The sequence below is a fragment of the Pseudomonas sp. W2Jun17 genome (assembly GCF_023127795.1).
Taxonomy (GTDB): Bacteria; Pseudomonadota; Gammaproteobacteria; order Pseudomonadales; family Pseudomonadaceae; genus Aquipseudomonas; species Aquipseudomonas synxantha_A.
On the sequence record NZ_SPKO01000038.1, the window covers coordinates 338 to 110,034 of the forward strand.

The 109,697-nt window shown below is 60.5% G+C and carries 107 protein-coding genes; 55 read left to right on the plus strand and 52 right to left on the minus strand.

What is annotated here, in order from left to right; genetic code table 11:
• The 3 genes from E4O98_RS24935 to E4O98_RS24945 form a co-directional block, all read right to left on the minus strand.
• On the minus strand, positions 1 to 2,037 hold a 2,037-nt coding region (locus tag E4O98_RS24935), incomplete at its 3' end, for a DUF6531 domain-containing protein (protein ID WP_248136524.1).
• 135 nt (positions 2,038 to 2,172) lie between these two features.
• Positions 2,173 to 2,553: a MerR family transcriptional regulator gene (locus E4O98_RS24940; protein WP_148853991.1), complete on the minus strand. Its 381-nt coding sequence runs from the start codon at positions 2,551 to 2,553 to the stop codon at positions 2,173 to 2,175.
• The gene (locus E4O98_RS24945) at positions 2,492 to 3,136 is read right to left on the minus strand and encodes an NAD(P)H-dependent oxidoreductase (protein WP_032879267.1); all 645 of its coding nucleotides are present in this window, start codon (positions 3,134 to 3,136) and stop codon (positions 2,492 to 2,494) included. The genes E4O98_RS24940 and E4O98_RS24945 overlap by 62 nt, the downstream gene beginning before the upstream one ends.
• Before the next feature lie 183 nt (positions 3,137 to 3,319).
• On the opposite strand from E4O98_RS24945, the gene E4O98_RS24950 reads away from it, so the two are divergent.
• The gene (locus tag E4O98_RS24950) at positions 3,320 to 4,351 is read left to right on the plus strand and encodes a PDDEXK nuclease domain-containing protein (RefSeq protein ID WP_032879268.1); all 1,032 of its coding nucleotides are present in this window, start codon (positions 3,320 to 3,322) and stop codon (positions 4,349 to 4,351) included.
• 60 nt (positions 4,352 to 4,411) lie between these two features.
• Here the strand turns inward: E4O98_RS24950 and ycaC are convergent, their stop codons facing one another.
• Positions 4,412 to 5,044, minus strand: coding sequence for an isochorismate family cysteine hydrolase YcaC (ycaC, locus tag E4O98_RS24955; RefSeq protein WP_003194533.1), 633 nt, complete (start codon positions 5,042 to 5,044; stop codon positions 4,412 to 4,414).
• 506 nt (positions 5,045 to 5,550) lie between these two features.
• On the opposite strand from ycaC, the gene E4O98_RS24960 reads away from it, so the two are divergent.
• Positions 5,551 to 5,787, plus strand: coding sequence for a hypothetical protein (locus E4O98_RS24960; protein ID WP_032879272.1), 237 nt, complete (start codon positions 5,551 to 5,553; stop codon positions 5,785 to 5,787).
• A 299-nt stretch (positions 5,788 to 6,086) separates the two neighbouring features.
• Here E4O98_RS24960 and E4O98_RS24965 read toward each other — a convergent pair whose 3' ends face one another.
• From E4O98_RS24965 to E4O98_RS25005, 9 genes are all read right to left on the minus strand, one after another.
• Entirely contained in the window at positions 6,087 to 6,860 is a 774-nt protein-coding gene (locus tag E4O98_RS24965) for a helix-turn-helix transcriptional regulator (RefSeq protein WP_032879273.1), read from the minus strand.
• A 213-nt stretch (positions 6,861 to 7,073) separates the two neighbouring features.
• Positions 7,074 to 7,601 (minus strand): inorganic diphosphatase, encoded by a 528-nt coding sequence (ppa, locus tag E4O98_RS24970; RefSeq protein ID WP_248136526.1) that lies wholly within the window; start codon positions 7,599 to 7,601, stop codon positions 7,074 to 7,076.
• Between the two features lie 109 nt (positions 7,602 to 7,710).
• Positions 7,711 to 8,526, minus strand: coding sequence for a M90 family metallopeptidase (locus E4O98_RS24975; RefSeq protein WP_005791808.1), 816 nt, complete (start codon positions 8,524 to 8,526; stop codon positions 7,711 to 7,713).
• 6 nt (positions 8,527 to 8,532) lie between these two features.
• Positions 8,533 to 9,189 (minus strand): DedA family protein, encoded by a 657-nt coding sequence (locus E4O98_RS24980; protein WP_003194521.1) that lies wholly within the window; start codon positions 9,187 to 9,189, stop codon positions 8,533 to 8,535.
• Between the two features lie 307 nt (positions 9,190 to 9,496).
• Positions 9,497 to 9,955, minus strand: coding sequence for a GNAT family N-acetyltransferase (locus tag E4O98_RS24985; protein ID WP_005791806.1), 459 nt, complete (start codon positions 9,953 to 9,955; stop codon positions 9,497 to 9,499).
• Positions 9,956 to 10,044: 89 nt separating this feature from the next.
• Positions 10,045 to 10,881: an ethanolamine ammonia-lyase subunit EutC gene (gene eutC / locus E4O98_RS24990; protein ID WP_103734867.1), complete on the minus strand. Its 837-nt coding sequence runs from the start codon at positions 10,879 to 10,881 to the stop codon at positions 10,045 to 10,047.
• Positions 10,878 to 12,272, minus strand: coding sequence for an ethanolamine ammonia-lyase subunit EutB (locus E4O98_RS24995; RefSeq protein ID WP_032879276.1), 1,395 nt, complete (start codon positions 12,270 to 12,272; stop codon positions 10,878 to 10,880). Before E4O98_RS24995 ends, eutC begins: the two co-directional genes overlap by 4 nt.
• Positions 12,273 to 12,324: 52 nt before the next feature.
• On the minus strand, positions 12,325 to 13,758 hold the full coding sequence (gene eat / locus E4O98_RS25000; RefSeq protein ID WP_103734866.1) for an ethanolamine permease: 1,434 nt from the start codon (positions 13,756 to 13,758) through the stop codon (positions 12,325 to 12,327).
• A 207-nt stretch (positions 13,759 to 13,965) separates the two neighbouring features.
• A complete protein-coding gene (locus E4O98_RS25005; RefSeq protein WP_005791797.1) occupies positions 13,966 to 15,486 on the minus strand; it encodes an aldehyde dehydrogenase family protein in 1,521 nt (506 codons plus the stop codon).
• 271 nt (positions 15,487 to 15,757) lie between these two features.
• On the opposite strand from E4O98_RS25005, the gene E4O98_RS25010 reads away from it, so the two are divergent.
• The 5 genes from E4O98_RS25010 to E4O98_RS25030 all read left to right on the plus strand — a co-directional run bounded on the left by E4O98_RS25010 (position 15,758) and on the right by E4O98_RS25030 (position 21,380).
• Positions 15,758 to 17,668, plus strand: a complete 1,911-nt coding sequence (locus E4O98_RS25010) for a sigma-54-dependent Fis family transcriptional regulator (RefSeq protein ID WP_228309021.1) — start codon at positions 15,758 to 15,760, stop codon at positions 17,666 to 17,668.
• Positions 17,669 to 18,319: 651 nt separating this feature from the next.
• Complete coding sequence (locus E4O98_RS25015; protein WP_228309020.1) at positions 18,320 to 19,018, plus strand: hypothetical protein; 699 nt, start codon at positions 18,320 to 18,322, stop codon at positions 19,016 to 19,018.
• A gap of 109 nt (positions 19,019 to 19,127) precedes the next feature.
• Complete coding sequence (mpl, locus tag E4O98_RS25020) at positions 19,128 to 20,477, plus strand: UDP-N-acetylmuramate:L-alanyl-gamma-D-glutamyl-meso-diaminopimelate ligase (RefSeq protein ID WP_248136528.1); 1,350 nt, start codon at positions 19,128 to 19,130, stop codon at positions 20,475 to 20,477.
• Positions 20,474 to 21,103, plus strand: coding sequence for a flavin prenyltransferase UbiX (ubiX, locus tag E4O98_RS25025; RefSeq protein WP_005791790.1), 630 nt, complete (start codon positions 20,474 to 20,476; stop codon positions 21,101 to 21,103). The genes mpl and ubiX overlap by 4 nt, the downstream gene beginning before the upstream one ends.
• A complete protein-coding gene (locus tag E4O98_RS25030) occupies positions 21,096 to 21,380 on the plus strand; it encodes a YceK/YidQ family lipoprotein (RefSeq protein ID WP_032879282.1) in 285 nt (94 codons plus the stop codon). The genes ubiX and E4O98_RS25030 overlap by 8 nt, the downstream gene beginning before the upstream one ends.
• Before the next feature lie 60 nt (positions 21,381 to 21,440).
• On the opposite strand, the gene E4O98_RS25035 is transcribed toward E4O98_RS25030, so the two are convergent.
• The 3 genes from E4O98_RS25035 to E4O98_RS25045 all read right to left on the minus strand — a co-directional run bounded on the left by E4O98_RS25035 (position 21,441) and on the right by E4O98_RS25045 (position 24,391).
• Positions 21,441 to 22,082, minus strand: a complete 642-nt coding sequence (locus tag E4O98_RS25035) for an oxidoreductase (protein ID WP_103734863.1) — start codon at positions 22,080 to 22,082, stop codon at positions 21,441 to 21,443.
• A gap of 29 nt (positions 22,083 to 22,111) precedes the next feature.
• On the minus strand, positions 22,112 to 23,830 hold the full coding sequence (locus E4O98_RS25040; RefSeq protein ID WP_032879284.1) for a C13 family peptidase: 1,719 nt from the start codon (positions 23,828 to 23,830) through the stop codon (positions 22,112 to 22,114).
• 105 nt (positions 23,831 to 23,935) lie between these two features.
• The gene (locus E4O98_RS25045) at positions 23,936 to 24,391 is read right to left on the minus strand and encodes a MaoC family dehydratase (RefSeq protein ID WP_005791783.1); all 456 of its coding nucleotides are present in this window, start codon (positions 24,389 to 24,391) and stop codon (positions 23,936 to 23,938) included.
• A gap of 185 nt (positions 24,392 to 24,576) precedes the next feature.
• Here E4O98_RS25045 and E4O98_RS25050 point away from each other — a divergent pair, with 185 nt between their 5' ends.
• From E4O98_RS25050 to E4O98_RS25065, 4 genes are all read left to right on the plus strand, one after another.
• On the plus strand, positions 24,577 to 24,930 hold the full coding sequence (locus E4O98_RS25050; RefSeq protein ID WP_005791782.1) for a CidA/LrgA family protein: 354 nt from the start codon (positions 24,577 to 24,579) through the stop codon (positions 24,928 to 24,930).
• Positions 24,927 to 25,643, plus strand: coding sequence for an LrgB family protein (locus E4O98_RS25055; RefSeq protein WP_005791780.1), 717 nt, complete (start codon positions 24,927 to 24,929; stop codon positions 25,641 to 25,643). The genes E4O98_RS25050 and E4O98_RS25055 overlap by 4 nt, the downstream gene beginning before the upstream one ends.
• Positions 25,644 to 25,665: 22 nt before the next feature.
• Positions 25,666 to 26,256, plus strand: coding sequence for an LON peptidase substrate-binding domain-containing protein (locus E4O98_RS25060; protein ID WP_032879285.1), 591 nt, complete (start codon positions 25,666 to 25,668; stop codon positions 26,254 to 26,256).
• 100 nt (positions 26,257 to 26,356) lie between these two features.
• Positions 26,357 to 26,572: a hypothetical protein gene (locus E4O98_RS25065; RefSeq protein ID WP_032881203.1), complete on the plus strand. Its 216-nt coding sequence runs from the start codon at positions 26,357 to 26,359 to the stop codon at positions 26,570 to 26,572.
• On the opposite strand, the gene E4O98_RS25070 is transcribed toward E4O98_RS25065, so the two are convergent.
• Complete coding sequence (locus E4O98_RS25070) at positions 26,566 to 27,882, minus strand: bifunctional DedA family/phosphatase PAP2 family protein (protein ID WP_032879286.1); 1,317 nt, start codon at positions 27,880 to 27,882, stop codon at positions 26,566 to 26,568. The genes E4O98_RS25065 and E4O98_RS25070 overlap by 7 nt on opposite strands.
• A 141-nt stretch (positions 27,883 to 28,023) precedes the next feature.
• Complete coding sequence (locus E4O98_RS25075) at positions 28,024 to 28,707, minus strand: DNA-3-methyladenine glycosylase (RefSeq protein WP_223018204.1); 684 nt, start codon at positions 28,705 to 28,707, stop codon at positions 28,024 to 28,026.
• Positions 28,708 to 28,881: 174 nt separating this feature from the next.
• On the opposite strand from E4O98_RS25075, the gene E4O98_RS25080 reads away from it, so the two are divergent.
• The 13 genes from E4O98_RS25080 to E4O98_RS25140 all read left to right on the plus strand — a co-directional run bounded on the left by E4O98_RS25080 (position 28,882) and on the right by E4O98_RS25140 (position 41,363).
• Entirely contained in the window at positions 28,882 to 30,147 is a 1,266-nt protein-coding gene (locus E4O98_RS25080; protein ID WP_248136530.1) for a glutamate-5-semialdehyde dehydrogenase, read from the plus strand.
• On the plus strand, positions 30,147 to 30,791 hold the full coding sequence (gene nadD / locus E4O98_RS25085) for a nicotinate-nucleotide adenylyltransferase (RefSeq protein WP_032879289.1): 645 nt from the start codon (positions 30,147 to 30,149) through the stop codon (positions 30,789 to 30,791). The genes E4O98_RS25080 and nadD overlap by 1 nt, the downstream gene beginning before the upstream one ends.
• Before the next feature lie 66 nt (positions 30,792 to 30,857).
• Entirely contained in the window at positions 30,858 to 31,352 is a 495-nt protein-coding gene (gene rsfS / locus E4O98_RS25090; RefSeq protein WP_003176298.1) for a ribosome silencing factor, read from the plus strand.
• Positions 31,353 to 31,361: 9 nt separating this feature from the next.
• Positions 31,362 to 31,829: a 23S rRNA (pseudouridine(1915)-N(3))-methyltransferase RlmH gene (gene rlmH, locus E4O98_RS25095; protein WP_003176297.1), complete on the plus strand. Its 468-nt coding sequence runs from the start codon at positions 31,362 to 31,364 to the stop codon at positions 31,827 to 31,829.
• A gap of 15 nt (positions 31,830 to 31,844) precedes the next feature.
• The gene (gene mrdA / locus E4O98_RS25100; protein WP_032879291.1) at positions 31,845 to 33,743 is read left to right on the plus strand and encodes a penicillin-binding protein 2; all 1,899 of its coding nucleotides are present in this window, start codon (positions 31,845 to 31,847) and stop codon (positions 33,741 to 33,743) included.
• Positions 33,744 to 33,774: 31 nt separating this feature from the next.
• Positions 33,775 to 34,878: a rod shape-determining protein RodA gene (gene rodA / locus E4O98_RS25105; RefSeq protein WP_050549432.1), complete on the plus strand. Its 1,104-nt coding sequence runs from the start codon at positions 33,775 to 33,777 to the stop codon at positions 34,876 to 34,878.
• A gap of 17 nt (positions 34,879 to 34,895) precedes the next feature.
• Positions 34,896 to 35,906, plus strand: a complete 1,011-nt coding sequence (gene mltB, locus E4O98_RS25110) for a lytic murein transglycosylase B (RefSeq protein WP_005791758.1) — start codon at positions 34,896 to 34,898, stop codon at positions 35,904 to 35,906.
• Positions 35,906 to 36,910, plus strand: a complete 1,005-nt coding sequence (locus E4O98_RS25115; protein WP_103734857.1) for a septal ring lytic transglycosylase RlpA family protein — start codon at positions 35,906 to 35,908, stop codon at positions 36,908 to 36,910. Before mltB ends, E4O98_RS25115 begins: the two co-directional genes overlap by 1 nt.
• Positions 36,911 to 37,090: 180 nt before the next feature.
• A complete protein-coding gene (locus E4O98_RS25120; RefSeq protein WP_005791754.1) occupies positions 37,091 to 38,248 on the plus strand; it encodes a D-alanyl-D-alanine carboxypeptidase family protein in 1,158 nt (385 codons plus the stop codon).
• 85 nt (positions 38,249 to 38,333) lie between these two features.
• Positions 38,334 to 38,615: a DUF493 domain-containing protein gene (locus E4O98_RS25125; protein WP_005791752.1), complete on the plus strand. Its 282-nt coding sequence runs from the start codon at positions 38,334 to 38,336 to the stop codon at positions 38,613 to 38,615.
• A complete protein-coding gene (gene lipB, locus E4O98_RS25130; protein WP_032879294.1) occupies positions 38,615 to 39,262 on the plus strand; it encodes a lipoyl(octanoyl) transferase LipB in 648 nt (215 codons plus the stop codon). Before E4O98_RS25125 ends, lipB begins: the two co-directional genes overlap by 1 nt.
• 25 nt (positions 39,263 to 39,287) lie before the next feature.
• Entirely contained in the window at positions 39,288 to 40,289 is a 1,002-nt protein-coding gene (gene lipA / locus E4O98_RS25135; protein ID WP_179119850.1) for a lipoyl synthase, read from the plus strand.
• A gap of 153 nt (positions 40,290 to 40,442) precedes the next feature.
• On the plus strand, positions 40,443 to 41,363 hold the full coding sequence (locus E4O98_RS25140) for an LD-carboxypeptidase (RefSeq protein ID WP_148854013.1): 921 nt from the start codon (positions 40,443 to 40,445) through the stop codon (positions 41,361 to 41,363).
• Between the two features lie 70 nt (positions 41,364 to 41,433).
• Here the strand turns inward: E4O98_RS25140 and E4O98_RS25145 are convergent, their stop codons facing one another.
• From E4O98_RS25145 to leuS, 5 genes are all read right to left on the minus strand, one after another.
• Positions 41,434 to 42,759: a lytic murein transglycosylase gene (locus E4O98_RS25145; RefSeq protein ID WP_148854014.1), complete on the minus strand. Its 1,326-nt coding sequence runs from the start codon at positions 42,757 to 42,759 to the stop codon at positions 41,434 to 41,436.
• A gap of 62 nt (positions 42,760 to 42,821) precedes the next feature.
• The gene (gene arfA, locus E4O98_RS25150) at positions 42,822 to 42,986 is read right to left on the minus strand and encodes an alternative ribosome rescue factor ArfA (RefSeq protein ID WP_003176285.1); all 165 of its coding nucleotides are present in this window, start codon (positions 42,984 to 42,986) and stop codon (positions 42,822 to 42,824) included.
• Between the two features lie 214 nt (positions 42,987 to 43,200).
• On the minus strand, positions 43,201 to 44,238 hold the full coding sequence (gene holA, locus E4O98_RS25155) for a DNA polymerase III subunit delta (protein WP_005791737.1): 1,038 nt from the start codon (positions 44,236 to 44,238) through the stop codon (positions 43,201 to 43,203).
• 39 nt (positions 44,239 to 44,277) lie between these two features.
• Positions 44,278 to 44,883: an LPS assembly lipoprotein LptE gene (gene lptE / locus E4O98_RS25160; RefSeq protein ID WP_032879303.1), complete on the minus strand. Its 606-nt coding sequence runs from the start codon at positions 44,881 to 44,883 to the stop codon at positions 44,278 to 44,280.
• Positions 44,884 to 44,972: 89 nt separating this feature from the next.
• The gene (gene leuS, locus E4O98_RS25165) at positions 44,973 to 47,579 is read right to left on the minus strand and encodes a leucine--tRNA ligase (protein WP_005791732.1); all 2,607 of its coding nucleotides are present in this window, start codon (positions 47,577 to 47,579) and stop codon (positions 44,973 to 44,975) included.
• 261 nt (positions 47,580 to 47,840) lie between these two features.
• Here leuS and E4O98_RS25170 point away from each other — a divergent pair, with 261 nt between their 5' ends.
• Both E4O98_RS25170 and E4O98_RS25175 read left to right on the plus strand, forming a co-directional pair.
• Positions 47,841 to 48,158, plus strand: a complete 318-nt coding sequence (locus E4O98_RS25170) for a hypothetical protein (RefSeq protein ID WP_005791730.1) — start codon at positions 47,841 to 47,843, stop codon at positions 48,156 to 48,158.
• Positions 48,159 to 48,255: 97 nt separating this feature from the next.
• Positions 48,256 to 49,017, plus strand: a complete 762-nt coding sequence (locus tag E4O98_RS25175) for a YdcF family protein (RefSeq protein ID WP_005791728.1) — start codon at positions 48,256 to 48,258, stop codon at positions 49,015 to 49,017.
• 111 nt (positions 49,018 to 49,128) lie between these two features.
• On the opposite strand, the gene lnt is transcribed toward E4O98_RS25175, so the two are convergent.
• From lnt to miaB, 5 genes are all read right to left on the minus strand, one after another.
• The gene (gene lnt, locus E4O98_RS25180; protein ID WP_032881204.1) at positions 49,129 to 50,652 is read right to left on the minus strand and encodes an apolipoprotein N-acyltransferase; all 1,524 of its coding nucleotides are present in this window, start codon (positions 50,650 to 50,652) and stop codon (positions 49,129 to 49,131) included.
• Positions 50,653 to 50,925: 273 nt separating this feature from the next.
• Complete coding sequence (locus E4O98_RS25185; RefSeq protein WP_005791724.1) at positions 50,926 to 51,765, minus strand: HlyC/CorC family transporter; 840 nt, start codon at positions 51,763 to 51,765, stop codon at positions 50,926 to 50,928.
• 42 nt (positions 51,766 to 51,807) lie between these two features.
• Positions 51,808 to 52,266, minus strand: coding sequence for an rRNA maturation RNase YbeY (ybeY, locus tag E4O98_RS25190; protein ID WP_005791722.1), 459 nt, complete (start codon positions 52,264 to 52,266; stop codon positions 51,808 to 51,810).
• Positions 52,259 to 53,263, minus strand: coding sequence for a PhoH family protein (locus E4O98_RS25195; RefSeq protein ID WP_005791720.1), 1,005 nt, complete (start codon positions 53,261 to 53,263; stop codon positions 52,259 to 52,261). Before E4O98_RS25195 ends, ybeY begins: the two co-directional genes overlap by 8 nt.
• Positions 53,264 to 53,493: 230 nt before the next feature.
• Positions 53,494 to 54,822 (minus strand): tRNA (N6-isopentenyl adenosine(37)-C2)-methylthiotransferase MiaB, encoded by a 1,329-nt coding sequence (miaB, locus tag E4O98_RS25200; protein WP_005791718.1) that lies wholly within the window; start codon positions 54,820 to 54,822, stop codon positions 53,494 to 53,496.
• A 130-nt stretch (positions 54,823 to 54,952) separates the two neighbouring features.
• Here miaB and E4O98_RS25205 point away from each other — a divergent pair, with 130 nt between their 5' ends.
• The 6 genes from E4O98_RS25205 (at position 54,953) to E4O98_RS25230 (ending at position 60,930) form a co-directional block, all read left to right on the plus strand.
• Positions 54,953 to 55,279: a DUF1820 family protein gene (locus E4O98_RS25205; RefSeq protein ID WP_003194436.1), complete on the plus strand. Its 327-nt coding sequence runs from the start codon at positions 54,953 to 54,955 to the stop codon at positions 55,277 to 55,279.
• A 223-nt stretch (positions 55,280 to 55,502) separates the two neighbouring features.
• Positions 55,503 to 57,557 (plus strand): NAD(P)-binding protein, encoded by a 2,055-nt coding sequence (locus E4O98_RS25210; protein ID WP_248136532.1) that lies wholly within the window; start codon positions 55,503 to 55,505, stop codon positions 57,555 to 57,557.
• A gap of 38 nt (positions 57,558 to 57,595) precedes the next feature.
• The gene (locus tag E4O98_RS25215; protein WP_248136534.1) at positions 57,596 to 58,354 is read left to right on the plus strand and encodes a transporter substrate-binding domain-containing protein; all 759 of its coding nucleotides are present in this window, start codon (positions 57,596 to 57,598) and stop codon (positions 58,352 to 58,354) included.
• Positions 58,355 to 58,384: 30 nt separating this feature from the next.
• Entirely contained in the window at positions 58,385 to 59,101 is a 717-nt protein-coding gene (locus E4O98_RS25220) for an ABC transporter permease subunit (protein WP_005791712.1), read from the plus strand.
• On the plus strand, positions 59,098 to 59,808 hold the full coding sequence (locus E4O98_RS25225) for an ABC transporter permease (RefSeq protein ID WP_032879313.1): 711 nt from the start codon (positions 59,098 to 59,100) through the stop codon (positions 59,806 to 59,808). Before E4O98_RS25220 ends, E4O98_RS25225 begins: the two co-directional genes overlap by 4 nt.
• A gap of 9 nt (positions 59,809 to 59,817) precedes the next feature.
• The gene (locus E4O98_RS25230) at positions 59,818 to 60,930 is read left to right on the plus strand and encodes a succinylglutamate desuccinylase/aspartoacylase family protein (protein ID WP_032879315.1); all 1,113 of its coding nucleotides are present in this window, start codon (positions 59,818 to 59,820) and stop codon (positions 60,928 to 60,930) included.
• Here E4O98_RS25230 and E4O98_RS25235 read toward each other — a convergent pair whose 3' ends face one another.
• The 4 genes from E4O98_RS25235 to E4O98_RS25250 all read right to left on the minus strand — a co-directional run bounded on the left by E4O98_RS25235 (position 60,931) and on the right by E4O98_RS25250 (position 64,468).
• Positions 60,931 to 61,485, minus strand: a complete 555-nt coding sequence (locus tag E4O98_RS25235; RefSeq protein WP_005791705.1) for a tetratricopeptide repeat protein — start codon at positions 61,483 to 61,485, stop codon at positions 60,931 to 60,933. It abuts the gene before it with no gap.
• 226 nt (positions 61,486 to 61,711) lie between these two features.
• Positions 61,712 to 62,995, minus strand: coding sequence for a glutamate-1-semialdehyde 2,1-aminomutase (hemL, locus tag E4O98_RS25240; RefSeq protein WP_057012857.1), 1,284 nt, complete (start codon positions 62,993 to 62,995; stop codon positions 61,712 to 61,714).
• Between the two features lie 19 nt (positions 62,996 to 63,014).
• Positions 63,015 to 63,638 (minus strand): thiamine phosphate synthase, encoded by a 624-nt coding sequence (gene thiE, locus E4O98_RS25245; protein ID WP_248089296.1) that lies wholly within the window; start codon positions 63,636 to 63,638, stop codon positions 63,015 to 63,017.
• Between the two features lie 32 nt (positions 63,639 to 63,670).
• On the minus strand, positions 63,671 to 64,468 hold the full coding sequence (locus E4O98_RS25250; RefSeq protein ID WP_216092149.1) for a hydroxymethylpyrimidine/phosphomethylpyrimidine kinase: 798 nt from the start codon (positions 64,466 to 64,468) through the stop codon (positions 63,671 to 63,673).
• 275 nt (positions 64,469 to 64,743) lie between these two features.
• Here E4O98_RS25250 and E4O98_RS25255 point away from each other — a divergent pair, with 275 nt between their 5' ends.
• The 4 genes from E4O98_RS25255 to E4O98_RS25270 all read left to right on the plus strand — a co-directional run bounded on the left by E4O98_RS25255 (position 64,744) and on the right by E4O98_RS25270 (position 71,122).
• Complete coding sequence (locus E4O98_RS25255; protein WP_248136536.1) at positions 64,744 to 67,143, plus strand: hybrid sensor histidine kinase/response regulator; 2,400 nt, start codon at positions 64,744 to 64,746, stop codon at positions 67,141 to 67,143.
• Between the two features lie 68 nt (positions 67,144 to 67,211).
• Positions 67,212 to 68,870, plus strand: coding sequence for an acyl-CoA dehydrogenase family protein (locus tag E4O98_RS25260; RefSeq protein ID WP_248136538.1), 1,659 nt, complete (start codon positions 67,212 to 67,214; stop codon positions 68,868 to 68,870).
• A gap of 75 nt (positions 68,871 to 68,945) precedes the next feature.
• Complete coding sequence (gene amn, locus E4O98_RS25265) at positions 68,946 to 70,418, plus strand: AMP nucleosidase (RefSeq protein ID WP_164699529.1); 1,473 nt, start codon at positions 68,946 to 68,948, stop codon at positions 70,416 to 70,418.
• Between the two features lie 71 nt (positions 70,419 to 70,489).
• A complete protein-coding gene (locus E4O98_RS25270) occupies positions 70,490 to 71,122 on the plus strand; it encodes a pseudouridine synthase (protein WP_005791693.1) in 633 nt (210 codons plus the stop codon).
• Here the strand turns inward: E4O98_RS25270 and E4O98_RS25275 are convergent.
• Both E4O98_RS25275 and E4O98_RS25280 read right to left on the minus strand, forming a co-directional pair.
• A complete protein-coding gene (locus E4O98_RS25275; protein ID WP_025999909.1) occupies positions 71,117 to 71,326 on the minus strand; it encodes a DUF2788 domain-containing protein in 210 nt (69 codons plus the stop codon). The genes E4O98_RS25270 and E4O98_RS25275 overlap by 6 nt on opposite strands.
• A gap of 197 nt (positions 71,327 to 71,523) precedes the next feature.
• A complete protein-coding gene (locus E4O98_RS25280; protein WP_003194418.1) occupies positions 71,524 to 72,003 on the minus strand; it encodes an Lrp/AsnC family transcriptional regulator in 480 nt (159 codons plus the stop codon).
• Positions 72,004 to 72,419: 416 nt separating this feature from the next.
• On the opposite strand from E4O98_RS25280, the gene E4O98_RS25285 reads away from it, so the two are divergent.
• Positions 72,420 to 73,376, plus strand: coding sequence for a DUF6515 family protein (locus E4O98_RS25285; protein ID WP_248136540.1), 957 nt, complete (start codon positions 72,420 to 72,422; stop codon positions 73,374 to 73,376).
• Here the strand turns inward: E4O98_RS25285 and E4O98_RS25290 are convergent.
• Together E4O98_RS25290 and E4O98_RS25295 are read right to left on the minus strand one after the other, a co-directional pair.
• Positions 73,373 to 74,266 carry a cation diffusion facilitator family transporter gene (locus E4O98_RS25290; RefSeq protein ID WP_032879326.1) on the minus strand — a complete coding sequence of 298 codons (894 nt, stop codon included), beginning with the start codon at positions 74,264 to 74,266 and terminating at the stop codon, positions 73,373 to 73,375. The two genes, E4O98_RS25285 and E4O98_RS25290, sit on opposite strands and share 4 nt — an antisense overlap.
• 9 nt (positions 74,267 to 74,275) lie before the next feature.
• The gene (locus E4O98_RS25295) at positions 74,276 to 74,695 is read right to left on the minus strand and encodes a hypothetical protein (protein WP_005791686.1); all 420 of its coding nucleotides are present in this window, start codon (positions 74,693 to 74,695) and stop codon (positions 74,276 to 74,278) included.
• A gap of 318 nt (positions 74,696 to 75,013) precedes the next feature.
• Between E4O98_RS25295 and E4O98_RS25300 the strand changes: the two genes are divergently transcribed.
• The 4 genes from E4O98_RS25300 to E4O98_RS25315 all read left to right on the plus strand — a co-directional run bounded on the left by E4O98_RS25300 (position 75,014) and on the right by E4O98_RS25315 (position 79,369).
• The gene (locus E4O98_RS25300; RefSeq protein WP_103734845.1) at positions 75,014 to 75,664 is read left to right on the plus strand and encodes a hypothetical protein; all 651 of its coding nucleotides are present in this window, start codon (positions 75,014 to 75,016) and stop codon (positions 75,662 to 75,664) included.
• A gap of 54 nt (positions 75,665 to 75,718) precedes the next feature.
• Positions 75,719 to 78,229: an ATP-dependent helicase HrpB gene (gene hrpB, locus E4O98_RS25305; protein WP_248136542.1), complete on the plus strand. Its 2,511-nt coding sequence runs from the start codon at positions 75,719 to 75,721 to the stop codon at positions 78,227 to 78,229.
• 128 nt (positions 78,230 to 78,357) lie between these two features.
• Entirely contained in the window at positions 78,358 to 78,930 is a 573-nt protein-coding gene (locus tag E4O98_RS25310) for a hypothetical protein (RefSeq protein ID WP_005791681.1), read from the plus strand.
• 13 nt (positions 78,931 to 78,943) lie between these two features.
• Positions 78,944 to 79,369, plus strand: a complete 426-nt coding sequence (locus E4O98_RS25315) for a hypothetical protein (protein WP_005791680.1) — start codon at positions 78,944 to 78,946, stop codon at positions 79,367 to 79,369.
• Positions 79,370 to 79,784: 415 nt separating this feature from the next.
• Here E4O98_RS25315 and E4O98_RS25320 read toward each other — a convergent pair whose 3' ends face one another.
• The 4 genes from E4O98_RS25320 to E4O98_RS25335 all read right to left on the minus strand — a co-directional run bounded on the left by E4O98_RS25320 (position 79,785) and on the right by E4O98_RS25335 (position 85,419).
• Complete coding sequence (locus E4O98_RS25320) at positions 79,785 to 80,741, minus strand: TauD/TfdA family dioxygenase (protein WP_032879332.1); 957 nt, start codon at positions 80,739 to 80,741, stop codon at positions 79,785 to 79,787.
• Positions 80,742 to 80,772: 31 nt separating this feature from the next.
• The gene (locus E4O98_RS25325; RefSeq protein ID WP_005791677.1) at positions 80,773 to 81,510 is read right to left on the minus strand and encodes a TSUP family transporter; all 738 of its coding nucleotides are present in this window, start codon (positions 81,508 to 81,510) and stop codon (positions 80,773 to 80,775) included.
• Positions 81,511 to 81,840: 330 nt separating this feature from the next.
• Positions 81,841 to 84,297, minus strand: a complete 2,457-nt coding sequence (locus E4O98_RS25330) for a membrane-bound PQQ-dependent dehydrogenase, glucose/quinate/shikimate family (protein WP_248136543.1) — start codon at positions 84,295 to 84,297, stop codon at positions 81,841 to 81,843.
• A 219-nt stretch (positions 84,298 to 84,516) separates the two neighbouring features.
• Entirely contained in the window at positions 84,517 to 85,419 is a 903-nt protein-coding gene (locus E4O98_RS25335) for a GntR family transcriptional regulator (protein WP_005791674.1), read from the minus strand.
• A gap of 189 nt (positions 85,420 to 85,608) precedes the next feature.
• Between E4O98_RS25335 and E4O98_RS25340 the strand changes: the two genes are divergently transcribed.
• Complete coding sequence (locus E4O98_RS25340; RefSeq protein ID WP_032879335.1) at positions 85,609 to 86,376, plus strand: TIM barrel protein; 768 nt, start codon at positions 85,609 to 85,611, stop codon at positions 86,374 to 86,376.
• 3 nt (positions 86,377 to 86,379) lie between these two features.
• On the opposite strand, the gene E4O98_RS25345 is transcribed toward E4O98_RS25340, so the two are convergent.
• Complete coding sequence (locus tag E4O98_RS25345; protein ID WP_248136547.1) at positions 86,380 to 87,468, minus strand: endonuclease/exonuclease/phosphatase family protein; 1,089 nt, start codon at positions 87,466 to 87,468, stop codon at positions 86,380 to 86,382.
• 41 nt (positions 87,469 to 87,509) lie between these two features.
• The gene (locus E4O98_RS25350) at positions 87,510 to 88,169 is read right to left on the minus strand and encodes a YciC family protein (RefSeq protein WP_057703350.1); all 660 of its coding nucleotides are present in this window, start codon (positions 88,167 to 88,169) and stop codon (positions 87,510 to 87,512) included.
• A gap of 183 nt (positions 88,170 to 88,352) precedes the next feature.
• Here E4O98_RS25350 and E4O98_RS25355 point away from each other — a divergent pair, with 183 nt between their 5' ends.
• The 3 genes from E4O98_RS25355 to E4O98_RS25365 all read left to right on the plus strand — a co-directional run bounded on the left by E4O98_RS25355 (position 88,353) and on the right by E4O98_RS25365 (position 90,315).
• A complete protein-coding gene (locus E4O98_RS25355) occupies positions 88,353 to 89,075 on the plus strand; it encodes a DUF2076 domain-containing protein (protein ID WP_248136549.1) in 723 nt (240 codons plus the stop codon).
• Positions 89,076 to 89,195: 120 nt separating this feature from the next.
• Positions 89,196 to 89,672: an NYN domain-containing protein gene (locus E4O98_RS25360; protein WP_005791666.1), complete on the plus strand. Its 477-nt coding sequence runs from the start codon at positions 89,196 to 89,198 to the stop codon at positions 89,670 to 89,672.
• 31 nt (positions 89,673 to 89,703) lie between these two features.
• A complete protein-coding gene (locus tag E4O98_RS25365) occupies positions 89,704 to 90,315 on the plus strand; it encodes a 3'-5' exonuclease (protein ID WP_032879341.1) in 612 nt (203 codons plus the stop codon).
• A 140-nt stretch (positions 90,316 to 90,455) separates the two neighbouring features.
• Here E4O98_RS25365 and E4O98_RS25370 read toward each other — a convergent pair whose 3' ends face one another.
• Positions 90,456 to 90,767, minus strand: coding sequence for a DUF3077 domain-containing protein (locus E4O98_RS25370; RefSeq protein ID WP_148854026.1), 312 nt, complete (start codon positions 90,765 to 90,767; stop codon positions 90,456 to 90,458).
• A gap of 404 nt (positions 90,768 to 91,171) precedes the next feature.
• Positions 91,172 to 91,633 carry an Lrp/AsnC family transcriptional regulator gene (locus E4O98_RS25375; protein ID WP_005791661.1) on the minus strand — a complete coding sequence of 154 codons (462 nt, stop codon included), beginning with the start codon at positions 91,631 to 91,633 and terminating at the stop codon, positions 91,172 to 91,174.
• A 161-nt stretch (positions 91,634 to 91,794) separates the two neighbouring features.
• Between E4O98_RS25375 and yedA the strand changes: the two genes are divergently transcribed.
• The gene (yedA, locus tag E4O98_RS25380; protein ID WP_032879345.1) at positions 91,795 to 92,691 is read left to right on the plus strand and encodes a drug/metabolite exporter YedA; all 897 of its coding nucleotides are present in this window, start codon (positions 91,795 to 91,797) and stop codon (positions 92,689 to 92,691) included.
• Positions 92,692 to 92,739: 48 nt separating this feature from the next.
• Positions 92,740 to 94,074: a DEAD/DEAH box helicase gene (locus tag E4O98_RS25385; RefSeq protein WP_103734837.1), complete on the plus strand. Its 1,335-nt coding sequence runs from the start codon at positions 92,740 to 92,742 to the stop codon at positions 94,072 to 94,074.
• Positions 94,075 to 94,194: 120 nt separating this feature from the next.
• Here the strand turns inward: E4O98_RS25385 and E4O98_RS25390 are convergent, their stop codons facing one another.
• Positions 94,195 to 95,421 carry a TIGR03862 family flavoprotein gene (locus E4O98_RS25390; protein ID WP_248136551.1) on the minus strand — a complete coding sequence of 409 codons (1,227 nt, stop codon included), beginning with the start codon at positions 95,419 to 95,421 and terminating at the stop codon, positions 94,195 to 94,197.
• 171 nt (positions 95,422 to 95,592) lie between these two features.
• On the minus strand, positions 95,593 to 96,513 hold the full coding sequence (locus tag E4O98_RS25395; RefSeq protein ID WP_005791657.1) for a histone deacetylase: 921 nt from the start codon (positions 96,511 to 96,513) through the stop codon (positions 95,593 to 95,595).
• A gap of 76 nt (positions 96,514 to 96,589) precedes the next feature.
• Here E4O98_RS25395 and E4O98_RS25400 point away from each other — a divergent pair, with 76 nt between their 5' ends.
• The 3 genes from E4O98_RS25400 to E4O98_RS25410 are packed head-to-tail and all read left to right on the plus strand — an operon-like array spanning position 96,590 to position 98,651.
• Positions 96,590 to 97,159, plus strand: coding sequence for a GNAT family N-acetyltransferase (locus tag E4O98_RS25400; RefSeq protein WP_248127609.1), 570 nt, complete (start codon positions 96,590 to 96,592; stop codon positions 97,157 to 97,159).
• Between the two features lie 38 nt (positions 97,160 to 97,197).
• Entirely contained in the window at positions 97,198 to 98,067 is an 870-nt protein-coding gene (gene tesB / locus E4O98_RS25405) for an acyl-CoA thioesterase II (RefSeq protein ID WP_005791655.1), read from the plus strand.
• A complete protein-coding gene (locus tag E4O98_RS25410; RefSeq protein WP_078822395.1) occupies positions 98,064 to 98,651 on the plus strand; it encodes an HAD family hydrolase in 588 nt (195 codons plus the stop codon). Before tesB ends, E4O98_RS25410 begins: the two co-directional genes overlap by 4 nt.
• 132 nt (positions 98,652 to 98,783) lie before the next feature.
• On the opposite strand, the gene E4O98_RS25415 is transcribed toward E4O98_RS25410, so the two are convergent.
• Genes E4O98_RS25415 through E4O98_RS25425 form a run of 3 tightly spaced genes read right to left on the minus strand, consistent with a single transcriptional unit; the run spans position 98,784 to position 101,102 of the window.
• Positions 98,784 to 99,758, minus strand: a complete 975-nt coding sequence (locus E4O98_RS25415) for an alpha/beta hydrolase (RefSeq protein ID WP_248136553.1) — start codon at positions 99,756 to 99,758, stop codon at positions 98,784 to 98,786.
• Positions 99,759 to 100,646: a neutral zinc metallopeptidase gene (locus E4O98_RS25420; protein WP_078822392.1), complete on the minus strand. Its 888-nt coding sequence runs from the start codon at positions 100,644 to 100,646 to the stop codon at positions 99,759 to 99,761.
• Between the two features lie 45 nt (positions 100,647 to 100,691).
• The gene (locus E4O98_RS25425) at positions 100,692 to 101,102 is read right to left on the minus strand and encodes a membrane lipoprotein lipid attachment site-containing protein (protein ID WP_005791651.1); all 411 of its coding nucleotides are present in this window, start codon (positions 101,100 to 101,102) and stop codon (positions 100,692 to 100,694) included.
• Positions 101,103 to 101,286: 184 nt separating this feature from the next.
• On the opposite strand from E4O98_RS25425, the gene E4O98_RS25430 reads away from it, so the two are divergent.
• Complete coding sequence (locus tag E4O98_RS25430) at positions 101,287 to 102,165, plus strand: DMT family transporter (RefSeq protein ID WP_148854032.1); 879 nt, start codon at positions 101,287 to 101,289, stop codon at positions 102,163 to 102,165.
• 1 nt (position 102,166) lies between these two features.
• Here the strand turns inward: E4O98_RS25430 and E4O98_RS25435 are convergent, their stop codons facing one another.
• Positions 102,167 to 103,501, minus strand: coding sequence for an MFS transporter (locus E4O98_RS25435; protein ID WP_032879362.1), 1,335 nt, complete (start codon positions 103,499 to 103,501; stop codon positions 102,167 to 102,169).
• Positions 103,502 to 103,727: 226 nt separating this feature from the next.
• On the opposite strand from E4O98_RS25435, the gene quiC reads away from it, so the two are divergent.
• On the plus strand, positions 103,728 to 105,629 hold the full coding sequence (gene quiC / locus E4O98_RS25440; RefSeq protein ID WP_248136555.1) for a 3-dehydroshikimate dehydratase QuiC: 1,902 nt from the start codon (positions 103,728 to 103,730) through the stop codon (positions 105,627 to 105,629).
• 75 nt (positions 105,630 to 105,704) lie between these two features.
• Positions 105,705 to 106,370, plus strand: coding sequence for a TetR/AcrR family transcriptional regulator (locus E4O98_RS25445; protein WP_032879366.1), 666 nt, complete (start codon positions 105,705 to 105,707; stop codon positions 106,368 to 106,370).
• Positions 106,371 to 106,450: 80 nt separating this feature from the next.
• Here the strand turns inward: E4O98_RS25445 and E4O98_RS25450 are convergent, their stop codons facing one another.
• Both E4O98_RS25450 and aroQ read right to left on the minus strand, forming a co-directional pair.
• Positions 106,451 to 107,302: a shikimate dehydrogenase gene (locus tag E4O98_RS25450; protein WP_248136559.1), complete on the minus strand. Its 852-nt coding sequence runs from the start codon at positions 107,300 to 107,302 to the stop codon at positions 106,451 to 106,453.
• Positions 107,299 to 107,745: a type II 3-dehydroquinate dehydratase gene (gene aroQ, locus E4O98_RS25455; protein ID WP_005791645.1), complete on the minus strand. Its 447-nt coding sequence runs from the start codon at positions 107,743 to 107,745 to the stop codon at positions 107,299 to 107,301. Before aroQ ends, E4O98_RS25450 begins: the two co-directional genes overlap by 4 nt.
• Before the next feature lie 205 nt (positions 107,746 to 107,950).
• Between aroQ and E4O98_RS25460 the strand changes: the two genes are divergently transcribed.
• Both E4O98_RS25460 and E4O98_RS25465 read left to right on the plus strand, forming a co-directional pair.
• Positions 107,951 to 108,472 carry an RNA polymerase sigma factor gene (locus E4O98_RS25460; protein WP_032879370.1) on the plus strand — a complete coding sequence of 174 codons (522 nt, stop codon included), beginning with the start codon at positions 107,951 to 107,953 and terminating at the stop codon, positions 108,470 to 108,472.
• A 63-nt stretch (positions 108,473 to 108,535) separates the two neighbouring features.
• Entirely contained in the window at positions 108,536 to 109,534 is a 999-nt protein-coding gene (locus tag E4O98_RS25465; RefSeq protein ID WP_228309005.1) for a FecR family protein, read from the plus strand.
• Positions 109,535 to 109,697: the final 163 nt, after the last annotated feature.

The following is a 109,697-nucleotide window of genomic DNA, read 5'->3' on the forward strand; positions in this document are numbered from 1 at the left end:
AACCAACCGCGCCCGGTCGTCGTGGACATACACTTCCTGGCTGCCGTCGGCGTTATGCACGGTGACACGGCCGTCATCCCCCCAGGCATAGCGCGTGTCCATCTGCGAAAAACTTGCCCAATGCCGGACACAGCGTGCCGCCTTGCCGGCGCCTCTCCACTCCCAAAAGAAACTCGCCCCACCGGCCAACTGCCGCTCGACAATGACGTGCTGATCGTCGTACCGATAACGCTCGCTTTCACCGACGGCATTGGTCGCGCAAACCAGTCGTCCATCTTCGTCATAGGCGTAGGAAACAACGTTCTGCTCGGTTTCCCAGACGTAAGGTGCACGCCCTGTGGCGCGATGAACCTGGTAGTCCACCGCGACGATTCGATCCAGCTCATAACGCAGCAGCAGCGAGCGACCAGCACCGTTATCCAGCCGCTCAATTCGCCCGGAATGATCACGGCAAATGCGTAGACGGTTGTCATACGCATCGCTGATCGCAGTCAGTACACCGTCGCAAAAGTGATAGAACCGCGACGCCTGGGCCAGCACCAGCTCATCAGGAACCGAACTCAAGTAGATCGCCGCTTCTGCCAGGCTGTTGGTAATCGCGGGTCGAGCAGAAGTCGGCAAGGGCAGGGTGGTCGAGCGGTTCTCATGGTCGGTCCACACCACCGAATCGCCCGACACACAAAGCCTGTGCGCCAGCGCATGACTCCAGCCAAACCCCAACCCGCAATCCACATCCACCGCACTGGTGCGATACAGCCGCGTCCACTCAAACGGCAAGATCCCGTCCAGCGCACCATCGGTAAGAGTGAGCAATTCTTCCCCGGTGACCATCGACACTGGGCAGCCGTTGGTGACCGTCTTGTCCGCTGGCGTCGCCGCGTCTCCCTTCGGATTCGACGCCATGACCGGCACATCATCCACACGCTCTTTTTGCGTCAGCACCGCGTTCTGCCGCGCCCGCCAGCGCATCTGCATCGTGCCTTGTTTCACCCAGCCGACCACACCGCGAACCGCCACCGCTTTATAACGGTCGACCGCCTGCATGAACTTGGTGAGAATCGCCAGCACCCCCTTCACGAAGCCCACGGCAGCCTTGAGAATTTGTGCGCCATGCTTGACCAGGCGAACGCTCAAATACGCCACGCCCGCCGCCGGCAACGCGATGGTCAACACCGCGCCAATCACCAGGTCAATCAGCAACGACACCATAAAACCTGCGGCCGCATGCGCGACTTCACGGGGCGGTAACGCGTCCAGCCAGATCATGGCGGTGCGCAGTAACAGGTACAGCGCCGCCTCGTCACTGGCGAGCAACATCGCCTGTTCCATGACCTTGGGCGCATCGGTGGCGATCTGCGCCAACTTGGCCGCCTCGCTACCCAGTTGCTCGACGTACTTCAGCGGGTCTTCAAGCATCGCCTGCACCAGCTTGATGCTGTCCCACACATCCGTGATCGCCGCCCAACTGCCCGCCAGCACGCCGCTGCCAATCGCGCTGGCAGTAGAGCGTTCCCAGTGGGGTTTGAAGTCTTTCCACTGTGACCGAAGCCACTGTTCCAAGTCCGCCGTCAGCCCGGCATAGGAGGCAAACAAGGCGTCCACTTGCTGCGCCGAAACACCGCCCTGAACCCTTACCTGATAGCGCCCGCCAGCGGCGCAGTAGTGCGAACCCTTGCCGTGTTCATCGAGCATCACCCGCGTGGAACTGCCGTCATCCAGGCCGATCACCTCAACCGGGATGTCGCCAATTGGTACGTCATACGCTGATTCGAATTTGCTCTCGATCTCCAGCACGCCACCCACCGGGCAACGGGCCACGGTGGAGAAATCTGCATCGGTAATGCTCACCGAACGCTGCGAATCCCCAACCCGCAACACTCGGTCCATGCCCAGCAACGACGGCATATCCGTTGCATGGCTTACTGAATCCAGCGCACGCGAATACCAGGCACCCATCTGCTGGCGGTACTCCACCAGGCTCTGATGGAAGCCATCCAGCTCATGTTCGATAGAGGCGATGTGGGAGGCTTGAGTCATCCATGACGTCTCGGCAGAAGGCAAGGCGTCGGAGTCTGCCGCAGCGAAAAGCGGCTGGATGAACGGTTTGGAAAATCAGATTGCCCTTACACGGGGCTCGCAAAAGTCAGCGGCAACTCATGCGTAAGGGCTACTTCAAATGGCGACACTACTGATTGACGAGCAGTGCCCTTGGGCATCTTTCAGTTGGGTTTCAAACTTAATCAAGCCCGCCTGCATCCGTTGCAACACGGTGATTTGCGCGGCCAGCGCTTGCTTCTTGTTGGTGATGGCTTGGTCCGCCCTGTCCCAGGGAAAGGCGTCACCGTCGTACCCCAGCAAAATCTCCTGCAACTCCTTGAGTTTGAACCCGAGCTGCTGGGCGCATTTGATAAAGGTCAGTCGCTCTACGCTCTGCGCCGTATAAACGCGATAGCCGCCAAGGCGTTGCGGCTCGGGCATCAATCCAATCGCCTCATAGTGACGAATCGCCTTGATGGTCGTGCCGGACAACTGCGCGGTTTTGCCGATGTACATGAAAATTCCCTTTCTCAAATAATGCGCCGGCCTGTTTCAGCCACCGGGCCCGCTGCGTCAACGTAGAGCCCAGCACGGGGCCAAACAGCAGCGTCTTGCTCGGTGTGATGCCGCACAGCGCCAGCGTGGTGCGACGCATCTGGTGGATGGCCGGCATGCGGTAGACCCAGCGGTAATACCACGCCGGCGTGTCCAGGGTCACTAACAAGTGCGCGCTTCGGCCCTTGAGCAGCTTGTCAGGGAATGCCTTGCCTGCGCGGTATTTGAAGGCGAAGCCGGGTAGGAAAACTCGGTCGATAAAGCCTTTCATCAGTGCCGGGGTACCACCCCACCAAACAGGGAAAACCCATGTGAGGTGCTCGGCCCAAAGGATGTCGGCTTGGGCGCTGAGCAAGTCGGGTTCCAGTGTTTGGGCCTGGGTATAACCGTGGTGAAGAATCGGGTCGAATGTGAGGTTGCCCAGGTGCAGGATGCGTACTTCGTGACCTGCCGTTTTCGCAGCGTGGATATAGGTCTGCGCCATGGCTGAACAAAAACTATCGGTGGACGGATGGCCGAGAATGACCAGGATGCGCTGACTCATGCTGAAGGCTCCTGAAATGGGCGTTCAGGGTAGGGGGTGCCGTATAGGGGAGAGTCAAGGGCCACAGCCAGTGCCAGCAGGACCTTTCTGCAAGGTACGCAGGACGCGTCCGAGAGTACTCATGAGCGCTTGTGACGGCACAGCGGGCTAACTAGCCTGCTGAAAACACAAGAGTAAAAAGGCATGAGCGAGACCTCCATCGGGTTGACGGCACCTCCAGAGGGCTACAGTGATTGGCTGACAGACCTCAAGGGCCGTATCCATAACGCACAGCAGCGTGCGTCAATCGCGGTCAATCGTGAACTGGTGCTGCTCTACTGGCAGATCGGTCGCGATATTTTGACCCGTCAGAACGATCAAGGCTGGGGTAGCAAAGTGATCGACCGCCTTGCGCAGGATCTGCGGGCGGCCTTTCCAGACATCAAGGGTTTTTCACCGCGCAATCTGAAGTACATGCGTGCTTTTGCCGAGGCGTGGCCGGATTCGGAGTTTGTGCAAGGGGTGCTTGCACAATTACCTTGGTACCATCAAATCGCGCTATTGGACAAACTTCCCGGTCCCGAAACGCGACGTTGGTACGTCTCCCAAACGATCAAGCACAACTGGTCACGCAACACGCTGGTGATGCACATTGAAAACCGTTTGCTGGAACGCAGTGGCAAGGCCGTCAGTAACTTTGAAAGCCATCTGCCCAAAGCCCAATCCGATCTGGCGCGTGAAACCCTCAAGGACCCATATCGCTTTGATTTCCTCAGCCTGGGCCTGAACGCGCAAGAGCGTGATATTGAAAACGCCCTGATCAAGCATGTCACCGACTTCTTATTGGAATTGGGCGCAGGCTTTGCCTTCGTAGGCCGGCAAGTGCTGCTGAATGTGGGCGGTGATGAATTCTTCGTCGACCTGCTGTTCTATCACTTGAAGCTGCGTTGCTACGTGGTGATCGAACTCAAGGCTGGCAAGTTCAAGCCCGAACATCTGGGCAAACTGAGCTTCTACCTCGCAGCTGTGGATGCCGAGATAAAGCACCCACAGGATGGCCCGACGATTGGTCTGTTGTTGTGCAAAGGTAAAAATGAGGTGGTGGCTGAATATGCACTGCGCGATAACAACCGACCTATCGGCGTGGCGGAATATCAATTGGTGGAATCTTTGCCCGCAGAATTGCAAACCAGTTTGCCGAGTATTGAGCAGATCGAACGGGAGTTGGCGGGCTAGGGGCGGGCAAGCAATGGAAAAAGCCTGCTTTTCAGGGCAGGCTTATCACGCTGGGTTTGCTTATTTCTGATGAGCTGTCAGCGCCGCGTAACCGTTCATCAAGTTGCGATAGTTGGGAATCCGCTGGGACAACAGGTTACCCAGGCCTTCGATATCGTTGCGCCAGTCGCGGTGCAGCTCACACGCCACCGAGAACCAGTTCATCAACTGCGCACCGGCCTGCGTCATCCGGCTCCACGCCGCCTGCTGCACCGTGGTGTTGAACGTGCCGGACGCATCCGTCACCACAAACACCTCAAAGCCTTCCGCCAGCGCCGACAAGGTCGGGAACGCCACGCACACATCCGTCACCACACCGGCAATGATGATCTGCTTGCGCCCGGTGGCCTTGATCGCCTTGACGAAGTCTTCGTTGTCCCAGGCGTTGATCTGGCCTGGGCGGGCGATGTACGGCGCATCCGGGAACATTTCCTTCAACTCTGGCACCAGCGGGCCATTGGGGCCTTGCTCGAAGCTGGTGGTGAGGATGGTCGGCAGGTTGAAGAACTTGGCCAGGTCAGCCAGGGCGAGCACGTTGTTCTTGAACTCGTTGGGGGAGAAGTCCTGCACCAGGGAGATCAGGCCGGTCTGGTGATCGACCAGCAGAACAATGGCGTCGTCTTTGTTCAAGCGGTTGTAGGTGGGAGCGCTCATGGTTGAATCCTTTTTTGTTTAGGTTGGTTGGGCGTTGCGTTCAACATGGGCACAGATTAATGGGTGGGTGGCGGGGGATAAATCGGGTGGGACGAGTCTTACTGTCAACTTAAAGGAGACAAAGAGCGAGCGATTGGGGGCGCCGTACTAATGCGCATAACGCGAATGAATTGCCTGATTTTGAGTAGCCAGCAGGTACGATCCCTTTCATTTGCAGGACGTTTCCGAGAGAATCCCAACCGCTTGCGCCAGTGGAATTGGGTGACTAGGCTGCTGACCGTCACTGCTAATTCAGTGATCGGGTTTAGTCGCCCGGACCTCGCTAGGTGCACGCGCCATCCCAAAGACAGGTGTCTTCTCGCCTGCACTTTATGGTGGCTGTGCGCAGGGCACCCTCGGGTGCGCCGGTGCCTAGCGGCCGGTCGACTAACCTGCGTACAGCCGCCACCTCTGCTCGTTTAGTCGCGAAAGGACGGTGGTAGTCACTTACTGCTAGGAGTTTTGCTATGGATAACGTTCGTTCAGATACGCTGTCGTCACACCCGACCAACTCATTCACGGTCAATGAAGATCTGAGCTTTGAGGATGCCTGGGTGCAGGTGGCTGAGCTGCTGCATTGTGCGCTGGCTACGTCACGGGTGATCGGCGAGTCAGTGGCTGCGCCGCAGAGGGCGGTGATGCATCTGGTGGAGATGGCGAAGATGGTGGCGGATAGGGCTGTGGAGTGTTTGCAGCCTAAATAACGCCTATTGAAGGATGGGTAGGATACCTGCCCGCCTTTGTTGACGATTCAATTGTCCAGCAGCTGCTGGACAATTGAACTGTATTCTTACAGGCATTAAAAAGCCGGCTTGTGGCCGGCTTCTCGGGGACTGCCTCAGCTTGTTTTTGACAAACCTCACCAGCCTTCAAATCGCTCAGCCCACATGGCGTCGGGCTGAATAGTAGGGGCATCCGCGGGAACTCCTCCGCATCGCCTGACAGGGCAGATAGCTAAGCCATCCCCCTGCCAAATGTGCGGCGCATGATACCCACATTCACTTCAGTTGCCCACCTCCGGTTCCGATTTAGAGCCTTCCCAGCCCAATAGATGTTCATCCAGCGGCACGGGCGGCCGGCGGTTGTTGAGGGTGGACCACCAGAATACCCAGCCGACGATCTTGAAGCTTTGTTCGAAGCGTTCTTCGTGGTTGAGGTATTCGTCCGGGTGTTCGGCGGCGTTGTGGCTGCGCAGGCGCAACCCACCACCAGGTCGGTTGTAGAGGTATTTGATGCGCAGCATCCCGTCGTGCTCTACCGCATAAATTTCGCCGTCGATGATTTGGGTGCGGCCTCGGTCGATGGCAAGGGTGGCGCCTTGTTGGATGATGTCGGTCATGCTGTTGTCGACCATGTAAGCGCCTACCGCGCGGTCGGGATGGACGTTGAGGGTTTGCAGGCTGTGCCGGGAGACGCGGATGCGTTCGCTTGAGGTGAATGTGGGGTGGAGGGGGATCTCCACGTCGGTTGTTTCCGGACGGCATGCGGGGCCTGTGAGGTATTTGCCGGTGTCTTCGCGGGTGGGCAGTAGTTTCCTTGTGTCGGGGCCTTCCAGCAGGTAGTTGGCGGGCGGGTGTTTGGGGCCTCTGCCGTCGCTTAACCAGCGACTTGAGACGCACAGCAGTTCTGCTATCTCGTTGAGTCGGCCCATGGGAACGCCGCGTTTGAACCAGTTGTTCACGTGTTGAGGCGTGACGCCGCGGTTCTTGGCGAAGTCGGAGGCGGAAAGATTAACTTCCCGGAGTAGCGCTTTTAAACGATCACCTGATGTATTCATAAACGCAGAGTTTACTGGCGGGAAAAACCAATCAAATAAACCATGCGTTGAATTGCATATGTAGGATTTGGCTTAGTTGTGGCTCGATCTTTCAGGTGTGCAACTTAGATAAACAGCATAAAATAAACATTGAACTTGATGTTTAATTTTGCCCATAAAAAAGCCCCGAACTAACGGGGCTTTCTTATTTGCCGAAGCAATCAGGCGCGGGTATCAGCGTTTGTAGGCGGCAACCGACTTCATGATCTCGGCGCGGGCGGCTTCTGCGTTGCCCCAACCGTCGATCTTCACCCATTTGCCTTTTTCGAGGTCTTTGTAGTTCTCGAAGAAGTGCTTGATCTGTTCCAGCAGCAGTGGCGGCAGGTCGGTGTATTCCTTCACGTCCACGTACAGCTGGGACAGCTTGTCGTGTGGCACTGCGATGACTTTGGCATCGCCGCCGCCGTCGTCGGTCATGTTCAGGATGCCGACTGGACGGGCGCGGATAACCGAGCCTGGGGTAACCGGGTAAGGGGTCACGACCAGCACGTCGAGGGGGTCGCCGTCGTCAGCCAGGGTGTTGGGGATGAAACCGTAGTTGGCCGGGTAGAACATCGGGGTGGCCATGAAACGGTCAACGAACAGGCAGTCGCTGTCTTTGTCGATTTCGTATTTGATCGGCGCGTGGTTGGCCGGAATTTCGATGGCGACGTAGATGTCGTTCGGCAGGTCTTTGCCAGCCGGAATCTTGCTGTAGCTCATTGGGCGTTGCCCCCGTTAGTTGGCCATATGACATGGCCGGATTGGCCTAAAAGTGGCGGCGATTATAGGCATATTCTGACGCCGATGCCATGCGCCAAGCGTCGTACGGTCATTCGCCTTGCGGCTGATAACGTGGGTCGCCGGCTTGCAGTTGGGTCAGGCGCGCCAGTGGGTCCTGGCGGTAGAAGCGGCTGAGTTGGGCGTACACCTGTGGATAACGGTTGACCAGTAAATCCGGTGCGCTGAAAAAGTACTCGCTGGTGACGGCAAAGAATTCGGCTGGGTTTTCCGCAGCGTATGGGTCGATCTCGGTGTCGGCCTCCGGGTTGGCGTCCAGTTGGCGATTGAGGTCGTCGAAGGCGCTTTGCATCACGCTGGCCCATTCCTGCACGCGCATGTCGTGGTGCAGCGGTGGCAGGCCGTTGGCGTCGCCGTTGAGCATGTCGAGCTTGTGCGCCAGTTCATGGATGACCAGGTTGTAGCCTTCCCATTGGCCACTGGCGAGCACCCCAGGCCAGGCGAGGATCACCGGGCCTTGTTGCCAGGCTTCGCCGCTGTGTTCGCCGTCCCACTCGTGCTCCACGCCGCTGGCATCGCGATGGCGCTGCGGGCTGAGGAAGTCGTCGGGGTACAGCACGATTTCATGAAAGCCCTGATACCAGTCGAGGTCGCCCAGGTTCATCAGCGGCAATTGCGCCTGGGCGGCGAGCAGCAGGCGTTGTTCCTGGTGCAGGTCGACGCCGGGCAGGGCGGTGAGGTGTTTTTCGGCGAGGAAGATCACGCAGGCTTCGCGCAGCCACTGGTCTTGCTCGGCGCTGATGCCGTCGAGGAAGGTCAGGTGGTGGCGCACCCGTTGCCAGGTGTCATCGGCAATCGGGTGCTTGGCCAGCAGGCGCCGGCGACGCCAGGCGCTTAGGGACCACATGGGCAATCAGTGTGGGTTGGCTTCGGAGGACGTGCGGCCAAAGCGGCTGCGCACTACGCCAATGATCATTGGCACCAGGGACAACAGAATGATGAACACCACTAGCAGCGACAGGTTTTTCTTGATGAAGGGCACGTTGCCGAAGAAGTAGCCCAGGGTCACCAGGCCACCGACCCAGAGGATGGTGCCGAGTACGCTGAACCCGAAGAAGCGCGGGTAGGGCATTTTGGCCACGCCGGCGACGAACGGCGCGAAAGTGCGCAGGATCGGCAGAAAGCGCGCCAGGGTCACGGTCTTGCCACCGTGCTTGTCGTAGAAGTCGTGGGTCTTTTGCAGGTAGTCGCGGCGGAAGATCTTCGAGTTGGGGTTGCTGAACAAGCGTTCGCCAGCCGTTCGTCCTATGACGTAGTTGGTGCTGTCGCCGAGGATCGCCGCCAGCATCAGCAGGCCGGCCAGCAGCACTGGGTCCATACCGCCGCCAGCTGCTACGGCGCCAGCGATAAACAGCAACGAATCACCCGGCAGGAATGGCATGACCACCAGGCCGGTCTCGCAAAAAATCACCAGGAACAGAATGGCGTAGATCCACGGACCGTAGTTGGTTACCAGCATGTCGAGGTAAACGTCGAGATGCAGGATAAGGTCAAGCGGGTTGAAATCCATGGATGGCACCTGTGTGAATGGCCCGGCTCAGCGGGCCAGTGCGGGGACGACGGGTAATAAGGCTACAAGTGTATGTCGTGGTTCTTACAACCTTGAGAGGTCCGCATTATACGGATTGAATGGTGAAAAGCGTGTGGCTTTTGTAGCGGGGAGTGTCGTGAAAGTGTGAAGCGGTTGGCTTGGTTTTTTGTGGGAGGGGGCTTGCTCCCGATTGCGGTGGGTCAGGGACAAATTCGTTAACTGACACCCCGCCATCGGGAGCAAGCCCCCTCCCACAAGAGATCTACAGTGTTTGGGGGATTAGGGGTCAGTCTTCGTTGATCGGCAGCACGTAGTTCTTGAACTCGGTGTCTTCACGAAAGCCTATGGACTCATAGGTCTTCTGCGCCACTTCATTGTCGCTGCTGGTGGATACCCGCAATCGTACGGCCTGGGTTTCCTTGGCCATCTTCTTGGCCGTGCGCATCAGGTTGTCCGCCACCAGTTGCCGGCGGGCATCCTCGGCTACATAGATATCATTGAGGATCCACACCCGTTTCAGCGACAACGAGGAAAAGCTCGGATACAGCTGGCAAAAGCCCAGCAGCCGCTTGTCATCATCGTCGGCCAGGGCCAGGTAGATCACCGATTCCTTGCGTCGCAGGCGCTTTTCCAGGAAGGCCCGGGATGAGTCAGGGAATGGCAGGGCCCCGTAGAACTCGCGGTATTTGACGAACAACGGGGTCAACAGGTCCAGGTGTTCCAGGGTCGCTTGAGTAATCCGCATGCCAGGCCTCAACTTCCAAATGGGGTATGACCACGCGAGCGGCCGTGACTTGATGCTGCCTAATGCGGCAAAAAAGCGCAATCGTGCCGCTATCGGTCACTCGGTGGGCTGAGCAGGAAATTGCCCTTCATCAAGTCCGGGTCGTCGGATTCAAGCGTCTGAACCTGTGCCTCATCCTTGAGGTTGACCCCCGACAGTTGCCGGCGACACGCCTCGCGCATCAAGTACAACAGGCGATGGGCCGCCATGCCATAGCTCAAGCCTTCCAGCCGCACATTGGAGATGCAATTGCGATACGCATCGGTGAGGCCCACCTTGGGGTTGTAGGTGAAGTACAGGCCCAAGCTGTCCGGCGAGCTGAGCCCCGGCCGTTCGCCGATCAGGATCACCACCATTTTGGCGCCGAGTAATTGCCCGATTTCATCGGCCACTGCCACGCGGCCTTGTTCCACCAGTATCACCGGTGACAAGGACCAGCCTTCGGCGTGGGTCTGTTCCTCCAGGCGCGTCAGAAACGGAGCCGTATGCTTATGCACCGCCAATGCCGACAGGCCATCGGCCACCACGATGGCCAAATCCACGCCACCCGGGTACGCCGAAGCGTAGTCGCGCAAGGTTTGGGCCGACTCATCGCTCAAGCGTCGCCCAAGGTCCGGGCGTTGCAGGTACATATGCCGGTCCGTGGCGGCGCTGCGCAGCAACAGGCTGTCGCGGCCACGTTCGGCCAATTGGCCGCTGAGCCCGGCATGGTCGAAGGGCAGGTGCACCGCATCCCGCGCCTGGGCGTGGGCAAACTGGAAGTCCAGCTGGGCACTGGTAGGAATGCTGGTGCCGGTGCGGCCCAGGGCGATGCGCGCCGGGGTCAGGCGGCGTAATTCCAGCCACGGGTTGTCAGGCAATTCTGGTTGCACGGTCGGCTCCTTCATCCCAGTTGCGCCAGAGCGTGGCGAAACGCCGGTGGCAGGCTGTTGCCGAAGTGCACTTTGCCGCCTTCTTGCGTGAAGATGCCCATTTTCGCCAGCCACTGTTCAAACTCCGGCGCCGGTTTTAAACCCAATGTTTGCCGGGCGTACAAGGCGTCGTGGAACGAGGTGGTCTGGTAGTTGAGCATGATGTCGTCGGAGCCGGGGATGCCCATGATGAAGTTGATGCCGGCAACGCCGAGCAGGGTCAACAGTGTGTCCATGTCGTCCTGGTCGGCTTCGGCGTGGTTGGTGTAGCAGATATCACAACCCATGGGTACGCCGAGCAGCTTGCCGCAGAAGTGGTCTTCCAGACCGGCGCGGATGATCTGCTTGCCGTTGTACAGGTACTCCGGGCCGATAAAACCGACCACGGTATTGACCAGGAACGGCTTGAAGTGCCGGGCCACGGCGTAGGCACGGGTTTCACAGGTTTGCTGGTCGACCCCAAAGTGCGCATTGGCCGACAGGGCACTGCCCTGGCCGGTTTCGAAATACATCAGGTTTTGCCCCAGAGTGCCGCGCTTGAGACTCAGGCCGGCTTCGTAACCTTCCTGCAGCACGCTCAGGCTGATGCCGAAACTGGCGTTGGCGGCCTCGGTGCCGGCGATCGACTGGAACACCAGGTCCAGCGGCACGCCACGGTTGATCGCCTCGATGGAGGTGGTGACGTGGGTGAGTACGCAGGCCTGGGTGGGGATTTCGTAGCGCTGGATGATCGCGTCGAGCATTTCCAGCATGGCGCAGATCGAGGCGATGCTGTCGGTGGCCGGGTTGATGCCGATCATGGCGTCGCCGTTGCCGTAGAGCAGGCCGTCGAGAATACTCGCGGCAATGCCTGCTGGTTCGTCGGTGGGGTGGTTAGGCTGCAAGCGCGTGGACAAGCGCCCGCGCAGGCCCATGGTGCCGCGAAACTGGGTGACCACGCGGATCTTCTGTGCCACCAGCACCAGGTCCTGTACGCGCATGATTTTGGACACGGCTGCCGCCATTTCCGGTGTCAGCCCCGGCGCCAGTGCGCGTAGGGATTGTTCATCAGCCGCGTCACTGAGCAGCCAGTCGCGCAGGCCACCGACGGTGAGATGGCTCACCGTGGCAAAGGCCTGTTTGTCGTGGGTGTCGATGATCAGCCGGGTGACTTCGTCGCTTTCATAGGGAATCAGCACTTCTTCGAGGAAGTGCTTCAGGGGTGTATTTGCCAGCGCCATCTGGGCGGCGACCCGTTCGCCATCATTTTGCGCAGCGACGCCGGCCAGGAAGTCGCCGGAGCGCGCCGGGCTGGCTTTGGCCATCAGATCCTTGAGGCTGTCGAAGCGATAGGTGTGTGCACCCACCGCGTGGGAAAAACTTGCCATACAGTATCTCCTTGACGACGCGAGCAGGCGCCCGCGCCGAGGTTTACGGCACTTAGTGCAGGGCGGCCTCTGCGGCCTGGATCGCCGCGAATTCTTCTTCGGGCGTGCCTGCTACCAAGTGATGCCGGCTGTAGAAAGCAAAGTAAGCAATTAATACTCCATAGATGACCGCCGCGCCAATCACCACGCGTGGGTCAACCAAAAAGCCTGCCACTACGGCCACGCAGGCCAGTACCAGCGCTACGCCCGAGGTGAAGATGCCGCCCGGCGTGCGGTACGGGCGCTCCATTTTAGGGCGGCGGATGCGCAGGGTGATGTGCGCGGCCATCATCAGCACGTAGGAAATCGTTGCGCCAAACACCGCCACCAATATCAGCAAATCGCCCTGGCCGGTCAGCGACAGGCCGAAACCGATAATCCCGGGAATCACCAATGCCAGTACTGGCGCCTTGCTCTTGTTGGTCTCGGACAATTTGCGCGGCAGGTAGCCAGCGCGCGACAAGGCAAAAATCTGCCGCGAGTAGGCGTAGATAATCGAGAAAAAGCTTGCGATCAAACCGGCCAGGCCAATCAGGTTGACGAAGCTGCCCATCCAGGTCGAACCGCCATAGGACAGCGCCAGGGCTTCCACCAACGGGTTACCGGATTTGATCAGCGCATACGTGCCTGCACCGCCCGGCGCGATAACCAGGATCAACAGGGCAAAACTGGTCAGCACCACAATCGCGCCGATCAGCCCACGGGGCAGGTCGCGCTTGGGGTTCTTGGTTTCTTCAGCGGCCAGGGGTACGCCCTCTACCGCGAGGAAAAACCAGATCGCATAGGGGATCGCCGCCCACACACCCACATAGCCGAACGGCAGGAAGCTGCTGGCGCCTTTGGCCTCGGTCACCGGAATATCCAGCAGGTTGGCGACGTTGAAGTGCGGCACCATCGACACCAGGAATACGCCCAAAGCGATCGCGGCGACGGCGGTGATGACAAACATCAGCTTCAAGGCTTCGCCGACACCAAAAATATGGATGCCGATAAAGATGATGTAGAACGCCAGGTAGATCATCCAGCCGCCAATGCCGAACAGCGACTCGCAGTAAGCGCCGATAAACACCGCAATTGCGGCGGGGGCGATGGCGTACTCGATCAGGATCGCGGTGCCGGTGAGGAACCCGCCCCAAGGGCCAAAGGCGCTGCGGGCAAAACCGTAGCCACCGCCGGCGGTGGGGATCATCGAAGACAGTTCGGCCAGGGAGAAGCACATGCACAGGTACATGGTAGCCATGAGCAATGTGGCGAGGAACATGCCGCCCCAGCCACCCTGGGCCAGGCCGAAGTTCCAGCCTGCATAGTCGCCGGAGATGACGTAGGCGACGCCAAGGCCGACTAACAGCACCCAGCCGGCAGCGCCTTTTTTCAATTCTCGTTGTTGAAAGTAATCGGTGCCGACTTTTTCGAAGTCGACCGAAGAACTCGTGGGTTCGCTGGGCATGGGAAGTACCTTCCATTCTTATTGTTTTCAACTCGGCCGGTGTGTGCCGAATGCGCATCGCAAGTACTTATGAAGATCCAAATGTGGGAGGGGGCTTGCTCCCGATAGCAGTGGGTCAGTGACTCATACTTGCACTGACACTCCCCGATCGGGAGCAAGCCCCCTCCCACCCTTGATTGCATTTCAAAGGTGGGAGGGGGTGTGGGGTTAGAAAAAGCCCAACGGATTAATGTCGTAGCTCACCAGCAGGTTCTTGGTCTGCTGGTAGTGATCCAACATCATCTTGTGGGTTTCGCGTCCTACGCCAGACTTCTTGTAACCGCCAAACGCGGCGTGCGCCGGGTACAGGTGGTAGCAGTTGGTCCACACGCGACCGGCCTTGATCGCGCGGCCCATGCGGTAAGCGCGGTTGATGTCGCGGGTCCACAGGCCGGCGCCCAGGCCGAACTCGGTGTCGTTGGCAATCGCCAGGGCTTCGGCTTCGTCCTTGAAAGTGGTGATGCTCACCACCGGGCCGAAGATTTCCTCCTGGAACACACGCATGTCGTTGGTGCCCTTGAGCAGGGTCGGCTGGATGTAATAGCCGGTGGCCAGATCGCCAGTTAGCTTTTCAACCTTGCCGCCAGTCAGCAGTTGCGCGCCTTCGCCCTTGGCGATTTCCAGATAGGACAGGATCTTGTCAAATTGCTGCTCGGACGCTTGGGCGCCGACCATGGTGTCGGTGTCCAGCGGATCGCCGCGCTTGATCGACTCGACCTTCTTCATCACCACTTTCATGAAGTCGTCGTAGATCGACTCCTCCACCAGGGCGCGGGATGGGCAGGTGCACACTTCGCCTTGGTTGAAGAACGCCAGCACCAGGCCTTCGGCAGCTTTTTCGATGAATGCAGGTTCCGCTTTCATGATGTCGGCGAAGAAGATATTCGGCGACTTGCCTCCCAGCTCAACGGTAGACGGAATGATGTTCTCGGCCGCCGCATGCATGATGTGCGAGCCCACCGGGGTAGAACCGGTGAAGGCTATCTTGGCGATACGTTTGCTGGTCGCCAGGGCTTCGCCGGCTTCCTTGCCGAAACCATGCACCACGTTCAGTACGCCTGGCGGCAACAGGTCGCCGATCAGTTCCATCAGTACGCTGATGCCCAGCGGGGTTTGCTCGGCGGGCTTGAGCACCACGCAGTTGCCGGCGGCCAGGGCCGGGGCTAGTTTCCAGGCGGCCATCAGCAGCGGGAAGTTCCACGGGATGATCTGGCCGACCACGCCCAGTGGTTCGTGGAAGTGATAGGCGGCAGTGAGTTCGTTGATTTCGGCGCTGCTGCCTTCCTGGGCGCGAATGCAGCCTGCGAAGTAGCGGAAGTGGTCGGCGGCCAGGGGGATGTCGGCGTTGAGGGTTTCACGCACGGCCTTGCCGTTGTCCCAGGTTTCGGTGATAGCCAGCAGTTCGAGGTTCTGCTCGATACGGTCGGCGATTTTCAGCAGTACCAGCGAGCGGTCCTGGGCGCTGGTTTTGCCCCAGGCGTCAGCGGCGGCGTGGGCGGCGTCCAGAGCCTTGTCGATGTCTTTGGCGGTGGAACGCGGGAAGTCGGCGATAGGTTTGCCGTTGACCGGCGAGGTGTTGGAGAAGTAGTTGCCATCGACCGGCGCAACGAACTCGCCGCCGATGTAGTTGCCGTACTTGGCCTTGAACGAAACGATGGCGCCTTCGGTACCGGGGTGTGCATAACGCATGGTGGGCATCTCCTGCTTTTATGTTTATCGGAGTACAGCGCTGCAAGCGCGTTATAAAGCGTAGAGCAAAGGTTGGGCCAGTGCGTGCAGGCCAGGTAAATCAAGGGTTTGGTTTTGTTTACAAGGCATGAATGTGGCCGGGGCGATACAGGAGGGGTGACAGTTTGTACCGCAAACGGTACAGCCTGTGACCGATGGGTCGGCCCGGGATTGCAATGGCCGGATGGCTGGTGGATGCTGGGCGCTCTCACGCAGGGAGAATAATAAGAACATGCACAACGATCATTTCAGTCGCCATGCCCAGCAGGTTCTCACCGTCACCCGGGGGCAAGAGCCGCTTCAAGGGCCGGGTAGCGATCCCTCCATCGCCCGTTCCTGGCTGCGTTGCGTTGAGGACTACCACCTCGACCCCGCGCTGACCGTTGCGCCCACCGTGCTTGAGCATGGCCGCCTGCTGGAAAGCCGCGAACGCCTGCGCCAGGTGCTGCATATCGCCGGCAACGAAATGAACAGCCTGCACCAGCAACTCTCGGGGGCCGGTCATGCGGTGCTGCTCACCGATGCCCGGGGGGTGATCCTCAACTGTGTCACCGCGCCGTCCGAGCGCAAGATTTTCGAACGCGCCGGGCTGTGGCTGGGCGCCGACTGGAGTGAAGCCTGCGAAGGCACCAATGGCATCGGCACCTGCCTGGTGGAGCGTCAATCCCTGACCATCCACCGTGACGAGCATTTTCGCGGCCGCCATACCGGGCTGACGTGTTCGGCGAGCCCGGTGTTCGACCCTCACGGTGAATTGCTGGCGGTGCTGGATGTGTCCTCGGCCCGCGAAGCCGTGTCGCGCCAGAGCCAGTTCCACACCATGGCGCTGGTGAACCTGTCGGCCAAGATGATCGAAAGTTGCTACTTCCTGCGCCACTTCGAACACCATTGGCTGCTGCGTTTTCACCTGCAGGCTGAGTCGGTCGGGTTGTTCAGCGAAGGCTTGCTGGCGTTCGATGGCGAAGGGCGCATTTGTGCGGTGAACCAGAGCGCCCTGAACCTGTTGGGGCAGCTACGCGGCGGCTTGGTGGGTCAGCCGGTGGACGCGTTTTTCGACTGTTCCCTGGATCAGTTGCTAGGGCGGGCCAGCGCGAATGCCACGGCCAGTTGGCCGCTGCGTAGCCGCGATGGTCGGCCTCTATTTGCAGCGCTGCGAGGCCAGCCCCGCAGTACGCCGGCCCCGGTCGTCAAGCCGCAGGCGCCACGCCCACTGGGTATTTGCCTGGGCGATCCGGCGTTGCAAAATGAGCTGCGCAAGGCCTCGCGAGTATTCGAACGCGACGTGCCCTTGCTGATCAACGGCGAAACCGGCTGCGGTAAAGAGGCTTTCGCCAAGGCCGTGCACCAGGCCAGCCAGCGAGGCGACAAGGCCTTTGTCGCGCTGAACTGTGCGGCCATTCCGGAAAACCTGATCGAGTGCGAGTTGTTTGGCTATCGCGCCGGCAGTTTCACCGGCGCCCTTAAAGAAGGCATGCGCGGCAAGCTGCAACAGGCCGACGGCGGTACGCTGTTTCTCGACGAAATCGGCGATATGCCACTGGCGCTGCAAACCCGCTTGTTAAGGGTGCTGGAGGATCGCCTGGTGGTGCCTATCGGCGGCGAACCTCAAGCCGTGAACCTGCGCATCATCAGCGCGACGCACCGTAATTTGTTGGAGCGTGTGGCCGATGGCAGCTTTCGCGAAGACCTGTATTACCGCTTGAGCGGCTTGGAAGTCGCCCTGCCGCCGTTGCGCGAACGCACTGACAAGGCGCAATTGTTGGACTTCCTCTTGGCCCAAGAGGCCGGCACCGAACAGGTGATGCTAGACGAGTCGGCGCGCCAGGCTTTGTTGGCATTCCCCTGGCCCGGCAACCTGCGACAGTTGCGTACGGTGTTGCGCACGGTGGTGGCGCTCTGTGAGGACGGCCGAGTCGGGCTTGACGACTTGCCGGCATTGATTCGTCAGGCGCAGCCGCTGGGGGCGAGGGTGGATGCGCCGTACGCCTTGCCACTGGAAAGCGCCGAGCGTCAGGCATTACTCGGTGCGTTGGCGCAGCAGCGCTGGCATATGAGCCATGTGGCTGAACAGTTGGGGGTCAGTCGCAATACGCTGTACCGCAAGTTACGCAAACATGGAATCTCAAGGGACTCCACCCATTAAGGGAGTGCGACACCTGTCGGAATAACTCAGTTATTGCCGATGGCTCAAGTTTTGTCGCACAGGCTTTAAGGTTTTTTATCGCGCCATGTACTCACGTCGCCCCGGAACGCTGCACGTTGTTTTAAGCACTGATGGAATAAGGGCAGAGCATCACGTGCCCTTAATCACAGTTGTTTGAAACTTCTAGGGTGACAACACATGAACATTACAAGTCCAATAACGACTCCTGTGCTACAACTCCCTGTTCAACTTGACGTTACGCTCACGTCCCAACCGCAACCCTTAACCGCGGGCTGGGGCGAACCGATGGACCCCACTCAGCCTGAGCCTGGCACGCAGTTGTCTGCGCAGGAGACTGATCAAACGCCGAAGGTGCGCATCAAGCGTGGAATTTTTGGACGGCGGTTCGGGGGAGGATCCCGCCCCACGCCTCACGTGCCGCCCACGCCATCGCCCAGAGTGCCGCCTGCTCCGGTCAGTCCCTCGCCCACCCGGCCCCAAACCACGGCGGGTGGGAAAAAGCCGACGACAAGCCACGATACCCCTGGTGCCAGTGCGACCGCGGGCAGTTCAAGCCAGTCAACCGCAGGTAGACTCAAGGACGTGCTGACCAAGGGGCCTCAGACGCCCCCCCGCGGTGGGACCGCCCCTGTGAAACAGGACGATTCACCCAAGGTCAGCATGGCCGATGTCACCCAGCGACTGTTGGATGCCGACAGGCTGGTCAAAGCGGGCGTTATTTCTACATCACCCTCTACCAGCAAGACGGTCAAGGACGCGTTCATCAATGCAGGCGTCAATGGTATGGTCAGCGCGCCGATCAATGTGGGGGCGTATGCCGGGTCCGTGGCCGCGGGGGAAGCGATCAAGGGCCAATACGTGCCGTCGCCAGTGGCGCCACCGCCACCGCATTTGCCCGGCGTTGCACAGCCCGATCAGAAGCCCATGCCGCAAACCGTTGCGCCACCCGCACCCGATGAGCCTGCGCCGGGAGCCACGCGCCATCTGGATCGGGTAGAGAAAGTGGTGCTGGAGTTTGCCAATGTCGTCATGACGCTGGCGTCGGGCAGCACCGCAGACCGGCTTGCCATTGGCGACGCCTGGCCCAAGGAGCGTGGGGCACGCTTGACTAACCTGGAGCAGTTACTGAGCGTTTCAGAAACCCATATGAGGCAAGTGGCTGAGGACAACGGCGTTATTTTCAAACCTCACATCGAGTCGTCAACATCTCCCAGTACCGGGGGACGCTTAGGCGTAATAGAGCGTCGGTATGACGCGATGGAAAAAGCGGCCGAACGAATCATGACCTTGAAAGACGCTGAGCTTAAAAAAGCTGGCACCACGGTTTAAGACATCCCTTTTGCCCGTCGGATCCTACCGGCGGGCGTTTCGCCCTCAGCTAAAGCGTGCGAACTTTCCCACCCTACGCTAACCTGCCTCGATGTTTACGAGGTCGACTATGCACATTCATATTCTGGGTATCTGCGGTACGTTCATGGGTTCGATGGCGGTTCTGGCCAAAGAGCTGGGCCATCACGTTACGGGCTCCGATGCCAATGTTTATCCGCCCATGAGCACGCAGCTGCAGGCGCAAGGTATCGAGCTGACCCAAGGTTATGACCCCTCGCAATTCGACCCGGCGCCGGATCTGGTAGTGATTGGCAACGCCATGTCCCGCGGCAACCCAGCGGTCGAGTACGTGCTCAATAAAGGTTTGCCTTACGTCTCAGGCCCTCAATGGCTGGCTGATCATGTGTTGCAAGGTCGTTGGGTATTGGCGGTGGCCGGCACTCACGGCAAGACCACCACCAGCAGTATGCTCGCCTGGGTGCTGGAACATGCGGGCATGAGCCCGGGCTTCCTGATCGGCGGCGTGCCGCAGAATTTCTCGGTGTCGGCGCGCCTGGGCGATACGCCGTTTTTCGTGATCGAAGCCGATGAATACGACAGCGCGTTTTTCGACAAGCGCTCCAAGTTCGTCCACTACCGTCCGCGCACAGCGATCCTGAATAATCTGGAGTTTGATCACGCGGACATCTTTCCCGATCTCGCGGCCATTGAGCGGCAGTTCCATCACTTGGTTCGCACCATCCCGAGTGAAGGCCTGGTCATCCACCCGACCACTGAACCGGCGTTGCAGCGCGTGATCGACATGGGCTGCTGGACGCCGGTGCAGACCACCGGTGTGGGCGGGCAATGGCAGGTCAAGTTGCTCAGCGAAGACGGCTCCCGGTTTGAAGTGCTGTTCGAAGGCCAAGCCCAAGGCGTCGTGGAGTGGGATATGACCGGCCAGCACAATGTCGCCAACGCGCTGGTAACCCTGGCGGCTGCACGGCATGTCGGTGTGGTGCCGGCCATGGGCATCGCGGCCTTGAGCGCATTCAAAAGCGTCAAGCGGCGCATGGAAAAAGTCGCCGACGTGAATGGGATTACCATCTACGACGACTTTGCCCACCATCCAACAGCTATCGCCACTACGCTCGACGGCCTGCGCAAGCGCGTTGGCGATGCCCAAATCATTGCGATCGTTGAACCGCGCTCCAACTCCATGAAGCTGGGTGCGCACCGCGATGGCCTGCCGGAAAGCGTCAACGACGCCGACCAGGTGGTCTGGTACGCGCCTGCCAACCTTGGTTGGGACCTGCCGGGGATCGCTGCGCTGTGCACCGTGCCTTCGACCGTGTGTGATTCGCTGGAAGGCATCATTGAGCATGTGAAGCACTTGGCCAAGCCCGGCACCCATGTGGTAGTCATGAGCAACGGCGGCTTTGGCGGCTTGCACGGCAAGCTGGCCGAGGCGTTGAAATGAGCGGGCCCGAACGTATCACCCTGGCAATGACCGGCGCATCCGGCGCGCCTTACGGCCTGCGCCTGCTGGATTGCCTGGTACGTGAAGACCGTGAAGTGCACTTCCTGATTTCCAAGGCCGCCCAATTGGTGCTGGCGACCGAGACGGATGTGCAATTGCCGGCCAAGGTGCAGATGATGCAAGCGTTCCTCACCGAATACACCGGTGCGGCAGCGGGGCAGATCAAGGTCTATGGCAAGGAAGACTGGATGTCGCCCGTAGCTTCGGGCTCCGGCGCGCCGGCGGCGATGGTGGTGGTGCCATGCTCCACCGGCACCCTGTCGGCGATTGCCACGGGCGCCTGCAATAACCTGATCGAAAGGGCGGCGGACGTGACCTTGAAGGAGCGTCGCCAATTAATCCTGGTACCGCGCGAAGCACCGTATTCGAGTATTCACCTGGAACACATGCTCAAGTTGTCGAACATGGGCGTGACCATCTTGCCCGCGTCGCCGGGTTTCTATCACCAGCCGCAGACCATCGATGACTTGGTGGACTTCGTGGTGGCGCGCATTCTCAACCTGCTGAACATTCCCCAGGACATGCTGCCGCGCTGGGGCGAGCACCATTTGGGCGGTGATGAATAAAACGCTGCTGCTACTACTGGCGCTGCAACTGACGGGCTGCGCCACGGCGCGCACCCTGGACGCCGCGCAAGCGGGCGCGCCAGTGGTGTATGCCGGTACACGCCTGGATTTGTATGCGATCAATGGCGGCTGCTGTGCCAAGGACCGCTTTGGTGCCGAGGCGCCCACCTATCCTCATATCGACCTGCCCGCCAGCGCGTTGCTCGATACGCTGCTGTTGCCACTGTCTTTGTTGACCGTGCTGGGCGTGGGCTTCAACGCCACTGGCGGACTCTGAGAACTACACGAACCCAATGTGGGAGGGGGCTTGCTCCCTCCCACATTGGGATTGGCGTTCTTACTTGCCGAGCTTGCGCAGCTCATCCGACTCCACCACCCGTACGCCATCCTGTTCTTCCAGCGCCAGGCGCCACATGGCGCGAGCCAGTTCGCAGACTTCGATGCCGTGGTACTTGCCCGGAATCAAACGCGACAACGGCCCGGCCAGCTGTTCGGCCAGACGCGGTTCCAGCCGCTCCCCCAGCAGCAAGGAAGGTCGCACGATGGTCAGTTGCGGCCAGTCCTGGGCTTTGAGTGCCTGCTCCATTTCGCCCTTGACTCGGTTGTAGAACACTGAGGATTTCGGGTCGGCGCCGATCGCACTGATCACGATCAGATGCCGCGCACCCAGTTCCCGAGCGCGCTTGGCGAAGGCCACCACCATGTCCAGATCGACCGCACGGAACGCCGCTTCCGAGCCGGCTTTCTTGATCGTGGTGCCCAGGCAGCAAAAGGCCATGTCCACCCGGCCGCTCAGTTGCGGCAGGAACACCGCAGGGTCGCCCACCGGGTTTTCCAGGCGTGGGTGTTCAGCCAGCGGCTTGCGGCTCGGCGCCAGTACACGGGTCACGGTGGGTTCGTTGAGCAGGCGATCAAGCAGGTGTTCGCCGGTGAGGCCAGAGGCCCCGGCCAGCAAGATATGCTGAGGTGTCAGGTACATGATGTTTCCCCCTTGTTACACGTTACAGCTTAGTTGCCTTTGGCTTCCTTGCTATTCATTGAGACGCTTTCGAGCGCCTTTCGTGCCTGCTGTTTGCGTAATAGTTGCCAATGGGCGATCACGCCTTTGGGCGCCCATATCTGCGGTTCCGAGGCTTCGAAGTTGTCCGCCTGTTCGCGTTCGGCCACATGCAGTTGTGCCAGTTTGAACGCGTGTTGCAAATCGTCCGTTTGGTTGAAGGCTTGTGCGAAAAGGGCATCGCCAAAGTAGGTAAAGTCCGCCTCTTCTGAACAGCCAAAGGACACGCGATCCGCACGGGATGCCGTCATGATCAGCGTGCGCTCATCTTTCAGGGCCGGAATGAAACCGCCGGAGTAGCAGGCGGAAATCACGATGATCTTGTCGCGGTTTTTCAACGGCGCCAGCACGGCGGCCAGTTCATCGGCGGGCAAGTCGGCCAGTTCCATGCGCGGCTGGTCGAGCACCAACTCATGTTCATGTGTGCCATGGCTGGTCAAATAGATAAACACCAGGTCTTCGGGCCCGGTACGTTCGGCCAGGGTTTGCACGGAACGCCTCAGGCTTTCGCGGGTGGCCAGCGGACGGTCGGCGATGTGGTCACGGTGGTTGACCAGGCGGACCTGCCCGCGTGCGCCGAAGCGGGTGGTGAGCAGGTTGCTGACGTAATCGGCTTCGCGCAGGAACACGCTTTGCTTGCCATCACCTGCCAACGCCAACGTATAAAGCTCGACGGCAGGTGTCGAGGCCGGCACGGCGGCCAGGGCCTCGTCGAGCAAGCGGCCTTGGGCCAATAGGCCGGTTTCCAGTGGGTCGGGCAGCAACTTGCCATCGGCATCGCGCACGCGCAGGCCATTGACCCAGGTGCCGGCCTGCACGGTGCCGTCGGTGAGCACGAGGGTGCCACGCCCCTGATAGTTGTCGCTGTCGAAGCCACCGATATAGAAGCTGCCATCGGTGAGGTTCAAGCGCCCCTCACCGGTAAAGCGCCAGTCACTGAACTGACCGACGTAGTGGCTGCCATCGGCGCCAATCAATTCGCCTTTGCCACTGAGGGCGCCTTCCTTGAACTGGCCGATCCATACGTCGCCGTCGGCGTTTTCATAGCGGCCTTTGCCGTTGAGTTGGTTCTGCTTGAATTGGCCGATATAGATATCGCCCTCAGCGCTATTGAAGGTGCCATTGCCTTCCAGTTGGCCATCGACAAAGTGGCCGCTGAACTGATTGCCGCTGTCGTCATTGCGCTGGCCTTCGCCATTGGGCTTGCCGTGGGCAAATTGGCCTTGGTACTGGCTGCCATCGGCCAATTCCAGGCGACCGAGGCCTGCGTACTGGTCGTCCTTGAACTCGCCGCGATAGGTCATCTGCCCTTCTTTGAGGGTGCCTTCGCCATTGCGTCGACCGTTCTTGAAGCTGCCGACATAGCTGCTGCCCGTGGTAGTCAAGCTGCCCTGGCCATCAAACAGGCCCTGCTGGAACTGGCCTTTATAGACTTCGCCATTGCTGCCATGCCATTCGCCCTGGCCGTGCCACTGGCCTTTATCGAACTGGCCGGCGTACCAACTGCCGTTGGGGTAGTCCACGCGGCCCTGGCCTTGCAGCAGGCCGTTGACCACATCGCCACGGTAGCGGCCGCCATCGGGCAGGCGCGCATCGGGCGGCAACAGCGATTCGCCGTCTCCGCAAGCGGTCAGCAACAGGGCAAGGGCAAGGGGAGCGAGTGGGCGCATAGCGGGATCCGGATAATTGAGCGCCGAGTATGCCGCAGCCGCGAGATTCATACATAAATTTACATACACTGTGGCAAGGTTTATTGCCTCGCCACAGGGTCGGCCTTACACGAAGCAGAGTGACAGCGACTCGGCAATATAGGCAGGTTTCTCCTGGCCTTCGATTTCCAGGGTGGCGGTGGCCTTGAACAGCCATTGGCCGGGTTTTTTCTCGGTGACGTCGGTGAGCGTGACGTTCAGGCGCACCTTGGAGTCGACCTTCACCGGCTGGATGAAGCGCACACTGTCCAGGCCGTAGTTGACGGCCATTTTCAAGCCCTCGGGCATGATCAGGATGTCTTCCATCAGCTTGGGCATCAGTGACAGTGACAGGAAACCGTGGGCGATGGTGCTGCCGAACGGGGTTTGTGCGGCCTTGACCGGGTCGACGTGGATGAACTGATGATCGCCGGTGGCCTCTGCGAACAGGTTGATGCGCGCCTGGTCGATGGTGAGCCATTCGGAACGTCCCAGTTCCTTGCCGACATAATCTTTGAGCTGCGCTACGGGTACATAGGGCATTGCGTCTCTCCTGGGTTCATCATTTTTATCCCCCGTTGATAAGGGGTTTTATATGGGATACAGAGAACCAATGTAGATCATCATGGGCAAATGGCCCGGTCAACCCAACATGCTTTTGGCGAATGCCTGGGCATAGGGCGGGCGTGCTTATAATGCGCATGGGCTTTGAGGGGGGAGAGAGCGGGATGTTGTTACGTGGCCTGACTTGGCTGGTGCTGTTTCAATTGATCGGTACGGCGATCAATCATTTGCTGTTGCCGGTACTGCCGGGGCCGATCATCGGGCTGCTGTTGATGCTGGGCTTTCTGGTCTGGCGCGGTGAAGTCGGCGAGCCGCTGAGCCTGGCGGCCGGCAGCCTGTTGCGTTATCTGCCGTTGCTGTTGGTGCCGCCCGCCGTGGGAGTGATGGTCTACGCCAAGGACATTGTCGCGGACTTCTGGGCTATCGTCGGGGCGCTGGTGTTGTCGCTGGTGATCGCCATGGGCTTTGTCGGTGTGCTGATGCAGCAGATGGTCAGGCGCAAGGAGAAGGACCAATGATGCTTGACTGGCAGGGCGCCTGGACGGCGGTCATTCATCATCCGTTGTTCGGCATCGGTATCACCCTGGGCGCCTATCAGTTGGTGCTGGCGGGGTACGAGAAAACCCGCTGGATCTTCCTGCAACCGGTGCTGGTGTCGATGTTGCTGGTGATCGGTGTGTTGCTCGCCTGTGGCCTGAGTTACGCCGAGTACCGCGAAAGCACCGAGATCATGGGGATCCTGCTGGGGCCTGCAACGGTGGCATTGGCGGTACCGCTTTATCTCAACCTGCGGCGGATTCGCCAATTGTTCTGGCCGATTTTTACTACGCTGGTGGTAGGCGGGGTGCTGGCTACCGGCTTGTGTGTGCTGTTGGGGTGGTGGTTCGGTGCCGAACACAGGGTGCTGATGACCATGGCACCCAAGTCGGTGACGTCGCCGATTGCCATGCTGGTCGCCGAACAGATTGGTGGCGTGGCGGCATTGGCGGCAGTGTTTGTACTGATCACCGGGGTGGTCGGCGCGATGATCGGCCCGGCGTATCTGTCGCGCCTGGGCGTGCACAGCCCTGAAGCGCGGGGCATGGCGCTGGGCATGACCGCCCATGCGGTCGGCACCTCGGTGGCCCTGCAGGAAAGCGAAGAGTGCGGCGCCTTTGCGGCGCTGGCCATGAGCCTGATGGGCGTGGCGACGGCGGTGTTTCTTCCGTTGGCCGTGTCGGTAATTGTTTAACCCGGGTTTTAAGGAAACCGTTATGAGTCTGGCGCTGTTCCCACTCAACACTGTGCTGTTCCCAGGCTGCACCCTCGACCTGCAGATATTTGAGGCGCGCTACCTGGACATGATCAGCCGCTGCATGAAAAAGGGCGAAAGCTTTGGTGTGGTGTGCATCTTCAATGACCAGGAAGTGGGCATAGCCCCGGACGGCTACGCGCTGATCGGCTGCGAAGCGTTTATTCGCGACTTCAAACAGCAGGACAATGGCCTGCTGGGGATTCGTGTCGAGGGTGGCCGGCGTTTCCGCGTACTAGACGTCACGGTGCAGAAAGATCAATTGCTGGTGGCCGAGGTTAAATGGTTGGAGGAGATGCCGGATCGGCCTCTGGAAGAAGAGGACGCCGACTTGCTGGCGCTGCTGGAGGCCCTGGCGGAGCACCCGATGGTGGCTTCGCTGGAGATGAACGCCCATGCCGAAAGCCAGCAGGCCCTCGGCAACCAACTGGCGTACCTGCTGCCGTTTACCGACGCCGATAAGGTCGACTTGCTGCGAATTGACGATCCGCAGCAGCGGCTGGATGCCATTCAGATGTTGCTGGATGAATTGCAGGGTGAGTTGTTCACCTGAGATACAGAATTTTCTGCGGTTGCTTTCGGATTTTGCTACGTCATTTCAGGCGCGGCGCCTGCAATATTTTCCGATCACACCATAATGATCGGGGATGACCATGATTCGTCTGACACCATCGGAACAAGTCGCCTGGGACACGTATTTTGTCAGCGTGACCACGCAATTGCTCCAGCAGGACGCCACCCGGGGCGCAGAGTACATCGCAGAGCGCGCCGCCGACATTGCCGACGAGATGCTGCTGGAGCGACGCGAGCGTTGCGTGGAGCGTCGCTCTGCTTCAGTGGACTGGATTGGCCCGGCCAAGGGTCAGTAGGCGTACCTGAGCAATGCATGGGAGGTGCCGGTGAATGCAATGAAGCCGAGCACCGCCACCACCGCCGGCAATACCAGCCACCAGGCTTTTTGCGTCATTGCCGGCAGCGGGCTGCGGTACTGGATCACGGTCAGGCTGAACGCACACACCGTCATGGCCAGTAGCGTGCCTGCGAGGATGTCGCTGGGCCAGTGAGCGCCCAGGTACACCCGCGACAGAGCAATGAATGCGGCGGGTATGCAGCCCAGCAGCATCCAGGTCAGGCGCAACCGCGTGGGTTGGCCGCGACCGGCCAATACCGCGAGCGCCAGGAAGAACGCAAAAGCGCCGGAGGCATGGCCGCTGGGCATACTGAAACTGGTCAACGGGTCGGTCAGAATCTCCGGGCGGCCGCGGGCAAAGAACAGCTTGGTGCCGGTGTTGATCACCGCCGCGCCTGCCAGGGTCGCTCCCACAAACAGCGCGTGGCGCCATTGCCGGGCCACAAACAACAGGGCGGTGAACACGGCGCTGGCGACGAACATTTTCTTGAACTCGCCCAATTGCGTGATCCGCACCATCACCTCATCCAGCCACGGGCTGCGATGCTCCTGCACCAGAGCGCTCAGGCCCTGATCGAAGTCATTGAGATGCGGGTAGCCGATAAACAGCGCGATCAGCAAGGTCAGGCTGGCACAACCGATCCACAACGTTGCGCGACGATGGGCGCGCAGGCTGCTGTTCAAACTCAATCCCAATAGCGCCGCCAGGCACGCCGCGACAATCGCCGCTTCCGGCCAAAAACCTTCCGGCAAGGGCAGGCGGAACGCGGCACCGGCTGCCCAGCCCGGCAGCAGATACGCCACTGACCAACCGGCGGCGGCGATCAGGCTGACGATCGCAAAGCGCGGGAACGGCATGTCGCACATACCGGCGACCATCGGCAGCATGGGGCGCAATGGCCCGATGAAGCGCCCGACCAGCAAGCTGGCGATTCCGTACTTGTGGAAGTAGGTTTCTGCGCCATTCATCCATTCCGGATGATGTCGCAGGCCCGGCAAGCGCCGGATGTTCTGATGGAAATGTCGGCCCAGGTAGTAGGAAACCCCGTCGCCCAATAGACCGCCGAGGAAGCCCAGCAGCAGGGTTTCACTCAGTGACAGCGCACCGCTGCCGGCCAGTGCGGCAATCGCAAACAGCAATACCGTGCCCGGCACGATTAGCCCGGCAATGGCCAGGCACTCCACGCACGCGACAATAAACACCGCGGCTGCCAGCCATTGCGGGTTCAGGGTCAGCCAGCCGGTGATGCTATCGAGCCATTGGCCCATACAATCCACTCCATAATGAGACGGTGAATTTCCACTGTGGGAGCTGGCTTGCCTGCGATGGCTGCGGCATGGTCAGCATGGAAGTTGCCTGGCCCACCGCTATCGCAGGCAAGCCAGCTCCCACATGGGATGTGTCGCCCGTTAGATCAAAAAATAATCGCGGCCTTCGACCTGCCCGCGGCGCAGCGGGTTCCGCGTGCAGTACGGCGCATAGCCGGCATCGACGAAGCGGTACATCAAGTGTTCATCGCGCCCGCTGGGAATGCCCAGCCGGGTGGTCTGGATAATCTGTGTGGGCACCTGGCCCACATCTTCGACATACAGCAGTTCCTGATCGAAGCGCTTGGCGTCCCACATCGGCACTTTCAGGCCCAGTGCCTTGCACAACAGGGTCTGCCCGGCGCACAGCTTCTGCGCCGGGCGCGGGCTGCCGTCGGGGTTGGGGTTGTTCAACAGCATTTGCGCCAGGCTCGCCGGCCCGCAGAGTTCATCGACCCACGGGTAAGCCGACTTGATCAGCACGGCATTCCCCGGGCCGTGGGCGCTGAAGTTCAGGGAATCACCGCCCCTGGCGTAGTACATATAGATATGACCGCCATCCAGAAACAAAGCCTTACGCTTTTCTGTGTAGCCCAGCGACGCATGGCTGCCTTTTTCGGCCACGTAATAGGCTTCGGTTTCAATAATTCGCGCCGAAAGCCAGAGATCACCGACACGATGGCGAATGATTTTCCCCAACAGTTCTTGCGCGAGCAGTTGTGCATCGCGGTCGAAGAAGCCGTCGGGCAGGGCGCTTGCGGGGAGTGGGGCGTTAAGTCCGGGCATGGCGTTCAGGGTTATTACGGCTAAATGTGACGGAATAATAACAACTCTCACCTTAATTACCGCTGAACCCCGGGTTTTTACAGTTCATTTCGACCATCCGCCCCTCACCGCTGTCAGTCGAGCGGCGTCACAGCTATAATCTGCCGCTTTCCTCTTTGCCAAGACTCCCTGACCATGACTGAGTCCGTTCTTGACTACATGACCCGCCTGGGTCGCGCTGCCCGTCAGGCCTCGCGGTTGATCGCCCGTGCGAGCACTGCGCAGAAGAACCGTGCGCTGCTGGCGGCTGCCGATGCTCTGGATGCTTCGCGCTCCGAGTTGACCGCTGCCAATGAACTGGACTTGGCCAACGGTCGCGCCAATGGCCTGGAACCTGCCTTGCTGGATCGCCTGGCACTGACCCCGGCACGTATCGACGACATGATCGAAGGCCTGCGTCAGGTGGCCAAGCTGCCTGACCCCATCGGTGAAATCCGCGACATGCGCTACCTGCCGTCCGGTATCCAGGTCGGCAAGATGCGCGTGCCGCTGGGTGTGATCGGCATCATCTACGAGTCGCGTCCGAACGTGACCATCGACGCCGCGAGCCTGTGCCTGAAGTCGGGCAACGCTACCATCCTGCGAGGCGGCTCCGAGGCGATCAATTCCAACCGTGCTATCGCCGCCTGCATCCAGCAAGGCCTGGCCGTGGCCGAGTTGCCAGCTGAAGTGGTGCAAGTGGTGGAAACCACCGACCGCGCGGCTGTGGGCGCGTTGATCACCATGCCGGAATTCGTCGACGTGATTGTGCCCCGTGGCGGCAAGAGCCTGATCGAGCGCGTCAGCCGGGATGCCAAGGTGCCAGTCATCAAGCATCTGGACGGCGTGTGCCACGTCTTCATCGACATAGCCGCCGACCTCGACAAGGCGATTCGCATTGCCGACAACGCCAAGACCCACCGCTACGCGCCGTGCAACACCATGGAAACCCTGCTGGTGCACGCCGGCATTGCCGAGCGCGTGCTGCCGCCGCTGGCTGCCATCTACCGTGACAAGGGCGTGGAACTGCGTGGCTGCGAGCGTACCTGTGCACTGCTCGGCAGCGATGTGATCGAAGCGACTGAACAAGACTGGTACACCGAATACACGGCGCCGATCCTGTCGATTCGCATCGTCGACGACCTGGATCAGGCCATCGAACACATCAATAAATACGGCTCCAAGCACACCGACGCCATTGTTTCCGAGCATTTCAGCGATGCCCGGCGTTTCCTCAATGAAGTGGACTCCGCTTCGGTGATGATCAACGCCTCGACACGTTTTGCCGACGGCTTCGAGTATGGCCTGGGGGCGGAGATCGGTATCTCCACCGACAAGCTCCATGCACGCGGCCCGGTTGGCCTTGAAGGGCTGACCAGCGAGAAGTACGTAGTGTTCGGCGACGGTCATGTGCGCACTTGATGGCTAAACGCATCGGGCTGCTCGGCGGTACTTTCGACCCCGTGCACATCGGCCATTTGCGCAGTGCCCTGGAAGTCGCCGATGCCCTGGCGCTGGACGAGGTGCGGCTGCTGCCCAATTTTCGGCCGCCGCATCGCGATACGCCGCAGGTGTCAGCGCAACAGCGCCTAGAAATGGTGCAGGTGGCCGTAGAGGGCATACAGCCGTTGATGGTGGACGACCGCGAGCTCAAGCGCGATAAACCGTCCTACACTGTCGACACCCTGGAGCTGATGCGCGCCGAGATGGCCGCAGATGACCAGTTGTTTCTGCTTTTGGGCTGGGACGCATTTTGCGGCCTGCCCTCTTGGCACCGCTGGGAGGAGCTCCTCCAGCATTGCCACATCCTGGTTTTGCAACGCCCGGATGCCGACAGCGAACCGCCGGATGCCTTGCGCAACCTGCTGGCCGCGCGGTCGGTAAGTGACCCCTTGGCCCTGACCGGGCCGAACGGGAATATTGCATTCGTCTGGCAGACCCCGCTTGCGGTGTCCGCCACCCAGATCCGTCAACTGCTGGCCAGCGGTAAGTCGGTACGTTTCCTGGTGCCTGACGCGGTCCTGGCCTACATCGATGCGCACGGGCTTTACCGTGCGTCGAACTGAAAAGGCGCGCTTGAACGCACGAGCCGTGCAGCAAGCGCCCGAACATACGAGCAAAACGAGTTTTATATGACGAACAAAGACGTAAGCAAAGTTAAGCGCAAAGGCACCTTCAAAAGCGCACCGCTGCCGGTTGAAGCCCACGTGGGCCCGGAATTGGCTGGCGAAGAGCTGGTGAAAGTGGCCGTGGCCGCCCTGGAAGACGTTAAGGCCCAGGACATCCAGGTGCTGGACGTACGCGACAAGCAAAGCATCACCGACTTCATGATCATCGCCACCGGTACCTCCAACCGCCAGATCGGCGCGATGCTCGACAAGGTTCGCGAAGCCGTCAAAGCCCAGGGCGTGAAGCCTCTGGGTGAGGAAGGCAAGGGCGACAGCGACTGGGTACTGCTGGACATGGACGATGTGATCGTTCACATGATGACCTCCAACGCCCGCCAGTTCTACGACCTGGAACGTCTGTGGAAAGGCGCCGAGCAGAGCCGTGCCGCCGATGGCAAGCACCACAGCCCGGAAGTGGGCCACGCGCACTTCGACAAGCTCAACAAAGACCAGGAATAAGGAACGGCTGTGCGCCTGCGTCTGATCGCTGTCGGTTCACGCATGCCCAAGTGGGTGGAAGAAGGCTGGCACGAGTATGCCAAGCGTCTGCCCGCTGAGCTGTCGCTTGAACTGGTGGAAATACCGCTCAATACCCGGGGCAAGAACGCCGATGTGGCGCGCTTTATTCGCCAGGAAGGCGAAGCCATGCTGGCCAAGGTCGGCCCCAACGAGCGTATCGTCACTCTCGAAGTGCACGGCAAGCCCTGGAGCACCGAGCAGTTGGCGGTGGAACTGGATCGCTGGCGCCTGGATTCGCGTACGGTCAACTTCATGGTCGGTGGCCCCGAGGGGCTTGCGCCGGAAGTCTGCGCGCGAGCCGATCAGCGCTGGTCGTTGTCGGCGCTGACATTGCCGCACCCGTTGGTAAGGATTCTGATCGGTGAACAGCTGTATCGCGCCTGGACAGTTCTGTCCGGGCACCCTTACCACAAATAGTCTGCGCTGCCCCCGATGACCCAGCCGATCCGCATCAAGGACCACGAGAAAGACGCACGTCTGGTACGCGCGCGGGTGGTGTTCGGTGCGATTTTGGTGGTGGCGTTGATGTGCGTGCTGATTGCGCGTCTGTATTTCCTGCAGGTGATCCAGTACGACTATCACTCCACGCTGTCGGAAAACAACCGGGTGCATGTGCAGCCGATTCCGCCGACCCGTGGGCTGATCTTCGACCGCAATGGCGTGGTGGTCGCGGATAACCGCCCCAGCTTCAGCCTGAGCATGACCCGTGAGCGTTCCGGCGACTGGCAGCAGGTGCTCGATGTGATTGTCGAGGTGCTGCAACTGACGCCGGAAGACCGGGTGATCTTCGAGAAACGCATGAAGCAGGGGCGCCGGCCGTTCGAGCCGGTGCCGATCCTGTTCGAGCTGACCGAAGAGCAGATCGCCCGAATCGCCGTGAACCAGTTCCGTCTGCCGGGTGTGGAAGTGGTGGCGCAGTTGGTGCGCCACTATCCGCAGGGGGCGCACTTTGCCCACTCGGTCGGCTATATGGGGCGGATCAACGAGAAAGAGCTTAAAACCCTCGACCCGGTCAATTACAGCGGCACCCATCATATCGGCAAGACCGGCATCGAGCGTTTCTACGAGCCCGAGCTGCACGGCCAGGTGGGTTACGAAGAAGTCGAGACCAACGCCCGCGGCCGCGTCTTGCGCGTGCTCAAGCGCACCGACCCGATACCGGGCAAGGACATTGTGCTGAGCCTGGACATCAAGTTGCAGGAAGCGGCCGAGATGGCCCTGGGTGGCCGGCGTGGCGCCGTGGTGGCGCTGGACCCGAAAACCGGCGAAGTGCTGGCGATGGTCAGTCAGCCGAGTTTCGACCCCAACCTGTTCGTCACCGGCATCAGCTTCAAGGCCTACGCCGAGCTGCGCGACTCCATCGATCGACCGCTGTTCAACCGCGTATTGCGCGGCCTGTATCCACCGGGTTCGACCATCAAGCCGGCGGTGGCGATCGCCGGCCTGGATTCCGGCGTGGTCACGGCCTCCAGTCGGGTCTATGACCCCGGCTACTACATGCTGCCCAACTATGATCACAAATACCGTAACTGGAACCGCTCCGGTGACGGCTATGTCGACCTGGACACCGCGATCATGCGCTCCAACGACACCTATTTTTACGACCTGGCCCACAAGCTGGGGATCGATCGCCTGTCTGCCTACATGGGCAAGTTCGGCCTCGGTCAGAAAGTCTCTCTGGACATGTTCGAAGAGTCTCCCGGCCTGATGCCGTCGCGGGAATGGAAGCGTGCGACGCGCCGTCAGGCATGGTTCCCGGGTGAAACCCTGATCCTGGGGATCGGCCAGGGCTATATGCAGGCCACGCCGCTGCAACTGGCCCAGGCCACGGCGCTGGTGGCCAATAAAGGCATCTGGAATCGGCCGCACCTGGCCAAGACCATCGAAGGCGAAAAGCCGGTAGACGACAACCCGATTCCCGATATTGTGCTGCGCGACCCGTCGGACTGGGCCAAGGTCAACCACGGCATGCAGCAAGTCATGCACGGCGCACGGGGTACCGCACGCAAGGCGGCAGCCGGCGCGCAATACCGCATCGCCGGCAAGAGTGGTACGGCCCAGGTGGTCGCGATCAAGCAGGGCGAAAAATATGACCGTTCCAAGGTTCAGGAGCGTCACCGCGACCACGCCTTGTTTGTCGGCTTCGCCCCGGCTGACGACCCGAAAATCGTGGTCTCGGTGATGGTCGAGAACGGTGAGTCCGGCTCTGGCGTCGCGGCACCCGTGGTGCGGCAGATCATGGATGCCTGGCTGTTGGCCGAGGATGGCAAGCTCAAGCCCGAATATGGCGGCCCCCCATCAAGCCCCGAGGTTACGGCCCGTGAAGAGTAATTTTGACCGCATCCTCTCCAGCGAGGATGTGATGCGTCGCCGTGCGACGTTGCTGCAACGCATGCACATTGATGGCCCCCTGCTGATCCTGCTGCTGACCTTGGCGGCCGGCAGCCTGTTCGTGCTGTATTCGGCCAGCGGCAAGAACTGGGACCTGCTGATCAAACAGGCGTCCTCGTTTGGCCTGGGCCTGTTGTCGATGGTGGTGATCGCCCAGCTTGAACCACGCTTCATGGCGCGTTGGGTGCCGCTGGGGTATGTCGCCGGCGTGTTGCTGCTGGTGGTGGTGGATGTCATGGGCCATAACGCCATGGGAGCCACGCGCTGGATCAACATTCCCGGGGTGATTCGCTTCCAACCGTCGGAATTCATGAAGATCCTGATGCCGGCCACCATCGCCTGGTACTTGTCCAAGCGCACCTTGCCGCCACAGCTCAAGCACGTGGTGATCAGCCTGCTTCTAATCGGCGTGCCGTTTATTCTGATCGTGCGCCAGCCTGACCTTGGCACCTCATTGCTGATTCTGGCCGGTGGCGCGTTCGTGCTGTTTATGGGGGGCTTGCGCTGGCGCTGGATCCTCAGCGTGCTGGCCGCTGCCGTCCCCGTGGCCGTGGCCATGTGGTTCTTCTTCATGCACGACTATCAGAAGCAACGGATCCTGACGTTCCTCGACCCGGAGAGCGACCCGTTGGGCACCGGCTGGAACATCATCCAGTCCAAGGCGGCCATCGGTTCCGGCGGCGTATTCGGCAAAGGCTGGTTGCTGGGCACCCAGTCCCATCTGGACTTCTTGCCCGAAAGTCATACCGACTTCATCATCGCGGTGATGGGCGAAGAGTTCGGCCTGGTGGGCATTTGCGCCTTATTGTTGATCTATCTGCTGTTGATTGGTCGCGGCCTGGTGATTACCGCCCAGGCGCAGACGCTGTTCGGTAAATTGCTTGCCGGCAGCCTGACCATGACTTTTTTTGTTTACGTTTTCGTCAACATCGGTATGGTCAGTGGCCTGCTGCCGGTGGTTGGGGTGCCGTTGCCATTCATTAGCTACGGCGGAACTTCGCTGGTGACATTGCTGTCAGCGTTTGGGGTTTTGATGTCGATTCATACGCATCGCAAGTGGATCGCACAGGTTTGAATAAGGTGAAGATGTCAATGCAAGTAATGCGCGGCTGGGCGACTCGGCATGCGACCTGGATGGGCCTGATTGGGCTGCTGGGGGCAACGCAAGAGGCGCAGGCCGGTGACTACGATGGTTCACCCCAGGTCGCCGAATTTGTCGGTGAGATGACCCGCGACTACGGTTTTGCTGGCGAGCAACTGATGGGCGTGTTCCGCGAAGCCCAGAAAAAGCAGGCGATCCTCGACGCCATTTCCCGCCCCGCCGAACGCGTGAAGCAGTGGAAGGAATATCGCCCGATGTTCCTTACTGACGCACGTATTGCCCGCGGCGTGGACTTCTGGCGCCAGCATGAAGCCGTCCTGGCCCGCGCCGAGCAGGAATACGGCGTGCCGGCCCAGGTCATCGTCTCGATCATCGGCATTGAAACGTTCTACGGCCGCAATACCGGCAGCTACCGGGTGATCGACGCCTTGTCGACCCTGGGCTTCGATTACCCGCCGCGTGCCGAATTCTTCCGCAAGGAGCTGCGCGAATTCCTGCTGCTGGCCCGCGAAGAACAGGTCGACCCGATGACACTCAAGGGCTCGTACGCCGGCGCGATGGGCTTGCCGCAGTTCATGCCGAGCAGCTTTCGCGCCTATGCGGTGGACTTTGACGGCGACGGCCATATCAATATCTGGAGCAACCCCGACGACGCCATCGGCAGCGTGGCCAGCTACTTCAAGCGTCACGGCTGGGTTGGCGGCGAACCGGTGGTTATCCGCGCCGATGTCACAGGTGAGCGCGCCGATGAAGGCTTGACCCAGGGTATCGAGCCGGTCAAGACCGTCGGGGAGTTGCGAGCGCTGGGCTGGTCGAGTCAGAATGCGCCACGCGACGACATGCCGGTGACGGCATTCCGCCTGGAAGGTGCAAACGGCCCGGAATACTGGATGGGCCTGAAGAATTTCTACGCAATCACGCGTTATAACCGCAGTGTGATGTACGCCATGGCCGTGCATCAGCTGTCAGATGAGCTGGTTCAAGCACGGGGCAACAAGTAATGCGGGTATCGCCGTTCAAAAAACCGCTCAAGCTGGTGGCGTTCGCCGCGTTGTCCTTGCTGGTTGCCAGTTGCTCCACGACCCCTAACCGTGCGCCTGCCAAGAAGGCCGGTGGCACGGTGGTGCGCGCCCAGCCGGGCCTGGACATCAACCGTGCGCACAAAGATGGCGCGCCGTGGTGGGATGTGGATGTCTCGAAAATCCCGGATGCCACGCCGACCCTGCACACCGGCCCCTACAAGGCCAACCCCTACACCGTGCTGGGCAAGAATTACTTCCCGCTGCAGGAATCCAAGACTTACGTGCAGTCCGGCACCGCGTCCTGGTACGGCACCAAGTTTCATGGCCAGAACACCGCCAATGGCGAGGTGTATGACCTGTACGGCATGAGCGCGGCCCACAAGACCCTGCCGTTGCCCAGCTATGTTCGCGTTACCAACCTGGACAACAACCGTACGGTGATCCTGCGGGTCAACGACCGCGGGCCGTTCTATTCGGACCGGATCATCGATTTGTCCTACGCCGCGGCCAAGAAGCTTGGCTACGCCGAAACCGGCACTGCACGGGTGAAAGTCGAGGGCATCGACCCGGCGCAGTATTGGGCCCAGCGTGGCAAGCCGGCGCCGTTGATGCTTAACGAACCGGCAACCCCCCAACCGCAAGTGACGGCCTCGACCGGCAAGATCGAGCAGTGGACGCCGCCGCCGGCGCAACATGCTCCGGATACCGTCGTCGTCCCTCACGCAGCACCGGGCGCCTCGATGGCGGGCGGGCAATACCTTCAGGTCGGCGCTTTCGCCAACCCGGATGCGGCAGAACTGTTAAGGTCCAAGCTCAGCGGTATGGTCAGCGCGCCGGTCTTCATCAGTTCCATCGTGCGTAACCAGCAAACGTTGCACCGTGTACGCATGGGCCCGATCGGTTCGCCAAGTGAAGTGGCGCAAGTGCAGAACAGCGTCCGCCTGGCCAACCTGGGGCAACCCAGCGTGGTCACCGCAGAATAAGTAACGGATTGATGGCTCAGGTGCGCCTGCGCGCTTGAGTCCAGGTTGTTGGCTCGTTGAACAATAAAAACCCAGGGGCAAGGGGTGAGCGGGCAACCGAACACGTGACAGTCTGGAAGCGGGCTGTCTGAATAGTTTTGCCCGCGAGGGCAAGTTTCCATAAGCAATTTCGAGAGACGGATGAACATCACCACCTTAGCCAAACGCACGTGCCTGCTTATCTCGCTGATCATCACCCCGGCCGCCTGGGCGGTTGAAATGGTGCCGGCCTCCCCGCAACTGGCCGCCAAGTCGTGGGTCCTCATGGACGCCGCCAGTGGCAACGTGCTGGTCGAAAACGGCGGTGATGTACGCCTGCCGCCAGCCAGCCTGACCAAGCTGATGACTGCCTATATCGCGACCCTGGAAATCCGTCGCGGCCAGATCGGCGAGAACGATCCGGTCACCGTCAGCGAAAACGCCTGGCGTACCGGTGGTTCGCGGATGTTCATCAAGGTCGGCTCGCAAGTCACCGTCAGTGACCTGTTGCACGGCATCATCATCCAGTCCGGCAACGACGCCAGCGTCGCCCTGGCCGAGCACATCGCCGGCAGCGAAGATGCGTTCGCCGACGTGATGAACAAGACTGCCGCCGACCTGGGCATGACCAACAGCCACTTCATGAACCCGACCGGCCTGCCGAACCCAGAGCACTATTCGTCGGCTCACGACATGGCGATCCTGGCGCGCGCGATCATCCGCGTTGACCCGGTGCACTACGCGATCTACTCCCAGAAGGAGTTCTTCTGGAACAACATCAAGCAGCCTAACCGCAACCTGCTGCTGTGGCGCGACAAGACCGTCGACGGCCTGAAAACCGGCCACACCGACGAAGCCGGCTACTGCATGGTGTCGTCCGCTGTGCGTGATGGTCAGCGCCTGATCGCTGTGGTATTCGGCACCAACAGCGAACAGGCCCGTGCGGCCGAGACGCAAAAACTGCTGACCTACGGCTTCCGCTTCTTCGAAACCCAGACCTTCTACCAGAAGGGTGCCGAGCTGGCGACCGCGCCGGTATGGAAGGGCGCCACCTCCCAAGTCAAGGCCGGCCTGGCTGACGACCTGACCCTGACCATGCCTAAAGGCCAGCTGAAAAAGCTCGCCGCCAGCATGACCCTGAACCCGCAATTGGTCGCCCCAATCGCCAAGGGCGACGTGATCGGTAAAGTCGAAGTCAAGCTGGACGACAAGGTGGTGCATAGCGCCGACCTGATCGCACTGGACGCTGTCGAGGAAGGTGGTATCTTCCGCCGCGTATGGGATAGCATCCGTCTATTCTTCTACGGCTTGTTCAACTGATTGTGTGCACCTGCAAAGCCCCGCGTTGATCCAGCGCGGGGCTTTGCCCGTCGCCACGGCTTAGCGCTTACGAGGCTGTTCTGCCATGACCGATAAAGACGTAGAAGTAAAGGCGCCAAAGATCGAATTCCCTGTGACGGATTATCCCGTCAAGGTGATCAGCGATACCGGTGTCGGCCGCAAGGACAAGATTCTCGAAATCGTCAGGAAACACGCGACGATCAACGACAACCGCGTGGACGAGCGTCAAAGCTCCACCGGCAAGTACACCACGATTCAGTTGCACATCGTTGCGACCGATCAGGACCAGCTCTACAACATCAACAGCGAACTGCGGGCCACCGGCTTCGTGCACATGGTGCTGTGATGTCGCACGTTCTGGGCTTTCGCGAGCTCGGCCAGATGGCCTACGAGCCGGTCTGGCATGCCATGCAGCGCTTTACCAACGAGCGCGGCACCTCTGCCCCGGATGAAATCTGGCTGGTGGAACACCCGCCGGTATTCACCCAGGGGCAGGCCGGCAAGGCCGAGCATCTGTTACTTCCGGGTGATATTCCGGTGGTGCAGGTCGACCGGGGTGGCCAAGTGACTTACCATGGCCCAGGGCAATTGGTGGCTTACCTGTTGCTGGATGTGCGCAAGCTGGGTTTTGGCGTGCGCGACCTGGTCAGCCGCATGGAGGCTTGCCTGATCGAGCTGCTGGCCAGTTATGGCGTGACCGCCGCGGCCAAGCCCGATGCACCCGGTGTGTATGTAGACGGCGCGAAAATCGCCTCTCTGGGGCTGCGTATTCGCCACGGTTGTTCCTTTCATGGCCTGGCCTTGAACGTGGACATGGACCTGGCGCCGTTCCGGCGGATCAACCCGTGCGGTTATGCCGGGCTGGCGATGACCCAACTGAGCGATCATGCCACACCGATTAAATTTGCCGAGGTTAGTGCCCGGCTGCGCGCGCAGCTCGTCAAACACCTCGACTATGCAGAGCAGACGACCCTGACGGGCGGAATCGATTGATATGACTACTGATGTTGTGCAAACCATGATCCCGACGCTGGACATCACTGAGCGTCCAGCCCCGGCCCCGCGTGCCAAGGTGGAAGCCGGCGTCAAGCTGCGCGGCGCCGAGAAGGTTGCACGCATCCCGGTCAAGATCATCCCGACCACCGAACTGCCGAAGAAACCCGACTGGATTCGCGTGCGCATCCCGGTTTCGCCGGAAGTCGACCGTATCAAGTCCCTGCTGCGCAAACACAAACTGCACAGCGTATGCGAAGAAGCGTCCTGCCCGAACCTGGGTGAATGCTTCTCTGGCGGCACCGCCACGTTCATGATCATGGGCGACATCTGCACCCGTCGTTGCCCATTCTGCGACGTAGGCCACGGCCGTCCGAAACCTCTGGACGTCAACGAGCCGCAAAGCCTGGCCATCGCCATCGCCGACCTGAAACTCAAGTACGTGGTGATCACGTCGGTCGACCGTGACGACCTGCGCGACGGCGGTGCCCAGCACTTCGCCGACTGCATCCGTGAGATCCGCAAGCTGTCACCCAACGTGATGCTCGAAACCCTGGTGCCGGACTACCGTGGCCGTATGGACGTGGCTCTGGAAATCACCGCCGCCGAGCCGCCGGATGTGTTCAACCACAACCTGGAAACCGTACCGCGCCTGTACAAGGCTGCGCGTCCGGGTTCGGACTACCAGTGGTCGCTGACCCTGCTGCAGAAATTCAAGCAGATGATGCCGCACATCCCGACCAAATCCGGCTTGATGCTGGGCCTGGGCGAGACCGACGAAGAAGTCATCGACGTCATGAAGCGCATGCGCGAACACGACATCGACATGCTGACCCTGGGCCAGTACCTGCAACCATCGCGCAGCCACTTGCCGGTGCAGCGTTTCGTGCACCCGGACACCTTCGCCTGGTTCGCCGAGGAAGGTTACAAGATGGGCTTCAAGAACGTGGCGTCGGGCCCGTTGGTGCGTTCTTCGTACCACGCCGACGAGCAGGCCAAGCTGGTCAAGGCGAGCCTGGTTTCGTAAGCCGCCCCCAGAATCAATGTGAAATGCTGGCTTGTGTGGGAGCTGGCTTGCCTGCGATAGCATCACCTCGGTGTCACTGATACACCGAGGCGCTTGCATCGCAGGCAAGCCAGCTCCCACATTTCGTTCTGCGTCATATAGGGAGAACCATAGATGACCGCCGCCGTACCTGCACTGCGCCCCGAAGGCACCATCGGCCTGATCGCCCCCGCTGGCCCTGCCGCGCTGGATGTTGAAAAAGCCGGGCAATGGATGCGTGCCCGCGGTTACGACCTGCGCATTTACCCCGGTGTATACGAGCGCGACGGCTACCTGGCCGGCAGCGATGAAGTGCGTCTGCGCGATTTGCATGCCGCCTTCGCCAATCCCGACGTCGATGCCATCTTCTGCCTGCGCGGCGGCTACGGCACGCCGCGCTTGCTCGACGCGCTGGACTACGACCTGCTGCGCGCCCACCCCAAACCATTCGTGGGTTACAGCGATATCACCGCCTTGCACTTGGCGATCAACCGTTACGCCGGCTTTGTCACATTCCACGGGCCGATGCTCAATGCCGACCTGCTGGGCGACAAGCAACAGCCAACCGAATCCTCCCTGTTCAGCCTGCTGCGTGGCCAACTGGGCGCCGGCAGTGTGCTTGCGCACCCGGTGGCCTACCCATTGACCACGATCGAGCCAGGCATTGCCTGTGGGCGCTTGCTGGGCGGTAATCTGTCGATGATTGCTGCAACAATGGGCACGCCGTATGAGATAGACGCCGAAGGCATCATCCTGTTTATCGAGGACGTCAACGAGCCGCTTTATCGTATCGACCGCCTGCTGACTCACCTGCGCCTGGCCGGCAAGCTGGCCCAGGTCGCCGGTGTGCTGGTAGGGGATGTGGCGGGTGTGGATAACGGTGCGCTGGAGCGGTTGCTGAAGCAGACCTTCGAACCCCTGTGCGTTCCGGTGCTGGCCGGCTGGCGCAGTGGGCATTGCGACCCCAACCTGACGTTGCCGATGGGTGCTTTGGTGCGCTTGGATGCGGGGGAGCGGCGGGTGGTGTTGGAGCAGGATGTAGTGTTCAACCCCTGAGTTTTTTACAGTCTGCTAAACCGCCATCGGGGGGGCTTGCCCCCGATGGCGGTAGTTGCCCTAAGCAGATCTATCGGTCCTGCAGTGATTCCAGCAACTTCACCGTCGGATACCCATCCGCCGGCCAGCCCAACGCCTGCTGCGCCGCGCGAATCGCCTTGCGCGTATTGGCGCCGATAATCCCATCCGGGTTACCGGCGTCATAGCCTTTGGCGCTGAGTGCCGTTTGCAGGTCGATACGCTGGGAGCGGCTCAGCGGCAGCTCATCTTTGGGCCAACTGCCACGAATCACACCGCCGCCGCCAAATCGCTCCGACAATAGGCCAACCGCCAGCGCATAGGACGACGAATTGTTGTACTTGAGGATTGCGCGGAAGTTATCCAATACCAGGAATGCCGGGCCACGGTAGCCAGCCGGTAACAGCAGGGCGGCGGACAACTGGTCGACATTGGCCGGCAGGCTCACGCCAGGGGGGAGTTGGATGCCCAGTTGCAGCCATTGCGCCACGGTCTTGCGCACGCCGCCATCGGCCAGGCTGTAGTCGAAGCCCGACGGCAGCGGCTGCACTTCAACGCCCCATGGCTGGCCTTTCTGCCACCCGGAGCTTTGCAGGTAATGCGCCGTGGAGGCGAGGGCGTCGGACGGGCTGTTCCAGATATCGCGACGACCATCACCGTCAAAGTCCACCGCATGGGTGTTATAGGTGGTCGGGATAAACTGCGTCTGGCCCATCGCACCAGCCCAGGAACCTTTCATCTGGTCGGCCTGAATATCACCATGCTGGATGATCTGCAGCGCTGCCAGCAGCTGCGCCTGGGCAAAGGCCGGGCGACGGCCTTCATAGGCCAGGGTGGCCAGGGAGCGGATCACCGAATTATTGCCCTGGAACGCGCCGAAGTTGCTCTCCATGCCCCACACCGAGACCAGTGCCTGGCGGTCGACGCCATAGCGCTGTTCGATGCTTTGCAGAATATCGGCGTACTTGACCAGCAGCGCCTGACCATTGCGCACGCGCACCGGTGACAGGGCGCCGTCGAGGTATTCCCACACCGGGCGGGAAAATTCCGGTTGGCTTCGGTCGGCGCGAATCACCGCCATATCAGGGGTGACGCCGGCAAAAGCGTTATCGAACACAGCCGCAGTGATCCCGGCTTGCAGCGCTTGCGCACGGAAGCCAGCCTGCCATTCGGCAAAGGTCTGGGTCGGTTGGATATCAAGATTATCCACTGCCAAGGGGGCAACCACAGCCGGTGCGATAGCCGGTGCCGTCTGGAGCTTGGGCAGGGGCTGAGCGTCCGCGGCGGTAGGTTTTTCCGCGCAGGCGACAAGCAGAATGAGGCTGGAGGCAGCGATCAATTGGCGTAGGTGCCAACGACGAGAAAGACTAGAGGGCATGCACAGGTCCAGGGGGTTACAAATCAGGTACAGACCTTATCATGCCAGAGGGGCGCTTGCCTTCAGGCAGCCAGAAAGTAAGAAGCCTCCCAGCTATTAGACTGGAAGGCTTCGCGGCGGTAGCTGCCTTTGCCCTTGCCGGCGCGTTCCTGACGGCTGCGGAACAGTGGCTGGGCGATGATGGATTTGGCCTTGTTGGGGCCATGCTTGGATGGCTTTTTGCTCATGGTGTCTAGTCTCTGTGGGTGGTGGGGCGGGCAAATAATCTGCCTAAGTTGAGCGGCTGTAAAGCCCAGCGAAGTGTAGGAAAGGTACGCAGGTGAAATGTGGGAGGGGGCTTGCTCCCGATAGCGGTACATCAGTGAAACATAAATTCCTGACACACTGCCATCGGGAGCAAGCCCCCTCCCACATTGGATCTATGGTGTTTTCAAGAGAGGGTTATTCGGCTGGCAGGGTGAGGCGCTGGCCGGCCATCAATAGCGACAAACGGCTCAGGCTCATCCACGGCGAGCCGGCTGCCTGGCCCTTGATCTGCGCATCGATGCGTTGCGCTTCCAGCAACAGTTGCGCCCAGCGTTGCGCCGAGTGCCGTTGCAGGGCTTTGCTCATCAGCGGTTTGCGCTTGTCCCACACCGGGGGCCTGGCCTGGCTGAAGCATTTGTCCAGGGGTGTGCCCTGGCTGTATTGCAAGGCGATATTCGCCAGTACTCGCAGCTCCCGGGCCAGGGCCCAGAGGATCACCGGCGGTTCCACCCCTTCGCCACGCAAGCCTTCAAGCATACGCAGCGCGTGGGCGGGCTCACCGTTGAGGATCGCATCGACCAGGCCGAACACATCAAAGCGAGCGCTATCGGCCACTGCGCCTTGTACGGTTTCGACGGTGATCTGCCCATCCTCGGCCATCAGCTTGAGCTTTTCGATCTCCTGGGCGGCGGCAAGCAGGTTGCCCTCGACCCGGGCGGCGATCAGCTCCACGGCATCTTGTGTTGCCGCCAGCCCCGATTGTGACAGGCGCTGACGAATCCACTGCGGCAACTGGTTGCTGTCCACAGGCCAGATCTGGATGAACTGGGTTTGCGCACCTTCTACCAGTGCCTTGCCCCACTTGGTTTTCTGCGCGCTGCCGTCGAGCTTGGGCAGGCTGATCAGCAGCACGGTGTCTTCGGCAGGGCGCGAGCAGTACTCCATCAGCGCCGCCGCACCTTTGTCGCCGGGCTTGCCCGAGGGCAGGCGCAGCTCCAGCAGGCGCTTTTCGGCAAACAGCGACATGCTCGCGCCGGCTTGCAGCAGGGTACCCCAGTCGAAACTGGCGTCAGCACTGAACACCTGGCGTTCATCGAAACCTTGCTGGCGCGCGGCAGTGCGGATAGCGTCGGCCGCTTCCTGGCACAGCAGCGGGTCATCACCGCTGACGATATAGACAGGCGCGAGGCCACCTTGCAGGTGTTTGGCGAGTTGGGCGGGGGCGAGTTTCATAGGCAGGGCGAACGGGGCGCCAGGGGCGCCCCGTCTGGCTTACTCGACAGGAACTTCAACAGGCGATTGTTTCGGCGTGTTGTCTTCATACTCTTGCGCGGCTTTCAGGGCATCGGCGTCAGCCTTGGCCTTGTTGTCGGCGGTTTGCTGCAGAGCGGCGAGCTTTTCCGGGGTCAGCATTTGCAGGCGAGTCATCATGCGCTGGATCAGCTCACGACGCATTTCCTTGCGCACCTGGAGGGTCTCGGAGTCCGAACCCACCAGGTTATTGCCATCGTGGCTCACGACTTTCTGCACCTGGATCTTGTCACCCATCAGCGGCAACTGATCGCGACCCTGTACTTCGAAGTAGAGCGCAGTGTTCAACTCCACATCGGACGCACGGCCGGCACTGGCGTAGCTGATATTGCGCTGGGTTTCTTTCTCATCCGTCAGGATCAGTTTGTAGGTCGCGCCGTTGTACACGTGCACGCCGCTGTTCTCCAGGGTCTGGCGCAGCTGGGTGACGGTTTCGCCATAGGCGTTGCGGGCGCTGACGTCGAGTTCCTTGAGCGACAGCTCGTTGGTGCCGGTGCCGCGCAGCTGGAAGCCGCAAGCGCTCAGCAGCACGGCAAGGCCCATAACCAGCAGATTGCGTTTGATCATTTTGTTGCTCCCCTTGAAACCAGGTGGGCCTTATCCAGGCCCTAAAGGTTTAGTTCGGCGCAGGGCCCAAGCCCCGCGCCCGATCCGATTTAGCTGGCGACGATGTTGACCAGTTTGCCGGGCACCACGATCACTTTGCGGATCGTCAAGCCTTCGGTAAAGCGCAGCACGTTTTCGTTGATGCGAGCAGCCGCTTCGACCTCTTCACGGCTGGCACTGGCCGGCATGTCGATCTGGCCGCGCAGTTTACCGTTAACCTGGATGACCAGTTGCAGCGTGTCCTGAACCAGGGCGCTGTCATCCTGTACCGGCCAGGCGGCATCGATGACGGCGCCGCTGTGGCCCAGGCGGTTCCACAGGTCGTGGCTGATATGCGGCGTGATCGGTGCGAGCAGCAGGGTAACCGTTTCCAGGCCCTCGTGAATCAGCGCGCGATCAAGTTCGGTGGCCTGCGGGGCTTTTTCCAGCACGTTCATCAGCGTCATCACCTGGGCGATGGCGGTGTTGAACTTGTGGTTCTGCCCTACGTCCAGGCTCGCTTGGCGGATGGCCAGGTGAGTGCTGCGGCGAATGGCTTTCTGCTCGTCGTTCAAGGCCGCGACGTCCAGCTTGCCCGGCAAGCCCTGGCTGACATGGGCATGGGCCAGGCGCCAGACGCGCTTGAGGAAGCGGTGCGAGCCTTCGACGCCGGAGTCGGACCATTCGGCGCTCATGTCGGGCGGCGAGGCGAACATCATGAACAGACGGCAGGTATCGGCGCCGAATTGGTCGATCATCGACTGTGGGTCGACGCCGTTGTTCTTGGACTTGGCCATCTTCTCGGTGCCACCGATTTCCACCGGCAGGCCGTCGGCTTTCAGTTTGGCGCTGATCACCTTGGCTTTGCTGTCACGCTCAAGTTCGACGTCCGCCGGGTTGAACCAGGTGTAGGCGCCATTGGCTTCGCGACGATAGTAGGTATCGGCGATCACCATGCCCTGGGTCAGCAGGTTCTTGAACGGCTCATCGGAGCTCACCAGGCCTTCGTCGCGCATCAGCTTGTGGAAGAAGCGCGCGTACAGCAGGTGGAGAATGGCGTGTTCGATACCGCCGATGTACTGATCCACCGGCAGCCAATGGTCGGCTGCGGATTTCTCCACCAGGCCACCTTCATAGTGCGGCGAGGCGTAACGGGCGTAGTACCAGGAGGACTCCACGAAGGTGTCCATGGTGTCGGTTTCACGCTTGGCCGGTGCGCCGCATTTCGGGCAGTTGCACTCGTAGAACTCGGGCATGCGCGCCAATGGCGAGCCAGCACCATCTGGCACTACATCTTCAGGCAGCACGACGGGCAGTTGGTCTTCCGGTACCGGTACATCGCCGCAGGTTTGGCAGTGAATGATCGGGATCGGGCAGCCCCAGTAGCGCTGGCGGCTGATCCCCCAGTCGCGCAAGCGGAACTGGGTGCGCGAAGCACCGAGGTTCTTCTTGATCAGCGCGACTTCGATGGCGTCGAAGGCGCCCTGGAAGTCCAGGCCGTCAAATTCGCCGGAGTTGATCAGGGTGCCGTGCTCGCCGTAGGCGTCTTGCCACGGGGCTGGGTTGGTGTCGCCCGAGCTGGTACGTACTACCGACTTGATCGGCAGGCTGTATTTGGTGGCGAATTCGAAATCGCGCTCGTCGTGGGCCGGCACGGCCATGACGGCGCCGTCGCCGTAGTGCATCAGCACATAGTTGGCGACCCATACCGGCAGTTTCTCGCCGGTCAGCGGGTGCTCGACGAACAGGCCGGTCGGCAGGCCTTTTTTCTCCTGGGTGGCGACGTCGGCTTCCGCCACGCTGCCGCCCTTGCATTCGGCGATGAACGCCTGCAGCTCGGGGTTGTTCTGTGCCGCCTGGGTGGCCAGCGGGTGTTCGGCGGCGACCGCGACGTAAGTCGCGCCCATCAGCGTATCCGGACGGGTGGTGAAGACTTTCAGGGCGCCCGCTTCGCCGATGGAATCGACGTTATACGGGAACTGCACTTCCATGCCCTTGGATTTGCCGATCCAGTTGCGCTGCATGGTCTTGACCTGTTCAGGCCAGCCCGGCAGATCGTCGAGGCTCGACAACAGTTCATCCGCGTAGGCGGTGATCTTGAAGTAGTACATCGGGATTTCGCGCTTTTCGATCAGCGCGCCGGAGCGCCAGCCGCGACCGTCGATGACCTGCTCGTTGGCCAGTACGGTCTGGTCGATCGGGTCCCAGTTCACGGTACCGCTCTTTTTGTAGATCACACCTTTTTCGAACAGGCGCGTGAACAGCCATTGTTCCCAACGGTAGTAATCGGGCTTGCAGGTGGTGACCTCGCGGGACCAGTCCACCGCCAGGCCCAGGCTGCGCAGCTGGGTCTTCATGTAGGCGATGTTTTCGTAGGTCCACTTGGCGGGCGCCACGTTGTTTTTCATCGCAGCGTTTTCTGCCGGCATACCGAAGGCGTCCCAACCCATGGGTTGCAGGACGTTTTTGCCGAGCATGCGCTGGTAGCGGGAAATCACGTCGCCGATGGTGTAGTTACGCACGTGCCCCATGTGTAGCTTGCCGCTGGGGTAAGGGAACATCGATAGGCAGTAGTAAGTCTCCTTGCCTGGCTGTTCGCTGACTTCAAAGGACTTTTGCTCGTCCCAGAAGGTTTGTGCGGCATTTTCTATTTCACGGGGCTGATATTGTTCGTGCATGGCTACTTTTGAACTGAATAGGGGTGGCCTAATCCTCTTCGGTGCATAGTCCGGGTTGTTCGACACCAGAAAGTGGCGCGTCCGTGCCCAAACCCTGCGGGAAGTGGAGTTACAGGAAGCGCCGTAGCATACATGACCCCACTCTATCGAGGGAAACCCTGATTGCGCGGCAAGGGCCGTCTGTCGCGGCACCGGGCAGGTGCAGCAACGGGGGCTACGCTGTTTATTGGGGAGCAAGTATTTCTTCAATGAGGTGAGGGGATGGTTGAATCGCAGCGAACTCTAACGAAACCGCAATTGTATGAAGGACTGATCGACCGTTTGGGTCGGGCATTGGATGCTGCAAGAACCGCAGGCCGATTGCGTGATGAGCGGCCTCTGGAGCTGGAGTTGCGAGGCTTGAGCCAGGCAGAGCTTGAATTGATCAGGACTTACCTGGAGTTGAATCAACACCGCGCCTCTCATGGGCAGGCCTCCCCGCCAGCCCAGGAGCCTCCTCGTTCGGCCAAGGTCATTTGGCTCAAAGACTTGGCGGCCGGTCGCGGCCCGGAAAGGTCCCGGTCCGTACGGTGCAAGTGAAGCACAGTACTATCCATTAACGTTGTCGAAACAGGCTGGTAAAGATTGTCGCTTGATCGCGTTGCATTTAGGCTTCGGGCATCTTTGGAGATGCCCGATGCCTTTTCGTTATTTCATCAAACAATTGCTGTTGCCGCCCGGCATTTTTTTGTTGTTGTTGGCGTGTGCCTGGTGGTTTCGCCGTAGCCGCCCGCGCCTGGCCGGGGTGTGCTTTGCCCTGGGGCTGGGCGGGATGTGGTTGATCAGCCTGCCGGTGATGGTGCAATGGGGCGCCCGTGCGCTTGAGACAGCGCCGCCATTGGCTCGCGAAGACTGGGCCACGCTCGCCCAGCGCGCCGATGCGATTGTGGTGTTGGGCTCCGGGCGCGAGCGTGGGGACATCGCCTGGGGCAGCGACCAGCCCACCGGCGTTGGTCTTGAGCGTGAGCGTTATGCGGCGCGACTGGCCAAGGCGTCAGGCTTGCCGGTGCTGACCAGTGGCGGCTTGCATTACGGCACGCCGCCCAGCGAAGCCGAATTGATGGCGGTGTCGATGCAGGATGATTTCGGCGTCAGCGTGCGCTGGAAGGAAGAGCGCAGCCGTACCACCTGGGAAAACGCCCAGATGAGCGCCGAGATTCTGCTGCCCCAAGGCATCAAGCGTGTGGTGGTGGTGACGCAGGCCTGGCATATGCCGCGTTCGGTGTGGAGTTTTGAGAAAGCCGGTTTCACCGTGGTGCCCGGGCCGGTGGGCTTTCTGGGCGTGGACCACGGCCGGCCGCTGGGCGGCTGGATGCCGGAGGTCAAGGCGGTGTGGCAGAGCGGGCAGTTGATCAACGAAGCGGTGGGGCAGGTGGGGTATCGGTTGTTCTACCGATAGGTGCAACACAGGAAATCAATTGTGGGAGCTGGCTTGCCTGCGATGGCGGTGGGTCAGTGAGCACTCAGCGCATTGATACACCGCCATCGCAGGCAAGCCAGCTCCCACAGGTCAGAGCGTTTTGGACATCCGGCCAGCCAGCAGCGCCCAGCCAAACAACCCCAGGCACACAATGATCAACGGCCACGAACGCCACTGCAGGTACGGCGTGAGGTTATGCATCGGCACCACTTCGCCGTAGAGAATGCCACGCTCGAATTGCGGGATCTGTGCGGTGATCTGCCCAAACGGGTTGATCAGCCCGGTCACGCCGTTATTGGTGGCGCGGATCATCCAGCGCCCGGCTTCCAGTGCACGCATCTGCGCCATTTGCAGGTGCTGCAATGGGCCGATGGAGCGACCGAACCAGGTGTCGTTGCTGATGGTCAGCAGCAGGTCGCTCTGGGCCGACAGGCCGGCAGCGAATTCCGGGTACACCACTTCATAGCAAATGAACGGCGCAATCTGATAGCCCTTGGCCTGAAGCATGGCCTGGTCTGAAGGGCCACGGGCGAAGTCCGACATCGGCAGGTCGAAGAACGCAATCAGCCCGCGCAGCATGTCCTGCAACGGCACGTATTCGCCAAACGGCACCAGCTTTTGCTTGAGATAGGTGCCGTCACCTTCGCCGACTACGGTAATGCCATTGAAGTAGCGCTTCTCATGGTGCACTTCCTGGCGAATCGGTACCCCGGTAATCAGCGCGGTGTTCCGGTCGGCGGCAAACTTGCCCATCATGCCCAGGTAGCCCTCGACCGACTCCTTGAGTACCGGCACGGCGGTTTCCGGCCATACCAGCAGGTCGACACGCTTGGAGCTCAGGCTCATGTCGCGATACAGCGCCAACTGTGCATTAAGCTGCTCGGGGTCCCACTTCATGCTTTGCTCGACGTTGCCCTGGATGGCGGCGACGCTCAGGGGGGCGCCGGAGGGCGAGGTCCAGGCGTGGTGCTTGAGCGCCAGGCCGATGGCCCAGGGGGCGACCAGCAACACCAGGCCCGCACCAATGAAGGCGTTGCGCTTGCTTGCCAGCAGGCGCGGCAGGTTGCACAGCAGGGCTGCCGTGAGTGCAAGCGCGAAGGAAATCAGCCACATTCCGCCCAGCGGCGCGAGGCCGGTCAGCGGGCCGTCGAGTTGGCTGTAACCGGAGTACAACCAGGGGAAACCGGTGAGGAACCAGCCACGAAACGCTTCCTGGCCAACCCATAACGCGGCGAAGGTCAGGGCATCCGCCAACGGTGCTTCATTGCGGCGCAGCCAGCGCGCCCACAACCAGGCGGGCAGGGCAAAGAACCAGGCAATGGCGGCGGTGAACAGCAGCATCAGGAACCCCGCCAGCAGCACCGAAGCGCCGCCGAAGTGGTGGATGCTGTAGTAGATCCAGCTGGTGCCGGCGCCAAACAGGCCGAAACCGAAACACCAGCCGCGGCCCAGGGCCTGGCGGGGTGTCAGCTCCCGCAGGCCGATATAGAACAGGCCGACCGCTACCAGAGCCAACGGCCAGATATCGAACGGCGCCAGCGCCAGAGTAGTGATGGCGCCGGCCACCACGGCCAGCAAGTTACCGGGCCAGCCGGGGCGGTTCAGGCGCTGCATGTAGGGGTGGGTCATCAGCTATTTCCTGTATCGCGCCGGGCCTGCTGCGGCACAGGGCAAGGCGCGAGGAGTGTGGTTTGGTTTTTCCAAATGAACGACGAGTAACGCAGCCCTGTGTCGCAGCAGGCCCGGCCCTTCGGGTTGTCCCTGAGAGCGGGCCATACTGCGTTGCAGGCCTTGAAAAGGGAATGCCATTCCCTGCGGCCTGCGCCTTGCCTGGCCCGCTCTCAGGGGCAACGCGACACAGGAAATAGCTGATGCCCCACCCCTTCCTTAGCGGGCAATAGGTGTCAAACGGATCAGATGGATACGACGACTATCGGCATTCAAAATGCGGAAGCGATAGGCGCCAATCTCGGTGGTTTCGTTACGCTTGGGCAGATGCCCGAACGCACTCATCACCAGGCCGCCGACCGTGTCGAACTCATCGTCGGAGAATTCGCTGTCGAAGAACTCGTTGAAGTTCTCGATCGGCGTCAGCGCCTTGACCAGGAAGTCACCGCTGGGCAGCGGCTTGATGTAGCTGTCTTCTTCGACGTCGTGCTCGTCTTCGATATCGCCGACGATCTGTTCCAGCACGTCTTCGATGGTCACCAGGCCAGCCACGCCGCCGTATTCGTCGATCACAATGGCCATGTGATTGTGGTTGGCGCGAAATTCGCGCAGCAGCACATTCAGGCGCTTGGATTCAGGTACGAAGGTGGCCGGACGCAGCAGGTCCTTGATGTTGAAGCTGTCGCCATTCTCCTTGAGGATCAGTGGCAACAGGTCCTTGGCCAGCAGGACACCCATGACGTCGTCATGGCTTTCACCGATCACCGGGTAGCGCGAGTGCGCCGAGTCGATCACGGCCGGGAGGAATTCCCGTGGGGTCTGGGTCGCCTTGATGCTGATCATCTGCGAGCGCGGGACCATGATGTCCCGTACTTGCAGGTCAGCCACCTGGATGGCGCCTTCGACGATGGCCAGCGCTTCGCTGTCCAGCAACTTGTTCTGGTGGGCCTCGCGCAGCAGCTCCAGCAGCTCCTGGCGGTTTTTCGGCTCGTGGGCAAAAGCCTGGGTCAGTTTACCCAGCCATGACTTCTGCCCGTTGCTCGATCGGTCTTCGCTCATAGCGATTACTCTAAATCCTTTGATATGACAGTTGAGTGTTGATCAGCTTTCGTCGTCTGCGTAAGGGTCGCGGTGACCCAGTTCAGCAAGCAACGTTCGTTCCAGTGCTTCCATTTCCTCGGCTTCATCATCGTCTATATGGTCGTAGCCCAAGAGATGCAAGCAGCCGTGGATGACTAGATGGGCCCAATGGGCTTCAAGTTCCTTGCCTTGTTCCTTTGCCTCGCGCTCGACCACCTCGACGCAGATCACCAGGTCGCCCAGCAGCGGGATATCCAGCAACTCGTCGGGTACGTCGGCGGGGAAGGACAGCACGTTGGTCGCGTAGTCTTTTTGACGCCAGGTGTGGTTCAGCTCGCGGCCTTCGGGCTCATCCACCAGACGAATGGTCAGCTCCGAGTCTGCGGTGCGCTGGCGCAGGGCCAGGGTGCACCAGTGCCGGAACTGTGCTTCGCTGGGGGCGGGCGCTTCGGTGGCAAGCTGCAGGTCTAGCTCAAGCATCGCCGCGAACGTCCCTGGCCGGTGCGTCATCCTTGTGATCGAAACGCTCATAGGCTTCTACGATGCGCTGCACCAGCGGGTGACGCACCACGTCCTTGGGCATGAAATGCGTGAAGCTGATGCCCGGTACATCCTTGAGTACCTCGATCACCTGCGCCAGCCCCGACTTGGTGCCCTTGGGCAGGTCGACCTGGGTGACGTCACCGGTGATCACGGCGGTAGAGCCGAAACCGATGCGGGTGAGGAACATCTTCATCTGCTCGACGGTGGTGTTCTGGCTTTCGTCGAGGATGATGAAGCTGTTGTTCAAGGTGCGGCCACGCATGTAGGCCAGCGGGGCGATTTCGATCACCTGGCGCTCGATCAGCTTGGCCACGTATTCAAAGCCGAGCATCTCGTACAGCGCGTCGTAGAGCGGGCGCAGGTACGGGTCGATCTTCTGGGCCAGGTCGCCGGGCAGGAAGCCGAGCTTTTCGCCCGCTTCGACCGCCGGGCGCACCAGCAGGATGCGCCGCACTTGCTCGCGCTCCAGGGCATCCACCGCACAGGCGACGGCCAGGTAGGTCTTGCCGGTACCGGCTGGGCCGATGCCGAAGTTGATGTCGTTGCCGAGGATTTCCTTGACGTACTTCTGCTGATTCAAGCCGCGTGGGCGAATCATGCCTTTTTTGGTACGCAGGGCCACGCTGGCTTCGGCCACCGGGTTGTTGGCCAGGTCCTCCACGGCTGATTCCTGCAGGTACAGGTGTACCGTCTCTGGCGACAGCTCACTACCCTTGGTTTCGCGGTAGAGGCGACGCAGCAGGTTTTCGGCAGACGTGGTGTGTTGGGGTTCACCAATGAGCTCGAACTGATTGCCGCGGTTGCGGATCTCGATGCTCAGGCGTTGTTCGATCAGGCGCAGGTGCTCGTCGAACTGTCCGCACAGGTTGGCGAAACGGCGAGCCTCAAACGGCTCGAGGAGAAAACGATGGGGTTCTGCTATGGGTGCGTTCAAGGTTGCTTTTAGCCGCCCTTTGGCTGATGAGGTGAGAGAGAGAATAACGCCAGGCGCCGGTGTGCGAAAGCACTTAAATAGCCTGGCCCCACTCTCGATAACCATGAAGAACTCCTGTGGGAGCTGGCTTGCCTGCGATAGCGGTGGGTCAGTTGGCACATAGGGCACTGATACATCGCTATCGCAGGCAAGCCAGCTCCCACATTTTGATCTTCATCCGGTCCGCGAGATCAGTTGATCAACGAGCCGCGCAACGAGTGTGGCTGCGCCGCATCGATGTGCACATCGGCAAATTGGCCGATCAGGGTCGGGTTGTCGCAGCGGAAGTTGACGATGCGGTTGTTCTCGGTGCGCCCCTGCAACTCACCCGGGTCTTTCTTCGAGTAATCGGTGACCAGGATGCGCTGGGTCGAGCCGACCATTTGTCGGCTGATTTCGAAACCCTGTTGGTTGAGGCGATGTTGCAGTGCGTTCAACCGCTCCTTTTTCAACGCCTCCGGGGTTTCGTCCAGCAGGTCCGCCGCCGGGGTGCCCGGGCGCTGGCTGTACACAAACGAGTAGGAAAAGTCGAAACCGACGTCTTCAATCAGCTTCATGGTCTGCTGGAAATCTTTCTCGGTTTCGCCCGGGAAGCCGACGATAAAGTCCGAACTGATGCAGATGCCCGGTACGGCGGCGCGCAATTTGCGCAGCTTGGATTTGTATTCCAGCGCCGTGTGGTTGCGCTTCATCGCCGACAGGATGCGGTCCGAGCCCGATTGCACCGGCAAGTGCAGGTGCTTGACCAGCTCCGGCACTTCGGCGTGGGCCTGGATCAGGCTGTCGGAGAATTCCAGCGGGTGCGAAGTGGTATAGCGGATACGTTCGATGCCATCGACGGCGGCGACCACGCGGATCAGCTCCGCCAGGTCGGCCAGGCGCCCGTCGTGGGTCAGGCCGCGGTAGCCGTTGACGTTCTGGCCAAGTAGGGTCACTTCGCGCACGCCGTTTTCAGCCAGGTGGATGATTTCTGCCAGTACATCGTCAAACGGCCGGCTGACTTCTTCACCGCGTGTGTAGGGCACCACGCAGAAAGTGCAGTACTTGCTGCAACCTTCCATCACCGACACGTAGGCGCTCGGGCCATCGATGCGCGGCTCGGGCAAATGGTCGAATTTCTCGATTTCCGGGAACGATACGTCCACCTGCGGCAGCTTGGTGACGCGTGCGGCGTCAATCATTTCCGGCAGGCGGTGCAAGGTCTGCGGGCCGAACACCACGTCGACATACGGGGCGCGGTCGCGGATCGCAGCACCTTCCTGGCTGGCCACGCAACCGCCGACGGCGATCACCATGTCCGGGTTGGCCAGTTTCAATTCACGCCAGCGGCCCAGCTGGGAGTACACACGGTCCTGGGCCCGTTCGCGGATCGAGCAGGTATTGAGCAGGATCACGTCGGCATCTTCGGCGCGGGCGGTGACTTCCAGGGCCTGGTGTTCGCCCAGCAGGTCGACCATGCGCGAGCTGTCGTACTCGTTCATCTGGCAACCGTGGGTTTCGATATAAAGCTTCTTGGCCATGGGAATCGTCAACTGGTGGTAAAGAACCGCGCATTATAGGGGTCATGCCCATCGGTTCCTAGCGCTGTGCATCGGGTGCCATGCTATAGTTCGCGCCCTCTTTTATATCCCCATGTGTTCCCCGCCCACCATGACCAAACGTGAAGCTCCAATCTACAAGGTGATTTTCCTCAACCAGGGCCAGGTGTTCGAAATGTACGCCAAGCAGATCTATCAAAGTGATCTGTGGGGCTTCCTGGAAGTGGAAGAGTTCGTCTTTGGCGAGCGCACCCAGTTGGTCGTCGATCCGGGCGAAGAAAAGCTCAAGGCCCAGTTCGAAGGCGTGGTGCGCAGCTTTGTGCCGATGCATTCGATTGTGCGCATCGATGAAGTCGAACGCCTGGGTACGCCGAAGATCAGCGAAGCACGGGGCACGAGCAATGTGATGCCGTTTCCGATGCCGATGCCCGAGAAATGATCTGCAATTAATTTGTAGGGCGTTTCCGAAACTGCCTCTCAGTGGATGGACATTTTGTTTGAAAGATAGCAAATTTTGTTTATTCAGAGAGGGCATCATGAATATACCAATAATAAGAAAACCTCGAAGTTTCCCCCGTTCAACTGCGTTTAATCACGCCACTCATTAGCGCCAAGTTCCATCACGCCGTCATTAACGAACTGACTTGTTCGGGAGTAGCCCTGTGCGCGATCCTCGCTATGACATTCTGTTTGAGCCGGTACAAATAGGCCCGGTCCGTACTTGCAATCGCTTTTATCAAGTTCCCCACTGTAATGGCATGGGCCATGTACATCCCTCGGCCATGGCCCGGATGCGCGCAGTGAAAGCCGAGGGCGGCTGGGGCGTGGTGTGCACTGAAGAGTGCGAAATCAGCCCGCTGAGCGAGTTCTCCCCTTATATCGAGGCGCGTTTGTGGGATGAGCGCGACATTCCTGCATTGGCCCGCATGTGTGAGGCGGTACACCAGCACGGGTCGTTGGCAGGGGTAGAGCTGGCATTCAACGGTTACTCGGCGCCCAACCGCTACAGTCGCGAAATTCCCTGGGCGCCTTCCAATACCCCGGTGCGCAGTTACGACCCGGTGCAGGCCCGGGCCATGAGCCATGCCGATATCCGGCAATTGCGCGCCCTGCATCGAGCCGCCGCATTGCGCGCCCGGGAGGCGGGTTTCGACATCATCTATGTGTACGCCGGCCACGACCTGAGTGTGCCGTTCCATTTCCTCACGCCACGCAATAACCGGCGTACCGACGAATACGGCGGTGTGTTGGAAAACCGTGTGCGTTTGCTCCGCGAATTGATTGAAGACACTCGCGACGCAGTCGGTGATCGGTGTGCCGTAGCGGTCCGCCTGGCGGTGGATGAACAAATGGCCGACGGCTTGAGTCGCGAGGGCGAAGGTGCCGAAATCTTCTCGATGCTGGCAGACCTGCCGGACCTGTGGGACGTCAATGTCGCCGATTGGTCCAATGACAGCGTGACGGCGCGCTTTGCCGGGGAGGGTTACCAGGAGACCTTCCTGCTGGGGCTCAAGGCGCTGACCAGCAAGCCCGTGGTGGGCGTCGGCCGCTTCACTTCGCCAGACACCATGGTGTCTTTGGTTCGTCGTGGCGTGCTGGACCTGATCGGGGCGGCCCGCCCTTCGATTGCCGATCCCTTCTTGCCCAAGAAGATTGAAGAGGGGCGCGCCGAGGAAATTCGCGAGTGTATCGGCTGCAATGTATGCGTCAGTGGTGATCACACCAGCACGCCCCTGCGCTGTACACAGAACCCGACCATGGGTGAGGAATGGCGACGTGGCTGGCATCCCGAGTCGGTCAACCATACGCAGCAACCCGGCCGGGCGCTGGTGGTCGGCGCCGGGCCATCCGGGCTTGAGTGTTCACGGATCCTGGGTGCGCGAGGGATGGAAGTGGCCCTGGTCGACAGCCTGCGCACCCTGGGCGGACGTGTAGCGCTGGAAGCCCGGCTGCCGGGGCTGGCGAGTTGGGCGCGGGTGATTGACTATCGACTGGATGCGTTGAGCCGTATGCCGTCGGTGGAGATCTATCGGGAAAGCCACTTGCAGGCCCAGGACGTGCTGGATTTAGCCGCTGAGCATGTGTTCATTGCTACGGGTTCCCACTGGCGACGTGATGGATTGGGACGCGCCTTGCGCCGATCCTTAACGGGCCTGGACAGCCTGCCCGTGCTGACGCCTGATGACCTGATGGCAGGGGCGTTGCCCGCTTCGCCGGTGCTGCTGTTCGATGACGATCACTATTACATGGGCAGTGTGCTGGCCGAACATCTGGTGGCGCGTGGCGTGGAGGTGATATTCGTCACCCCCGCGGCGGACGTGGCGGCCTGGACCCATAACACCCTTGAGCAGCATCGCATTCAGCGTCGTCTGATGCAGCTGAATGTCACGATCGTGCCGTCCCATACGCTGGTCAGCGTTAAGCCAGAGGGCGTGGTAGCGGGCTGCATCTACACCGAACGTACGCGGTTGATCCCAGCTGCAGCCTTGCTGCTGGTCACTTCCCGGGAGCCTGAGCAGGCGCTGTATCAGGCCTTGAACAACTCACCCGAACAGTTACAGGCGGCAGGCATCCGAACGCTGACGCTGATCGGCGACTGCGTGGCGCCCGGCACCATTGCGGCGGCGGTGTATTCAGGGCATCGCATCGCGCGTGAGTTCGATGCGCCGGAGGGCTCGCTGGTAGTGCGCAGAGAAATTCCATTTATAGAGATGTAGTCAGTCCAACTGTTCAATCAATAACGAGGAATACAATAATGAAAAAAATACTCCTGATGTTATTCACCGCGCTCCTGATTAATACATCGTTGTTTGCCAACGATTACAACGTGATCCGTTTCGCTGCCGATCCCAACTATGCGCCCTTTGCTTATAAAGACAGCACGGGGACTTTGACCGGTTTTGAAATAGATATCGGCAATGCAATTTGTGCACGTTTGAATGTTCGCTGCCAATGGGTCGAGAGTGACTTTGACGGCATGATTCCCAGCCTCAACGCCGGCAAGATCGACGCCATCTTCGCTTCAATGACCATCACTGCCGCTCGGCAAAAGGTCATCGACTTCTCCTCGGAGGTGTTTTCCAGCCCCACTGCCATGGTGATGCGCCCTGGCACTGAGCTTTCCACAGGCATGGCCGTCGGCTATTTGCAGGGCAGTACTCAGGAAGTTTATGCCCGGCAAGTGCTCGCTGGGCAGGGTATGAAGGTGGTGGCTTATGCCGATCAGGAGCAAGTGTACGCGGACCTGCTGACAGGGCGTTTGCAGGCATCGCTGCAGGATGCTCAGCAAGCAGAGAGCGGATTTTTGCGTTCACCCCAAGGCGTCGGGTTTGTACTGGGGCCGCTGATTGACAGCGAGTTGATGCCGTCCAAAAGCGGCATCGGCCTCGCCAAGGGTAACCACACGTTGAAAGCGCTGTTGAATAAGGGGCTGGCTGCCCTGCACGCCGATGGTACCTATGCTCGCCTGCAAGAGCAGTACTTCCCCGGTGTGAACATGTTCAGCGGCCAATAACCGCCTTCAACGGCCAGCGAGGACACGATCATGCTACCTGCCTTCACTCAATTCGCCGCGTCCCTGGGTGGTTTTTTACCGATGTTACTGCACGGGGTCTGGGTCACCCTGCAACTGGCACTGTTGTCATTGCTGCTGGGGCTGATCCTGGGCCTGCTGGGGGCAGGCGCCAAGCTGTCCAGGGTGAGGGCATGGCGCCTGTGCGCACAGGTGTACACCACCTTGATTCGCGGGGTACCGGACCTGCTGTTAATGCTGTTGATTTTCTACGGGTTGCAGACAGGCCTGAGTCGTCTGACCAGCGAATTGGGCTGGGCCTACATCGATATCGACCCTTTCAGCGCCGGCGTGATCACTCTGGGGTTTATCTACGGCGCTTATTTCACCGAAACCTTTCGCGGCGCGTTGCTGGCTGTACCCCGTGGGCAGTTCCAGGCAGCCAAGGCCCTTGGCCTGAGCTTCAGGCAGAGCTTTTTGCATGTGATATTCCCGCAGATGATGCGATTCGCCCTGCCGGGTCTGGGCAATAACTGGATGGTCTTGCTCAAGGCTACGGCGCTGGTGTCGATCATCGGCCTGGCAGACCTGGTGAAAGTGGCGCAGATGGCGGGCAAGAGCAGTCAGCAATTACTGGCTTTTCTGCTGCTGGCGGCGCTGGTCTACCTCTTGCTCAGCAGTGTTTCAAACGCAGCGTTGCGCTGGCTGGAGCGTCGGTATGGTGAAGGTGTGCAGGGATCATCATCATGATCGAGCTTATCCAGGAGTATTGGCGGCCGTTTATTTATTCCGACGGTCAACAAATCACCGGTCTGGCCATGACCTTGTGGCTGACCAGCGCCTCTTTGTGCCTGGGCCTGCTGTTGGCGTTGCCACTGTCCATCGCCAGGACGTCCAGCCGACGCTGGCTGCGCTGGCCGGTGCAAAGCTTTACCTACGTGTTTCGCGGCACACCGCTGTATATCCAGTTACTGATCTTCTACACCGGCATCTACAGCATTGGCGCTGTTCGCGAGCAACCGTTGCTGGATGCCTTTTTTCGCGAAGCGCTCAATTGCACGCTTCTGGCGTTTGCCCTCAATACCGCGGCCTACACCACGGAAATACTGGCGGGCGCAATTCGGGCAATGCCACGCGGTGAAATCGAGGCTGCTCGTTCCCTGGGCTTCGACGGCTGGAAGTTGTACGTGCACTTGATCATGCCCTCGGCCCTGCGCCGGTCGTTGCCCTACTACAGCAATGAAGTGATCTTCATGTTGCATTCCACCACCCTGGCGTTCACGGCAACGGTGCCGGATATCCTGAAAGTCGCACGGGATGCCAACGCTGCAACCTTCCTCACCTTCCAATCCTTTGGCCTGGCCGCGGCGCTTTACTTGTGTATTACGTTCGCGTTGGTCGGCTTGTTCCATCTGGCTGAACGACGTTGGCTGAGCTTTCTTGATTCGAGTCGATAGGGGGGCAATATGCAGACTCACAGGCATGAACTGTTAACGGCTGTGCCAGGTACCACGCGGCATATTCATAGTTTTCATTACGGTCCGGCCAATGCGCCGAGCAAGGTTTACATCCAGGCGTCCCTGCACGCCGATGAATTACCGGGGATGCTGGTGTTGTGGCATCTCAAACAGCGTCTGGCGCACCTGGAGGCGACAGGTGCGTTGCGTTGGCAAGTGGTGCTGGTGCCGGTGGCCAATCCGTTGGGGTTGGAGCAGGTGCTGATGGACGTACCGCAGGGGCGTTTCGATAACGACAGTCGAGAGAACTTCAACCGCTTCTTCGTTGACGTCAGCGAGCAGGTCGGCGACCAGGTACAGGATGTTCTGACCGATGATCCTGCGCATAACCTGCATCTGATCCGTGCGGCCCTGCGGCGAACCCTTGTCAGCCAGGTACCGGCGACCCAGCTGCACTCTCTGCGTTTGGTCCTGCAAACGCTGGCCTGTGACGCCGACAGGGTGCTGGACCTGCATTGTGATTTCGAGGCAGTGCAGCACCTGTACCTGGCGCCCGATGCCTGGCCCCAGGTGGAGCCGCTGGCGCGGTACCTGGGCGCTCGGGCCTGCTTTATGAGCCCGGACGCGGGCGGGCATTCGTTCGACGATTGCTACACCTTGTTCTGGGCACGGATGCAGGCGCGTTTTCCTGGGGCCTTTTCGGCGCCGGGTTTTGCCGTGACCGTGGAGTTGCGCGGCGTTGCCGATGTGGACCACGGGCTGGCGCGGCAGGATTGTCAGGCGTTGATCAACTATCTGATGTTACAGGGAGGCATTGAGGGGCAAGCGCCGCCACTGCCGGCGCTATTGAGCCCGCCAACACCCTTGGCGGGGGTCGAGCCGGTGGTGAGCCCGGTGGGAGGCTTGATGGTCTTTTGCGCGCAGGTGGGGGACTACCTCGAAGCAGGACAGATCGTGGCGCAAGTCATCGACCCGATCACGGACCGAGTGATTGAGGTCGCGTGTGAGCATGAAGGGCTGTTGTATGTGCGATCAGTACGCCGCATGGCAAGCGCCGGTATGACGATTGCCCATGTAGCGGGGTCCACGGCATATCGACAGGGCTACCTGTTATCGCCGTGATCAGGGCAGGGGAGAGAAGGGCGAGCGCCCATCGGCGCTCTGCAATTCCTGCAGGTAATTACGGAAAATCTGCCCCAGTACCTGGGTCGCCACTTCCAGTTCATCGCGCTGCATGTGCTCGGCGACCTCATCGGCGGTGTCCAGCGCGTCTTCAGCACCGTTGACCGCGGCCATTTTCAGCACGATGTAGGCCTGCACGTTATTGGCCGGCACGCCTTCACCCTTGAAGAACATATTGCCGAGCTGGAATTGCGCCTGGGCGTGGCCTTGTAGCGAAGCCTTTTCGAAGTAGCTCAACGCTTTGTTGAGGTCGACGGCCGGGTTCTTGCTGTCGTGGTAGAACTCGCCCAACTCGTATTGCGCTTGCGCATCCCCTTCATCAGCTTGTTTCTGGCACGCGCTCAGGGCTTCGGCCTGGCTGTCTGGCTGGGTATTGAGGGTGCAACGACCCATCGCTGGGATTAACAACGAGTTGCCGCCTGCCTGGGCATGTGCCAGCAGCGGCTGAAGGAGCAACAGGCAGCCCAGAACCAGGGTGCGGCCGGTGCGTTTCATGGGAATCGACTTACCTCTGACGGGGCGCGCGGACCCTCGGGGAGTCCAATAAGCGCGCATTATGAAATAAGCAGGCCTCTGCTTACAAAGTCTTTACTCGTTTTTCTGCTGCTTGGGCAAGTTATCTGCCGGATTGCAGGGCAATTCTCGAAAAAACCAGGAAACTTCTGTAAGCAAAGTAGCAAATCTGACGCTGCCTGGGGGGCAACGTCAGAACGTGGGTCACTTATTTCAGGGCCGCGAAGGCGCGTTCGGCAGCATCCAGGGTCAGTTTCAGCTCGGCTTCGCCATGGGCGATCGAGGTGAAGCCGGCTTCGAAGGCGCTCGGCGCCAGGTACACGCCGCCTTCAAGCATCAGGTGGAAGAAGCGCTTGAACAGGTCGGCATCGCTGCCCATCACGTCATCAAAGGTGACGATGTCGTCGGCGCCGCTGAAGTACAGGCCGAACATGCCACCGGCCTGGGTGGTGACAAACGGGATACCCGCGGCGTCGGCGCGCTGCTGCAGGCCATCAAGCAGGCGGGTGGTGTAGTCGGTCAGCTCGGCGTGGAAGCCCGGGCGGCTGATCAGGCGCAGGGTGGTCAGGCCAGCGGCCATTGCCAGCGGGTTACCCGACAAGGTGCCAGCCTGGTAGACCGGGCCCAGCGGGGCGATGTGCTGCATGATTTCGCGCTTGCCGCCGAAGCAGCCTACTGGCATACCGCCACCGATGATCTTGCCGAAGGTGCTCAGGTCCGGCGTGACGCCGTAGTGTGCCTGGGCGCCGCCGAGGGCGACGCGGAAACCGGTCATCACTTCGTCAAAGATCAGCACCACGCCGTGCTTGTCGCACTGCTCGCGCAGGCCTTCGAGGAAACCCGGTGCCGGCGGTACGCAGTTCATGTTGCCGGCCACCGGTTCGACGATGATGCAGGCCACGTCCTGGCCGACTTCGCTGAGCATTTGCTCGACGGCGGCGATGTCGTTGAACGGCAGGGTCAGGGTGTGTTTGGCGAATGCCGCCGGTACACCGGCAGAGTTGGGTACGCCTTGAGTCAGCGCGCCGGAGCCGGCCTTGACCAGCAGGCTGTCGGAGTGGCCGTGGTAGCAACCCTCGAACTTGATGATGTTGTCGCGGCCGGTGAAACCACGGGCCAGGCGGATCGCGCTCATGGTGGCTTCGGTACCGGAGCTGACCATGCGCACCATTTCCATCGACGGCACGATGGCGCAAACCAGGTCGGCCATCTCGGTTTCCATGGCGGTCGGCGCGCCATAGGACAAGCCGTGTTGCAGCTGCTGGCGCACCGCGTCGAGTACGTCCGGGTGGCTATGGCCGAGAATCATCGGGCCCCAGGAGCCGACATAGTCGACGTAGCGCTTGTCATCTTCGTCGGTGACGTAGGCGCCTTCGGCGTGTTTGAAGAACAACGGCGTGCCGCCCACGCTCTTGAACGCACGCACGGGGGAGTTCACACCGCCGGGGATGTGTTTCTGGGCATTGGCAAACAGGGTTTCGGAACGGGACATGATGGACGTCTCTCTGAAATCAGATTTTAAGAAGGGCATTGAAAGCACGGGCGCGTCGCGTGACTTCCTGAGTACTGTCGGCGCCGAATAAACCGTGCACCACGGCCAGCAGGTCGGCACCGTGGGCCACCAGCGGTTCGGCGTTGTCCAGGGTCACGCCGCCGATCACGCAGATCGGCAGCTGCACGCGCGTGCGGGCCTCGGCCAGCATTTCAACGGTGGCGGCAGGTGCGCCGGGCTTGGTGGTGGAATTGAAGAAGCGCCCGAAGGCGACATAGCTGGCGCCTTCCTTGGCGGCCTGTTCGGCCAGTTCGATCTGGCTGTGGCAGGTAGCACCGATGATCGCCTTGGAACCGAGCAGCGCACGGGCCGGGGTCAGCGGACCATCGGTCTGCCCCAGATGCACGCCCACGCCCAGGCGCGCGGCGAGTTCGGCATCATCGTTGATGATCAATTGAGTCTTGTAGCGCGAGCACAGTTCATACAGCTTTTCGGCTTCACGCAGGCGCCGTGCCTCGTCGCTGCTTTTGTCGCGGTACTGCAACAGTGTCACGCCGCCGTCCAGCGCCGCTTGGACGTAGGCGAGGAACTTGCCGGCCAGGAGCTGGCTGTCGGTAATGGCGTAAAGGCCACGTAGTTTCATCGGGCAAGCCCCTTGCTGTGACGAGCGATAAGTTACGAGCAGAAATCCAGCGGCAGCCGGCGCGGCACGAACTGGCCATGGCCCAGTTGCTCGGCGTCACGCAGGGTGCGCCAGGTGTAGTTGAGGGCCGATTGCACCGCGCTGGTCAAACCTTCGCCCTGGGCGATGCGCCCGGCGAGGGCGCTGGCCAAGGTGCAGCCCGAACCGTGATAACTGCCAGGCAAGCGCTGGCAGGTAAAGGTATGGCGCGTGCCGTCGCGGCTGTACAGGCGGTTGTGCACTTCATGTTCGTCGCCATGGCCGCCGGTGATCAGCAGGTGCTTGATGTACGGCAACAGTTTCTCGGCGCACTCGTCGGCAGTGCCGTCTGGCAGTTCGGCCAGGATGCGCGCTTCCGGCAGGTTGGGCGTGGCGATCAGCGACAAGGGCAACAGCCGCTCGCGCATCGCATAGCCGACCTCGTCCTTGCCCAGGCTACCGCCGCCGCCGGCGCGCAGCACTGGGTCGCAGACCACCGGCAGATGCGGGTGCGCCTGCAGCAGTTCAACCACCGTATCGACCATGGCGGTGGAACCGAGCATGCCCAGTTTGACGGCTGCGACTTCGGAGTCGCCGAGCACGGCATTGGCCTGGGCCATCACCCACTCACGGTCGAGCACGCGGAAGTCGCTGACATTGACGGTGTTCTGCACGGTCAACGCTGTGACGGCCGGGGCCGCGTGACAGCCCTGGGCGAGCAGGGCTTCGATATCTGCCTGCAAGCCGGCGCCACCACTGGGATCGTGGCCGGAGAGACAGAGGACAACAGGGCGAGAGCTGTAGATATTCATGGTGCGCGAGCTTACCACCAAACGCTTTTTGCGTGGCCGTCTGACGATGGTTGAAGTGTGAGCGCTGGAACAGCGCTTTTCTGGCGATTGAAACAGCATGAAAGTCCTCTGAAGACCTTGATGTAGAGCCTTTCAAAAAAATAGTTCAATGGTGTCCAATGGCCTTTAATGGCTATGCTAAAGTGCATTCAAACAACTTACTGTATCGCCGGTGTACGTCTTCTCAAAAGGATGGGGGGCTTTTGACATAACCGGACAGGCCACGCTGGGGCTCTATGCGCTATTTGCTGATCTTTATATTGTGCGGGCTACCCTTGCTCGCCGGCGCCGTCGAGTTCAACCAGGACACGCGAAGCCTGCCGCTGGGCCAGGTCATGCAAGTGCTCGAAGATCCAACCGATGCCCTCACCATTGCCGATGTCAGTTCCCCCACCTACGCCGCCCAGTTCAAGACCCATGACAAAGCCACCCTCAACGCCGGCTATTCGCGCTCGGTGTTCTGGCTCAAGGTCAACCTGCATTACAGCGCAACAGATCCTCGTGCACCGCGCACCTGGTTTCTGGAGTTGGCTTATCCGCCGCTCAATCGCCTGGACCTGTATCAGAGCGACGGCACCGGTCACTACCGCCTGACCGCCCGCACCGGCAGTGCATTACCGTTTTCCAGCCGTGAGGTGAGCCAGAGCAATTACCTGTTCAAGCTCAATTTTGCGCCCGATCAGCAGCAGACCCTGTACCTGCGCTTGCAAAGCCAGGGCTCGATCCAGGCGCCGCTGACCCTGTGGGCGGGCACGGCGTACCTGGAAGAACAACCGCTGCGCTTGTATGTACTCGGGGCTATTTATGGTGTGCTGCTGGGCATGCTGATCTACAACCTGTTCATTTACCTCAGCGTGCGCGACACCAGCTACCTCTATTACATCCTCTATATTGCATCGTTCGGCTTGTACCAGCTGTCGGTCAATGGCGTCGCGGTGCAGTACTTCTGGCCGAACAACCCGTGGTGGGCGAATGCGGCGGTGCCGTTCCTGATCGGATCGGCGGCATTGTTCGGCAGCCTGTTTGCCCGCAGCTTCCTGCACACCGTGCAGCACAGCCGCTGGATCGACCGGATCCTGCTGGCGCTGGCAGCGTGCGGCGGCGTGGTGATGGCGCTGGCGCTGTTGACCAGCTACGCCGTGGCCCTGCGCCTGGCCACCGGCCTGGCGCTGGTGTTCACCGTGACCATCTTTGTCGCCGCGATCAAGGCCTGGTACTGCGGGCAGCGCATGGCGCGCTACTTCATCATCGCCTGGTCGGCGTTCCTGCTGGGCGGAGTGGTCAATACGCTGATGGTGCTGGGCTACCTGCCCAACGTGTTCCTGACCATGTACGCCAGCCAGCTCGGCTCGGCCATTGAAGTGGCACTGCTGTCCCTGGCCCTGGCCGACCGCATCAACGGTATGCGCGAACAGCAGGCGCAAATCCTCCTCGACGCCAGCCAGAAGCTCGAAGCGCTCAACCAGCAACTGGCCCGCAGTAATCGCCTCAAAGACGAGTTTCTCGCCACCCTGACCCACGAACTGCGCACGCCGATGAATGGGGTGATTGGTTCCCTGGAATTGATGCAGACCGTGCCGTTGGGCGAGGACCTGGCGCAGTACCAGCAAACCGCCGCGGGCTCGGCGCGGGACATGATGCGCATGGTCAACGGTATCCTCACCCTGACCGAGTTGCAGGCCGGTCGGATGGTGGCCCAGCCGCAAGCGTTCAGCCTGCGCGGTGTGCTCGACACCTTGCGCCAGCAGTTCACCCCCAGCGCGCAGAGCAAGGGCCTGGCGTTTTCCATTGATGTTGCCGATGAGTTGCCGGACCGGGTGATCGGCGATGCCGACAAACTGCTCCAATGCCTGGATTGCCTGCTGGACAATGCATTCAAATTTACCCAACTCGGCGCTGTGCGCTTGCGCGTGGTCGGGGTGCCCGAAGGGGAGGGCGCATTGCACCTGAGCTTTATTGTCACCGACACCGGTATCGGCTTCGCCTTTCTCGATGAGGCCACGCTGTACCAGCGCTTCTTCCAGCTTGATGGCTCGATGACTCGCGAATACGGCGGCCTGGGCATTGGTTTGGCGATTTGCCGGCAGTTGATCGAGCTGTTGGGTGGGCGCCTGACCCATCATTCGGAGCCGCGCAAGGGCAGCCGTTTTCAGTTGGAGGTGGACGTCAGCGTGGTGCCTGCGCAACCCAAGCCGAGCGGGCAAGCGCAGCCCAGGCAGCGTGCGCCCCAGGATTGCACCGTGTTGCTGGTGGACGACAACAGCGTCGGCCAGTTGGCGGTGCGTGGCATGTTGCTCAAACTCGGCTACCGGGTGAAAACCGTAGATAACGGCCCGGCGGCACTGGCGGCATTACAAGGCAATCGCTTCGATGCGGTGCTGCTCGACGTGCCGGAGGGCGGCTTCTCATTGTGCTGTCAGATTCGTGCACTGCCCGACTGTGGTGAGTTGCCGGTGATCGCCTTGAGTAGCTCAAGTGATGGACCAGAGCGTGAACGCTGCCATGGCGTCGGCATGACTGATCGCCTGGCTAAACCGGTGCGGTTCGAAGCCCTGCAAGGGGTGCTGGAGCGCCGCGTGTTGCGCTTGGGTGAGGGCGAAAGCGCCGGGCATTCGGCGGGTATGCCACTGTTTTAAGCGTGAGGTCGGTGCTTAACTGAATTCAAGGCCCCTCTTTCACGTGGCCTTTTTCCAGGAGGCCCGTCATGAACCTGCATCAGTTTGCCGAAACCCACGACGTCACCAATCAGCCACCGTCCCTGGACGGCACCAACCTGTATCGCATCGACTTGCCCCTGCAGCAATGGTCGCGTCGCTTTGGCGCCGGCTGGGCCGAATCGCGTATCGATGCCTACGGCGCGCTGGCCGGAGGGCCGTTGATGGCAGCCGGGTTCCTGGCCAACCAGAACAAACCGGTGTTCAGCAGCCATGACCGTTATGGTCATCGCATTGACCTGGTGGAGTTTCATCCGGCTTATCACGAACTGATGCGCACTGCTGTTGAGCATGGCCTGCCGTCGCTGCCCTGGGCTCACCCGCAGCCCGGCGCCCATGTGGCCCGTGCGGCAATGACCTACCTGCACAGCCAGGCCGAGGCCGGCACCGGTTGCCCGCTGACCATGACCTTCGCCTGCGTTCCGGCCTTGCGCCTGCAACCGGACCTGGCAGATCGCTGGTTGCCGAAAATCCTTTCGACCCAATATGACCCACGCAACGTCGGCATTGCCCACAAAGCCGGCGCCACCATCGGCATGGCCATGACCGAGAAGCAGGGCGGCACCGACGTGCGGGCCAACACCACACGCGCTTATCCGGTGGGCGCGGGTGGGCCCGGCCAGGCCTATGAACTGGTGGGCCACAAGTGGTTCTGCTCGGCACCGATGTGCGATGGCTTCCTGACCCTGGCCCAGACCGACAAGGGCCTGACCTGTTTCCTGCTGCCCCGGCACCGCCCGGATGACACGCGCAACGAGTTCTATATCCAGCGCTTGAAGAACAAACTCGGCAACTGCTCCAACGCGTCCAGCGAAGTGGAGTTTCGCGGCGCCCTGGCCTGGATGGTCGGTGAAGAGGGCCGGGGTGTGCCGACGATCATCGAAATGGTCGCCATGACCCGCTTCGATTGCATGGTCGGCTCCAGCGCCTTGATGCGTCAGGCGCTGACCCAGGCCAGCCATCACTGCGCGCACCGCCTGGTCGGTGGCCGCGTGCTCAACCAGCAGCCGCTGATGCAGAACGTCCTGGCCGACCTGGCATTGGAGAGCGAAGCGGCCCTTGCCTTGAGCCTGCGCATGGGGCGCGCCCTGGATCATCTTGAAGATGAACAGGAAGCCAAGTTCGCTCGGCTGGTCACGGCGGTGGGCAAGTATTGGATCTGCAAGCGAGCGCCCGCGATGATCAACGAAGCCGCCGAATGCATGGGCGGCGCCGGGTATGTGGAAGACAGCATCCTGCCGCGTCTTTACCGTGAGGCGCCGGTGAACTCGACATGGGAAGGTTCCGGCAATGTGCAATGCCTGGACGTACTCCGCGCGTTGTCCAAAGAGCCGGGCGTGCTGGAGGTGCTGTTTGTGGAGTTGGGAGACGGTCATGGTGACAAGCAACTGGCGCGGCATATCGAGCAGTTGAAGTTGGCGTTTATGGACACCCAGGACATTCAGTACCGTGCGCGGCAGTTGACTGAGGATATTGCCGTGGCGTTGCAGGCCAAGTTATTGCTGGAGGCAGGAAATGCGGCGGTCAGCGACGGGTTTATCGCCAGCCGGTTGGGCGAATCGTCGGGGCGGGTATATGGCACCTTGCCGCGTGGGGTGGATGTAGAAGCCATAGTCGCGCGCTCAACCCCGCCATCTCCCATATTTTAAGGTGCATTCCAATCCGGCTGTTTCGGTGAGGCCGGGATACAGGCAAGATAAAGGCCTGCAAGTCCAGAACACAGGATGCTTACCGTGACCGAAGCTTTTGTTGTCGTTAAAACCGCCGAAGAAGCCGTGGACCGGCTGGCGGCTCTGCATGAGCAAGCCACCGGCGCGCTCAATCAAGCCCTCAAGCAATACCTCAAGGACCGCGTCGAGCCCGACGCCGCACAACGTGCACTGTTTCGCTACCCGGAACTGCGCCTGACCTACCACTGCCATGGCGAAGTCCCACAGACCACCCGTGCATATGCCAAGGTGCAACTGCCGGGTACCTACAGCGTCACCGTGACCCACCCCGCCGCGTTTCGTAAGTATCTGCTGGAGCAACTGGTGCCGCTGATGCACGACTTCACCGTCACGGTGGAAGTGGGCGTCAGCCAGCAGAACATTCCGTACCCGTACGTGGTGGAGCAGGGCGACGAACTGGCCGGCTCCGGCGTGACCGCCGCGACCCTGGCCCGCGTATTCCCCAGTACCGACCTGTCCGCCGCCACCGACGGCATTGCCGATGGCCTCTACGACTGGGAAAACACCGACCCGCTGCCCCTGGCATTGTTCGACGCGGCACGCGTGGACTTTTCCCTGCGCCGCCTGGTGCATTACACCGGCAGCGATTGGCGCCATGTACAGCCGTGGATCCTGCTGACCAACTACCACCGCTACGTTGACCAGTTCATCCTGCACGGCCTGGAACAACTGCGCAGCGACCCGCGTTTTATCCGCATGGTGCTGCCGGGCAACGTGGTCATCGACAAGAGCATGGACCACGGCGAAGCCTCGGCGATTGCCGCCGGCGTGGTCTGGCATCGCTACCAGATGCCGGCGTATCACCTGCAAGCCAGTGACGGCCACGGCGTGACCCTGGTGAACATCGGCGTGGGCCCGTCCAACGCCAAGAACATCACCGACCACCTGGCCGTGTTGCGCCCGCATTGCTGGCTGATGATCGGCCACTGCGGCGGCCTGCGCCAATCCCAGACCATCGGCGACTACGTACTGGCCCACGCCTATATGCGCCGTGACGGGATTCTTGACCGCGTGGTACCGCCGAACATCCCGATCCCGGCCCTGGCCGAGGTGCAGTTGGCGCTCCAGCAAGCGGCGGCCCACGTCACTGGCGAAAAAGGCGAAGAGCTGAAAAAACGCCTGCGCACCGGTACCGTGCTGACCTATGACGACCGTAACTGGGAATTGCGCTGGGCCCAGGAACGGCCGCTGATCAACCTGTCCCGCGCCGTGGCCGTGGACATGGAAAGCGGCACCATCGCCGCCCAGGGTTACCGTTTGCGCGTGCCTTACGGCACCTTGTTATGCGTATCCGACAAACCCTTGCACAGCGAGATCAAGCTGCCGGGTTCGGCCAACGCGTTCTACGAGCGTGCGGTCAGCCAGCACTTGAAGATCGGCATCGAGGCGGTCGACCTGTTGCGCACCGAACTCAACTCGTTGCACTCGCGCAAACTGCGCAGCTTCGACGAGCCGCCGTTCCGCTAAGCGGTTGGGATGGTCATTTGGCGGTCAGGCCACTAGCATTGTCGGTCCTGACCGTTAGATGTTTCTTTGCCATGTCCCGTCCTACCCGTCCCGATTCGCGCCGCCCAGGCGTGAAACCTTCGCAGCCTGTTCGGCGTGTCGCCAAGGCGCCACCGGCCGAGCCGAAGCTGATCCTGTTCAATAAGCCGTTCGACGTGTTGACCCAGTTCAGCGACGAAGGCGGTCGCGCGACCCTCAAGGATTTCATCGACATTCCCGGTATTTACCCGGCCGGGCGCCTGGACCGTGACAGCGAAGGCTTGCTGCTGTTGACCAACGATGGCCAGCTTCAGGCGCGCATCGCCGACCCCAAGCACAAGCTGGCGAAAACCTACTGGGTGCAGGTGGAAGGCGAGCCGACCGAAGAACAGCTCCAACGCCTGCGCGATGGCGTCGAACTGAACGACGGCATGACCTTGCCTGCCGAGGCCCGTCAGTTGGATGAGCCGGCATTATGGCCGCGCAACCCGCCGGTACGTTTTCGTAAAAGCGTGCCCACCCATTGGCTGGAATTGGTGATTCGGGAAGGACGCAACCGTCAGGTTCGGCGCATGACTGCCGCCGTGGGCCTGCCGACGCTGCGCCTGGTGCGCGTGCGCATTGGTGACTGGTCTATCGACGGCCTGGATCAAGGCCAATGGAAAGCAGTACCGGCGCGCCTATAAAGCGCCGGACTCGATCAAGCCGATCACCACGCTCTTGATGATGAACGCGGCCACGCCCAGGCCCAGCACGAAAAACAGAATGAATGAGCCAAAGCGCCCGGCCTTGGATTTCTTCGCCAGGTCCCAGACGATAAAGCCCATGAAAATGATGAGGATAGTGACCAGGCCGGTCATCATCCATTCTTCAAACAGGGCGGGGTCGATGTTGTTCATGGGGCTATTCCAGCAAGACAAGCGAGCAGTATACGGCAGCGTTACAGACGCAACATTGACCTGAGTCGAAGCACAATCCAAATGTGGGAGGGGGCTTGCTCCCGATGACTGAGTGTCAGTCAGTTATTTATCAACTGACCTACCGCTATCGGGAGCAAGCCCCCTCCCACATTTGAATCTCTGTGTTCTCAGGTGCGCAGGTGGGTCAGCGGCAGTTCGGTGCTGTTGAGTACCTGGTTGAGCACAAAGCTGGAACGCACGCTGGTCACCCCTTCGATGCGGGTCAGATGGCCCAGCAGCAGTTTCTGGTAATGGTCCATATCCGGCACCACCACCTTCAACTGGTAGTCCGCATCCATCCCGGTCACCAAACTGCATTCCAGCACTTGCGGCAAGGTGCGAATGGCGGCTTCAAAATTCTCGAAACGCTCCGGCGTGTGCCGGTCCATGCCGATCAATACGTAGGCTGTAAGGCTAAGGCCGAGCATCTTGCGATCCAGCAGGGCGACCTGGCGGGCGATATAGCCGTCGTCTTCCAATTGCTTGACCCGGCGCGAGCAGGGCGAAGGCGACAGGCCGATGCGTTCGGCCAGCTCCTGGTTGGAGATCCTCGCGTCGCGCTGCAATTCCGCCAAAATACTCAGGTCGTATCGGTCAAGCTTGCTCATTGGGTTGGCCTTTGTCGTAACTATTGCGGTGAATTATCCATGAAGGGTTAAAAATTGCGCAAGCACTGTTTATTGACGCAATCTTCGCAATCATCTGTCCGTCCGGCACGCCTATGATTACCAACAGAATCACCGCCTGGACAACAGTCCACAGCAGCCCGCCCAATCAGGCCCGCTGCGGCCGCCGCCCCAGCAGGGTTGAGCCGGCCTCCAGGCTGCACACTGTCCACAAGACGGCGTGAGGTGAGCCAACGTCAAAAGCGTTGAGCACGGACGAAATTCTCAAGGGGTGGCCGACGGGTCACCCCTTTTCTTTTGCCTTGAGAAAATAGTGCCCACGACTGATAACCTGCGTGAGAACCGGGTGAGGCTTTTCCAGTCTCATGTGTAGGCCCTAATCCGCAGTGAGGAAAAGCATGAAGCGCATCTGGCGTATGGCAGGTGTTGGTTTGCTGGTGGCAAGCGTCGGCACGCAGGTAATGGCCGACGAGCGCGATAACTCACCGGGCCCGGGTCAACGGCCTGAGCACAATCAGCCACGTCCACAAAACCCGCAGGATGATCGCGGCGGCCAGCACGATGGTGGCCAATGGCAAGGTCGCCCGCAAGGTCATGAGCCAGGGCGACCTGCACCGCAACCTTCCAATAACCTGCCGATCCAGGGCCGGCCCGATACGGTGCGCCAGACTCAGGAACCGCGCCAGGGTTATTACCGTGATATCCCCAGGCGCCCCGATGACAATCGGCATTGGGAGGCTGGCGGCCCCGGTTCGCGTCCGGGTAACGATCGCCCCGGTGATAACCGCTGGCCAGGCCGCCCCGACGGGCATGGCAACGGCTGGGGTCCGGGCCCGCAACATCGCCCTGGTTATGTCATCGACCGTTTTCCCGACCGCAATTACCGCGTGCCTTACCGTGGCCAGGACTACTTTTTCTCCGGCGGCTACTGGTATCGCCCCCAAGGCCCACGCTACGTGGTGGTGACGCCACCCTATGGCATCCGTGTGCATTACCTGCCGGACTATGCGCGTGAAGTATGGGTAGGGGGCTCGCTGTTGTTCCTTGCCGCTGGCGCGTACTACGCCTATGAGCAAAGCACCCAGCAATACGTGGTGGTGCAGCCTCCTGCGCAAGTGCCATCACCCCAGCCGGCGCCGCAAGGCAACGGCTATGACGTAGTGGCCTACCCTGCCAACGGCCAATCGCCGGCGCAGGTGCAGCAGGACGGCTACGACTGTTATCGCTGGGCGGTGCAGCAAAGCGGCTTCGACCCGCGCACCGTCACCTACGCCCCGGACCCGGCGGTGGTGCAAACCTACCGCCAGGCCCAGGGCAACTGCCTGGGCAGTCGTGGGTATCAGGTGCAGTACTAGGTTTTGTTGCCGGTGACCACTTCCAGCGGGTCGGCGTGCACCAATACTTCGGCTTTCGGGTATTCCCGGTGAATGGCGTCGGCGGCCTGGTCGCTGATGCCGTGAGCCACCGACAGCGTCAATTCCCCCGGCAACTCCAGGTGCAGCTGCACAAACCAGTGGTTGCCGGAAACCCGCGTACGCAAGTCGTGGGCACCCAGCACGCCGGGTACGCCACGAGCCAGTTCCAGCATGTGCTGGCTGACATCTGGCGGTAACTCTTCGTCCATCAACACCGCAAAGCTTTCGCGGGCGATCTGGATCGCACTCCACAGAATATAGGCGGCGATACCCAGGCCAAACCAGGCATCGACCTGATGAAAGCCAAAACCGGCCAACACCAGCGCAATCAGGATGCTGCCGTTGAGCAGCAAGTCCGAGCGGTAGTGCAGCGAGTCGGCGCGCACCGCGTTGGAGCCGGTCTCGCGCACCACGCGGTGTTGCAGCATCAGCAGGGCCACGGTCAGCGCCAGCGACAGGATAATCACGCCAATGCTCAGCCACGGTGCGCCGACCGGCTCCGGATGCTTGAGCCGTTCAAAGGCCTGGAGCGCAATCAGCACCGCACTGCCGGCAATAAACAAGGCTTGCGCCATGCCCGCCAGCGACTCCGCCTTGCCGTGCCCGTAACGGTGATCGTCATCGGCCGGGCGCAGGGCGTAATGCACGGCCAGCAGATTCAACAGCGAGGTCACGCCGTCGAGCAGCGAGTCGGTCAGCCCGGCGAGCATACTCACCGAGCCGCTGAGCCACCAGGCGATGGCCTTGGTGATAATCAGCACACTGGCCACGCCCACTGAGGCGCGGGTGGCCAGGCGCAGAAGCCTGGCGTGTTCGGGACTGCTGGTCATGGGCTGTCCTTACGCGGCGGGCTGCAGGCCCAGGGACGCGAGTTGTTGCACGCTGCCCTTGAACTGGATCAGACGCGGGTCGTCCAGCGGCAAGCTGCGGCCGGTTTCCTTCTCAATGATGCTTTGCAGCTTGGCATTGTCGACCTTGCCGTCGGCGCCGATGGCTTCGTGCAATTTCTCGGGCGCGACCTGGGCGGTCTTGCCGGGTTCGTAGTAGATCGCGCCCGTGGCGAAGTCGACCCCAAACGCGATCAGGCCCGGGATCACGTAGAACAGCAGGCCGACGGCATCGAGCACGGCAATGGCCGGGTCGATCTTGCCGTCGATCTGGCCACGGCGGTCGGGGTAGAAAATCGAGCCGCAGGCGGTGAGTTGGCTCAGCAGGGTGACGGCGAGGACACCGCCGATGACACGGGAAGCGATACGCATGAAAAAGTCTCCTGAACACGATTTAAGGGTGACTATAAGCCAGATCTGCCAAACGCTTATGAACCAATGTGGGAGCTGGCTTGCCTGCGACAGCGTCGGTTCGGGGAATACAGCGGTGACTGTCACACCGCTATCGCAGGCAAGCCAGCTCCCACCTTTGACTGCATTCCCATTCCAAAGAGTGGGTATTTTTGAGACCTGCATCGGCATCCGGCAGTTCGCCGTTATACTCGCCGTCCTGTCTGGACGCCAATGGTGTTCAAGCTTTTCTGTTTGCAGACGAAACACCGTGCAGTTTACAAAAATCAAGGAAGGATGATGACTGAAGAGCAGCAGGCAAACACACTTTATAACCGGACTTTTTGTGAAGATCTGAAAGCTTTTTTCGTCGAATACTCCAGTTTGTTCCTGGTGTATTTGTTGTTTTCCATGGCGTTGATTTACTGGGGCACTTGTCTGAAACCCGAAGTTGGCGAGCTCTTGAACAAAGCTTACGGTGAAGGACTGGCACCTATTTCTATCGCAGTACTAATGGTCATAACCTGTCTGATCATCGGTATCACCCGTCTTATTGCACCCGTTTCATATGCAGCAAAGGAGCATTGGCTGGTGATCATGGCCTTGGCCCTGACGAAATTCATGATCAGCTTGATGGTTACTTATTACGCTTACCTGTTGGGGTTTCTTGCTGCCTGCAGGTTGCTTGAATTTCCCGTCGACATTGTGCTGTGGAAAGGGGCTTTTATTTTTCCGCTCTTTATATTCTTTATCCACTGGGCTGCGCCGCGAGTGTTCTTTGACTCGTTTCATTCAAATGTCGATTTGGATATTGTTTTAAGTCTTGGGACCCTTGGCGTCGGGGCCATCGTGGTTTTTGTGTGTCTCTATCAAAAACCTGAAGAGAGCTCCGACGAAAAGCAGGACGTCAACTCGATGGTCATGTGTTGGTATGGACGACCCATACATTAGGCAGTCGCCGGATCGGTTACGCCTCTTAACTGCGCGGATTACCAGAGAACCCTTATGAATTCGTTGCCGATCGATGATGTTTTACCCGCCCTGCGTGACGCCTTGGCGCATCGCCATGAAGCCGTGCTGGAAGCGCCGCCTGGCGCCGGTAAAACCACCCGCGTGCCGCTGGCCTTGTTGCATGAGCCGTGGCTCGCCGGGCAAACCATCCTGATGCTCGAACCCCGGCGCCTGGCCGCACGGGCCGCCGCCGAAAGACTGGCCAGCGAGCTGGGTGAAAAGGTCGGTGAGACCGTGGGCTACCGCATTCGCCTGGACAGCAAAGTCGGCCCCAACACGCGTATCGAGGTGGTGACCGAAGGCATCCTCACTCGCCGCCTGCAGGACGACCCGGCATTGGATGGCGTGGGCCTGTTGATCTTCGACGAATTCCACGAGCGCAGCCTCGACGCCGACCTGGCGCTGGCCCTGAGCCTTAACGGGCGCGAGCTGTTTCGCGACGACCAGCCGCTGAAGATCCTGCTGATGTCCGCCACTCTCGAAGGCGAGCGCCTGGCGGGCTTGCTGGATGACGCGCCGATTCTGCGCAGTGAAGGGCGCATGTTCCCGGTGCAGATGCGCTGGGGCCGGCCGTACCAGGCCGGGGAGTTTATCGAGCCGCGCGTGGTGCAAACCGTCCTCGAAGCCCTGCATGACGAGACCGGCAGCGTGCTCGTGTTTTTGCCGGGGCAAGCGGAGATTCGCCGGGTCAACCAGCAACTGGCCGAGGCCTTGGGTGATCGCCCGGATGTGCTGTTATGCCCCCTGCACGGTGAGCTGGACCTCAACGCCCAGCGCGCCGCCATCGACCCGGCGCCGGCCGGCAAGCGCAAAGTGGTGCTGGCCACCAACATCGCCGAGACCAGCCTGACCATCAACGGCGTGCGCGTGGTGATCGACGCCGGGCTGGCGCGGGTGCCACGTTTTGACCCGGGCAGCGGCATGACGCGCCTCGACACCCAGCGCATCTCCCGTGCCAGCGCCACCCAGCGCGCCGGTCGGGCAGGGCGGTTGGAACCGGGGGTGTGTTATCGGTTGTGGTCCGAAGACCAGCATGACGGTTTGGCCGCCTATGGCAGTGCGGAAATTCTCGCCGCCGACCTGGCCGGGCTGGCCTTGCAACTGGCGCGTTGGGGCGTGACGCCCAGCCAGTTGGTTTGGCTGGACATCCCACCGACTGCCGCCTATGCCCAGGCTCAGGAGCTGTTGCAACGCCTGGGTGCATTGAACGAAGCAACCCTCACCGCCCATGGCCAGAAGATGGCCGAGCTGCCGGCCCACCCGCGTATTGCCCATCTATTATTGCGTGGCCAGGACCTTGGGCTGGCTGCCATGGCCTGTGACGTGGCAGCCCTGTTGGGCGAGCGCGATATCCTGCGCGGCGGCGGTGCCGACTTGCACAGCCGCCTGGCGCTGATGGCCGGTGAAGAACGCGCACGCGGCACTCAGGGTGGCGTGCAGCGCGCCAAGCAGTTGGCACGGCAATACCGTGGCTACCTGCGCGGCAAGGCGACCCAGCCGGTGGACAATCCCGACCACCCGCGCTGGCTCGGCGCCTTGCTGGCACTGGCCTACCCGGACCGCGTCGCCCAGCAACGTCGCCCCGGTGGCGCTGAATATCGCCTGGCCAATGGTCGCGCGGCGCTGTTTGCCGAAGCCGACAGCCTGATGAAACAAACCTGGCTGGTGATCGCCGACCTGGGCAGTCGCCAGGGCCAGCGCGAAGAACGCATCTACCTGGCGGCGGATTTTGATCCGGCGTTGTTCGACACGGTGCTGGCCGAGCAAGTGCGCAATGTCGACCAACTCGACTGGGACGAACGCGAAGGCGTCTTGCGTGCCGAGCGCCAACGCAAAGTCGGTGAACTGGTACTCAGCCGCGAACCGCTGACCGGCCTCGACGAATCCGCCCGCAGCCAGGCGCTGGTCAACCTCGTGCGCCGCAAAGGCCTGGAACTGCTGCCCTGGACTCCGGAACTGCGTCAGTGGCAAGCCCGTGTGATGCTGTTGCGCCAACTCGACGCCGGCAACACCAGCGAGTGGCCCGACATCAGCGACAAGGCGCTACTGGCCAGCCTCGAACACTGGTTGATGCCTTACCTGGGCAAGGTCTCGCGCCTCAGCCATTTCGCCAACCTGGATATTTCCAGCTACCTGCATAACCTGCTGCCCTGGCCATTGCCCCAACGCCTGGAAGAGTTGGCGCCGCAGCATGTGAAAGTGCCGTCGGGATCATCGGTACGCCTGGACTACAGCGAGCAGCCGCCGATTCTGGCGGTGCGCTTGCAGGAATTGTTCGGGCTGGCAGACACCCCGCGTATCGCCGGCGGGCGCCTGGCCGTGAAGTTGCACCTGCTGTCCCCGGCGCGGCGGCCGGTGCAGGTCACGCAGGATCTGGCGAACTTCTGGCGCAGTACCTACGCCGAGGTGAAGAAGGATTTGAAGGGGCGGTATCCGAAGCATTACTGGCCGGATGATCCGTTGGTGGCCGAAGCCACAGCACGGGCAAAACCTCGAGGCACCTGAGCAGTAATGGCAGCGCGCCATTAGCCCATCCGCCCTAATTGTGCCTGTCCGAGCCGCCTCCTAAAGTGGCGGCCCGAACAATAACAAGTTGCTGCCTGGCAACGTGTACCCAAGGAACGGAACTGCCCATGTCATTTCTCTTCAAGTTCAAGAAGTTGATCTTCTTGTCGGCTGCGCTGCTGTTTGCCTCCAATTCGGCAAATGCCGAAGAGCCCAATCCGATTGGTGACTGGTGGATTATCTACGGCAACGGCGTGGCCCAAAAAAACATCATGTACGTCGCCGATGCCACGTCGGTAGTGCCTTCTGAAAAAACTAAAGGCGCGACCATGGTCGCGGTGACCCTGGTTTATGAAGAGCCCGGCAAACCAATGATCGACGTGTACAACCTCGAAGCCCAGTGCTCTACGGGCAAAGTGCGCTTTATCAATGGCCAATCCGTCGAGCGTCTGGCTTACACCCTGCGCCATCTGAAAGTTGCCAATCAATGGCAAACCCCGAAAGAGTTCTGGGTACAGCAAGCGCTGAAGTTTGCCTGTGCGCCGGGCAGTCGAGCTAAAAACGACATGGCCGCCGTGGGCAAGATGGAATACCTGCAGATGATCGAGATGCTGCAGCAGATGTTCTTCAAACTCGCACCGATTCAGGAAAAGAGCCAGATGATGGACAACATCGACAGCCTGCTCGAACTGAATAAATAAGCCGGGACAGCCAATGACTTACATACGCTTATTGTTAACCACTCTGTTGGCCGTCTTGCTCTTGACTGGCTGTTCCACTATTGCGCAAAGCCGCTGGGAAGGGCGTGATATGCAGGAAGCGCTGGACTTGTTCGGCAAACCCGATTCGATGAAAAAGGAACTCGGTTCGAACGGCGAACCCTTGGCGGTGCTGACCTGGTACAAGTCCGCGAGCTGGACCACCACCGAAGCGGCCGGGACATCAATGACCCATACCGGTAATGGCATGGTGTACACCGAACACTATCAACAAGTCGGGCACAGTTCCGATTGCAAATTGCAGGCGAAGATCAATCAACAAAAGAAGATTGCGCAGTTCCTGATCGAAGATGGACGAATTCTTCATGGCAAGTGCACCAATGTCAGGTATGTCCCCGGTTATATTCCCCCAGGAATGTGAGCGGTCTTCGCGGTCAGGGGCCTTGTGCCGTTATGGTGTATTGGGGCCAGAGGGGCGTGGTTGGCTTTTGAATGTCAATGTTTTCCCGTCTGAGCTCCCTTCGCTATGCGCCGTGGTGTGTCAACCCTCTATAAAATCCCCTTTCCAAATGTCAATCCGTCATAGCGTGATTGACAGTCAACGGTGTTTCTCACGCAAACCTCATAAGCCCGGTAAGTCAGGGGCTACAACGCTGTCAATGTCGAAGGTGCTAGTTGGTACGAAGCATTACTGGCCGGATGACCCGTTGGTGGCCGAAGCGACGGCCCGGATCAAACCCAGAAAGCCTTGAGTGTAAGTAACTCCCCAGTCGTTTTGATGACTGGGGGGTTACCTGAAAGCGTTGAATCACAGCAAGGAGGTTGTCTTGAAGGGCTTAAAGCGCTTCAAGCGCACTGTCAAATTGCTTATGCGCGTCTGGCAGCGATTTGCTCGCTTGGGCGTGGATGCCGCAGGTGTACTCGATGAACGAATGCCCGGCGGTTTCAGACTGGGCAATATTGTAGTTCTGAAAGGGCAGCATGGCCCTGCGTACCGGGGATTGATCCAGGATGTTCTTGAATGTGGTGCTCGCGTCATCAGCGATCCACAGCCTTCTTACTTTTCTCTGCTGGTTGCCATCGATGAATTTATGCCGGGCATGCAGGACCCGCAGGTTATCCATCACCAGGATGTCCCCTGGCTCAAGGCTGATGGGGGTAATGTAACGCTCGTTGGTGGAGTAGTGGGTCTGGATGTATTTAAACGCCGCGCTGGCCCATTCGGGAATAAACGCAGTGCTGTCATAGCGGTAGCGAATTCTTAACGTTTCGTCATCGATTTTTTCAAAGACGGCGCAATCGATGGACAGCAAATCGTCGCGGCAGTAAGTGACACTGCCGCTGGTCATCAATATTTTTAATGTGTCAGCGTGATGGGCAAGCAGGTCATTGTAGATTTTCTGCCCATCCACCAGGAAGTTGTCGCCGCCAAATTCAGGCTTTGAAACGCACTGGAGAATGACGAATTTGGGTGGCGTGATTTTTTTCGCAGTGCCCTCTACGTAGGCGATGCCATTCAAGAATGACCCATCGGTATGCGGGAAAAAATCGCTCGACAGTTCGCCATGATAATCATCCTTGAAGCGTTGCCAGTCCTTGTTGATCGGCTCGCCACCGCCCACCACACCGTGTTCATCGGACTTGGTATGAAACTGAATCAGCCCAAACTTGCCGGCGGTCTCTCTAAAGGCTTCCAGAGAGTGGTCTTGAGGCTTGATAACGCAATATCCATGCTCTTTCAGAAACGTTGAGATTTCTTTGGTTTCAAAAAAATCAAACTTACGTATGCTCATTTCACGCTCCTTGTTTTATTGGAAGAACTTTTTACAGGCCGTTGAAAAAATGATCGAAGATCATCTTCAAACCAAAAAACGTCACCCCTGCCTTTAACAGCATTGCGCCGACACGCTGCGATATACGGTCTCTGAGAAAGCCGCCCAGGTACGAACCCAATGTAGAGGCGGTAATCATGATGATGATCAGGTTGGCGTAATCCATGAACGCAAAACCTGCAATAACAAAGGCGGCGACCTTGAGCCCGTGCAGTACGCTCATTTGCATGGCGTGGGTGACAATGACTTCGTTTTTATTAATATTCATCTTCATCAGGATGGGCTGCGATATCAAACCGGTTACGGCCACGAACAGTGAAAGGAAGGTTTGAAAAAAGCCCACCAGGGCAAAGTTTTTAAATATAAAACCCAGGCGTGCGACGATCTTGGTCCAGGTGATGGCCAGGATGAAGAAGCCGAGAATCAGTGATAAATATTGCTCGGGAAATTTGCCGATGAAGAAGTAACCGATGAACGCGCCGACCAGGCAGCCGATAACGTATTTAGGCAGGATTTCCACTTTTGCACTTTTGAAGTCAAACGCGAATCGACTGGCGTTGCTGACCATTTGAATCAAGCCGTGAACCGGTACAACCGCAGAAATGGGGATGAATTGAGGCATAACCGCAAGCAGTCCAATCCCGCCGCCCACGCCAATGGCAGCCGTCATGAATGACGTAATAAAACTGACGCCCACCAATAGATACAAACCATCAGAAAGTTCGAGCATTGTTAATTCCTATCCAATTTTATAAAGCGTAAAGCGTATATATCGATGCGCAGGCTTCTCATCAGGTGAGTAAACCGGGCGCAATCGCCTGCGAGCGCGCTGAGAGAGTCAGGCGCTTTGAATCTGGCGTAGAAGTGGGTATTGCTACGTGAATAAAGGGCAGCAGTGATGGCCGCTACTTATAAATTTCCCGCGATAAGTCATTAGCCTGTCATCACTCTGAAGTGATGCGACACGTGCCAGAAACTACGCCATGACTGAGGGGGGTAGAACATGCATATGTTTTACCCACCGATACGCTCATGGCGAGCCTCTCTTACAGCACTCGATTTACTGCTCAGGCAGGGCCCAGGCGATGATGCTGTCACCTAACTTGGTTGGGATTCGGTCATGACCGCCAACCACCGCCACCACGTACTGTCGACCCTGGCTCATGTAGGTCAAGGGTGAAGCCTGATTGCCTGCCGGGAGGCGTTCTTCCCAGAGCAGCTCACCGCTTTCGCTGTTGTAAGCCCGCATGAACCGGTCAATAGCGGCGCCGATGAACGTCACGCCGCCAGCGGTTGTCACGCCGGTTGCATCACTCGGCGTACCGATTTCGAAGCGCATCTTGGAGGCTATCCCCCAAGGTCCACTGTCATAGCCTGTGCCGAACGGGCGGCTCCACACGACATCGCGAGTGCGCAGGTCGATACCGGAGATAAAGCCCCAGGGTGGCGCAATACAAGGCTGGTCCAGGGATGACATCCACGGGTCTTTAATTGCGCCGTAAGGTAGCCCGGCCTGGACGCGGAAGCCCTGGGCGTTGCCCGGCGACTCCTGGAACGACTTGGCATTGATGGCGTCGAGTTGTTCGCGCGGTACCAGCCCCTGCATATAAGGAAGGCGCTGGTTGTTGATGATCAGCAGCCCTCGCTTGAGGTCGACCATCACACCGCCCCAGTTCAAGCCGCCATGATGGCCGGGGAAGATCAGGCTTTGCTGGCCCACGACCGGCGGGGTGAAGATCCCTTCGTAGCGTGCCTGGCGAAATTCGAGGCGACATTGCATCTGATCGAAAGGCGTCAGGCCCCAGGCATTGGCTTCGGTCAGTACTTCCGGTGTTTTCGATGGACGCCCCATGGTGCTCGGCATATCAGGGGACAGTGGCTGGGTGGCTGCGGTGTAGTCTCCCGGGGCGGTGCCCTGTGGGACAGGAGCTTGCACGATATCCACCAGTGGTTCGCCGGTGGCGCGGTCAAGCACGAACAACTGGCCGGATTTGGTCGCCTGGATTACGGCCGGGCGTGGCCCGGCAGCCGTCGGAAAATCAATCAGGCTGGGTTGCGGGCTCAGGTCGTAGTCCCATAGATCATGGTGGACTGTCTGGAAGTGCCAGCGGACTTTACCGGTGGTGGCGTCCAGTGCGACCAGGGACGAGCTGAACTTGTCTTCTTGTGCTGTGCGGGTGCCGCCATAGAAGTCGCCCGCTGCGTTGCCGGTGGTGACATACACCAGGCCCAGTTCATCGTCGGCCGACAGCGGTGCCCACGAGTTGGGGGTGCTGAGGGTGTAGGTCTCGTTGTTACCCGCGGGGGCGTTGGTGTCTGGCCGGCCCAAATCCCAGGCCCACTTCTGTTTGCCGGTCACTGCATCGTAGGCGCGCACCACGCCCGAGGGGGCAGGGCGCACATCCGAGTCGAGTACTCGGCCACCGGTGATCACCACCCCGCGAATGACCAGAGGGGCAGACGTGATACCCGTCGAGCCTTTTCTGAAAGTGCCCAGCCCGTCTTTCAAATCCGCAAAGCCTGCGTTGCCGAAGTCGGGGCACGCCTGGCCGGTCAGGGCGTCTACCGCGCCGAGGCGAATATCATTGGTGCCCCAAATGATACGCGAGGCGCACAAGCCACTGGCATTGGGGACTTCGAAATAAGAAACACCACGGCAATAGGCGCCGCCATTGGCGAAGTAGTCCGGGTCGACTTTGGAGTCGAATCGCCAGTTCTCCTTTCCAGTGGTGGCATCCAGGGAAATGATGATTTGCTTGGGGGTGCAGGTGTAGAGCGAGTTACCCACCTTGATCGGCGTGGCTTCGTTCAAGTACTTGGTTTTCTCACCGGGTTGCTTCACGTCGCCGTGGTGGTATTCCCAGGCTTTGACCAGGCCCGACACATTCGAAGGCGTGATTTGCGACGCGGCTGAATAGTGGTTGCCCAGGTTGGAGCCTGCATAGGCGGTCCAGTTGGTCTCGGTGTGTGACGCGGCAATATTGCCGTCTGGAGAGGCGACAGAACTGCGGCTGAAGGCGGCGGCGGGGCGTGTGGTGGCAAGCGTCGAGTCGGCAAGGTGAACGCTTGTGGGGAAGAACAGCGGCACCAGGATGGTAGCCCCCATCACCAGCGGCAGCACACCCATAATGGTGAAGTAATGACTTTTTCTGACCTTGGCAAAATCACGCCGTACCACGGGCCAGAACGCCAGGAACGGCACACTGAGAACCGCCAGCCAGGCCAGGCGTGGAATATAGGCCCAGCCATCGTAACCAGACTCCCACACCGCCCAGGCATAGGTGGCCACAGAGGCTGCGCCATAAAGATAGAGGCCCAAGGACTTTTTCAGGCCCAAGAGGATGGCCGATAACAACAGCGCGGTGCCCATCATCGCGTAATAGGGTGACCCGCCCGCGGCCATCAGCACGCCGCCTTTATAGGCCAGCATCACGCCAAGCAGGGCAACCACTGTGTTGTACACCCCGAACAGCAGGTTTGAGACTCCCGCTGCACTACCCAACGTCCTTTCGTTCATGGCCACCATCCCTGTGCGATTCGATACGGATCCGAGTCCGAGCGGCGCGCATGATTGCCTATTGTTGTAACGAAATACAATATGTAGTGAAAAAATTAACTGTTTGGTGATTTTTTTGTATTCTGTTTTGATCAGAAACAATTGTGCTAGGCTGCTTGGCCCGTTATTGGGCGCGGTGATGGCGAAGCTGCGGCACTGACGGGTAGTCAGTGACGTGCTCTAGATTTGGCTTTCTTCTGGCACTGCGCGTTGATCAGTCTTGAGTCGGCCGACTTGATCCAGGTGGCGCCAGAGAAACTGTGCGGCTTCTTCACGCCGATCAGACTCGATGAGGTCGAGCAAATGGATGTGTTCCTGGCATTGCGCCTTAAGACGCGTGCGATCAATGTTGGCCTTGTAGCCCATAAAGCGCCTGAGCTGATTCTGGTGGCGTATGGCGTCGATGAAAAAAACATTGCCGGAGCACTGCACGATCATTTCGTGAAACTGGGCCCCCAGCTGGAACAGTTGCGCGCGGGACAAGGTCTGGATCTCGCCGTCGATCAAGGCCTGTTGCTGTTGCCTGGCCTGGGCAAACGCGGCGTGATTGACCTGATAACCGGGCTCAAGCAGCGCCGCCGGTTCGATGGCCATCCGGAAACGGTAGCTATGAATATGCGCCTGCGTGTTATGCACGAAGTCCTTGAGGCCCCACCCTTGGCCTGGCTTACGCTCCACCATGGCTTCGCCGGCCAACCGGTTCAGCACCTTGAGCAACTGCCCCCGGGGCACCTCATAGCGTCGCAACAACTGCGCTTCGAAAAAGTGCGCCGGTATTTCTCCGCTCAGAATGTCGTCGACCACACGCAGGTAAAAGTCTTCGAATGGATCGCTGGCGCAAGGGACTGCGGCTTCCTGAATCTGCCCGGCACCTTGTTTGAGGAAATAGCCACGATTGGGCTCTTGAATGGCAAGGTCCCACTCGGCGAGCAAGGCAAAAACCCGCCGGATCGGCGAGCGCGACACCCCGAGCGCTTGCGCAAATGTCTGCTCGCGCAAGGGCTCACCGGCTTTCATCGAACGGGCGCGAACCATGTCGATGACGCGTGGGGCCAACTGCAGGGCGAGGTCTTTCTTGATCACAGGTTTTATTCCGAATGGTTAGCTTCAGTCCGTTCCCGTCGGGGCAGATGCCCCCACCGCACTGGAGTGGGAAAATACCATACGAAGAGCATGAGTATTTGCACTGACCACTTTCAATAGCGTGGCGCTGGAGCCGCGAATGAGGCTCCAGGCTGATGATTTGTTTATTCCCAGGATGGATAGTTACCCATGCTCAAATTCAATGCTCACCTCGGTTTCCAGTTCAACGAATTGCCTTTTCTGCAACGCATCGAAGCCGCCGCCGCTGCCGGTTTCAGGGCGGTGGAGTTCCCATCGCCCTATGAATTTGACGCCAGCCTGCTCGCCGATCACCTGGCTCAATACAACCTGCCGTTGATTCAGTTCGCAGCGCCGGCAGGTGTTACCAAAGGCATCGCTGCCTTGCAGGGCAAGGAGCAGGAATTTCGCGATGGGCTGCGCGAGGCGGCCCGCTATGCGAAGGCGCTGAACTGCTCGGATGTGCACATCATGTCTGGCGTGACCACGCCCCAGGATGAGAGCGCGCCTGCCTACGCAAGTAACCTGGAATACGCGGTCAAGTACCTCGAAGATCAGGGTTTGCGCGCGCTTATTGAAGTGATCTGCCCGCAGGCGATGCCCGGCTATTACATGTCTGACTTCAACAAGGCGCAACAGGTGCTGGAAACCTTTACGAGTGTCGGGCTGATTCTGGATCTTTACCATGCCCAGCTTTTGACCGGCGACGCAGCCGGGGTACTGGCGCAGTTTTACGACAGGACCGTCCATGTACAAATCGCCGACAACCCGGGGCGTCACGAGCCGGGCACCGGGACCATGGACTTTGCCGCCTTGTTCGCGGCGCTGGAGCAGCGTGGCTACCGAGGATGGATCGGCTGTGAGTACCGCCCATCCGGCACCACGGTTGAAAGCCTTGAGTGGCTTAAGCCGCTGCGGGCCCAGGTGTTGAAACCCTAGGGGTTATTGCGCGGCAGGCAGCAGGAAGCGGGCGATTACCGGCAGGTGGTTGGAAATACGCAACGTATCGTCTTGGCGCACCTTCGCCTCCACGCGTTTGATCCGCGAGCTGTAGAACAGGTAATCCAGGGTGCGATCCGGGCCATCAAGGCTTGGATCGTTGGGGAAGTGCGTCAGCCATTTCTCACGGTCGATACCACTGGATTGGCTGTTGCTGGGGATCATCGGGTATTTGTCCCACAGCAGATGCAACTCACTGTCCGGCGAGTACTGGCCGCGCTTGCCAGCGTCCAGGCGCAGGAACTGGCCCAGTGGCAGCAGGTTGAAATCCCCGCCAATCAACCAGGGTGTGCCGCGACCTTCGAGTTTATCCAGCAGTTTTACCGTGCTTGCCACTTGCTCCTGCACCGCGCTGCGCCCAGGTGCGCCGCCGTCCAGGCGGGTGTTGAGCACCGCCAGTTGGCCGCCATCGCTCAAGGGCAGATATGTCAGCAGCAGAGCTGGCTTGGGTTGGAACTGGCGGCTGATGACGTTGGCATCGGCGGTCGGCAGTTGCAGGCGTTCGGCGTGCTCGATCTGGTAGCGGCTGAGTGTCGCCAGCTTGCGCCCGACGCTGCCGAAGATATGCAGGCTGGACACAAAGTCGGCTTTCCAGTCGAAGGCCTGGGCGCTGCACGGGTAGAGGTCGACCAGGCGCTCCTGCAATAGCGCAAGCTGGTCCTGATAGTGGGACGGTTTGGCGCCTTCGTCGAGCTCCTGCAACAGCAGGATGTCGGGTTGTTCGTCGCGGATCACCCGGGCCACTTCGTCGAGGCTGAAGGCCATGTCTTCGACGGTAGGGCGATCGTCCGGGCCGCTGCCGTCCGGGGTGTCGTACCAGAACACGTAGTTCTTGCCGGCCAGGTATTGCACATTCCAGGTCATGACCTTGAGCGCCTGCCCCGGCAGCAGCGTCGGCGCACGGGGTGCCACGCAGCTGACGGGCAGTGTTTCTTTGTCGGCAGGGCGCCAGGTCAGGCTGTAGATCAGCGCGGCCAGCAGGCCGACGATGATCAACAGGCTCAACAGGGTGATGCGCAATAAACGGGTCATCGGCTCGGCTTATATGCGTGTCAGAAGAGGCACGGAGCATATCACCGCGCGTCGGCGTCGCCACCGATCAACATGAATAAACGGAACAGCACCACGCTGGTAAACAACTGCAGGAAGCTGTGCGCACTGTCCATCAACAGCCCCAGCAGCGGCGCGGGCTCGGGATACGCCGCCACGCTGGCACCCTTGAGCAGCCACAACGGCGTCATCACGCACAGCAGGCACACCAGGATTCGCCAGAAATGCCCGCGGGTCAGGCGAAAGCTTTCCTTCATCGCCGCCAACGCCGGCATACCGCGCAGCACCAGCAGGTATTCGGCAAACGCCAACACCACCATCAGCCACAAGCCCGGCAGGAAATACAGCGACAGGCCCAGCAATATCAACAACGTGCTCATGGCCGTCAGCAGGGCGAAGCGCGGCCACAGGCTCAATGCCATGGCCCATACATCCTTGGTGCGTGGTGACTCGCCACGGGTGCGGGCGTCGAGAAACAGGATCAGGGCGCCGGTGTACAGCGGGTACACCAATAAACCCACGACCACGCTGTAGCCGGGAAACGCATCCGGGCCCAGCGTGTGGTCCAGTATTTGTTGCAGCAGGGCTTCAAGGATCACCAACGGCAGGCACAACTGCACGATGGCGCCCAGGTTGCGCTGGGTAAAACGCAAGGAGTCGCGCAAAACGTCTAACGGATTCATCAGGGTCATCACAGGCCTGGAAGCAGAGTGCCACACTTTAACCGATCAGGGTCCAAAGGGGCGCAAACGTAAACCTTGAGTAAAGACCATTGAAACAACTCGTAACATCCCCATAACTGGAAGGCACCCGGCCTGATCACAGGCGGGACCGGAATTTTTTATCGGCAATCTAACGAGGTCGCCATGAACAGCGAAGAGCAAACCCTGATCGATGGACTGTTTTCACGGTTGCAGCAAGCCGAAACGGACTCAGCCCCCCGCGACGCCCAGGCCGAAGCGCGGATCAAGGAGCACATGACTCGCCAACCCGCCGCCGGGTACTACATGACCCAGTCATTGCTGGTGCAGGAACATGCGCTCCAGGCTCTGGATGCGCAGAACAAGCAGCAGGCGCAACAGATCCAGCAGTTGCAGGACGAACTGCAGCGGGCCAAGTCGGCGCAACCGGCGCCGGCCAGTGGTGGTGGGTTCCTGTCGAGCATCTTTGGCGGTAGCTCCCGCGAGCCACAGCCTGCGCCGAACAACTCCGGTGGCGGCTGGCGTGAGCCGGCGCGGCCGTCGTTCAACCAGTCAGCACCGCAGCAAAACTATCAACCGCCGCAAGCACCGGCTGGCGCACCCGTGGGCAGCGGCTTCCTCGGCGGTGCCATGAAGACCGCCGCCGGTGTGGCCGGTGGTGTGTTGCTCGCCGAAGGTATCAGCAGCCTGTTCCATCACAACTCGCAACCACAGGTGGTGGAAGAAATCATCGAACAACCGGCACCGGCCAGCGACCAGGGTGACTGGGGCAACGATGACCAGAAGTTTGCCGGCAATGACAGTTGGGGCAACAACTCTGACAACTTGGCTGACAGCGATTATTCCGACGATTCCTCTTCCTTCGGCGACGACGATTCCTTCGTCTGACACCTCTTGGCCCGGGGCGCCACGGCGCTCCGGTCTGATTTTTTCCCGGAAACGCTCCCTTGGCTGGCATACTGGCGCCCTTTCCGGGCGCTGGCGCCTGGCTGTCCATGAGGAAGTGCGGTGAAGAAAATTGCAGTGTTCGCCGATGTACAAAACCTCTACTACACCGTGCGCCAAGCCTATGGCTGCCACTTCAACTACGCCGCCCTGTGGGCTGACATCAGCGCTCGCGGGCAGATTGTCGAGGCGTACGCGTATGCCATCGACCGTGGCGACAGCAAGCAGCAGCAATTCCAGCAGATCCTGCGCAACCTGGGCTTTACGGTAAAACTCAAGCCGTATATCCAGCGCAGCGATGGCTCGGCCAAGGGCGACTGGGACGTGGGCATCACCCTCGACATCATGGACGCCGCCGACCATGTCGACGAAATCGTACTGGCCTCCGGTGACGGCGATTTCGACATGCTGCTCGAACGCATCATCCAAAAGCATGGCGTGCGGGCCGTGGCCTACGGCGTGCCGGGGCTGACGGCCAACTCATTGATACGCGCCGCCAGCCACTACGTGCCGATCGAAGGCGCGTTGTTGCTCAAATAGAAATAGATTGTTGAATGGAGTTGGAGCAGGTTTGGAACGTATAGCGGTCATCGACTTTGAAACCACCGGCATCACCCCCAGCAGCCAATGCCGGGCCACGGAGATTGGCGTGGTCATCCTCGAGCGCGGTCAAATCGTGGACCGCTACCAGAGCCTGATGAACGCCGGTGTGCGCGTACCGGCCTTTATCGAACAGCTCACCGGCATCAGCAACGCCATGCTGCGCGGTGCGCCACCGGCTGAGCGAGTGATGAACGAGGTCAATGAGTTCGTCGGCACCACGCCCTTGATGGCGCACAACGCCGCCTTCGACCAGAAGTTCTGGGACTATGAGCTCGGCCTGATCCGCCGCACCCGCCTGCAGAAATTCGCCTGCTCCCTGCTGCTGGCCCGCCGCCTGATGCCGGCTGCGCCCAACCACAAGCTCGGCACCCTCAACGCCTACGCCAAACTGCCCCACACCGGCCAGGCTCACCGGGCGCTGGCGGATGCGGAAATGGCCGCCAACCTCACGGCGCACCTGGCCCAGCAACTGCGCCAGACCCACGGCCTGCGCGAACTGTCCCATGACCTGTTATGCACCTTGCAGAAAGTACCTGCCGCCAAAATCAATGAGCACCTGAAAAAGCATCGCGGGTTCTAAACCAGCCACCCTCTCAAGCACACCAAAGATCCAAATGTGGGAGGGGGCTTGCTCCCGATAGCAGTGTGTCAGCTAAAAATAAGCTGGCTGATACACCGCCATCGGGAGCAAGCCCCCTCCCACATTTAGTGATGCGGCGCCTATCGAGGCTGTGTGCACGCCAACGCCTGGTCCACCACTCCCTTCGCCATCTCCACCAAATGCATCACCGCCCGCTGCGGCGCCTTCATCACCTCGCCCGACCCATGTGCCGTCTCCACCGCGCAATGCAACAAATCCGCCGCATGGGCCAGGGCGTCTTCGAAGCTCAGGTTGTCATTCAGGATAAAAATGGGCGCATCCGGGGCGGATGCCTTGAGGTAGTAGTCGATGGCGCGACGGTGGAGCAGGGCGTCTTCGCTGAGGAAGTCGGTTTTGGACTTGGGTGGATCGGGGGTGACTTTTTTGGCCATGGTGAAACTCCTTGCTGGAAGAAGTCGACACCGTTCGCTTGCACGCGAATTAGGGTGGCAACTGTGCGTAGGTGTGCAAGACCGGGGCAAGGATCCAAACCCAGCAGGCCCGAAGGCCTCCCACGCACAGCCGCCATAACAGGCATATCGGCTGCAGGTTTATTTATGATCTTGCTTGCCATCGGACTTGCACGTCCGGTCACCGAACATTCGATGACAGGGCGAGACTAGCTACCGAATCCGACGGAAACAAGGCCGTGGGATTCTCTCGGAAACGTCCCGCAAATGAAAGAGATTGGTCTTGCGATGAAGCTAATGACGCCATCGGGAGCAAGCCCCCTCCCACATTTTGAAGGTGTTCACAGATCAAGTGTGGGAGGGGGCTTGCTCCCGATGGCGGTAGGTCAGCCACCATTTTTCCCATTGGCTTCCAACTGCCCCAACGGCACCCGCCGTTCTATGGCGCTGGACAAAATAATCGAGGTCTTGCTGAACCCGAACTTCGCCACTCGATTAATCAGGTCTTCCAGCTGCGGCATGGTGCCTACCGCCGCTTGCATGATCACGCACGGGTCGCCCGTGACCCGGTGGCATTCGGTCAGTTCGGGAATTTGCGCCAGGGCGTCGTACACCTTCTGGCTGCCGTGATTGGTCAGCCGCAGTTCAATTACGCACTGAATCGGCAAACCGACTTTGGATAGATCCACTTTGGCCTGGTACCCGGTGATCACTCCGCTGGCCTCAAGCTTGGCCACGCGTTCGGCCACGGCGGGGGCGGAGAGGTTCACGGTGCGCGCCAGTTGCGCGTAGGAAGCACGGCCATCTTCAAGCAGGGCGCTGAGCAGCATGCGGTCGTATTTGTCCATGGTAAGGCTCCGGTGGCGCGTGGCTTTCGAAAGCACGGGTTATAGCCCTCATAACCATGGTTTGAAAAGTGTATGGGCGGTTTAAACAGGTTTTGTAACTTAAGTTTATCCACCTTCGTTTCTAGAATAAGTCTCCCTTTTCCTGCCATTAGAGCCGCCCAATGCCTGGCCCACGTCGCTTTCCCTTACCGTTGATCGCCGCCTTTTTCGCGTTGTATGTGATCTGGGGTTCCACTTACCTGGTGATCCGCATCGGTGTGGAGTTCTGGCCGCCGCTGTTGCTGGCGGGGATTCGGTTTTGCACGGCGGGTGTGTTGATGTATGGCTTCCTCAGGTGGCGCGGGGTGCCGGCGCCAACCTGGCCGCAGTGGAAGGCCGCCGGGATGATCGGCATTTTGTTGCTCACCGTGGGCAATGGTGGTGTCAGCGTGGCCGAACACATGGGTGTGTCGTCCGGTGTGGCGGCATTGGCCGTGGCGACCGTGCCGTTGTTTACCCTGTTGTGCGGGTTTTTCTGGGGCGCGCGTAATACGCGGCTGGAATGGGCCGGGGTGATCCTGGGCATCATCGGCATCGCCATGCTCAATATGGGCAGTACCTTGCAATCAAGCCCATCGGGTGCAGTTTTGCTGTTGGTTGCGGCGGCCTCCTGGGCTTTCGGCTCGGTGTGGAGCCGCCACCTGCCACTGCCCCAGGGCGCCATGGCCAGTGCCGCAGAAATGCTCGTGGCCGGCGTGGCGCTGCTGATTGTCAGCGCGCTGTCGGGCGAGCACCTGCAGGCCATGCCGCCGCTGGAAGGCTGGTTGGCCCTGGCCTACTTGACGGTATTCGGTTCGATCATCGCCTTTAACGCCTACATGTATCTGCTCAAGCATGTGCGTCCGGCAGCGGCGACCAGCTATGCCTACGTGAACCCGGCTGTGGCGGTGTTGCTGGGGATTGTATTCGTCGGTGAGACCATCGGCCTGGAAGAAGCCTTGGCGATGCTGGTGATCATCAGCGCCGTGTTGCTGATCAGCCTGCCCCAGTGGCGCAAGCCCAAGCCGGAAATAAGGTAAACTGCCGCGCATTACGCCCTTGCGCTGAATTTTTCCTACGGTAACTACATGACTTTCGCCACCCTTGGCCTGATCGAACCCTTGCTGCGCGCCCTTGAGACGCTTGGCTACCAGACCCCGACGCCGGTGCAGGCGCAAGCCATTCCGGCGGTGCTGGCCGGTCGCGACCTGATGGCCGCGGCCCAGACCGGCACCGGCAAGACCGCAGGTTTCGCCTTGCCGCTGCTGCAACTGCTGACCATGGAAGGGCCGAAAGTCGCCGCCAACTCGGCGCGTGCGCTGATCCTGTGCCCGACTCGCGAACTGGCCGAGCAGGTTCACGCCAGCGTCGCTGAATATGCCCAGCACCTGCCGCTGACCACCTACGCGGTATACGGCGGGGTAAGCATCAACCCGCAGATGATGAAGCTGCGCAAAGGCGTCGACATTCTGGTCGCCACCCCTGGCCGCCTGATCGACCTGTTCCGCCAGAACGCGCTGAAGCTCAACCAGCTGCAAACCCTGGTGCTGGATGAAGCCGACCGTATGCTCGACCTGGGCTTCTCCGAAGAGCTTGCCAACATTTATCGCATGTTGCCGAAAAAGCGCCAGACCCTGTTGTTCTCTGCGACCTTCTCCGATGACATCCGCCTGTTGGCTGGGCAGATGCTCAACGACCCGCTGAGCATCGAAGTCAGCCCGCGCAACGTCGCTGCCAACACCGTCAAGCAGTGGGTGGTGCCGGTGGACAAGAAGCGCAAGCCTGAACTGTTTGTGCACCTGATGCGCAAGGGCCGTTGGAAGCAGGTATTGGTTTTCGCCAAGACCCGCAACGGCGTGGACGCCCTGGTGGACAAGTTGCAGGGCCTGGGCATCAACGCCGACGGCATCCATGGCGATAAGCCCCAGGCTACCCGCCAACGCGCACTGGACCGCTTCAAGGCCAGCGAGGTGCAAATCCTGGTGGCCACTGATGTGGCGGCCCGTGGCCTGGATATCGAAGACCTGCCGCTGGTGGTCAACTTTGACCTGCCGATCGTGGCCGAGGACTACATCCACCGTATCGGCCGTACCGGGCGTGCGGGCAACACTGGGGAGGCGATCTCCCTGGTGTGCGCTGATGAGGTGAACATGCTCTCGGCGATCGAGATGCTGACCCGCCAGACCCTCACCCGCAAAATGGAAGCGGATTTCGAGCCGGAGCATCGTGTACCGGATACCGATGCCAGCGGGCAGGTGGTGAAGAAGCCGAAAAAACCGAAGAAACCTAAAACGTCCGGTGGTGGCGGCAAGCGCAACCTGGGCAAGTGGGTGGACAGTGGTGACGTGGCGCCGGCTGAGCCGTCGATCAAGCCGGTGCGCAAGGTGCCGGTTTTCAATACCGGGCCGCGTAAGAAGAAGTGATTTTGCGCTGTGGCTGATGGCCTCATCGCAGGCAAGCCAGCTCCCACCTTTAAATTGTGAATACAGTCAAAGGTGGGAGCTGGCTTGCCTGCGATGGCGGCCTTGAATCCAGCGCGGCTCTCAGCGATTAAGCCACTCCAACATCCCCAGCCCAGCCGCTCTGCCACTGGCAAAACACCCCGTCAGCAAATACCCACCAGTGGGCGCCTCCCAGTCCAGCATTTCCCCCGCACAAAACACTCCAGGCAATGGTTTGAGCATCAACCGCTCATCCAGCGCTTCAAACGGCACCCCCCCCGCTGTGCTGATCGCCTCATCCATCGGCCGCGTCCTCACCAATGTCAGCGGCAACGCCTTGATATCCACTGCCAACTGCGCCGGATCGGTGAAGTGTTCAGCGGGCGTCAGCTCGCGCAGCAGGGCTGCTTTCACGCCATCCAACCCCAACTGACTGTGCAAGTGCTTGCTCATCGACCGCGAACCCCGGGGCTTGGCCAATGCGGCCTGCACCTTGTCCAGCGGCTTGCTCGGCAGCAAATCGATATGCACCTTGGCCGAACCGTCGCGGTTGATCGCTTCGCGAATCGGCGCCGACAAGGCGTAAATCAAACTGCCTTCAATGCCGGTGGCGGTGATCACGCATTCGCCCAGCCGAGATTTGTCGTCTCCCAGGCCAATGGCAACGTTTTTCAACGGTGCGCCAGCGAATTTGCTGACCATCAACTCGCTCCAGGCCGCCACTTCAAACCCGCAGTTGCTCGGTTGCAGGCGGACATAGGGCAGGCCTTTGCCTTCAAACAGGTTCAGCCACGCACCGTCAGAGCCCAGGCGTGACCAACTGCCGCCGCCCAAGGCCAGCAACACCGCGTCGCTGTGGACAACTTTCTCGCCGTCCGGGCTGTGGATAAGTAAACCGCCTTCGGCATTCCAACCGGTCCAACGATGCCGGGTGTGGATAACCACACCTTGATCCCGCAGGCGCTTGAGCCAGGCGCGCAACAGCGGTGCGGCTTTCATATCGGTAGGAAATACGCGGCCGGAGGTGCCGACAAAGGTCTGGATACCCAGGCCATGGATCCATTCGCACAACGCCTCGGCGCCGAAGCTGCGCAGCAGCGGGGCCATGTGCGGGGCGCGTTCGGCGTAGCGCGACAGAAACGCCGGGTAGGCTTCGGAGTGGGTGATATTCATGCCGCCCACACCTGCCAACAGGAACTTGCGCCCCACTGAAGGCATGCCATCGTACAGGTACACGCGCACGCCCGCCTGGCTCAAGACTTCGGCGGCCATCAGCCCGGCGGGGCCGCCGCCGATAATGGAGACGTGGTGGGCAGAAGTCTGAGGCATGGGCAGGGCTACGGTGATGTGAATAGGCCGAGCATTCTACCCGACCACGACGCCGCTGCCTGATCAAAAAACGTACACTTTCCTACAGGCCATGCGGCCACTCGCTTGCAGCCGCTTACGCTCAAGTTATCCACAGGCCGTTCCACAGGCATTGTGAGTAACACCCAGAATTCAATGACAGCCTGATGACGTCCACACCCGTTGGGCGCTGTGGTGCAGGATGCCGTGGCGGCGGGCGAGGGCGGGGCGGTCTTTGCTGTAACCGCCGCCGATCACGCCCATCACCGGTATGTCGCGGCCCAGGCAGTGGCGCATCACGCTCTCATCGCGGGCGGCGACGCCTGCGTCTGTCAGCTTGAGGTAACCGAGGGCGTCGTCCTTGTGTACATCCACGCCGGCGTCGTACAGCACCAGGTCGGGCTGGTAGAGCGGCAGCAAATAGTTGAGCGCGTCATCCACTACCTTGAGGTAGTCGGCATCGCCCATGCCCATGGGCAGCGGGATGTCCCAGTCGCTTTGGGCCTTGCGTGCCGGGAAGTTCTTTTCGCAGTGCAGCGACACGGTGATGGCCTCCGGTGTGTCGTGGAGGATGCGTGCAGTGCCATCGCCCTGGTGCACGTCGCAATCGAAGATCAGCACGCGATTGACCCGGCCGCTGGCCAGCAGATAGCGGCTGATCACTGCCAGGTCGTTGAAAATGCAGAATCCCGCCGGATAATCGTAATGGGCATGGTGGGTACCACCGGCCAAATGGCAGGCCAGGCCATGTTCGAGGGCCTGTTCAGCCGCCAGTATCGAGCCACCCACCGCACGCACAGTGCGCCTCGCCAGGGCTTCGCTCCAGGGCAGGCCGAGGCGGCGCTGGTCTTCGCGAGACAGTTCGCCGCCCATGTAGCGTTCGATATACCCAGGTTCATGGGCCAGGGCCAGGATGTCTGCCGGGCACAGCTGCGGGCGCAGCAATTGGCTGTCCTGGGTCAGGCCACTGTCCACCAGGTGGTCACGCAATAGGCGAAACTTGTCCATGGGGAAGCGGTGGTCCGCCGGGAACTCAGGGCTGTAGTCTTCGTGGTAGATCAATGGCAAGGGCATGGGATTTTCTGACGGGAACCTGCGAAGGATCTTAACAGCGCTGTACACTCACGCACATGGCAAGGCAGGGGGACCCATGGAGCCGATACTGGAATTGGAAAGTGCACGGCTGGTGCTGCGTCAATGGCGCGACAGCGACCTGCCGGAATTTGCGCGCATGTGCGCTGACTCGCAGGTGATGCGCTACTTTCCGGCTAAATTGAGCCATTTGGAAAGCGCCGCGCTGATCGGTCGGATTCGCGGGCATTTCGCTGAATATGGCTTTGGTTTCTGGGCGTTGCAGCGCAAAGACACCGGTGAATTTATCGGCGTGACGGGCCTTGCGAATGTCAGCTTCGAAGCGGGCTTCACCCCGGCGGTGGAGATTGGTTGGCGCCTGGCCCGTGAGCATTGGGGCCTGGGCTATGCCAGTGAGGCGGCCTGGACGGCATTGCGCTGTGGCTTTGATCGCTTGCAGCTGGACGAAGTCGTCGCCTTTACCACCGAAGCCAATCTGCCCTCACAAAAAGTCATGCAGGCCATCGGTATGCATTACGATCCGCAGGCAGATTTCGAACACCCCAAAGTCGCAGCCGATGACCCGCTGCGCCCGCATGTTTTGTACCGCATCACCCGCGCCCAATGGTTGGACACGCTGCACGGATAAGCAGCCCGGAATGCCCTATTGATTGTAGGAGTTGCTCTATGAGCCAAGTATTGGAAGATCTGGTGGACTTGCTGACCCTGGAGCCGATCGAGGAGAACCTCTTTCGCGGCCGCAGCCAGGACCTGGGCTTTCGCCAGTTGTTCGGCGGCCAGGTGCTCGGCCAGTCGTTGTCGGCGGCCAGCCAGACCGTAGAAGAAGCGCGGCATGTGCATTCCCTGCACGGTTATTTCCTGCGCCCTGGCGATGCCGCGTTGCCGGTGGTGTATTCGGTGGACCGCGTGCGCGATGGCGGCAGCTTCAGCACGCGCCGTGTCACCGCGATTCAAAAGGGCCATCCGATCTTCACCTGTACCACCTCGTTCCAGTACGACGAAGCTGGCTTCGAGCACCAGACCACCATGCCGGTGGTGGTGGGCCCGGAGAATCTGCCGTCGGAGCTGGAGCTGACCCAACAGCGTGCGCACCTGATCCCCGAGCACATGCGCGACAAGCTGCTGTGCCCCAAGCCCATCGAAGTGCGCCCGGTCACCGAAAAAGACCCGTTCAACCCGCAGCCGTCCGACCCGGTCAAGTACGTGTGGTTTCGTGCCGACGGCGCCCTGGCGGATTCGCCGGCGCTGCATAAGTACCTGCTGGCCTATGCCTCGGACTTCGGCTTGCTGACCACCTCGTTGCTGCCCCATGGCAAGACCGTGTGGCAGAAAGACATGCAGGTGGCCAGCCTCGACCATGCGCTGTGGTTCCACGCCGACCTGCGTGCCGATGACTGGTTGCTGTATGCCATGGACAGCCCATGGGCCGGCAACTCCCGGGGTTTCTCCCGCGGCAGCGTGTACAACCGCGCCGGGCAACTGGTGGCATCGGTGACCCAGGAAGGCTTGATCCGCCATCGCAAGGACTGGGCATGAGCCTGTCAGACGTTAAACATTGGGTGTTCGACATGGACGGCACGCTGACGGTGGCAGTGCATGACTTTGCCGCCATTCGCGTGGCGTTGGAGATTGCGCCTGAGGACGACATCCTCACGCACCTGGCTGCATTGCCGGCGGATGTTGCGGCAGCCAAACATGCCTGGTTGCTGGAGCATGAGCGCGAGTTGGCGCTGGGTTCGGTCGCGGCCGAAGGTGCCGTTGAGTTGGTAAGGGAATTGGCCGGGCGTGGTTATCGCCTGGGCATCCTGACGCGTAATGCGCGGGAATTGGCCCATATCACACTGCAAGCGATTGGCTTGGCGGACTGCTTTGCCATTGAGGATGTGCTGGGGCGGGATGACGCGCCGCACAAGCCTGATCCGGGTGGCCTGTTGAAACTGGCTGCGGCCTGGGGGGTAGCGCCGAGCGAGATGGTGATGGTGGGGGATTATCGCTTTGACCTGGATTGTGGCCGGGCGGCGGGGGCCAGGACGGTGTTGGTGAACTTGCCGGATAACCCGTGGCCGGAGTTGGCGGATTGGCATGCCGAGGATTGTGCGGCGCTGCGCCGAATGATCTAACCCAGGCGACGGAGATCAAATGTGGGAGCTGGCTTGCCTGCGATAGCGGTGGGTCAGCTGACACTCTGTCAACTGACAGTCCGTCATCGCAGGCAAGCCAGCTCCCACATTTTTATTGGGTTTCGTCAGTGATTACTGCGTGAACAGCACCTTTTCTCCCTCTGGCGAGGTAAACATCTTATCCCCGTCATGCCCCACCCCTGGCACTTCCACCAGCTTGTGACTCAACTGCGGATGGCGCAGTTTGAGGTAGCCAAAGTAGTTGTGCCCACGAATCAGTCGATACGCACCCTGGGCTTCGGCCTCGCAGCTTTTATCCAGTGCCGGGTGGTTGGGGTCGGTGTCCTGCTGGCCCAACAGGTAAGTGATGTCGCGTGAGACGTAGGCTTTTTCCAGTTGCTGGGCGCCTCGGTCACCCACGTAATCGGGCAGTTTTTGCATGCCGTATTTCCAGTCGTTGAAGCTTGGGCAACTGGCCGTATCGAACGGCACCGGCCGCTGCGGGCTGAAGTAGGCGTAGGACGATGGGTTGGCCACCACGTACCGCAGGCTGATGCCTTCGGTTTGCAGCAACGGGTGTTCATGGCCGGTGAGGGCGAAGCGTTGGACGACCTGGCCGCCACCGGAATGCCCGGCGATCACGATTTCCTTCAGCGCCGGGAACAGCTTGCGGTTGCCCAGGTGCTTGATGATCTGGTCCAGAGCGCCATAAGAACTGACCTGCCCAGGCGTGGTGGAAGCTTCGCCAGCCATCCAGTCGTTGCCCTTCCAACGCAATACCTGATTGCCCAGGTGGTTACGCTTCACGTCCGATTGATTCAGAAACTGCGGCGCGATCACCAGCGTAGTGCCGCCAACCCCGGCATGGGTGGCGGCGTCGATACCGCTTTGCAGATAGGTCTGCGCATTGCGCAGGCGGCCATGCACGATGATCAGCGCACGTGTGACTTTGGGCAGCGGCTGGCGCCAGTCCTGGCTTACGCCGAGGCTGAGGTCGCCGGCCTCCAGATGAAAGCGATCGGGGCTGACCACCTTGACGCCGTGTTCAGCCGCCAGGGTGCAGCAGGACACGAACACACCCAGCAGCAACCCCAATCGTTTGATCATTTAGAGACTCTTGGCCGCGAAGGTATCGCATTGAGTGATCTGGCCCTGTGCGAAGCCGGTCTTGAACCAGCGTACCCGTTGCGCGGAGGTGCCGTGGGTAAACGAGTCCGGCACCACGCGCCCTTGGCCCTGTTGCTGCAAGCGGTCATCGCCAATGGCGTTGGCTGCATTCAGGGCTTCTTCGATATCGCCGGGCTCCAGCCAGTTCAGGCGTTTTTGCGCCCGATTGGCCCACACCCCGGCAAAGCAGTCGGCTTGCAGCTCCTGGCGTACCAGCAGGCCGCCATCGCCTTCCATCTGCCGACCCTGTTGGCGCGCCGCCTGGATCTTGGACGAGATGCCGAGCAGGGTTTGCACGTGATGCCCGACTTCGTGGGCGATCACGTAGGCCTGGGCGAAATCGCCGGCGGCCTGGAAGCGTTGCGACATTTCGCGGAAGAAATCCAGGTCCAGGTAGACCTGCTGGTCAGCCGGGCAATAGAACGGGCCGCTGGCCGAGGTGGCGCCACCGCAGGCGGAGTTCACCCGGCCACGGAACAGCACCAGCTTGGGGTTCTTGTAGGCCAGGCCGTTTTCCTGGAACACCTGGCCCCAGGTGTCTTCGGTATCACCCAACACCGCCCGCACAAAGTCGGCGTGCTCATCATTGGCCGGTGGCGCCTGGCGCGATTGCGAACTCACCGACGGCGCCTGCTCCATCTGCCCCGTCAACTGGCCGAGGATCTGCATCGGGTCTTGCCCGGTCAGCCAGCCAATACCTACGACCAGCACAATGGCCGTCAGGCTCAGGCCCTTGCCGCCGCCAAAGCGCATACCGCCACCGCCGCCGCCACTGTCATCGCGGGCATCCACCACGTTGTCGCTGCGTCGGCCTTTTTTCCATAGCATGGGAGCATTCCTCTGTGTGCTAACCGTGATTGATTATGGTCGGTATTAACGGCAATAGCCTTCGCCGGTGGTCACGATCAGGCAGTCTTTTTTATCCGCCAGCCATTTCAGGCCGGTGGCGGCGCCGTCTCCGGCGCGCAACAGCTGCGGGCCGTCGGGGCGGGTGAAGGCGATGCCATCTTCGTTCGCTTCACCTTTGAAGGTGCCGGCATCGTCGGCGTCGAGGCCGTATTGCATGGTCAGAAGGTAGTGGCCGCGGCCGATGCTGTCGTCCTTGGCGATGGTCAGGTGCAAGCCTTCGACGCCGATCCATTTGCCGACCCATTGATCGGTGGGCGGCGTTTGCGGCACCAGGGTCGCCTGTACAGACGGCGGCGCGGGCTTGGGGGCTTCCTTGGCTTTATCGCAGGCGGTAAGCAGGGCGAGGGCAGACAGAACAAACAGGATTTTTTTCATAGCGGCAAGGCCTTGATTAAAAAGTGTGCAACGCCTGGGCGAGCGTGCAGGGTTGGACTCGATTCCAGTGATTTAGTGCGCTGTTCGCCCGCTGTTTGGTTATGCTCTTGGAGCAGGCGCTGGCCCGGCTGCTAGATTACCGGGTTGAGTACCATCGCGTTCAGCCCGCCAGCAAGAGAATTCCATGACTGTCAGTACCCCCCTCTCAGGCGTCAACCATCCCTTCAAAGGCATCCTGCTGATTGTGGTGGCGACGTTCCTGTTCTCCAGCCACGACGCCTTGTCCAAATACCTGGCCGGGTTCTACCCCATTGTGATGGTGGTGTGGGCGCGCTACCTGGTGCACACCCTGCTGATGGCCGGGATCTTCCTGCCGCAATCAGGCTTGCGCGTGCTGCGCAGCAAGCGCCCGGGTATGCAGGTGGTACGTGCCTTGTGCCTGTTGGGCACCAGCCTGTTTTTCACCGCCGCATTGCACTACATCCCATTGGCCGAGGCCACGGCGGTGAACTTCCTCGCGCCGATCCTGGTGACAGCGCTGTCGGTGCCGCTGTTGGGCGAACACGTGACACGCGGCCAATGGCTGGCGGTGATCTGCGGCTTTATCGGGGTGCTGGTCATCATCCATCCCGGCGGCGAACTGTTCACGCCAGCGGTGCTGTTGCCGTTGTGTTCGGCGATGTTCTTCTGTTTTTACCAACTGCTCACGCGCATCCTCAGTAAGTTCGATACGCCGACCACCAGCAACTTCTTCGCCGGGCTGTGCAATACCTTGGTCATGAGCGCCATGGTGCCGTTCTTCTGGCAGGTGCCGACCTTGTGGCACGGCGTGTTGATGTTGGCACTGGGGACCTGCGGGATGACCGCACACCTGATGCTCACCCAGGCGTTCCGCTTTGCGGCGCCGGCCTTGCTGGCGCCGTTTGGCTATTGCCAGATTGTGTTTGCGGGGTTGTTGGGCTGGCTGGTGTTCAGCCATACCCCCGATACAACCACGGTGGTGGGTATCGGGGTGATCTGCATGAGCGGGTTGGCCGCTGCCTGGCAGCAGCGGCGCAGGTAGGTCAAAGGTCGACGGTAGGAATCTTGCGCGGTGCCATGAAGTACATCCAGGTCAGCGCAATGAAGTACATCGCCGGGATCAGGGTGAATAACACTGTGTAGTTGTTGTTGGTCACCGTGAGGATATGGCCGACGATCTGGGTCATGAACATGCCGCCGATGGCCGCGCACATGCCGCCGAAGCCGAACACCGTGCTCATCATGTGCTTGGGCGTGTAGTCCATCACCAGGCTCCAGATGTTGGCGGTCCAGGCCTGGTGGGCGCCGATGGCCAGGGAGATGGCGAACACCGCGACCCACAGCTGGCTGGAGCCGGCCGCCATGATCACACCGACTATGCAGCAGGCGAACAGCAGCATCGACAAGAGCCGCGCCTTGATCGAGTTCATCCCGCGGCCGATCAGGAATGACGACAGAATCCCGCCTCCCACGCTGCCGAAGTCGGCGGTCAGGTAAATGATGATCAGCGGAATGCCCATCTGCGTCACGTTGATGCCCAGGTTGTATTGCTGGTTCAAAAACGGCGGCAGCCAGTACAGGTAGAACCAGAACACCGGCGCAGTCAGCGCGTAGGCGATGGCGAAGGCCCAGGTGCCACGCATACGCAGGATGCGGCTGAACGGCACGCGGGGCTGTTCGGGCTCGACTTCCTGTTGCACGTAGTCCAGTTCCGATTGTTTAACGCTTGGGTGGTCTTCCGGGTTGTAGTACTTTAACCCCCAGAACACCAGCCAGATCGCGCCGAGTGCCGACATGCACAGGAACGCCGCCTGCCAGCCCCACACGTGCAGGATCAACGGCAGCAGCATCGGTGTCATCATCGCGCCGACGTTGGTGCCGGCGTTGAAGATGCCGGTGGCCACCGCACGTTCACCCGCCGGGAACCACAAACGTGTGGTCTTGACGCAGGCGGGGTAGTTGGCGGCTTCGGTCAGGCCGAGGATAAATCGGCAGACCATAAAGCCCACCGCCGAAGTGGCCAGACCGTGGGCGCCGGTGGCCAGGCTCCACAGCAGCACGGCGCAGAAGAACACGCGCTTGACGCCTACGCGGTCGATCAGGCGGCCTTGCAGCACAAAGCCGATGGCGTAGCCGACCTGGAACCAGAAGTTGATGTTGGCGTAGTCCATCGCCGTCCAGCTCATTTCTTTGGCCAGGATCGGTTGCATCACGCCCAGGGCGGCGCGGTCGATGTAATTCAGGGTGGTGGCAAAAAACACCAGGGCCAGCATGCCCCAGCGCGTTTTACCCACGGCCAGGGCACCGCGGATCTTGTCGCCGATGCCGGCGTGCGGGTTGCCCGGGCGCGTGGCCAGGGCTGGATTTTGCAGAGGCATGAGGTCGTACCCGTTTTTTTGAAATTCTTATGGTGTGTTCTGGGTCTTTGTTACGTGAACGAATTGCCCGGTCGATGGTGCGCAGTGGTTAAAAAGTCGTCAATTCGCCAAACGGGCATAGTGTTCGATAATCGCACCAAAAACTAACCGGTTCGTACATTTTAATTGCTGCCTGTAGGCTGGGGGCGAATAATTTGCCACAAACAACAATTGCCGGGAGTCTTCCATGCAACGTTCTATTGCCACTGTGTCCTTGAGCGGCACCCTGCCGGAAAAGCTTGAGGCTATTGCCGCCGCCGGGTTTGATGGGGTGGAAATCTTCGAGAACGATTTGTTGTATTACGACGGCAGCCCCCGGGAAGTCAGGCAGATGTGCGCCGACCTGGGCATTGCCATCACCTTGTTCCAACCGTTTCGCGACTTCGAAGGATGCCGCCGCGACCGCCTGGCGCGCAACCTGGAGCGCGCCGAGCGCAAGTTTGACTTGATGCAGGAACTGGGCACCGACCTGGTATTGGTGTGCAGCAATGCCTCGGCCGACAGCGTGGGCGACGAACGTATTCTGCTCGATGACTTGAGCCTGCTGGCCGAGCACGCGGGCAAGCGTGGCCTGCGCATCGGCTATGAAGCATTGGCCTGGGGCAAGCATGTGAACACCTGGCAGCAGGTGTGGAACCTGGTGCGCCAGGTCGATCACCCAAGCCTGGGCGTGTTGCTCGACAGCTTCCACACCTTGTCGCTCAAGGGCGACCCCAGCGCCATTGCGCAGATCCCCGGCGACAAGATTTTCTTTGTGCAAATGGCCGACGCGCCGATCCTGGCCATGGATGTGCTGGAGTGGAGCCGGCATTTCCGCTGCTTCCCGGGGCAGGGCGAGTTCGACCTGGCGGGCTTTCTCGCGCCGATCATCCAGAGTGGCTACACCGGGCCGTTGTCCCTGGAAATTTTCAACGACGGTTTCCGCGCCGCGCCGACTCGGGCGAATGCGGCGGATGGCTTGCGGTCACTGTTATACCTGGAAGAAAAAACCCGCCATCGCCTGGCTGAACAAGCCCCCGCTGCGCCCGTGGACATACTGTTTGAAACCCCGGCGGCCAGCGAATATGACGGTATCGAGTTTCTTGAATTTGCCGTGGATGAAAGCCTCGGCGCCAAACTGACCCACTGGCTGGAGCGCCTGGGTTTCGCCAAGGCCGGTCAGCATCGCTCGAAGAATGTGAGCCTGTTGCGCCAGGGTGACATCAACCTGATCCTCAACTGCGAACCCTATTCTTTCGCCCACAACTTTTTCGAGGCCCATGGCCCATCGCTGTGCGCCACCGCGATTCGGGTCAAGGACAGCGCCAAGGCCCTGGAGCGTGCGGTGGCCTACAAGGGCCAGCCTTATCGCGGCCTGGTCGGCCCCAACGAGCTGGAATTGGCCGCGGTGCGTGCGCCGGACGGCAGCCTGATCTACCTGGTGGACCCCAGCGAAGGCGGGCTGTACGATACCGATTTCAACCTGCAAGTGGCCACACCCGCCAGCGGTGGCTTGTTGCGCATCGATCATATGGCCATGGCGCTGCCGGCGGACAGCCTCGACAGTTGGGTGCTGTTCTACAAAAGCCTGCTGGATTTCGAAGCCGATGACGAAGTGGTGCTGCCCGACCCCTACGGCTTGGTGAAGAGCCGTGCGTTGCGCAGCCGTTGCAGTTCGATTCGCCTGCCGCTGAACATCTCCGAAAACCGCAATACGGCGATTTCCCACGCGCTTTCCAGCTATCGCGGTTCGGGCGTGCACCATATTGCCTTCGATTGTGCGGATATTTTCGCCGAGGTGCGCCGGGCCAAAGAGGCCGGCGTGCCGTTGTTGGATATTCCACTCAACTATTACGACGACCTGGCGGCGCGCTTCGATTTCGACGATGAGTTCCTCAGTGAGCTGGCGTATTACAACGTGCTGTACGATCGCGACGCCCAGGGCGGTGAGTTGTTTCATGTGTACACCGAGGCGTTCGAAGGGCGGTTTTTCTTCGAGATCATCCAGCGCAAGAACGGCTATGCCGGCTACGGCGCGGCCAACGTAGCGGTGCGTCTGGCGGCGATGGCCAAGTCGCGCAGTGGGGCGGTACGCCAGGCCCGGCTATAACCGCAGGCAGGTGCTTCCTTCGGGAAGCGCCGCGGCCCATAATCAGCGCTTGCAAACAATGGCCGTGAGCGCACCATGACCCCGAGTCCCGATCTCCCCGCGGTAGCTGACGCACCGCGCAAGAGTCGCAAGAACAATCCGGAAAAGACCCGCGAGAATATTCTCCAGGAAGCCATTGTCGAGTTTGTTCAACAGGGCCTGGCCGGCGCTCGCGTGGACGCCATCGCCGAGCGCATCCACACCTCCAAGCGCATGATCTATTACTACTTCGGCAGTAAAGAGCAGTTATACGTCGAGGTATTGGAGAAGCTCTACGGCGATATCCGCAACACTGAAACCCGCATGAACCTCACGGCCCTGGAGCCGCGTGAGGCGATTCGCCGGCTGGTGGAATTCACCTTCGATCACCATGACCAGAACGTGGATTTCGTGCGCATCGTCAGCATCGAAAATATCCACAACGCCGAGTACGTCAAACGCACCGAGACCATCAAGGCGATGAACAGCAAGATCCTCGAAGGGCTGGGCGAGACCTTGCGCCGTGGCGCCGAACTGGGGTTGTTTCGCGAAGGGCTGGAGCCGTTGGACGTGCACCTGTTGATCAATTCGTTTAGCTTTTACCGGGTCTCCAACCGGCATACCTTCAGCGAGATATTCCAGATCGAACTGTCGGATGAGGCGATCAAGCACCGGCACCGGGAGATGATCTGCGAGTCGGTGTTGCGCTACCTGCAAGCCTGAGTTCAGCGCTGGGCCAATGTGGGAGGGGGCAAGTCGAATCGTCGCACCGCCCCTCCCACATTTGAACTCTGTTTCGGCAGTCAGCCATTCATGCTCTGGAAGTGCGCCAGCATCCTGTCTGCATCCGCCACTTCACCGCTGAACAACTCAAACGCCTTCACCGCCTGAAACACCGCCATGTTGCCGCCATCCAGGGTGCGGCAACCCAATGCGCGGGCGTCGCGCAGCAGTTCGGTTTCCAGCGGGAAATACACGATTTCCGCAACCCACAACCCTGCCCGCAACAACGCAGCGGGGACCGGTGTGCCGGGCAGCTTGGTCATGCCCATCGGCGTGGTATTGACTAAACCATCGGCCTCGGCCATCGCATTTTCCAGATCAGTGCCGACCTGGGCACGACCAGGGCCGAAGCGCTGCGCGAGGTTATCCACAAGGTCGCGGGCGCGGGAGGCGTCCACGTCGAAAATGCTCAAGTGCTCGACCCCCTCTGCCAGCAGCGCATGGGCCACCGCTGCGCCCGCGCCACCGGCGCCCATCTGCACCACGTGTCGGCGGGCAACGTCATGCAAGTTGCGGCGAAACCCTTCGGCGAAGCCCAGGCAATCGGTGTTGTGGCCGATCCGTTTACCGTCCTTGAACACCACGGTGTTGACTGCACCAATGCCCCGGGCCTCGTCGGACAAGTCATCAAGCAGGGGCAGGATCGCCTGCTTGCACGGGTAGGTAATGTTCAACCCGTTGAAGTGCATCAGCTCGGCGGCCCGCAGTAATTCCGGCAGGGCGTCGAGGTCCAGGTGCAGCGGCTCAAGGTCGATCAGGCGATACAGGTAGCGCAGGCCGTGGGCGTCACCCTCGAGTTCATGCAGGGCAGGGGTGCGGGAAGCCTGGATACCGGCGCCGATCAGGCCGGCGAGAATGCGCGGTTTCATCAGGCGCGTCCCTTGAGTGTCTGGCTGAAGTGCTCAAGCGCCAGGTGGTAGCCGTGGCTGCCAAACCCGGCCAGCACGGCCTTGGCGATGGGCGATACAAATGAATGCTGACGAAACGCTTCGCGCGCGTGCACGTTGGATAAATGCACTTCGATCACCGGCACTTCACTGGCCACCAGCGCATCGCGGATCGCGACCGAGGTGTGGGTCCAGGCTGCCGGGTTGATCACGATACCCGCACAACGGTTACGGGCGCCGTGGATCCAGTCGAGCAGTTCGCCTTCGTGGTTGGTCTGGCGAAACTCGATTTTCAGCCCGAGTTCAGTGGCGCTGCGGCCACACAGGGCGGCGATGTCAGCCAGGGTTTCATGGCCATAAGTGGCCGGCTCGCGGGTGCCGAGCAGGTTGAGGTTGGGGCCGTTGAGCACCAGCACGATGGGCGGCATAGCGGGATCTCCACAGTTCTTATTGGTTATGTGGGTAAAATGTACTGGTTGGTTAGTTTGGTCAATTGATCGCAGCGGATCTGTGCGGTTATCGAACTGTTATCAACAACCTCTTACGGCCCGATCAGATTAGATATCAATTGAAAATCATTCTCGACAACGCTTAAGATGCCCGCCTGTTTCCTATACATTCCAGGGAGTCGGTTTGTCGGACGTGGATCTCAAGGGCCTGTTTCTCAAGCACGCCGATACCCTGCGCGGGTATCTGGCGCGCAAGGTACGGGACCCGCAATTGGCCGCAGACCTGGTGCAGGAGAGCTTCCTGCGGCTGGCGGAAAAACCGGCCGGTGAGCGCATCGACAACTCCCAGGGCTATCTCTATCGAACGGCAAGCAATCTGCTGATCGACCATATTCGTCAGGAAGCGCGGCGCAAGACCGACACCGTGCCCCATGAGGCGCTGGCCGAGATCGAAGATGACGTGGCCGGGTTGGAGGCTCAGGCAATGGCGCAGCAACAGCGACAGGCATTGAAGCAGGCACTGGCGGAACTGCCGGAGCGCACCCAGCAGATTTTTCGCTTGAACCGTATCGAAGGCATGACCCACGCCCAGGTCGCCCGGCACCTGGCTATCTCCGACAGCTCAGTGCAAAAGCATCTGGCCAAGGCGTTGGCCTATGTGATGCAGCGCTTGCAGGAAGGCGAGGTGGCGCCATCCGACGAATGAATTACCGAAAAATGCCAGGCCAGACGTCAGAGCGTCTACATAACGAAAATTCGAGATTCACACGTGAATAGCCAGGGTCCGCAACAGCACAGCATTACCGAGGCGGCTGCCGAATGGGCGGTGCGCCTGCACGCCGGTGCCCTGAGCGAACAGGAGCAGGCCGAGTTGCGCCAGTGGATCGCCCGCGACAGCCGTCACGAAGGGGCGCTGCGGTTTGCCGAGCAGACCTGGGCGGCATTGGGTGAAGTACATAAGGACGAGCCCGTACACCGACAACGGCCAGCCGCGCCGACCCCGCCCGTGCGCCGCACCAAACGCAGAAGGCCGTGGCAACGTGCAGCCGCTGTGGCGCTGGTCGTGGTGGTGGCCGGCGTCGGCTGGCTACGCGGGCCCGACGTGTTGCTGCACATGCAGGCCGACTACGTCACGCAAAAGGGAGAGGTGCGCACGGTGCACCTGGCGGACGGCAGTAGGGTGGAGCTGGATTCCGCCAGCGCCATTCGCCTGGATTACGATGGCGTGCAGCGGGGTATCAGCCTGCTCCAGGGCTCGGCGGTTTTTGATGTGGCGCCGATGAAAGGCGAAGAAACCCGGCCGTTCGTGGTGCACAGCGCCGGGGGCCAGACCCGGGCGCTGGGCACGCGGTTTGTGGTCGAGCGTGAGGGCCAGAGCCAGGCCTGGGTCGGTGTGCTGCAGCACAGCGTCGAGGTGTCTATGCAGGCCTCACCGACCACAGGCCCGGCCGAGCGCGTTGTGCAGCAAGGCCAGGCTGCGCGTTACAGCCTAAGTGACGGCGTGGTCAGCCTTGATCAGTTTGATGTGGATCGCGCCACCAGTTGGCGGCGCGGTGTGTTGATCTTCGACCGCCAGCCGTTGGCCAAGGTTATCGAGCAACTCAACCGTTACCGCCCCGGGCGGGTAGTGTTGACCGACGCGGCCTTGGGTGAGCGCGAAGTCAGCGGTGTCTTCCGCCTGGACATGCTCGACAGCGCACTCGCCACCCTGACCCAGGAACTTCAAGTGCAACGCTTGGACCTGGCCGGCCTCAGCCTGATCTATTGACCTTTCGCGTTATCGGCAGCAGCTCTGTCCTGTGGCGAGCAAGCTTGCTTGCGACTGCTGCGCAGTCGAACGGGAGCAAGCTCCCCCGCCACACGCGGGCTGGTTTTCAAACTGTCTAGTCCTGAAATAGATTTACACCTGTTTCAGTCTCAAAACGCCCGAT

Coding starts and splice junctions, on each gene's coding strand:
- E4O98_RS24940 (WP_148853991.1), bottom strand. CDS start 2,553: ATGTACATCGGCAAAACCGCGCAGTTGTCCGGCACGACCATCAAGGCG.
- E4O98_RS24945 (WP_032879267.1), bottom strand. CDS start 3,136: ATGAGTCAGCGCATCCTGGTCATTCTCGGCCATCCGTCCACCGATAGT.
- E4O98_RS24950 (WP_032879268.1), top strand. CDS start 3,320: ATGAGCGAGACCTCCATCGGGTTGACGGCACCTCCAGAGGGCTACAGT.
- ycaC (WP_003194533.1), bottom strand. CDS start 5,044: ATGAGCGCTCCCACCTACAACCGCTTGAACAAAGACGACGCCATTGTT.
- E4O98_RS24960 (WP_032879272.1), top strand. CDS start 5,551: ATGGATAACGTTCGTTCAGATACGCTGTCGTCACACCCGACCAACTCA.
- E4O98_RS24965 (WP_032879273.1), bottom strand. CDS start 6,860: ATGAATACATCAGGTGATCGTTTAAAAGCGCTACTCCGGGAAGTTAAT.
- ppa (WP_248136526.1), bottom strand. CDS start 7,601: ATGAGCTACAGCAAGATTCCGGCTGGCAAAGACCTGCCGAACGACATC.
- E4O98_RS24975 (WP_005791808.1), bottom strand. CDS start 8,526: ATGTGGTCCCTAAGCGCCTGGCGTCGCCGGCGCCTGCTGGCCAAGCAC.
- E4O98_RS24980 (WP_003194521.1), bottom strand. CDS start 9,189: ATGGATTTCAACCCGCTTGACCTTATCCTGCATCTCGACGTTTACCTC.
- E4O98_RS24985 (WP_005791806.1), bottom strand. CDS start 9,955: ATGCGGATTACTCAAGCGACCCTGGAACACCTGGACCTGTTGACCCCG.
- eutC (WP_103734867.1), bottom strand. CDS start 10,881: ATGAAGGAGCCGACCGTGCAACCAGAATTGCCTGACAACCCGTGGCTG.
- E4O98_RS24995 (WP_032879276.1), bottom strand. CDS start 12,272: ATGGCAAGTTTTTCCCACGCGGTGGGTGCACACACCTATCGCTTCGAC.
- eat (WP_103734866.1), bottom strand. CDS start 13,758: ATGCCCAGCGAACCCACGAGTTCTTCGGTCGACTTCGAAAAAGTCGGC.
- E4O98_RS25005 (WP_005791797.1), bottom strand. CDS start 15,486: ATGCGTTATGCACACCCCGGTACCGAAGGCGCCATCGTTTCGTTCAAG.
- E4O98_RS25010 (WP_228309021.1), top strand. CDS start 15,758: ATGCACAACGATCATTTCAGTCGCCATGCCCAGCAGGTTCTCACCGTC.
- mpl (WP_248136528.1), top strand. CDS start 19,128: ATGCACATTCATATTCTGGGTATCTGCGGTACGTTCATGGGTTCGATG.
- ubiX (WP_005791790.1), top strand. CDS start 20,474: ATGAGCGGGCCCGAACGTATCACCCTGGCAATGACCGGCGCATCCGGC.
- E4O98_RS25030 (WP_032879282.1), top strand. CDS start 21,096: ATGAATAAAACGCTGCTGCTACTACTGGCGCTGCAACTGACGGGCTGC.
- E4O98_RS25035 (WP_103734863.1), bottom strand. CDS start 22,082: ATGTACCTGACACCTCAGCATATCTTGCTGGCCGGGGCCTCTGGCCTC.
- E4O98_RS25040 (WP_032879284.1), bottom strand. CDS start 23,830: ATGCGCCCACTCGCTCCCCTTGCCCTTGCCCTGTTGCTGACCGCTTGC.
- E4O98_RS25045 (WP_005791783.1), bottom strand. CDS start 24,391: ATGCCCTATGTACCCGTAGCGCAGCTCAAAGATTATGTCGGCAAGGAA.
- E4O98_RS25050 (WP_005791782.1), top strand. CDS start 24,577: ATGTTGTTACGTGGCCTGACTTGGCTGGTGCTGTTTCAATTGATCGGT.
- E4O98_RS25055 (WP_005791780.1), top strand. CDS start 24,927: ATGATGCTTGACTGGCAGGGCGCCTGGACGGCGGTCATTCATCATCCG.
- E4O98_RS25060 (WP_032879285.1), top strand. CDS start 25,666: ATGAGTCTGGCGCTGTTCCCACTCAACACTGTGCTGTTCCCAGGCTGC.
- E4O98_RS25065 (WP_032881203.1), top strand. CDS start 26,357: ATGATTCGTCTGACACCATCGGAACAAGTCGCCTGGGACACGTATTTT.
- E4O98_RS25070 (WP_032879286.1), bottom strand. CDS start 27,882: ATGGGCCAATGGCTCGATAGCATCACCGGCTGGCTGACCCTGAACCCG.
- E4O98_RS25075 (WP_223018204.1), bottom strand. CDS start 28,707: ATGCCCGGACTTAACGCCCCACTCCCCGCAAGCGCCCTGCCCGACGGC.
- E4O98_RS25080 (WP_248136530.1), top strand. CDS start 28,882: ATGACTGAGTCCGTTCTTGACTACATGACCCGCCTGGGTCGCGCTGCC.
- nadD (WP_032879289.1), top strand. CDS start 30,147: ATGGCTAAACGCATCGGGCTGCTCGGCGGTACTTTCGACCCCGTGCAC.
- rsfS (WP_003176298.1), top strand. CDS start 30,858: ATGACGAACAAAGACGTAAGCAAAGTTAAGCGCAAAGGCACCTTCAAA.
- mrdA (WP_032879291.1), top strand. CDS start 31,845: ATGACCCAGCCGATCCGCATCAAGGACCACGAGAAAGACGCACGTCTG.
- rodA (WP_050549432.1), top strand. CDS start 33,775: ATGCGTCGCCGTGCGACGTTGCTGCAACGCATGCACATTGATGGCCCC.
- mltB (WP_005791758.1), top strand. CDS start 34,896: ATGCAAGTAATGCGCGGCTGGGCGACTCGGCATGCGACCTGGATGGGC.
- E4O98_RS25115 (WP_103734857.1), top strand. CDS start 35,906: ATGCGGGTATCGCCGTTCAAAAAACCGCTCAAGCTGGTGGCGTTCGCC.
- E4O98_RS25120 (WP_005791754.1), top strand. CDS start 37,091: ATGAACATCACCACCTTAGCCAAACGCACGTGCCTGCTTATCTCGCTG.
- E4O98_RS25125 (WP_005791752.1), top strand. CDS start 38,334: ATGACCGATAAAGACGTAGAAGTAAAGGCGCCAAAGATCGAATTCCCT.
- lipB (WP_032879294.1), top strand. CDS start 38,615: ATGTCGCACGTTCTGGGCTTTCGCGAGCTCGGCCAGATGGCCTACGAG.
- lipA (WP_179119850.1), top strand. CDS start 39,288: ATGATCCCGACGCTGGACATCACTGAGCGTCCAGCCCCGGCCCCGCGT.
- E4O98_RS25140 (WP_148854013.1), top strand. CDS start 40,443: ATGACCGCCGCCGTACCTGCACTGCGCCCCGAAGGCACCATCGGCCTG.
- E4O98_RS25145 (WP_148854014.1), bottom strand. CDS start 42,759: ATGCCCTCTAGTCTTTCTCGTCGTTGGCACCTACGCCAATTGATCGCT.
- arfA (WP_003176285.1), bottom strand. CDS start 42,986: ATGAGCAAAAAGCCATCCAAGCATGGCCCCAACAAGGCCAAATCCATC.
- holA (WP_005791737.1), bottom strand. CDS start 44,238: ATGAAACTCGCCCCCGCCCAACTCGCCAAACACCTGCAAGGTGGCCTC.
- lptE (WP_032879303.1), bottom strand. CDS start 44,883: ATGATCAAACGCAATCTGCTGGTTATGGGCCTTGCCGTGCTGCTGAGC.
- leuS (WP_005791732.1), bottom strand. CDS start 47,579: ATGCACGAACAATATCAGCCCCGTGAAATAGAAAATGCCGCACAAACC.
- E4O98_RS25170 (WP_005791730.1), top strand. CDS start 47,841: ATGGTTGAATCGCAGCGAACTCTAACGAAACCGCAATTGTATGAAGGA.
- E4O98_RS25175 (WP_005791728.1), top strand. CDS start 48,256: ATGCCTTTTCGTTATTTCATCAAACAATTGCTGTTGCCGCCCGGCATT.
- lnt (WP_032881204.1), bottom strand. CDS start 50,652: ATGCAGCGCCTGAACCGCCCCGGCTGGCCCGGTAACTTGCTGGCCGTG.
- E4O98_RS25185 (WP_005791724.1), bottom strand. CDS start 51,765: ATGAGCGAAGACCGATCGAGCAACGGGCAGAAGTCATGGCTGGGTAAA.
- ybeY (WP_005791722.1), bottom strand. CDS start 52,266: ATGCTTGAGCTAGACCTGCAGCTTGCCACCGAAGCGCCCGCCCCCAGC.
- miaB (WP_005791718.1), bottom strand. CDS start 54,822: ATGGCCAAGAAGCTTTATATCGAAACCCACGGTTGCCAGATGAACGAG.
- E4O98_RS25205 (WP_003194436.1), top strand. CDS start 54,953: ATGACCAAACGTGAAGCTCCAATCTACAAGGTGATTTTCCTCAACCAG.
- E4O98_RS25215 (WP_248136534.1), top strand. CDS start 57,596: ATGAAAAAAATACTCCTGATGTTATTCACCGCGCTCCTGATTAATACA.
- E4O98_RS25220 (WP_005791712.1), top strand. CDS start 58,385: ATGCTACCTGCCTTCACTCAATTCGCCGCGTCCCTGGGTGGTTTTTTA.
- E4O98_RS25225 (WP_032879313.1), top strand. CDS start 59,098: ATGATCGAGCTTATCCAGGAGTATTGGCGGCCGTTTATTTATTCCGAC.
- E4O98_RS25230 (WP_032879315.1), top strand. CDS start 59,818: ATGCAGACTCACAGGCATGAACTGTTAACGGCTGTGCCAGGTACCACG.
- E4O98_RS25235 (WP_005791705.1), bottom strand. CDS start 61,485: ATGAAACGCACCGGCCGCACCCTGGTTCTGGGCTGCCTGTTGCTCCTT.
- hemL (WP_057012857.1), bottom strand. CDS start 62,995: ATGTCCCGTTCCGAAACCCTGTTTGCCAATGCCCAGAAACACATCCCC.
- thiE (WP_248089296.1), bottom strand. CDS start 63,638: ATGAAACTACGTGGCCTTTACGCCATTACCGACAGCCAGCTCCTGGCC.
- E4O98_RS25250 (WP_216092149.1), bottom strand. CDS start 64,468: ATGAATATCTACAGCTCTCGCCCTGTTGTCCTCTGTCTCTCCGGCCAC.
- E4O98_RS25255 (WP_248136536.1), top strand. CDS start 64,744: ATGCGCTATTTGCTGATCTTTATATTGTGCGGGCTACCCTTGCTCGCC.
- E4O98_RS25260 (WP_248136538.1), top strand. CDS start 67,212: ATGAACCTGCATCAGTTTGCCGAAACCCACGACGTCACCAATCAGCCA.
- amn (WP_164699529.1), top strand. CDS start 68,946: ATGCTTACCGTGACCGAAGCTTTTGTTGTCGTTAAAACCGCCGAAGAA.
- E4O98_RS25270 (WP_005791693.1), top strand. CDS start 70,490: ATGTCCCGTCCTACCCGTCCCGATTCGCGCCGCCCAGGCGTGAAACCT.
- E4O98_RS25280 (WP_003194418.1), bottom strand. CDS start 72,003: ATGAGCAAGCTTGACCGATACGACCTGAGTATTTTGGCGGAATTGCAG.
- E4O98_RS25285 (WP_248136540.1), top strand. CDS start 72,420: ATGAAGCGCATCTGGCGTATGGCAGGTGTTGGTTTGCTGGTGGCAAGC.
- E4O98_RS25290 (WP_032879326.1), bottom strand. CDS start 74,266: ATGACCAGCAGTCCCGAACACGCCAGGCTTCTGCGCCTGGCCACCCGC.
- E4O98_RS25295 (WP_005791686.1), bottom strand. CDS start 74,695: ATGCGTATCGCTTCCCGTGTCATCGGCGGTGTCCTCGCCGTCACCCTG.
- E4O98_RS25300 (WP_103734845.1), top strand. CDS start 75,014: ATGACTGAAGAGCAGCAGGCAAACACACTTTATAACCGGACTTTTTGT.
- hrpB (WP_248136542.1), top strand. CDS start 75,719: ATGAATTCGTTGCCGATCGATGATGTTTTACCCGCCCTGCGTGACGCC.
- E4O98_RS25310 (WP_005791681.1), top strand. CDS start 78,358: ATGTCATTTCTCTTCAAGTTCAAGAAGTTGATCTTCTTGTCGGCTGCG.
- E4O98_RS25315 (WP_005791680.1), top strand. CDS start 78,944: ATGACTTACATACGCTTATTGTTAACCACTCTGTTGGCCGTCTTGCTC.
- E4O98_RS25320 (WP_032879332.1), bottom strand. CDS start 80,741: ATGAGCATACGTAAGTTTGATTTTTTTGAAACCAAAGAAATCTCAACG.
- E4O98_RS25325 (WP_005791677.1), bottom strand. CDS start 81,510: ATGCTCGAACTTTCTGATGGTTTGTATCTATTGGTGGGCGTCAGTTTT.
- E4O98_RS25330 (WP_248136543.1), bottom strand. CDS start 84,297: ATGAACGAAAGGACGTTGGGTAGTGCAGCGGGAGTCTCAAACCTGCTG.
- E4O98_RS25340 (WP_032879335.1), top strand. CDS start 85,609: ATGCTCAAATTCAATGCTCACCTCGGTTTCCAGTTCAACGAATTGCCT.
- E4O98_RS25345 (WP_248136547.1), bottom strand. CDS start 87,468: ATGACCCGTTTATTGCGCATCACCCTGTTGAGCCTGTTGATCATCGTC.
- E4O98_RS25350 (WP_057703350.1), bottom strand. CDS start 88,169: ATGAATCCGTTAGACGTTTTGCGCGACTCCTTGCGTTTTACCCAGCGC.
- E4O98_RS25355 (WP_248136549.1), top strand. CDS start 88,353: ATGAACAGCGAAGAGCAAACCCTGATCGATGGACTGTTTTCACGGTTG.
- E4O98_RS25370 (WP_148854026.1), bottom strand. CDS start 90,767: ATGGCCAAAAAAGTCACCCCCGATCCACCCAAGTCCAAAACCGACTTC.
- E4O98_RS25375 (WP_005791661.1), bottom strand. CDS start 91,633: ATGGACAAATACGACCGCATGCTGCTCAGCGCCCTGCTTGAAGATGGC.
- yedA (WP_032879345.1), top strand. CDS start 91,795: ATGCCTGGCCCACGTCGCTTTCCCTTACCGTTGATCGCCGCCTTTTTC.
- E4O98_RS25385 (WP_103734837.1), top strand. CDS start 92,740: ATGACTTTCGCCACCCTTGGCCTGATCGAACCCTTGCTGCGCGCCCTT.
- E4O98_RS25390 (WP_248136551.1), bottom strand. CDS start 95,421: ATGCCTCAGACTTCTGCCCACCACGTCTCCATTATCGGCGGCGGCCCC.
- E4O98_RS25395 (WP_005791657.1), bottom strand. CDS start 96,513: ATGCCCTTGCCATTGATCTACCACGAAGACTACAGCCCTGAGTTCCCG.
- E4O98_RS25400 (WP_248127609.1), top strand. CDS start 96,590: ATGGAGCCGATACTGGAATTGGAAAGTGCACGGCTGGTGCTGCGTCAA.
- tesB (WP_005791655.1), top strand. CDS start 97,198: ATGAGCCAAGTATTGGAAGATCTGGTGGACTTGCTGACCCTGGAGCCG.
- E4O98_RS25410 (WP_078822395.1), top strand. CDS start 98,064: ATGAGCCTGTCAGACGTTAAACATTGGGTGTTCGACATGGACGGCACG.
- E4O98_RS25415 (WP_248136553.1), bottom strand. CDS start 99,758: ATGATCAAACGATTGGGGTTGCTGCTGGGTGTGTTCGTGTCCTGCTGC.
- E4O98_RS25420 (WP_078822392.1), bottom strand. CDS start 100,646: ATGCTATGGAAAAAAGGCCGACGCAGCGACAACGTGGTGGATGCCCGC.
- E4O98_RS25425 (WP_005791651.1), bottom strand. CDS start 101,102: ATGAAAAAAATCCTGTTTGTTCTGTCTGCCCTCGCCCTGCTTACCGCC.
- E4O98_RS25430 (WP_148854032.1), top strand. CDS start 101,287: ATGACTGTCAGTACCCCCCTCTCAGGCGTCAACCATCCCTTCAAAGGC.
- E4O98_RS25435 (WP_032879362.1), bottom strand. CDS start 103,501: ATGCCTCTGCAAAATCCAGCCCTGGCCACGCGCCCGGGCAACCCGCAC.
- quiC (WP_248136555.1), top strand. CDS start 103,728: ATGCAACGTTCTATTGCCACTGTGTCCTTGAGCGGCACCCTGCCGGAA.
- E4O98_RS25445 (WP_032879366.1), top strand. CDS start 105,705: ATGACCCCGAGTCCCGATCTCCCCGCGGTAGCTGACGCACCGCGCAAG.
- aroQ (WP_005791645.1), bottom strand. CDS start 107,745: ATGCCGCCCATCGTGCTGGTGCTCAACGGCCCCAACCTCAACCTGCTC.